Raw genomic sequence first — 111,575 nt, forward strand, 5'->3', positions numbered from 1 at the left:
ATCTGCTGACCTTACTCGGTGGCAGGTGTTGCACTTCACTTTTGAATCCGCCCTGTTTTTCATCACCTGGCTGTTGGCAGCCTTCGGCCTGGTGGCCAGCGTGGTGCATTTCCAGCACGGGTCGTCCCAGGTCGTTCAGTCGGTCGTGGGTGCCCAGGCAGAGGAGCGCGAACTTGCAACCCGGATCGAACGCGGGCCGATGGTGGCGGGGGTGGTGGCGGTGCTCGCCATGCTGCTGTTCACCATGCTTCTCATCGCCCTCCAGCGCGCCCGGGCAGAGATCGAGCGACAGGCCCACGTGATCGAAGCCTGCCGGCAGCGGCTTGAGCGGTCGGAGCGATGGAGCCTGCTGGGACGAAGGGTTGCCGGCGTGGCGCACCAGCTCACCGCCCCGCTGGCCATGTCCAAGAACAACATCTTCATGGTCGTCCAGCGCCTGGACGACACGGCACCCGGCATCCGCGCGGCCTCGCGCCGGCCCGAAACCGGCGCGCTCGCCACGGCTGAGACCACGGTGCCGCAGCCGCAGAACGCAGCCCCGATGCCCAAGTCCAGCATTCGCGGGCGCCTCGCCGACCAGAACCTGGTGCTGCAGGACCTGCTGGGCGATGTGCTCATGGAGCTGGACCAGATGGAAGAGCTGGTGAACGGTCTTCTCCTGTTCACCCGGCTGGGCCGCTCCCCGAAGGAGACGGTGAATCTCGGCACGGTTCTCCACAGCGTGGTTCGCCTCGCCAGGGCCGCGCTGCCCGGTCAGGTGAAAGTGGTTGAAAGCTGGGCAGAGCTGCCGCCCATCGAGTGCCACGTTCCGCAACTCAACCAGGCGCTGGTCAGCGTGATCCTGCAGGCGGCCCAGCGCATCAACGGTGCAGGAGTGATCACGGTGTCCACCGCCATCGAGGGGAGCCGCGCCCGGCTGTGTATCGGGGACGCAGGCGGCGCGGTCCCGGGCGCTGTGCGGGCCAGCCCGTTCAGCGCCGACTTCATGTCGGCAGCCACGCAGGGGTGCTCCGGGCCGGGTTTGGCCCATGCGAGGGACATCGTGACCGCACACGGCGGCAGCGTCTCGGTCGAGACGCGGTCCGGCCTGGGCACCAAGGTCCTGATCGATCTCCCCCTGAAGGCACCACCGGCCTGACGCTGGCCGGTCGAGACCGGCCCTGGCACGGCGAGCGCCAGGCCCCTGCCCACAAGGCTGCGTCGGGCGCGCGCTTTGGCATACAGTTGAACGGCTCCAACTTCATGCCCAGCGCCCATGACCTTGTCCCTGCCCGCCGCCAACGAACTTCATTCGCCTGGCGCCTTGCCCCCCGACGATGCGCTGCGCGAGGAGTTGCACAACGAAGTGCACGCGCGGCCGTCCGCCCGAATCCGCTTGCCCGCCTTGATCGTGTTCGTGGCGGTGCTCAACGAAGGCGTGACCCGTGAGCAGGAATGGGCCCACCTGAAACAATTGCCCGGCCAGGACGACCTGACGCTGGACCAGCTGGGTGGCAACTTCCTGCGCTTGCGCCTGGAAGAGCACACGCTGAAATGGGAGCGCCACACCGAGTTCACCCGCTACTCCATCGTGCAGCACCTGCCGCACGGCGTCGGGCTGGGCGCGACCGACCCGGTGTTGCTGGACAAGCTGGTCACGCCCGCGGGCTGGTTGCGCGGGATCCCGGGGCGCACCGTGGCCGCCATCAAGCTCGTGATGCTGCACAGCGAACTGCCCGAACAGAACCCGGAAGCGCAGGCCCGGCTCATGGGTCCCGCACAGCAGTGGTTCGGCGGGCGCACCGTGGTCGCCTCGCAGATCGGCAGCGGTCACTCGTGGGCATTGACCGACTTCCGCCTGCATCCTTCGGGTTTCGAGCGCATGCTGGTGCTCACGCCGCCGGGCACCACCGACACGCGTGCGGGGCGCATTTCGCAGAGACTGCTGGAGATCGAGACCTATCGGCTCATGGCCTTGCGCGGTCTGCCGGTGGCCAAGTCCCTGAGTCCCATGCTGACCGCCGCCGAAACGCAGCTCGCGACCATCACCGCCCAGCTGGAGAACATATCCACCTCCGAGCAGGAGCTGCTTGACCAGCTGGTGTCGCTGGCCGCACGGGTGGAACGCGCCACGGCCGAGAACACCTACCGTTTCGCCGCCACCCGGGCCTATGACGCGGTGGTCACGCAGCGCATTGCCGAGTTGCGGGAAAAACCGATCCCGGGCACGCAGACCATCGGCGAATTCATGCAGCGCCGGCTTTCGCCGGCCATGGCCACGGTGGCGGCCAGTGCACAGCGCCTGACCTCGTTGTCCGAACGTGTTTCGCGCACCAGCGCCCTGCTGCGCACGCGGGTGGACATCGTCACCGAGGCACAGAACCAGGAGCTGCTGGCCAAGCTCACCCGCGGACAGGAACTGCAGCTGCAACTGCAGGCCACGGTGGAAGGCCTGTCGATCGCGGCGATTTCGTATTACGTGATCAGCCTGCTGCTCTACCTGGCCAAAGGCGCCAAGGCCGCCGGCCTGCCGATCCAGCCCGAGCTGGCGGCGGGCGCCATGGTGCCGCTGGTGCTGTGGGTCGTGTGGCGCGCCACCCGGCGCATTCACGCGCGCCTGAATTCGCCGGCCAGCAAGCCCTGAAGACGCTCAGGCGCTGGCCGCGTCGGTGGTGATCACGCCACCACCCAGGCAGATCTCGCCGTCGTAGAGCACCGCGCTCTGGCCCGGCGTCACGGCCCACTGGGGTTCCTTGAAGTGCAGGTCGAAGTGGCTATCGCCTTTGGGTTGCAGCACACACGGCGCGTCGGCCTGGCGGTAGCGTGTCTTGGCGCCCATGTCGCCTGCGGCGGGAGCATGCCCTGCCACCCAGCTCACGTCCTGCGCGCTCAGGCGCGGCGTGAGCAGCCAGGGATGATCGTGGCCCTGCACCACCCACAGCGTGTTGTTCGCCATGTCCTTGCGGGCGACGAACCAGGGCGCGTGGTCGTTGCCACCCTTCTGTGCGCCCTTGGCCTTGATCCCCCCGATGCCCAGCCCCTGGCGCTGTCCGAGGGTGTAGAAGCTCAACCCCACGTGCTGGCCCAGCACGCGACCTTGTTCGTCCTTGATCGGACCCGGTTCCTTGGCGATGTAACGGTTGAGGAAGTCGCGGAAAGGCCGCTCGCCGATGAAGCAGATGCCGGTGCTGTCCTTCTTCTTCGCGTTGGGCAGGGCGATCTCGGCGGCGATGCGCCGCACCTCGGTCTTGGGCAGCTCACCCACCGGAAACAGCGTCTTGCCCAGTTGCGCCTGGTTCAGGCGGTGCAGGAAATAGCTCTGGTCCTTCAGCGGGTCGCGGCCCTTGAGCAGCTCGAAGGCGCCATGGCGCTCGCGCACCCGGGCGTAGTGGCCGGTGGCGATCTTCTCGGCGCCCAGGCGCATGGCGTGGTCGAGAAAGGCCTTGAACTTGATCTCCGCGTTGCACAGGATGTCCGGGTTGGGCGTGCGCCCGGCCTGGTACTCGCGCAGGAACTCGGCGAACACGCGGTCCTTGTACTCGGCGGCAAAGTTCACGTGTTCGATCTCGATGCCCAGCACGTCGGCCACGCTGGCGGCGTCCAGAAAGTCCTGCCGCGTCGAGCAGTACTCACTGTTGTCGTCGTCTTCCCAGTTCTTCATGAAGATGCCGATGACTTCGAATCCCTGCTGCTTGAGCAGGTACGCACTCACCGCAGAGTCAACGCCACCGCTCAATCCCACCACCACACGCTGCTTGTTTGCCATGGCCGGATTATCCCCGGCGGGCCGTTGACCCCGGGCCGCAAGGTGACTCGCGCCGTGCTTGGCCCTACAGTGGCGCCATGGGCTTTCACCACAGCGTCGGCACGCAGACCTACCGGTTCGACGACCTGCGCACGCTGCTGGCGCGCGCCTCGCCCCTGCGTTCGGGCGATCAGCTCGCGGGCGTGGCCGCCGGCAGCAGTCAAGAGAGGGTGGCCGCGCAGATGGCGCTGGCCGAGGTGCCGCTGTCGCACTTTGTGAACGAATCGGTGGTGCCGTACGAGGGCGACGAGGTCACCCGGCTGATCGTGGACACCTGGGATGCGACGGCCTTTGCTCCGGTGGCCCACCTCACCGTTGGCGATTTCCGCAACTGGTTGCTCGGCGATGCCGCCGACACCGCTGCCCTGACCGGGCTTGCGCCGGGCCTGACCCCGGAGATGGTGGCGGCCGTGAGCAAGCTGTGCCGTGTGCAGGACCTGGCGCTGATCGCGCGCAAATGCCAGGTGGTCACGCGCTTTCGCGGCACGCTCGGGCTGCCCGGTCGGCTGGCCACGCGGCTGCAGCCCAACCACCCCACCGATGACCTGGCCGGTATCGCCGCCAGCCTGCTCGATGGCCTGCTGCACGGCAGCGGCGATGCGGTGATCGGCATCAATCCCGCCTCCGACAACGTGCCGCAGGTGATGCGTCTGCTCACCATGCTCGACGAGCTGATCCAGCGCCACGCCATGCCCACGCAGAGCTGTGTGCTCACCCATGTCACGAACACGCTGCAGGCGATCGAGCGCGGTGCACCGGTCGATCTGGTGTTCCAGTCGATCGGTGGCACCGAGGCCACCAACCGCAGCTTCGGCATCGACCTCGCGCTGCTGGCCGAGGCCCATGCCGCGGCGCGCTCGCTGCACCGCGGCACGGTGTTCGAGGGCGGCCAGCGCGGACAGCACGTGATGTATTTCGAAACCGGGCAGGGCAGTGCGTTGTCGGCCGGTGCACACCACGGGTGCGATCAGCAGACCCTCGAGGCTCGGGCCTATGCGGTGGCGCGGCATTTCGAGCCGCTGCTGGTCAACACGGTGGTGGGCTTCATCGGGCCCGAGTACCTGTTCAACGGCAAGCAGATCCTGCGCGCCGGCCTCGAAGACCACTTCTGCGGCAAGCTGCTGGGGCTGCCCATGGGCTGCGACGTCTGTTTCACCAACCACGCCGATGCCGATGCCGACGACATGGACGCGCTGCTCACCTTGCTGTGCACGGCCGGCGTCAACTTCATCATGGGCGTGCCCGGGGCCGACGACATCATGCTGAACTACCAGAGCACGTCGTTCCACGACGCGCTGGCCATGCGGCAGTTGCTCGGCCTCAAGCCCGCGCCCGAATTCGATGCCTGGTTGCTGCGCATGGGCGTGAGCGAACCCGGACACGGTCTGCGGCTGGCGTCCGGTTTGCCGGTCTCGCTGGCGTCGGCGGTGGCGCGGCTGGAGGCCTCATGAAGCCGGCCGCTGCACCCACCGTCACCCCGGCTGCGTGGCGCGGCCTGCAACGCTTCACGGACGCGCGCATTGCCCTGGGGCGCGCGGGCAGCAGCCAGCCGACGGCCGCGCACCTGGCGTTCCAGCTGGCGCATGCGCAGGCGCGCGATGCGGTGCACCTGGCCTTTGAGCCGGGCAGCCTGGTGGACCCCTTGCAGGCCCTGGGCCTGCCTTCGCTGCGGTTGCACAGCGCCGCAAGCGACCGCAGCACCTACCTGCAGCGCCCCGACCTGGGCCGCCGGCTCGATCCGGCATCGGCCCGGATGCTGCAGCGCTGGCAAGCGGTGCACGCCGGCGACGCGCCGCCCGATCTGGCGTTCGTGATTGCCGACGGCCTGTCTGCGGCCGCCGCCATGCACCACGCCTTGCCGCTCATGGCTCAGCTGCTGCAGCGGCTGCAGAACGACGCGCAACAGCGCTGGGCGATCGCGCCGGTGGCGCTGGTGGAACAGGGCCGTGTGGCCATCGGAGACGAGATCGGCGCTGCGCTGCGCGCCCGCACCGTGGTGGTCCTGATCGGCGAACGGCCCGGCCTGAGTTCCCCCGACAGCCTGGGCATCTACTTCACCTGGGCGCCGCAGGTCGGCATGAACGATGCGCAGCGCAACTGCATCTCCAATGTGCGCGATGCCGGGCTGCCGCCCGCGCAAGCCGCCGCACGCCTGCATGCCCTGCTCGCGCGCTCGCGGGTGCTTCAACTCAGCGGCGTGGCGCTCAAGGACGAGAGGGACGACAGCACCGCGGCGCCGTTGCGCCTGCCTGCCCGCTGAGCCTGTCTTCCGGGCCCCGTGGCACACTGCCCCGATGCCGATCCCCATCGATCCCAAGGAGGTGGCGTTCACCGCCATCCGCGCCCAGGGCGCGGGCGGGCAGAACGTCAACAAGGTGTCCAACGCGGTGCACCTGCGTTTTGCCATCCACGCCTCGACGCTTCCCGATGCGATCAAGGAGCGCCTGCTCGCGCTCAGCGACCAGCGCATCACCACCGAAGGTGTGGTGGTCATCAAGGCCCAGACCAGCCGCAGCCTCGAGCAGAACAAGGCCGAAGCGCTGGAGCGGCTGCAGGCGCTGGTGGACAGCGTGGCCACCTTGCCCAAGGCGCGCAAGGCCACCAGGCCCAGCTTCGGCGCGAAGCAGCGCCGGCTCGAAGGCAAGGCCACGCGCTCGACCGTCAAGCAGTTGCGGGGTCGGGTTCGCAGCCTCGACTGAGCCAGCCGCCCGGCGCTTCGCTTAAGGTATTTTTACGATTCCTTTAAGCGCTAATTAGCAGCGCGCGGCGGGCCGCAGGCCGAGACTTCTCCTCCATGACACGGGGCACATGGGGTGCTGCGGTCATCGCCAGACGAGTCGGGCCCCGCCCGATCAAGGAACCACCATGCAATCCAACGCAACAGAAATGGCCTCTGTGGCCGCCGCCGCCCGCGCCGGCCAGGGCCGCCTCAACCTGTACGCCGGCATCCACAAGGCCTTGCGCGCCTTCATGGCCGACACGCTGATCCAGGTCGGACGCACCGACTTCACCGACGCCGCCGACGTGGGCCGCACAGCCGACCAGGTGGACGAACTGATGGCGCTGTGTGCCAGCCACGTTGCCCACGAAAACGACTTCGTGCATCCCGCGCTCGAATCGCGCTGCCCCGGTGTCTGCCTGCCGGTCGCCCGGGACCACGACGCCCATCTGCACCACATCGCCCACCTGCGCGACGCCGCCCGCGCCCTGCGGGTTCAGGAAGGCGCCGAACGCGAACCCGCGCTGCAGGCGCTGTACCTGGCCCTGGCCTTGTTCGTGGCCGACAACTTCCAGCACATGCACACCGAAGAGACGGTGCACAACGCGGCGCTCTGGGCGGCGTACAGCGACGCCGAGCTGATCGGCATCCACGACGCCCTGCTGGCCACCATCCCGCCGGCCGAGATGATGCAGGTGATGCGCTGGATGCTGCCGAACCTGAATGCGCCCGAGCGGCTGGACGTGATGCAGGGCATGCGCTCGGGCGCGCCGGCGGCCGTGTTCGACGCCATGCTGGCGAGCACGCAGGACCTGCTGAGCCCGGGCGACCGGGCCAAGCTGGCGCGCGGCCTGGGTCTGCCGCCGGTGCCCGGACTGGTGGCCGTCTGAGCCGGCGGTTCAGGCCGTGATGTCTTCCAGCTCGACCGGGCCGTCTGCCTCGAAGCGGAAGCAGCCGCGCCCGGTCTTGCGGATGCTCAGCGATGGACACTGCTCAGCCAGTCGCCGCTGCAACAACAGCAGGCGCGCTTCGAGGTTGTCCGACACGTCGGGCAGGCGCAGCGAGCTGTCCAGCCTCAGTTCGCGGTTGGTGAACTCGCGGCGGCCTTGCTGGCCATCGCGCAACAGCTTCCACAGAATGGCGCCGGCAACGCCCTTGATCAGGTAGGCGTTGTTGATGAACACGCTGTCGTTGCTGCGGTAGTGCCGCACCCGAAGCACCGGGCCCGCGGCCACCCGGGGCGTGCCCACCGCCCCGGGCTCTTCGTCTCCTTCGGTGCAGGGCGACTCGGCCTCGTGCATCAGGTCGATGGCCGCGCCGAGCTGCCCGCCGAGCGCCACGAGCAGGTCCTCTTCTTCAAAGCTGAACTGCATGTCCAGCGGGCTCTCGACGAACAGCACACCGACCACTCGACCCGCCGAGCGCAACGGCACGGCGAGCTGGCTGTGCGGTTCGGGCAGGCCGGGGTAGGGGATGTCGGTGTTGTGTGGTTGTGCGTCGCCCAGGCTGTTGCGCATTGCGCGGCTGTAGAGGTAGGCGCTGGTCATGTGCATGATGCGCACCGGTGTGCACTCGCGCGCGGCCACACCGATCACGCCGTCGCCGAGTGCGATCTCCGAGCCCACGCCCGAGGTCAGGTAGCCACGGCTGGCCACGGTGTACAGGCGCTGCGTGGTGCTGTCCAGGATGAGCACCATGGCGTGGCGCATGTCGAGGTCCTGAGCCAGCGTGTCCAGCGCGGCGTCGAGCGCCTCTGCGAGGTTGCAGGCGGCCGAGAGGCGCGCGCTGCCGCGGCGCAGCACGGCCAGAAAGTTGGGCTTGGGCGGCGGAGGCGGCAAGGCCTCGGGCAGGGGCTCCTGCGGCAGCCGCTCGACCTCGATCACTTCGTGGATGTCGGAGCCCCGCAGGCGGAACACGTCGGCCATGCCGGTGTGCGAGGCGATGCCGGCCAGCTGCGCCTTCATGCTCTCGAACACCGGTCCCGACTCTTCGGTGCGCAGGTAGCGCAGGTGCAGCCGGTAGAACACGGCGTTGAGCGGGTTGAGCACCAGCAGCGTGGAGCGCGGGTTGGCCAGCAGGTTCTGCCGCGTCTTGTTGAAGAACTGGAACGACAGCGCCACGTGCCCTTCGTCCACGCAATGGACCTGCGAGATGTAGGCCACGTTGGGCGTGCCGTCGGCCGCGCAGGTGGCCATGATGGCAGGAATGGCGCCCTCCAGGCAGGGCCGCACCTCGGCCAGATCCACAGCGGGCAAGGGCAGTGCGGCCGTCATGCGGCACCCGTGATCGGCTGGCCCGCCCTGGGTCCGGGGGTCTGGTCGAAGGCCTGCTCGGGTTCGAACTCGATGGCCACCACGTCGTCGAGCCGGTGCATGAGCATGGCCCGCGCGTAAACGGCATCAAAGCCGATGCGGGTGAGTTCGGTCTCCATGCCGCGCAGGTAACGCTGCAGCGCGGGCACATCGGCGTCGGTGGCTTCGCGCAAGCGGGCGGCGCGGGTCTTGAGCTGCACCGTGCGGTGCGTGCTGGGTTGGCTGAACACCGCGGCGAGCCGGGCGCTGCGCGCCACATCGCCGAGCAGGCGGGCCGACTGGCTGCGGCAGACAAACACGGTGATGTGCCGACCGCCGTCGCCGATGTGGCTGCCCACCGCGCGCATCACGCTGGGTGTGAGGTCGGCGCCGCAGCTGCTCACGATCACCGAGACACCCCCGTCCATCATGGCCAGGTGGTCGGGCGACAGCAGGGCCTGCGCGGGGGCGGATGGCATGGTGGGGCGGCTGGATGGGAGGGCGGATCATCATAGCCATGGCCCTGCGCACCGCCAAGGGGCCAACCCTACTTCAGCGTCTCGCTGGGGGCGCGGCTGTGTTCGTTGTTGGTGTCCACCAGCAGGCGCAGCAGTTTCATGAATTGCGTGCGCTGGCGTTCGTCGAGCGGCGCCAGGATCAGGTCCTGCGCGCCCAGCATGGCAGGCACGGCCCTGCCCAGCAGCTGCACGCCGGCCTCGGTCAGTTCCAGCTGGCGGGCCCGACGGTCTTCGGTGGAAGTGCGGCGCTCCAGCCAGCCTCGGGCCTCGAGCCGGTCGACCACGCCACCGGTGGTGGAGGCGTCGAGGGCGATGGTGCGTGCCAGCGTGCGCTGGTCGATGCCGGGGTGGTTGGCCACCGTCTGCAGGGCGGCGTATTGCACCGGGGTGATGCCGATCTCGCCCAGCTCCTGCAGGAAGATGCCCACCGAAATCTGGTGCAGGCGGCGAATGTAGTGGCCGGGCTGGTGGTCGATGTCGACGGCGGGTGGGCTGCGTTTCATGGCGATGGGTGGTGTTGCAGGAATCCTAGCACCCGGATTAAACTAAGTACACTGATGATAAGCATGCGACGCAATTTCAGGAGCAACCATGAGCGCACCCCATTCAGAACTGCCGGTGATCGTGGCCGGCGGCGGTATCGGCGGCCTGGCGGCCGCACTCGCCCTGGTGCGCCAGGGCTTTCGCGTGAAGGTGCTCGAGCAGGCGCCGGAGCTGGGCGAGATCGGCGCGGGCATGCAGCTCGGGCCCAACGCCTTCCATGCGTTCGACGCGCTGGGCGTTGGTGAGCAGGCGCGCAAGCGCGCGGTCTACACCGACTTCATGGTGATGCACGACGCGATCGACGAATACCAGGTCGGCAAGATTCCCACCGGCGAGGCCTTCCGGCAGCGCTTCGGCAATCCCTATGCGGTGATCCACCGGGCCGATGCGCACGGGGCGCTGCTCGAAGGCGTGCAGGCCAGCGGGCAGATCGGCTTCGTCACCTCGACCCGGGTGGTTCGCATCGAGCAGGACGCGACCGGCGTCACCGCGCACGACCAGCAGGGCCAGGCCCACCGTGGCCTGGCCCTGATCGGCGCCGACGGCGTGAAGTCGGTGGTGCGCCAGCAGTTTGTGGGCGACCCGGCGCGTGTGACCGGCCATGTGGTGTATCGCGCGGTGGTCGACAAGGCCGACTTCCCCGAAGACCTGCGCTGGAACGCCGCGAGCATCTGGGTCGGACCGAATTGCCACCTGGTGCACTACCCGCTGCGCGGCGGCGAGCAGTACAACGTGGTGGTCACCTTCCACAGCCGCAACACCGAAGAGTGGGGTGTGACCGAAGGCAGCCAGGCCGAGGTGCAGAGCTACTTTCAAGGCCTGTGCCCGAAAGCGCGCCAGCTCATCGACCTGCCGAAAAGCTGGAAGCGCTGGGCCACGGCCGACCGCGAGCCGATCGGCCAGTGGAGCTTTGGCCGCGTCACGCTGCTGGGCGACGCCGCCCACCCGACCACGCAGTACATGGCGCAGGGCGCCTGCATGGCGATCGAAGACGCGGTCACGCTCGGCGAGTCCCTGCGCGTGCACGGCAACGACATTGAAAAGGGCTTTGATCTTTACCAGCGTTCGCGCGTGGCACGCACCGCCCGCATCGTGCTGAGCTCGCGCGAGATGGGCCGCATTTACCACGCCAAGGGCGTTGAACGCCTGGTGCGCAACGACCTTTGGAAAGGCCGCACGCCGGAGCGTTTTTACGACGCCATGGAATGGTTGTACGGCTGGAATGTCCAGAATTGCCTGGCCGACCACTGAACCCCCGGAGACATCCCATGAACGACCTCGGACGACTCGAAGACCTGCCCGCCGACTACGTGGCCGAGCTGCGTGCGCTCAACCTGGTGCCGCTGTGGCCCAGCCTGCGCGGCGTGCTGCCGCCCACGGTGCCCACGCGCCAGACGCAGGCCACGCACTGGCCTTACAAGACCATCCGGCCGCTGCTGCTCAGGGCCGGTGAGCTCACGCCGATCGAGAAGGCCGAGCGGCGTGTGCTGGTGCTGGCCAACCCTGGCCACACGCTGGAGAAGATGCAGGCCAGCGCGGCGATGTACCTCGGCATGCAGCTGCTCATGCCGGGCGAGTGGGCGCCCAGCCACCGCCACACGCCCAACGCGGTGCGCATGGTGGTCGAAGGCGAGGGCGCCTGGACCACGGTGGACGGCGAGAAGTGCCCCATGTCACGCGGCGACCTGATCCTCACCCCCACCGGCCTGTGGCACGAACACGGCCACGACGGCAGCGAGCCGGTGATCTGGCTCGACGTGCTGGACCTGCCACTGGCCTACTACCTGGAAGTGAGTTACCACCTCAACGGCACGCGCCAGGACACCAGGCCCGGCCAGGGCGACCGCGCCTATGCCCGCGCCGGCGTCGTGCCCACGCCCGTGTTCGGTCGCAGCGGCAAGCGTTACCCCATGCTGCGCTACCCGTGGATCGACGCGAAAGCTGCGCTCGAGTCGCTCGCCGCCGACCGGCCCGATGTGGACGCGGTGCAGGTGACCTACGTGAATCCCGAGACCGGCGAGGACGTGGAAAACATCCTCGGCTTTCACGCGCTGATGCTGCGCCCGGGCCAGACGCTGCCACTGCCTGCACGCTCACCGGCCGTGGTCTATCACGTGATCGAAGGCGCAGCACGCGTGGCCACCGCCGCGCAGGGCTTCGACCTGGTCGGCGCCGACACCTGCTGCATTCCCGGCTACACCGCGACCACGCTCACGAACGCCTCGGCCAGCGCGCCGGCCTTCCTTTTCATCGCCGACGAATCGCCGCTGCACCGCAAGCTCGGCGTCTACGAAGTGCGCCCCGACAACCAACCCTCGATGCCCTGACCCCATGACCACCTACCTCTTTCCCCCACCCCCTGTCGCCGCGGTTCCCGTGCGCGGCCACCCGGAGCTGTTTCCCGTCAACCGCCTGTTTTTTGTCGGTCGCAACTACCACGCACACGCCGTTGAAATGGGCAAGCCGGTGGACAAGTCGGTCGAGCGGCCGTTCTACTTCACCAAGGCGCCACAGACGCTGGCGCTGTCAGGCTCGACCACGCCCTACCCGAGCGAAACGGCCAACTACCACTTCGAGATGGAACTGGTGCTGGCCATCGGCAAGCCCGGCTTTCGCGTGAAGGCCGAAGATGCGCACGACATCATTTACGGTTACGCCGCCGGCCTGGACATGACCCGGCGCGACCTGCAACTGGTGGCGCGCGACAAGGGCCGGCCCTGGGACCTGGGCAAGGATGTGGAGCATTCGTCGGTGTGCAGCGAGATCGTGCCCATGCCGGGTGTGGTGATCGAGCGCGCAGCGATCGAGCTGTCGGTCAATGGCGCGGTGAAGCAGAAGTCCGACGTGGACAAGCTGATCTGGAACATCCGCGAGATCATTGCCGACCTCTCGCTTTTCTACCACCTGCAAGCCGGCGACCTGATCTACACCGGCACGCCCGAAGGCGTGGGTGCGGTGCTGCCGGGCGACCGCATCACCGGCTCGGTTCAAGGGGTGGGCGAGGTGGCCTTGACGGTCGGCCCGAAGGCCTGAACCTCAGCCCGGCTCCAGCCCGCGGCGGCGCATCATGTCGGCGCTCATGGCCTGCAGGGCCCCGGCCGACAGCCGGGCGCGCGCGGCCGGGTAGACCAGACCATCCTCCTCGCGCAGGTGGCGGTCGTACAGGCGGGTGAAGCCGGCGAGGGTGGCCTCGTCGGGTGGGCTGAAGTGGGCCCAGCCCGCGGGTGGCTCCTGTGTCACGGACGCGAGCGCCGCCCGCGCACCCACCCAGGCCGCTTCCATGTCGCGGTGGTCCTGCTGCAGGCCCAGCACCACCCGGCGCAAGGCCTCGTCGCCACTGGCCAGCAAGGGTGGAAACACATGGCGCTCTTCGTCCTCGTGGTGCAGCGGCGCGGCCTGGTCGAAGTAACGCATCACGTCGCGCGCGGCGCTGGCCACGCTTTCGTCCCAGCCGCGCACCAGCACATGCTGCTGCAACCGGGCCAGCAGGCCCAGCATGCGCTCGACACGCTCGTGGCAGGCGCCCAGCATCTCGAACGGCGCCTCGAAGCCCGCCCCGGGCGCACGGTGCCCGGGCAGGGTGACGGATGTGAGCGGGATCTTGGTGGCCATGTCAGCGTTCCACCGCGCAACGCGGCGGGGGTGTTCGTTTCATCTCAACCCAGGGCCACGGCCTGGCCTTGCGGGTTGAACGGAATGTAGGCGTGCAGCTGGCCCTGGCGGATCGCCTCCACCATGTCCTGCAGCGGTTGTTCGGCTTCGGCGCTTTCGGGTTGACGTCCAGGTGTGCCGGCGAGTGCGGCGGCGAACACCATGCCCCAGGGTTGACCGAAAGCACTCGCCTCCTGCACCAGCTGGTCGAACGATTCAAGCTCGTCCAGCCCTTTGTCCACGCACATCTGCGGCACCAGCGCACCGCCCTCGCCGCGCTCGAATTCGAGGCGCTGGGCCGGCGTCGCGTCCTCGGGCAGCTCGACACCGGCGAACACGAACAGCAGGCGCTGCGGCAGGGGTTGGCTGCGCGCGGCGCTCAGCAGGTCGTCGAAGGTTTGAATGTTCACGGGGTCTCCAGATTCAGTCGGTGTTGATCGGTGCGGGTCCGAGCGTGCTGCAGTAGTCGGTCACGGTCGGGCGTGCGCGCGCGGGTCGGCGCGCCGCCACCGTGCCCACGCTCAGGAAACACAGGGCCTGTTCACCGGCGCTCAAGCCGAAGCGCCGGCGCAGCGCCGCAGAGCCCAGTGCCTTGCCGCTCGTGAGTGCCGAGCCATGGCCCATCGCGGTGGCCATGAGCAGCATGTTCTGCACCGCGCAGCCGGCCGAGAGGATGCGCTCGGGCAGGTCCACCGCCGGGTCGCCGCGATCGCCGTCCACCACCACCAGCAGCAGCAAGGGCGCACGGTGCGCCTTCTCGCGCGCCTGGTCCAGCTGGGCGGGTGTGGCTGCGGCATCGCGCTCGCGCAGGGCTTGCGCAAACACCTCGGCCAGCGAGGCGCGCTCGCTGCGCGGCACGATCACGAAGCGCCAGGGCAGCAGCTGGCCGTGGTCGGGCGCGGCGGCGGCCGCCCCCAGCAGGGCCTGCAGCTGGTCCGCGTCGGGGCCAGGGGCCAGCAGGCGTTTGGGCAGCACGGTCTGGCGCGCGTGGATCAGGTCGACCGCGGCGCGCACGCACTCGCGTTCCACTGCATCGGGCTCGCAGGCCATGGGCGACAGGCGCGTGAGCTGCGCGGTGTTCATCCACACACCCCGAGATGGCCGCACTGCGTGCAGTAATCGCAGCCGTCCTTGCGAATGACCGCGTGCGCACCGCACTCGCCACACTTCTTGCCGGGCATCATGCCGGGCGTGGTGGCCACCACCACCGGGGCTGGCGGGACTGCGGACGTGACCCCCGCGCGCTGTGCGATCAAGGTCTGCACCGCAAAGGCAATGGCGGCCACCACCGAGTCGTGCCACATCGGCACATGGGTGCCGTCGGCTTTCTGGTGGGTGCCCATGCGCACCGGTCCACGGTCCCACACCACCTTGCGCATGTCGCGCAGGGCGCGCTCCAGAAAACCGCCGCGTGCGGCCAGCGAGAGCAGGCGCATGCTGGACGACACCCACTGCTGCGACTCGCCGCTTTGCCCCACCGGCATGAAGAATTCGATCGCGCGCTCCACCGTGCCCGCGCCGTCGGCCGTGGGCACGGGCAGGAACGACACCAGCAGGTAGAGCGTCTGGTGGCCCTCCTGCGTCCAGTATTCGATCTTGTCGGCCACCGCCGGCAAGGCACCTGGTGGCCGGCTCTCGATCACCGTGCGCATCGGGTCCACCGTGGCCACGCTGGCGGTGGTCTCGGGCGTGGGCCCGGTGTCGAGCACCGAGCCCAGGATGGCGTTGGGCCGGTAGGTCGCCAGACCCTTGAGCTGCGCGCGCCAGGCCTGCTGGTACAGACCCTTGAAGTCGTCGTACGGGTAGTCGGCCGGCACGTTGACCGTCTTGGAAATCGCGGTGTCCACAAAGGGCTGCACCGCCTCCATCATGGCCAGGTGGTCGCCCGCCGACATGGCCAGGGCGTTGACGAAGTACTCGGGCAGTTGCGCCATGTCGCCACCGAGCTCGCGGTAGAGCCGCCAGGCGTGGTCTTCCACCGCATAGTCGGTGGTGCTGCCGTCGGCCTCGCGCTTCTTGCGCCGGTACATCCAGGAAAACGGCGGCTCGATGCCGTTGGACGCGTTGTCGGCAAAGGCCAGGCTGACCGTGCCGGTGGGCGCAATCGACAGCAGATGGCTGTTGCGGATGCCGTGCGCGCGGATGGCGTTGCGCAACGCCTCGGGCAGCCGGCTGGCGAAGGTGCCCTCGGCGAGATACCCGTCGGCGTCGAACTTCGGGAACGCGCCTTTTTCCTGCGCCAGTGCCACCGAAGCCGTGTAGGCCGCATCGCGCATGCGCTCGGCGATCCGGGCCGCCAGTGCGCGACCCTCGGCGCGGTCGTAGCGCACGCACAGCATGGCCAGCGTGTTGCCCATGCCGGTGAAGCCCACGCCGATGCGCCGCTTGGCCGCCGACTCCTCGCGCTGCTGCGGCAGCGGCCAGAAGGTCACGTCGAGCACGTTGTCCAGCGCGCGCACCTGCAGCGCCACGGCCGCCTCGAAGGCCTCGAAGTCGAAGGCGGGCAAGCCGCCGAAGCCGAAGGGGCAACGCACGAAGCGCGGCAGGATCACCGGGCCGAGGTCGCAGCAGCCGTAGGGCGGAAGTGGCTGCTCACCGCAAGGGTTCGTCGCTTCGATCGATTCGCAGTAGCGCAGGTTGTTGTCCTGCTGGATGTGGTCCAGGAACAGGATGCCGGGTTCGGCGAAGTCGTAGGTGGAGCGCATCACCGTGTCCCAGAGTTCGCGCGCACCCAGGCTGCGGTAGACCCACAGGCCGTCGGCGCGCTGGTGGGCGCCCTGGGCCAGCAGGGCCGTGCCCGGGCGGGCGCGGTGCACCAGCTCCCAGGGCTGGTCGTCGGCCAGTGCGCGCATGAAGGCGTCGCCCACGCCCACCGACACGTTGAAGTTGTTCCAGCGCCCCGGTGTGCGCTTGGCGGTGATGAACTCGATCACGTCGGGGTGGTCGATGCGCAGCACGCCCATCTGCGCACCGCGCCGCGCGCCGGCGCTCTCCACCGTGGCGCACGACTGGTCGAACACGTTGATGTAGCTGCACGGGCCCGAGGCCAGCGAAGCCATGGTCTTGACCTCGGCGCCGCGCGGACGGATGCGCGAGAAGTCGTAGCCCACACCACCGCCACGGCGCATGGTCTCGGCGGCTTCGCGCAGGGCTTCGTAGATGCCGGGGTAGCCACCGTCGTCCAGGCCCTGGATGCAGTCGCCCACCGGTTGCACGAAGCAGTTGATCAGCGTGGCCTGGATGGACGTGCCGGCCGCGCTCATGATGCGGCCCGCCCCGATGGCGCCGGCCTGCAGGTTGTCGAAGAAACGCTGCTCCCACAAGGCCCGGTCGGCCTCGGGTTCGACCGAGGCCAGCGCACGCGCCACGCGGCGGTAGATGTCCTGCTCGCTGGTCTCGCCGTCCTTGAGGTATTTTTCTCTCAGCACGTCCAGCGTGATGGGTTGCTGGCCGGTGGCGTTGGGGGTGTTTTTGATCGCGTCGCGTTTCATGTGCCTGTTTCCTCGGGTTGGCTGGCCAGGGCCGGGCCGCTGGATTCCATGGTGCACCTTTTCCCGGAGCGCGCAAGCGCCTGCCATCGCGTGCCGGGGGTGAACTCAATCGACAATGACTTGGCCATCGTGTTCCACATAGGGCTGGTACGGCCCGGTGCCGCTGTTGGAGGCTACCGACGCCGCGACGAAGTCGCCTTGCTGTGCATCAAACACATGCACATCGCCGTCTTCGATCACGTAGTGCCAGCCGTGCAGGGTGAGCCGGCCGGCCTCGACCTCGCGCCGCACCATCGGATAGCCCATCAGGCGTTCGAGCTGCAACACCACGGCGCGCTGCTCGGTGCGTCGCATCGATTCGGCACAGGGCTGCACCGGCAGCAAGGCCTCGTCGATCAGCTTGAGCCAGGCGGTCAGTGCCACCGCCTCGGCGGGCGCGCCCTCGTAAGCGGTGCGGATCGCCCCGCAGTGGCTGTGGCCGCAGACCACGATGCGTTCCACATGCAGGCTGAGCACGGCGAATTCGATGGCGGCCATCGTTCCATGCAATCCGTGCGACTGGTCATGGGGCGGAACGAGTGCGCCCACGTTGCGCACGATGAAAAGTTCACCCGGACCGGCGCCCGTGAGCAGGTAGGGCACCAGGCGCGAGTCCGAGCAGCCGATGAACAGCGTCTTGGGATGCTGGCCCTCGGCCACCAGGTCCTGAAAGCGCTGCTGATGCCGCGGGAAATAGTCGGAGCGGAAATGCCGCAGGCGCAACAGCAGCTCGTCCGCTGATGCGCCGGCGGCGGGCCCACTCATTGAACAAGAGGGGTATCGGCCCCTTCCAGCTCGACGCCTTCCACGTCTGCCTGGCCCACCAGCAACTGCATGTACTGGCGCAGCGCCGTGGCCTGCGACTGCAGGGCCAGCCGCGCACCGATCTGCGCCTGCAGTTCGGCGAAGTCCGGCAGGCGCCCGGGTTCGCGCGCCAGCACCTCGACGATGTGCAGGCCGAAGCGGCTGTGCACCAGGCGCGGGTGCAGGCCCAGCGCCTGGATGGCGTCGTTCTGCAGGAACAGCGCCTTGGCCAGCTCGGGCGCGCAGTCCTGCGGCGTGATCCAGCCGAGGTCGCCGCCCCGGGCGCTCGACGGGCAGTTGGAGAGTTCGGCTGCGAGCTGCGCGAAACGGTCGATGGACACACCCTGGCGCGAGAGTTCCAGCAGCGCGGCTTCGGCGCGCTGGGCCAGCGCGTTCACCGGCACGCCCGGCGTGACCGCGAACAGGATGTGCCGCACATGCAGCGCCTGGCCCACCACGAAGCGCGGCTTGTGCGCCTCGTAGTGGCGCCGGCATTCGTCGGGGCCCGGCTCCGGTGAATGCACCTCGGCTTCGAGCAGCGCCTCGATCGCACGGCGCGTGGCTTCATCGGGCTCGGGCGCGTCCAACCCGGTGAAGCGCGGCAGCAGCCCGGCGCTCACCGCCTGCTGGCGCAGCAGTTCGGTACAGGCGCGTTCGCGCAGGGTCTGCTCGTCCAGCACCTCACCGGCCGCGTGCAGCGCGATGCCGTTGATGCGGGCGATCTCGACCGGGGCCGCGACGTGCTGCGGGTCTTTGCAGGCGCAGGCACTGCTGCCGCAACCCGACGAGGGGGAAATGTCCTGGCTCATGAGGGTCTCCGGTGGGGGGTGCATCAGCGGGGCTTGGAAGGCTGGGCCGGGTTGGTCGGATTCACCGGCACGCCCAGGCGGCGGCTGCGCACCACCTGGTAGGGCCGCACGAGGTAGGCCACGCTGGCGAAGCCGCTCCACACATGCACCAGCCGCGAAAACGGAAACAGCAGGAAGATCGTCATGCCCAGCACCATGTGCACCTTGTACGGCCAGTCCAGCGCGACGAGGGCAGACGCTTCAGGGCGGAAGGTCACGATGCGCTGAGCCCACTCGGCCAGCACCAGCATGGCGCTGCCGTCCGAGTGCGAATACGAGTAGGGCAGCGTGATCAGGCCCAGCACCAGTTGCACCCAAAGAATGATCAGGATGGCGAGATCCGTGCGGTGGCTGGTGAGGCGGATGCGCGGATCGAAGATGCGCCGGTGCAGCAGCAGCGACAGGCCCACGAAACAGATCACGCCGGCGGTGCCGCCGGCATAGATCGCGATGCGTTGTTTGACCGAGGCATCCATGAAGCCTTCGTAGAAGAAATGCGGCGTGAGCAGGCCCACGAAGTGGCCGAAGAACAGGAACAGGATGCCGATGTGGAACAGGTTGCTGCCCCAGCGCAGCTGGCCCTTTCGCAGCAGCTGCGACGAATCGCTTTTCCAGGTGTACTGGTCGCGGTCGAAGCGGGCCAGGCTGCCCATGAAGAAAACGGCCAGGCAGATGTAGGGATAAACGCCGAAGAGGAAGTGGTGCAGTGAGGTCATGCCTGTGCTCCTGATGGGGATGAGGGGTGACGACCGGTGGCCGCCTTCACGATGCGGATCGGTTGCGGCTGGCCGGGTCTGGCCTGGCCTTCGGTGGAGCAACCACCAAACACCTCGGGCTCGGCCCAGCTCTCGTCGATACCGGGGTCGGCCGCCACCGGCACCGGCTCGGCCTTCTCGCCGGCGATCTCGAGCACGGCGGCCAGCACGCTGGCGTAGGGGCTCTGGCGCTTGAGCAGCGCGCTGAAGATCACCCGCACGATGTGGGCGCTCTCGCCAAGAAACTCGCGCGCCACCGTGGCGGGCTGGGTGGAGGCGAACTCCAGCAGCACGCTCAGGTGGTCGGGCAGCTCGGCCGGGCCGAAAAAGAGGCCGGCCTTCTCGTAGGTCTGGATCAGGTCGATCATGGCCGGGCCCCGGTCGCGCGAATCGCCGAGCACGTGCTCGAACAGGTGCAGCGCGGTGCTGCGTCCCCGGTCGAACAGTTCCACGTAGTCGGCTTCGACGTCGAGCGCCGGCTGCTGGCTCAGGTGCACCAGCAAGGCGTCGAGTTCAACCAGCCGCGTGGGCGGCAAGGCGGCCTCGGAATGCAGCGCCTTGCGCAGGTCACAGGCGTGCTCGCGCAGCTCGGCGGTGGGGTAACGCAGCAGATGGGCGAGCACACGCAGCGTGTGCACGGCGGGCTTGGGGGGAGAAGAGAAAAATGACATGTCAGTGCTCCACCGCGCCGAAGCGCAACCTGCGACGAATGAGACGGTCCAACCGGGAGATACCGTCGGGCCGGCTTTGCCGGACGACAGGTATCGCCCCCTTGAGGGGGTAGCGCGAAGCGCTGCGGGGGTGCTTCATTTCTAGACCCCCGCCTTGATCGGAATCGTTCGTTTCTTCTCGCTGCCGAAGAGGCTGGTTTCCGTCTGCCCTTCCGAGCAGCCGTTGCCGAACGTGAAGCCGCAGCCGCCCTTGATGTTGAAGGTGTTCTCGGCGTATTCGCGGTGGGTGGTGGGAATCACGAAACGGTCCTCGTAGTTGGCAATGGCCATGGTCTGGTACATGTCCTCGACCTCGCGCACGCCCATGCCGACCTGGTCGAGCACGTCCTGGTTGATCACGCCGTCCACGTGTTTGGCGCGCTGGTAGCTGCGCATGGCCAGCATGCGTTCGAGCGCACGAACCACCGGCGCGGTGTCGCCGGCGGTCAGCAGGTTGGCGAGGTACTTCACCGGAATGCGCAACTGGCTCACATCCGGGATCTCGCCGTTGCCGCCCAGGTGCCCGGCGTTGGCCGCGGCGGTGATGGGCGAAAGCGGCGGCACGTACCAGACCATCGGCAGCGTGCGGTACTCGGGGTGCAATGGCAGCGCCACTTTCCAGTCCACCGCCATCTTGTAGACCGGGCTGTGGCGCGCGGCCTCCAGCCAGTTGTCGGGGATGCCGTCGGCGCGCGCCTGGGCGATCACCGCCGGGTCGTGCGGGTCGAGGAACAGGTCGATCTGCGCCTTGTAGAGATCCATCTCGTTGGGCACGCTGGCCGCTTCCTGGATGCGGTCCGCGTCGTACAGCAACACACCCAGGTAGCGGATGCGACCCACGCAGGTTTCGCTGCACACGGTGGGCTGGCCGGCCTCGATGCGCGGGTAGCAGAAGATGCACTTCTCGGCCTTGCCGCTCTTCCAGTTGTAGTAGATCTTCTTGTAGGGGCAGCCGCTGACACACATGCGCCAGCCGCGGCACTTGTCCTGGTCGATCAGCACGATGCCGTCTTCCTCGCGCTTGTAGATCGAGCCCGACGGGCACGAGGCCACACAGGCCGGGTTGAGGCAGTGCTCGCACAGGCGCGGCAGGTACATCATGAAGGTGTTTTCGAACTCCCCCACCATGGCCTTCTGCGCGGCTTCGAAGCCGTTGAAGTTGGCGTCCTTGCTGCGCTTGGCGAATTCGCCGCCCAGGATCTCCTCCCAGTTCGGGCCCCACTCGATCTTCTCCATGCGCTTGCCGGTGATCAGGCTGCGCGGGCGCGCGGTGGGCGTGTGCTTCATCTCCGGCGCCGACTGCAGGTGGTCGTAGTCGAAGGTGAAGGGCTCGTAGTAGTCGTCGATCTCCGGCAGGTGCGGGTTGGCGAAGATCTTCATCAGCAGCTGCCACTTGCCGCCCTGTTTGGGCACGATGGATCCGTCGGCACGGCGCGTCCAGCCGCCCTGCCATTTCTCCTGGTTCTCCCACTCTTTGGGGTAGCCGATGCCGGGCTTGCTCTCGACGTTGTTGAACCAGGCGTATTCGACCCCGGGCCGGTTGGTCCAGACGTTCTTGCAGGTGACCGAACAGGTGTGGCAACCGATGCACTTGTCCAGGTTGAGCACCATACCGATTTGTGCGCGTATTTTCATGATGTGTTGTCCTTGTTCAGCCGGCGTTCCGGTGCGAAGGTTTTGGTCCAGGGAACACCGTGGAACCGGCTTTGCCGGGCCACTGGTGTTGCCCCCTTGAGGGGGTGACGCGCGGAACGCGCGGCGCGGGGGTGGTCCACATGACTAAGGGTTTTCGCCTTGCGATTGGTAGGCGCGGATCAGGTGGTCGTCGGCCGGTGTGTCGAGCCAGTCCACCTTGTCCATCTTGCGCACCACGACGAACTCGTCTCGGTTGGTGCCGATCGTTCCGTAGTAGTTGAAGCCGTAGCTGAGCTGCGCGTAGCCGCCGATCATGTGGGTCGGCTTGAGCACGATGCGGGTGACCGAGTTGTGGATGCCGCCGCGCACGCCGGTGATCTCCGATCCCGGGGTGTTGATGATCTTTTCCTGCGAGTGGTACATCATCACCATGCCCGACTTCACTCGCTGGCTGACCACCGCACGCGCGGCCACCGCGCCGTTGATGTTGAACAGCTCGACCCAGTCGTTGTCCACGATGCCGGCGCTCTTCGCATCGTCTTCGCTCAGCCAGACCACGGTGCCACCCCGGTTGAGGGTGAGCATCATCAGGTTGTCGCTGTAGGTCGAGTGGATGCCCCACTTCTGGTGCGGCGTGATGAAGTTCAGCACGATCTCCGCGTTGCCGTTGGACTTGATGTTGTGGATGCCTGAAGTCGCCTTCATGTCCACCGGCGGGCGGTAGCTGCCCAGGCCCTCGCCGAAGGCGATCATCCAGGGGTGGTCCTGGTAGAACTGCTGGCGGCCGGTGAGGGTGCGCCATGGAATGAGTTCGTGCACGTTGGTGTAGCCGGCGTTGTAGCTCACCGTCTCGCTCTCGATGCCGCTCCAGGTCGGGCTGCTGATGATCTTGCGCGGCTGCGCCTGGATGTCGCGGAAGCGGATCTTCTCGTCCTCGCGGTGGATCGCCAGATGCGTGTGGTCGATGCCGGTCTGTTTGCCCAGCGCTTCCCATGCCTTCACCGCCACGTGGCCGTTGGTTTCGGGGGCGAGCTGCAGGATGACCTCGCAGGCGTCGATGTCGGTCACGATCTTCGGCATGCCCTGGGTCACGCCTTCGTCGAGCGTGGTGCCGTTGAGCTGGCCGAGTTGCTCCACCTCGGTGCCGGTCTTCCAGCCGATGCCCTTGCCGCCGTTGCCCAGTTTCTCGAGCAAGGGGCCCAGCGCCGTGAAGCGCTTGAAGGTGTTCGGGTAGTCGCGCTCCACCACGGTGATCTGCGGCGCGGTCTTGCCGGGAATCAGTTCGCAATGGCCCTTGCGCCATTCCTTCACCTCGAACGGCTGCGCGAGTTCACCGGGGGTGTCGTGCATGATGGGTGTGAGCACCACCTCCTTCTCCACCCCGAGGTGGCCCACGCAGACTTCGCTGAAGGCCTGCGCAAACCCCTTGTAGATCTCCCAGTCGCTGCGGCTCTGCCACACCGGGTCCACCGCTGCCGAGAGTGGATGGATGAAGGGGTGCATGTCGCTGGTGTTGAGGTCGTTCTTCTCGTACCAGCTCGCGGTGGGCAGCACCACATCGGAATACAGGCAGGTGGTGCTCATGCGGAAGTCGAGCGTGACCAGCAGGTCGAGCTTGCCCTGGGGCGCGTGTTCGTGCCACACCACCTCTTCGGGCTTGGCATTGTGGCTGGCGCCGGGCCGCCCCAAGCCAGCCGCCCCCTGGGGGGAGGCGCGAAGCGCATCGGGGGGGGCATGTTCACTGCCAAGGTCTTTGCCCTGCACGCCGTTTTCGGTGCCCAGCAGGTGCTTGCAGAAGTACTCGTGGCCCTTGCCGCTGGAGCCCAGCAGGTTGCTGCGCCACACAAACATGTTGCGCGGCCAGTTCTGCGGCGCGTCCGGGTCTTCACAGCTCATGGCCAGCGTGCCGTCTTTCAGCGCGCGCACCACGTAGTCCTTGGCGTCCAGCCCTGCGGCGGTCGCGTCTTTCACCACCTGCAGCGGGTTGGTCTTGAGCTGAGGCGCGCTGGGCAGCCAGCCCATGCGCTCGGCGCGCACGTTGAAGTCGATCATGCTGCCGCCGAACGCGGCCTTGTCGGCCAGCGGGCTCACGATCTCCTCCATGCCGAGTTTCTCGTAGCGCCACTGGTCGGTGTGTGCGTAGAAGAAGCTGGTGCTGTTCATCTGGCGTGGCGGGCGCGCCCAGTCGGTGGCAAAGGCCAGCGGCACCCAGCCGGTTTGTGGGCGCAGCTTTTCCTGGCCCACGTAGTGCGCCCAGCCGCCGCCGCTCTGGCCGATGCAGCCGCACATCATCAGCAGGTTGATCACGCCGCGGTAGTTCATGTCGGCGTGGTACCAGTGGTTCATGGCCGCACCGATGATCACCATCGACTTGCCATGCGTCTTGTCGGCGTTGTCGGCGAACTGCTGTGCCACGGTGATGACCTGGTCGCGTGGCACGCCGGTGATGCTCTCCTGCCAGGCGGGTGTGTAGGCGGCGTTGTCGTCGAAGTCTTTGGCGCCACTGCCCAGACCACGGTCGATGCCGTACTGCGCCACTTGCAGGTCGAACACGGTGGCCACCAGCGCGTGGCGCTCGTCGCCGGCCTTGCCCAGACGCAGGCGCACGGCCGGCACGCGGGCGTGGTTGATGCTGCCGTTCTGCGCGTTCGGTGTGAAGTGCGGGGAGGCGTCGCCACCGAAGTAGGGGAAGGCCACGTCCACCACCTGCGTGTCCTGCTCACCGTCCTCGATCACCGAGAGCTTGAGCTTCACATCGGTGTCGCTGCGGGCCTCCTTCGCCTGCAGGTTCCACTTGCCTTCGTCGCTGCGTCCGGCTTCACCCCAGCGGAAGCCGATCGAGCCGTTGGGCAGCACGGCCTTGCCCTCGGTGTCGAAGGCCACGGTCTTCCACTCGGGGTTGTTCTTCTGGCCGAGCTGGCCGTTGAAGTCGCTGGCGCGCAGATAGCGGTCGGGCACCAGGGTTTTGGTGCCGTCGGCCAGCGTGTGTTCCTTCAACATCACGAGCAGCGGCAGGTCGGTGTAGCGGCGCGCGTAGTCGTCGAAGTAACTGCTGCGTGGCTTGCCACCGTCCGGAAAATAGAAGTTCTTCAGCACCACATGGCCCATGGCCATGGCCAGGGCCGCGTCCGTGCCCTGCTTGGGGTGCAGCCACAGGTCGGAGAGCTTGGCGACTTCGGAATAGTCGGGTGTCACGGCCACCGTCTTCGCGCCCTTGTAGCGCACCTCGGTGAAGAAGTGGGCGTCGGGCGTGCGCGTCTGCGGCACGTTGGAGCCCCAGGCGATGATGAACGAGCTGTTGTACCAGTCGGCCGATTCGGGCACGTCGGTCTGCTCGCCCCAGACCTGCGGGCTGGCCGGGGGCAGGTCGCAGTACCAGTCGTAGAAGCTCATGCACACGCCGCCGATGAGCGAGAGGTAACGCGAGCCGGCGGCGTAGCTCACCATGCTCATGGCCGGGATGGGCGAAAAGCCGATGATGCGGTCGGGTCCGTGCTGCTTGATGGTGTAGACGTTGGCGGCGGCGATCAGCTGGTTGACCTCGTCCCAGGTGCTGCGCACGAAGCCGCCCATGCCGCGCACCTGCTGGTAGTCGCGACGCGCTTCGGGGTTTTCGACGATGCTGGCCCAGGCGTCCACCGGGGTCTTGGCCACGTTCAACGCGGCGCGCCAGCGCTCCAGCAGTCTCCCGCGCACCATGGGGTACTTCACGCGGTTGGCGGAATACAGGTACCAGCTGTACGAGGCGCCGCGGGCGCAGCCGCGCGGCTCGTGGTTGGGCATGTCCCAGCGGGTGCGCGGGTAGTCGGTCTGCTGGGTTTCCCAGGTGACGATGCCGCCCTTGACGTAGATCTTCCACGAGCACGAACCGGTGCAGTTCACGCCGTGCGTGCTGCGCACGATCTTGTCGTGCGCCCAGCGGTTGCGGTAGGCGTCCTCCCAGGTGCGGTCTTCACCGGTGGTCTGGCCGTGGTTGCCCGAGAAGTTTTCCTTGGGCAGGGAAAAGTGCGTCAATCGGTCCAGAAAGTGGCTCATGGGATGCTCCGGTTGGGGTGTGTTGTTGGGGTCATTTGCTGTTCAATCGAATGCCGGTTCGGCTCGGGTTGCCGAGCTGCTCTTGCATGCTTGCTTTTGTGGGGGCCGAGGGCAGCGGGGTACACGGTTCCGTCCGTGTCCCCCGCCCTGCGGGCTCCTCCTTTACCTCCCGGAACCGTGCACCCCACTGCCCTCGGCTGCCTGCGTACCTGGTGCGCCATGACTGAAAACGTTTGTGCGCCCACATCGTTGGCGGACTCAGGACGGTGTGGCACTCCGCTTCGGTAGGTAAAGGAGGAGCCCACGCAGTGGGCGGGGGACACGGACGAAGCGGAGTGCCACGCCGGCCTGAGGCCCGAACACACAGTGCCCCGAAGTGACTGCGGCCCCACGCTCTTGAACTCCAACCTGAGTGACAAAGGAAGTGATTTCATGGGTTCTTGATCTCCGCGCCTTTGCGCAGGTAGAACCACCAGTTCAGCACCAGGCACACCGCGTAGAAGATGGCGAAGCCGTACATGGCGTACTGCGGTGTGCCGGCCTTGATCTGCGCGCCGATCACCACCGGCGCGATGAAGGCGCCGTAGGCGGCCACGGCCGAGGTCCAGCCGAGCACGGGGCCGGCCTGCTGGCGGTCGAAGATCACGCCGATGGTGCGGAAGGTCGAGCCGTTGCCGATGCCGCTGGCAAAGAACAGCACGATGAACAGGCCAATGAAGGCGGGGAAATATTGCTCGGGCGTGGCCGAGCCGTAGGCCTGCATCATCACGTGGCCCACCGCGGCGGAGGCCAGCACCATCACCGCCGAGATGACCTGGGTGACGATGGAGCCGCCCAGCTTGTCGGAGATCCAGCCGCCCAGGGGGCGCACGGCGGCACCGACGAAGGGACCGATCCAGGCGTAGGTCAGGGCCGACGGTGCATTCGGGTTTTTCAGCGTGTGCGTCATCACGCCAGCCGCGTCCGCCACGTGCTGGAAGCCGAAGATCACCGTGATGGCCAGCGGCAGCACCATCGAAAAACCGATGAAGGAGCCGAAGGTGACGATGTAGAGCGCGGTCAGCGACCAGGTGTGCTTGTTGCGGAAGATCGCGAACTGCTTTGAGACGTTTTCCTTCATGGCACCGAAGGCGGCCAGGCGCATCATGAGCAGCGCGAGGGCGATGTCCAGCGGGATGGCGACCCACATGTTCAGGATGCCCAGCCCGGTGGGGGCCGGCAGGTACAGCCAGAGCATGAAGATGGCCGGGACGAAGGCCAGGGTGTAGAGGTAGGTGACCTTGGCGAAGGCGACGAGGGGGTTGCCGGTGTCGGGCGACACGGTCTTCAGGTTGTTCATGCCGAACCAGCACAGGATCGACAGGGGCACCAGCGAGATCACCCAGGCGAAGCCGGCGTTCTGGATCCAGGTGGGCGTGCCGGCGGCGATCTTGCCGAAGATCCAGCCGCTGTCCTTCACCAGCGTCATCGACTCGCCGCCGAAGGCGCCCAGCAGGGGCAGTGTCATCACGAGCGGAATCACGATCTGCATCGTGGTCACGCCGAAGTTGCCCAGACCGGCGTTCAGGCCCAGCGCCGTGCCCTGCAGCCGCTTCGGAAAGAAGGTGCTGATGTTGGACATGCTCGAGGCAAAGTTGCCGCCGCCCACGCCGGACCACAGCGCCAGCAGCTGGAACGACCACAGCGGCCATTCGGGGTGCTGCAGCGCAAAGCCGGTGCCGATGGCCGGGGCCAGCAGCATGGCGGTGGTGAGGAAGATGGTGTTGCGCCCACCGGCCAGCCGCACCAGGAACGAGGCTGGTATGCGCATGGTGGCGCCCGAGATGCCGGAGATCGCGGTGAGCGTGAACAGCTCGGCCTGGGTGAAGGGGAAGCCCAGGTTGAGCATCTGCACCGTGATGATTCCCCACATGCCCCAGACGGCGAAGCCGCACAGCAGGGCCGGCACCGAGATCCAGAGGTTGCGGTAGGCGATGCGTTTGCCGGTGGTGTTCCAGAAGGTGTCGTCTTCCGGGCGCCAGTCGGCGATATCGGCGCCGACATTCTTTGTGTTGTTCATGGTGTTCACTGACAGACGTCAGCTCTGAAGGGAAAAAGGCTTGGCGTTGGCGCCCATGACCTCGGTCTGGCGCACCTCGGTCCAGTACATCCAGATCAGCGAGACCCAGACCACGCCGTACATCAGCATGAATGCGCTCGAGCGGATGCCGGTGAGGTCCATCAGCACGCCGAACAGGATGGGCAGCACGAAGCCCCCCAGGCCGCCGGCCAGACCCACGATGCCGCTGATGGCGCCGATGTTTTTCGGGTAGTCGTCGCTGATGTATTTGAAGACGCTGGCCTTGCCGAAGGCCCAGGCGATGCCCAGGATGAACATCAGGCCGGTGAAGAGGTAGACGTTGAGACCGATGTGGAACGTCTTCGGGCCGTCCACCGTGGCCACGGTGAAGTCGGTCTGCGGGTAGGACAGCAGGAACAGGCAGATCCAGCTCACCCACAACACCCACCAGGTGACCTTGTGCGCGCCGAACTTGTCCGACATCACCCCACCCACCGCGCGCAGAACGCCACCGGGCAGAGAGAAGCAGGCCGCCAGCAGCGCGGCCACGCGGATGTCCAGGCCGAACTCGCCCACGTAGTACTGCACCATCCACAGCGAGAGCGCCACGTAGCCACCGAACACGATGCTGTAGTACTGGCAGTACTTGAGCACCTTGGGGTCCTTCAGTGCCTTGAGCTGGTCCATGAAGGACACGTTGCTCGGCACCAGGTGGTCGGGGTTGCTGTAGGTGAACAGCCAGAACAGCACCACCGTGCCCAGCATGATGGCCGCGTACACCTGCGGCACCATGGTCCAGCCGAAGGCCACCAGCAGCACGGGGGCCACGAACTTGTTGACCGCCGCGCCCGAGTTGCCGGCGCCGTACACGCCCATGGCCATGCCCTGGCGGTTTTTCGGAAACCAGCGCGCCACATAGGGCGTGCCCACCGAGAACGAACCACCCGCGAGACCCACGAACAGGCCGATGGTGAGGAAGTGCCAGTACGCGGTGGCGTAGCTCATGAGCCAGATCGCCGGCACGGTGGCGGCCATGAGCAGGGCCATCACGATGCGGCCGCCAAAGCGGTCGGTCCAGATGCCCAGCGGCACGCGCACCAGCGAGCCGGTCAGCACCGGTGTGGCCATGAGCAGGCCGAACTGGGTGGAGTTGAGGTCGAGCGCCTTCTTGATCGGGATGCCGATGACGCCGAACATCATCCAGACCATGAAGCACACGGTGAAGGCCAGTGTGCTGACGAGCAGCACCGACCACGCTTTTTTGTCGTTGTTCAGTTCAGAGGCCATGATGTCTTTCTCCACGCGGGGCATGGCAAGACTGTCGGCTCTGGGCGCGCTGGTGGCTATCCGTCACCCGGGCGCGCGGGGCGGCTCTGAAGAACGATGGCAGGAGGACGCAGGGTGTCCGGAAGAACTAGCCCGGCCGGTTTGTGGCCGTCAGTTGACCTGCATCAATGCGCGAGAACGATGGTGACCAGCACGCTGGCGTCTTCCACGGCGAGCAGGCCGTGCGGAACGCCGCCGCGCAGAAACAGCATCTGCCCGGCCTGCAGCTGCTGCACGCCCTCGGGCGATTCGAAGTCGATCACACCTTCGAGGCACTGCACGGTGATCTCTCCCGGGACCTGGTGCATCGGCATGCCTTTGCCCAGCGGCAGCCGCAGCCGGATGACCTCAAGCTGCTCGGACTTGAAGAGGGCCACCGAGTGCGTGCTGAGCGCATCGCCCCCCTGGTTCATGAGGTTGGCGATTTCGCCCGAGTCGAGGTGGTGCAGGGCCATGGCGGTTTCCTGTGAACTATCAAGCGTGGCGGGCGGCGAACACGGCCGCCTGCACACGCGAGGTGAGGTGGAGTTTGCGCAGGATGTGCTGCACGTGGATCTTGACCGTGGTCTCGGCGATGTCGAGCTGACGGGCGATGTGTTTGTTGCTGTCGCCCCGTGCGATCAGGTGCAGGATCTCGAGTTCCCGGGCCGACAGCGAGGCGAGCTCGGTGTCCGGGGTGGTCGGGGGTGCTGCGGCCGAAGCGGCGTGGCCGTTGGCCGCCGGCTGCGAGCGCAGGGCCGACACCAGCTTGGTCGTCATCTCGGGGCTCACCACCGATTCACCCTCCATCACCTTGACGATGGCCTCGCACAGGTGGTGCGACTCGACCGTCTTGAGCAGGTATCCGTCGGCACCGGCCTTGAGCGCGGCCACCAGGTCGGCTTCGTTCTCGCTCACGGTGAGCATGAGCACGCGGCTGCCCGGTGCGGCTTCGCGCAGCGCGGGGATGGCGTCCACCCCCAGCACGCCGGGCAGGTGGTTGTCGAGCAGGATCACATCGGGCCGCTGGCGCGCCACGCAACGCAACGCCTCGCCCACGTCGCCCGCTTCGCAGGTCACCTTGAAGCGTGGGTCCTGCGCCAGCAGGGCCATCAGCCCGCGGCGGAACAGGGAGTGGTCGTCCACGACGAGCAACTGGATCGGGCGGGTGGAGGTGTCGGTCATGGAAGAAGGTGCTCGGTCGTGGGTGCGGCCGTCGGGCCGGCCGCGACCGGGTGGGGTGGCAGGGTCAGGGTCACGGTGGTGCCCTGGCCGGGTTCGGAGCTCACGTCGACCCACGCGCCGATGAGCGCGGCGCGCTCCCGCATGATCTTCAGGCCCACGTGGGAATCGCCGGGTGTGTCCGTCGCGTCGAAGCCCGCGCCGTCGTCGCGCACCCGAAAGCGCCAACGCGCGCCCTTGAACACGTCGAGCTGCACCTGGCCGGCCCCGGCGTGCTTGCGCACGTTGGAGAGCGACTCCTGCAAGACATGCAGCACCTGCACCTGCACATCGGCCGGCAGCGGCAGGCCGTGGCCCTCGACGTGCAGCTTCGCGCCCAAACCGGTCTGGTGCTGGAACTTCTGCAGCGTTTCCTGCAGCGCACGCTCGATGTCGTCGGTGTTGGTGCGGGTGCGAAAGTGCACCAGCAGTTCGCGCACGTCGTTGATGCTCTCGCGCAGGCCTTCGTCGAGCTCGTCGAGCGTGCCCATGACCCGTGCCTCCTGGCCCTTGCTCGCCGCGGTGCGCAGCAGCTGCACCTGGATCTTGAGGAAGGCCAGCGACTGCGCGATCGAGTCGTGCAGTTCGCGTGCGATCAGGGCGCGCTCTTCGCCCACCGCCGCCTCGCGCTCCAGCGCTGTGGCGCGCAGGCTTTCCAGCGCGTTGGCCAGGTGGCTGGCCAGCGCATCGAGCAACTCGGTCTCGCCCACGCTCAGGCTGGTGTGCGAGCGGTAGAACAGGTTGATCTCGCCGATGAGGCGCTGCTGCAGGCGCACCGGCACGCTGACCAGCGTCTCGAAACCGGCGCGCACGCAGTGGCGCACCTCCTGCTCGTCGTGGCTGCGGATGGGAATCACGCGGGTCCGTGCATCGGGCTGCAGGTTGCCGCAGGCGCACGCACCGGCCAGCAGGCTGCGCTCTTCTTCCACCATCTCCTGCGGAAAGCAGTCGGAGGCCAGCATCAGGTAACGCTGGCTGGCCTCGTCGCTCCAGCGCACCGCCACCGCGTCGGCCTTCACCACCGCGCGCACGCGCTGGGCGAAACCGCGCGAAAGTTCTTCAATGCTGCCCGCGTGGGCCATGAAGGCGCTGACCTCGTAGAGCGTCTCCAGCCGGGCGCGCTGGGCCTCGATGTGGCGGGTCTTGGTCTCCACCTGGCTCTCCAGACCTGCGTACATCGACTGCAGTGTGGAGGCCATGCGGTTGAACCCGGCTGCGACCTGGCCGAACTCGTCGTGCGTCTCGACGTCCACCCGCGCCTTGAAGTCGCCCGACTCCAGCCGGCGCAGGCCCTGGCGCAGATGGGCCAGCGGGTTGATCACATACATGTAGCCGGTGTAGAGCATCACCACCGCACCGGCGATGGCCAGCGCCATCATGATCATCTGGAACAGGTTGAGGATGGCGGTGTAGCCCGAGAGCTGTTGTTCGATCGCATGCACCAGGGCGTCGATGGCCTCGACAAAGGTGTCGGCGGCGGCCAGCGCCTGTGCCGGCTCGGGCGGTGTGTCCTGCAGCCAGAGCGGGCGCTGGTTCTGCCACAGCGCCTCCACCGTGGCGAATTCGCGCGCCACCGCTTCGTCCCAGGGCACGAAGAGCGGGCGGCTGGCATCGCCCTGGCGCAGCAGGGCCAGGCTCTGGTCGAACTGCTGCACCAGAGCGGCCACCTCGACCGGCGAGCGTTCGGCCTGGGCCACGCTGGTGAGCCGCCAGGTCTGCATGCGCATGCGCCCGGCTTCGTTCACCGCTGCGGCGCCGCCTTCGAGTTGCCAGGTGACCCACAGCGTCAGGCCGATCGAGGCCAGCGCCACCAGCAGCAGGCCGGCGCCGATGCGCACCAGTTTGGTCGACAGCGAAGCGGTGGACACCATGGGCGCAGGTTAGCGGCTTTCGCCGCCGGCAGATACCCGCGAGCGACGGGCAGCGACCTCGGGCGGGCGCGGCAGGCCGGGCAGAAAGTGCACGCGCTGGCTGCGCCCGCCCGCCGTGGGCGCGACCAGGTCGGCCAACGTCACGCCATCCAGCACCTCCAGGTAGCGGTCCATGGCCTCGCGCAGCGCCGTCTTCAGGCGGCAATGGCCGTCGAGCCGGCAACTGCTGTGCTCGGGGTCGAAGCACTCCACCAGGGTGAAGTCGCTCTCGGTCTGGCGCACCACCTCGCCCACCACGATGGCGTGCGCCGGCTTGAGCAGCCGCAAGCCGCCGCCGCGCCCGCGCGTGGTCTCCAGCAGCCCCAGGCCTGAGAGTGTCATCACGATCTTGGTCAGGTGGCTGCGCGAGATGCCGTGCGCCGCGGCGATCTCACCGACGGTGGCACGCTGCTCGCGCTGTTCGCTGGCGGCGCAGTACATCAGAACGCGCAGGCTGTAGTCGGTCCAGTGGGTCAGTCGCATGGCACATCCTCCTCATGACCGATGTCCGTGTGGATGGTCTGAATATTCATCTTGCATGAATTTTATCCGTTAATATATTCATACCGTATGAACATTCAAGGAGCCTCGTCATGAACACCGCCCTCACCGCTGAAGACACCCTGGACCGCGCCCGGCAGCCCATCGGCCAGATCGCCGTCGAACTGCCCGGCTCCACCGCCGTCTTTCGACGCCTCAAGCTCGACTTCTGCTGCGGCGGCCAGATCGCCCTGCAGCAGGCCTGCGACAACAAGGGCCTGGCGGTGGACGCGGTGCTGGCCGAACTGGCGCGGCTCGAGCGGCCGGCAGCCGCACCCGTGCCACAGGCGCCGGCCGAGATGATCGACCACATCCTCACCCGTTACCACGCCGTGCACCGCGAACAGTTGCCCGAGCTGATCCGCATGGCGCGGCGGGTGGAGGCCGTGCACCGCGATCATCCCGATGTGCCTGCAGGGCTGGCCGGGCAGCTCGAAGCCATCGAGGTCGAGATGCTGGAGCACATGGCCAAGGAGGAGACCATCCTGTTTCCCATGCTCAAGGCGGGCGGGCGCGGCATGGCCGTGCACCCCATCGGCGTGATGCGCGAGGAGCACACGAACCATGGCGGGCAGCTCGATCGCCTGATGGCGCTGACCCACGATGCCACGCCGCCCCAGGGTGCGTGCAACACCTGGCGTGCGCTGTACGCCGGCATTCATCAGTTCGCCGACGACCTGATCGCGCACATCCACCTGGAAAACAACCAGCTGTTCCCGCTGTTCGAGCCCCGGCGCGCCGCCTGCTGCTGAGGCAGCCCGACAGCGGATCGCGCTGACTCAGGTCCGGGCGCGGCGCGCGAGAACCTCGAACGCCGGCAGCGTCTTGCCCTCGAGCACTTCCAGGAACGCACCACCGCCGGTGGAGATGTAGCCCACGTCTTTTTCGATGTCGTACTTGGCGATGGCCGCCAGGGTGTCGCCACCGCCGGCGATGCTGAACGCGCTGCTTTTGGCAATGGCTTCGGCGATCACCCGGGTGCCGTTTTCGAAGGCGGCGAACTCGAACACGCCGACGGGGCCGTTCCACACGATGGTGCCGGCCTTCATCAACTGCTCCGCCAGCTTGGCCGCGGTCTCGGGCCCGATGTCCAGGATCAGGTCGTCGTCGGCCACCTCGGTCGCGGCCTTCACCGTGGCCACGGCATCGGCGCTGAAGGCCTTGGCGGTCACCACGTCGGTGGGGATCGGCACCTCGGCGCCACGCGCCTTCATGGCATCGATCACCGCCTTCGCCTCGTTCACCAGATCGGCCTCGGCCAGGCTCTTGCCGATCTTCAGGCCGGCCGCGAGCATGAAGGTGTTGGCGATGCCGCCACCCACGATCAGCTGGTCCACCTTGCTCGAGAGGCTTTTGAGGATGGTGAGCTTGGTGCTGACCTTGCTGCCGGCCACGATGGCCACCAGCGGGCGCCTGGGCGCGAGCAGGGCCGCTGCGATGGCGTCCATCTCGGCCGCCAGCAGCGGGCCGGCACAGGCGATCGGTGCGGTCTCGGCGATGCCGTAGGTGGTGCCTTCGGCGCGGTGCGAGGTGCCGAAGGCGTCGTGCACAAAGATGTCGCACAAGGCGCCGAGCTTCTTCGCGAGCTCGGGGCTGTTCTTCTTTTCGCCCACGTTCAGGCGGCAGTTTTCCAGCAGCACGACTTCACCCGGTGCCACCGAAAAATCACCATCGACCCAGTTGGCCACCAGGCGCACCGGGCGGTCCATCAGCGTCGAGAGGCGCGCGGCCACGGGCTGCAGCGAGTCTTCGGGTTTGAACGCGCCTTCGGTGGGGCGGCCCAGGTGCGAGGTCACCATGACGGCGGCGCCCGCGTCCAGCGCCATCTGGATCGCCGGGATGCTGGCGCGGATGCGGGTGTCCTCGGTGATGCGTCCCGCGTCGTCCTGCGGCACGTTCAGGTCGGCCCGGATGAAGACGCGCTGGCCTTGGACGCGGCCACTGGAGCAGAGATCGGAAAAACGGATGAAGGACATGGTGCGAAGGAGTTGGGTGGGTGAAGTGCAGGCCCGCCCATTGTAGGAAAGACCCCACCCCGTGCGAACCGCGCCCGGGCCGCGGGTCTCAGTCGTCGTCATCGTCGTGTCCGGCCTGTCCCTGGAGCAGACCGCTCCAGGTCTGAGCCGACACCAACCCTTTGGGCGATTGCTGCCACTGCCAGGCGCCGAACGCCAGCACCGCAGCGAGCAACAACACCGCCAGCCAGATGCGGTTGTGCTTCACCAGGCTCGGGCCCGGACCCTCGACGCGCCCGGTCAGCATGGGCAGCGCCTGGTTCTTGCGGCGCAGCAGACTCAGACCCGCGATCAGCGCAATATGGCCGAGCACCACCATCAGGAAGGCCTCGCCGAAGAACTCGTGCACGTCTTCCAGCCAGCCGCCCCAGTCGTTGTAGCTGCCGTAGCCGCTCAGCGTGAGTGGCACCACCATCACCAGCAGCGCGAACACGGCGAGTGCCATCAGCAGGTTCTGGCCCTGGCGCCAGTTGATGGCCCCCCAACCCGCCGCGGAGGTGAGCGAGCGCAGCCAGGCCGGTGCGCCGGCGAGCTTGCGCCAGAGCTGGCCCAGACCGGCCTGTCGTGGTCCCAAGAGGCCGTAGAGCACGCGAAACGCGAGCAGCCCGGCCAGGGTGTAGCCGAGGGTGACGTGCAGCAGGCGCCAGCGCTCACCGTCGGCGGTGATGTACGCGCCCAGGAAGCTCAGCGCGAAGAGCCAGTGGAACATGCGCGTGGGCGCGTCGATGACCAGCCGCGTGGGCGCTGACAGGGCGCGTGCTGGCTCGGGGCGGGCGGTGGTGTTGAAGTCGGGTGCGGTGTGCATGGTCGTCTTTCAGGCGTTCAGTCGTTCCAGCCGCGGCGCAGGCGTGCGTCCAGCCCCGGCGGGATGCGCAGGTGGTCGTCGTCGAACCGGCCCTGGTTGGCACCGGTGTGGCAGGCGGCGCAGTTCGCCGCACTTTTCACACTGGCGTGCTTCCACACGGCAGGGTCGAGCTGGCGGTGCTTGCGCTCGAACCAGGCGGAGCGCGTGATGCGGTCCTGCGGGGGTTCTTCGTTCACGCGCTTGTATGTGCCCGCGTGGGTTTGCAGCCACTGGCCGAGCTGGGTGACTGTGGCGGCATCCAGCGAGGCGTCGGTACCGTAGTGCTTGTCGAGTCCGCTCATGACACGCTGCCACGAGCGCGCCGGCAGCATGCCCGGCGGGTAGGCGGTGTGGCAGGCGGCGCATTCCTGAGTGTAGGCCTGCGGCACGGTGCGCGGCATCATCGGCCCGCTGTCGGCGTGGGCGGCGGTCATGCCCAGGAGGGCGAGGCTCAGGGTGGCGAAGAGGGTTTTCATCGGGCGACTTTCAGGGTTTGAGGCTGAGCAGGTACGCCATCACATCGGACTTCTCGGCCGCGCTGCATTCGCGGCTGAGCACGTCCTTGCAGTTGCGGCGGAACCACTTGTCCGACTTGGCGGCATCGGTGAAGGCCTTGGCGTTGAAGGCCGGCGCCAGGGGTGCGATGGGCTTGGCGGTGCTGGCGTGTTCGCCCTGGCGGGTGGGCGGTGTGCCGTGGCACGAGGCGCAGGACCACTCACCTCCATGGCGCTGGTTGAAGAAAGCCTGGCCCCTGGTTGCACTGCCCGGTGCGCCGGCTTGTGTGCTCCAGCGGCCGAGCTGTTCGCCCGGCGTGGTGTCGCCGGCGTGGGCGGCCACCGCCGCGAAGACCAGCAGCGCAAGGGCTGCGAGACGGGAAGAATGGAATGTTTGGTTCATGGCGTGCAGAAAGGGATGGGGGTGAAGGCATCTTGCGAAACCCCGGCTGTACGGAACCTGAAGCGCGCGTTCATCGGGCGTTCAGGTTCGACCCGCACAATCGCCTCACGCTTCGCAGCCTTCTCACCGACCTCGCTTCACCTTGAACACACACCGCCTCCGCTCCCTGCCCCACATCGCGCTGACCAGCCTGCTGGCCGGCGCGCTGCTGACCGGCCCTGCGATCGCCAGCGACAAAGACCACGACCGGGCGCGCGAGGCCGTGCGGGCCGGGCAGGTGATGCCGCTGCGCAGCGTGCTCGAACGCCTGGAGCGTGAGCACCCGGGCCAGGTGCTGGACTTGGAGCTGGAGGAAGAGCACGGCCGGCTGGTCTACGAGGTCAAGCTGCTGCAGAGCGACGGGCGCCTGGTGAAGCTCGAACTCGACGCCAGAACCGCCACCGTGCTGCGCCGCAAGGAACGGTGAGAACGCCCGCCCATGCGCATCCTGCTGGTTGAAGACGACCCCACCCTGCGCGCGCAGCTGCGCACGGGCCTGCACGAGGCCGGCTACGCGGTGGACGAGGCCGACAACGGGCGCGACGCGCACTTTCTCGGCGACACCGAGACCTTTGACGCGGTGGTGCTCGACCTCGGCCTGCCGGTGCTCGACGGCCTGAGCGTGCTCAAGCGCTGGCGCAGTGCGGGCCGTGCGGTGCCGGTGCTCATCCTCACCGCGCGCGACAACTGGAGCGAGAAGGTGGCCGGCATCGACGCCGGTGCCGACGACTACCTGACCAAACCCTTCCACATGGAAGAGCTGCTGGCGCGCCTGCGCGCGCTCATCCGCCGCGCCGGCGGGCTGGCCTCGCCGCTGCTGGTGTGCGGTGAACTGGCGCTGGACACGCGCAGCGGCCGGGTCACGCTGCAAGGCCAGACCGTGGCGCTGACCAGCCACGAATACAAGGTGCTCGAGTATTTGATGCATCGCCCGGGCGCGGTGGTCTCGCGCACCGAACTCACCGAACACATCTACGCACAGGATTTCGAGCGCGACTCCAACACCATCGAGGTGTTCGTGGGGCGGCTTCGCAAGAAGCTGCCGCCAGCCTTGATCGAGACCGTGCGCGGCCTGGGTTACCGGCTGGTGCCGCCGCCATGAGGCGCTGGGTCGGCTCGCTGCGGGTGCGCCTGCTGCTGGGCACGCTGGTGGCGCTGGCGGTCGCACTGCTGCTGGCCGGCATGGTGCTCGGTGGCCTGTTCCGCGAGCATGTGATGCGCCAGTTCGAAACCACGCTCACCCAGCAGCTCGACCAGCTCACTGCGCGGCTGGTGTTCGACGCCGCCGGCCAGCCGCAGATCGATCCGCAGGCACTGTCGGACCCGCGCTGGCAACGGCCTTTCTCCGGCTTGTACTGGCAGCTCGACCGCTTGAGCGACGACGGGCAGAGCCGCAGCGGCGTGCTGCGTTCGCGCTCCCTGTGGGACACCAGCCTTGCGTTGGGTGTCGACACCCTGACCGACGGCGGCATTCACCGCCATGAAGGCATTGGCCCGCAGGACGCGCCAGTGCTGATGCTCGAGCGCACCGTGCGCGCGGGGGAGGCTGCCGGCGTGCAGTGGCGGCTGATCGTGGCGGGCGGTCTGCAGGAAACCACGCAGGCGATCGAGCGTTTTCGCGGTGTGTTGACCCTGTCGCTGCTGATCCTGCTGGGCCTGCTGGCGCTGGCGGCCCTCGCCCAGGTGGTGGTGGGCCTGGCGCCGCTGCGCGCCATGCAGCGCGGGCTCGCCGATGTGCGCGCGGGGCGTGCGCAGCGCCTGCAGGGCGACTTTCCGTCCGAGATCCAGCCCCTGATCAACGACTTCAACCAGGTGCTCGACACCAACGCCGAGGTGGTGGCGCGGGCCCGCACCCACGCGGGCAACCTGGCGCATGCGCTGAAGACCCCGCTGGCGGTGATGGCGCAGGCGGCCAGCTCGCCGTCGGCGGATCTGGCGCCACTGGTGAAGGCGCAGGTGGCGCTGTCCCGACGGCACATCGACGCCCACCTCAGCCGCTCACGGATCGCTGCCGCCGTGCGCCAGCCCGGTCAGCGCACACCGGTGGCCCCGGTGCTGGCGGGTCTGTTGCGCGTGATGGAGCGGGTGCATGCCGCGCGTGCGCTGACCTTCGATCTGGTGCCGGTCGATGAAGCCCTGGCGTTTGCCGGAGAAGAACAGGATCTGCAGGAGATGGTGGGCAATCTGCTCGACAACGCCTGCCTGTGGGCACGCAGCACGGTGCGGGTCGGCGTGCGGCGCGATGGCGGGCAGCTGGTGATCGGTGTGGACGATGACGGCCCGGGCATCTCGCCCGAGCAGCGCAACGCGGTGCTGGCGCGCGGGACGCGGCTGGACGAATCGGCACCGGGCAGTGGCCTGGGCCTGGCCATCGTGGCCGACCTGGCCCGCCTGTACGGCGGCGACATCGCACTGGAGCGCAGCGCGCTCGGTGGCCTCTGCGCGCGCCTCAGTTTGCCGCGGTGCGCATGACCGCGCCCCGCTCGGCCCAGGACGCAGTGCATGGTGCCAGCAGGTCGAGTGCGAGATCGTGCGCCGCCGTCTGCACGTCCATCAGCCCCAGCACCGAATGAAACAGGTGATCGTGCGAGAGCGGCTGGTCGCCCTGGGCCCGCAGGCACTTTTCTGCGACGCCGCTGCGCTGCTGCAGGCCCGGTGACAGCCAGGCCACCATGGGCACATGGGTCTGTTGCTGCGGCGCCATCGCATAAGGCAGGCCGTGCAGGTACAGGCCGCTTTCGCCCAGCGACTCACCGTGGTCGGACAGGTAGATCAGGCCGGTGGCGTTGGCGCCGCTTTGCTCGCGCGCCTTCAGCCATTGCAGTGACAGGTCCAGAAAATGGTCCGTGGCCGCGATCGAGTTGTCGTAGGCGTTGACCAGCTGCGCGGGCGGGCAGTCGGAGAGCGTGATGCTGGTGCACTCCGGCATGAACGGCTTGCGGTCGGGCGCCGAGCGCTTGAAGTAGGCCGGCCCGTGGCTGCCCATCTGGTGCAGGACGAGCACGACACCGCGGGCCCGGCGCACCGGGTCGAGTGCGGCGATGCGTTCGTCCAGCCCGACGAGCATGGCGGGGTCGAGGCACTCGCCGCTGTCGCACAGGCCGGGCAGCGTCAGGTCCAGCGTGCTGGCGTGGGGCACCCGGGCGCACACGCCCTTGCAGCCGGCCTGGTTGTCGATCCACAGCACGGCCAGGCCGGCGCGTTGCAGCACGTCGAGCAGGTTCTCGTGCTCGGCCGTCCGGTCACCGCCCTGGGTGCGGGTGAGCGGTGAAAACAGGCAGGGCACCGAGACCTTGGTGTTGGTGCCGCACGACCGCACCTGGCTGAAGTTGACCAGGCCTTCTTCGGCCTGCCAGCGCGCGAGTGCCGGCGTGGTGTTGCGTGCGTAACCATTGAGGCCGAAGTTCTGCGCGCGCGCCGTCTCACCCACGACCACCATCAGCAACGGCGGCTTGGCCTGGCCGCTGTAGCTGGCGCCGAGCCGGGCATCTTCACCCACGGGCTTGAGGGCCTGAACCTGGCGGGGCAGCTGGTCCACCGCCAGACGGCTGGCGGCATACACCGTGTTGACCGGGTTGACCATGTAGCGCAATTCCTTGTGGTTGCGCATCAGCGAGGCCAGGTCCTGGTAGGTGAGCAGGGTGGCGGCCACCACCGCCACCAGGCCGACGAACGCGCCCAGCGCATTGCGCCCGGTCTGGGGCAACCAGCGGCGCAGGGCCAGCGGGCGGCGCCAGATCGCCCACAGCGGCAGGCCCGCCACCAGCAGCAAGGTGATCGGCAGGTCCCAGGACATCAGGTCGCGCACCTCGCGCACATCGGTCTGCACCACGTTGGCCAGCATGGTCGGGTCGATCACCGCGCCGTACTGCAGCATGAAGTGGGTGTTGAAGGCCGTCACCAGCACCAGGGCCGTGGCCACCGGGCGGAACACACGCGGCCAGGCCAGCAGCGAAAGCAGGCCGGCAGTGATGCCGAGCACCACCACACCGAAGCCACCCAGCAGCGCCAGCCGCTGCGCGGTGCTGCCGGCCAGTTCGTTCACGCGCAGCCACAAGGGCAGGTTGCCGGCCACGGCCAGCCACAGCGACAGCAGCCACACGGCGGTGGCGGGGCGCCAGGTCGGGCGGGGCGCGGGTGAGAAGGTCGAAGACATGGGCGAAGCCTCTGAAGCCGGAACATGCCGACCGCAGCAGCTTCGCGCTCGCGGGTTAAGTGATCCTTATGGCCGCGGGCGCGTCCAGCGCAGGGTGAAGCGCGTGGTCATCGGCGCCTGGCCGGTGTCCCGCTGCAGCGAGCCCCCCAGTTGCTCGGCGATGCGCTGCACCAGACGCAAGCCCAGCCCCAGGCCCGACGTGTTTTGCGCCTCCGTGGGCGGCGGCGCGCCGGCGCGCTGGCCGTCGTCGCTGACCGAGACCCCGGACTCAGCCCCGGTCTGCCAGACCTCCACCACCACCTGTGTGCCTGCCGGGGTGTGGCGCAAGGCGTTTTCGATCAGGTTGCGCAGCGCGAGCTCCAGCAGCATGGGCTGCAGGTGCAGCACCACCGGCGCCTCGGGCTGTTCCAGTGACAACTCGTGGCCGCGCTCGTGGCTCTCCTGTGCATGGGACGCGATCAGATCGGCGGCCACGTCGCCCAGCGACACGTCTTTCCAGGCCTCACGCGCCGAGCCGTCGCGCTGCGCACGCGCGAGTTCCAGCAACTGCGACAGGATGTGTCCGGCTCTCAGCGCGGACGATTCCAGCTGCGCCAGGCGTTCGGTCGACGGTTCGTGCTGCGCAGCGCCGGCCTGCAACGAGATTGCCGCCAGCGGGGTGCGCAACTCGTGCGCCACGTCCGACGCGAACTCGCGCTCGCGCCGTGCCTGTGTCTGCAGCGAATCCACCAGCGTGTTGATCGCGTGCACGGTGCTGGAAAACTCGTGAAACCGGTGTGCCGTGTCCAGTCGCTGACCACCCAACCCGTCGAGCGCGGCCACATCGCGTGACAGACGGACCAGCGGACTCAACCCGCGGCGCAGCGCCCACCACAGCAGCAGCGCCACCAGCGGCAGCACCAGCAAGGCCGGGCGCGCGAGCTTGAGCGCCATGTCGCGGCCCAGGTCGACCCGGTGGTCCATGTCCATCAGGACCGCGACGACGTCGGCCGCGTGTTCACCCTGGCCCGGGGCGGTGTACACCCGCCAGCGCACCACGGCGCTGCCGGTGGTCTGCACCCGGTTGGAGAACCCCATCCCGGGCGGATCGTTCAGGCCCAGGCTGCCGGCCAGCTTGTGGGTGTCTGTGAACAACTGGCCATCGACCCAGTGCAGCACGGCCACGTCCTGCACATAGGCCCGCGTGCGGCTGGAGGCGATCGGCTCGGGCGTGGACAGGGTCTGGTCGGGTTCGACCGAGAGCCACAGGCGCGCCACCGCCTCGAGCTGCCCGTCGGTGATCTCGTCGGCCTCGTGGTGGCCGGTGTACCAGGCCACCAGCAGCAGCGTGGTCCACACCACCAGCAGGGCGCCGACCACCCAGCTCCAGAGGTGGCGCCCCAGGCTGGGCAGGCGCGCAGGGGCGGGCCGCGCCGTCATGCCGGCGGGTCCTGTTGCGGAATGAAGTAGCCCACGCCGCGCACCGTCTTGATGAGCGATTCGCCGAGCTTTCGCCGCAGGTGGTGGATGTGCACCTCGATGGCGTTGCTCTCCAGCGCCTCGCCGAAACCGTAGAGCGAGGACTCCAGCCGCGCCTTGGACAACACCTGCGGGTGGACTTGCAGCAGCGCCATCAGCAGCGCGAACTCCTTGCCCCCGAGCGGGATGTGTTCACCCGCGCGCAGCACGGTGTGGGCAGCGGGATCCACCACCAGGTCGCCGTGCGTGATGACCGGGCTGCTGCGTCCGCTGGCGCGGCGCAGCATGGCGCGCAGGCGTGCCAGCAGTTCGCTGGCGTCGAAGGGTTTGACGATGTAGTCGTCGGCGCCGCTGTCCAGACCGCTCACCCGGTCGCTCACGCCATCGCGCGCGGTCATGATCAGCACCGGCAGGTCGTTGCGGGGCAGGGCGGCGCGTCCGGCCACCGGCGCTGCCTGCCGGCGCAGCCGGGCGAGCAGGTCGAGGCCGTCGCCATCGGGCAGACCGAGGTCGAGCACCAGCACGTCCACCGGCTCCACCGACAGCACGTGCCACGCCGCCTCCAGCGTGTCGCACACGTCCACCGCGTAGCCCGCCTGTTTGAGCGAGGCCTGCAGGCCGCTGGCGATGCCGGGGTCGTCTTCCACCACGAGTGCGCGCATTGTCGGATCGGACGTCGTGTCCGCTGTTGGAGGGGGCGCCTGATTATGGGATGCGGCTTAAGTCGCACTTAACCCGGGCGGGTCACATTTGCCCGATGCACCGCTCCCGCCCTGTTGTCTGGCTGTTCGGCCTGCTGGCCCTCACCTTGCTGTGGGACGCAGCCGGTCTGGACATGCCCGTGATGCAGGCGATCGGCACGTCGCAGGGATTTGCGCAGCGCGATGCCTGGTGGCTGTCGGCCGTGCTGCACGATGGACTGCGTCAGGCCATGACCGGCGCCTGGCTGTTGTTGTTCGTCTGGGCCCTGTGGCCTGGCCTGCGCGTGCCGCGGCGCGAGCGCTGGCTCGTCCTGGCGCTGGTGAGCCTGTCGCTGCTGGCGGTCAACCTGATCAAGAACGCCAGCCTGACGAGTTGCCCCTGGGATCTCGGCGCCTTCGGCGCTGGCGCCGGGCATGTGTCGCACTGGGCCTGGGGCCAGGCCGACGGCGGTCCGGGGCGTTGCTTCCCGGGGGGTCATGCCTCCAGCGGCTTTGCGTTCGTGGCCCTGTGCCTGCCCTGGCTGCAGGTGCCGTCGGGCGCTGCGGCGCGCCGCCGTGCGGTGGGCCGGCGCTGGCTCGCCGCCGCCCTGTTCATCGGGCTGCTGGCGGGCGCGGTGCAGACCGTGCGCGGTGCCCATTTTCCGAGCCACACGCTGTGGACCCTGTTGATCTGCGCCGGCGTGTCCCTGGCCGGCTGGCGGATGGCAGAAACGCTGCGCCGCCGCAGGCCCGCGCCGTCACCAGCCCAGCAGCAAGCGCAACGGCAGGTAGACCGCCATGCCGCAGACGATGGTGCCCAGCACGCCACGTTTCCAGACAAACCAGGCCATGCCGGCGGCGGCGGCGTACAGCCGGGCGTCCTGCCAGGTGGTGATGAGAGCGCCTTCGCTCATCACCACTTCGGGCACGACCACCGCCGCCAGCGCGGCGATGGGGGCGTACTGCAGGCCGCGCTGCGCCCAGTGCGGCAGGCTCCAGGGCTTGCTGGAGATGAAGAAAAAGCCGCGCGTGATCACGGTGATGCAGCCGAGCAGCACGATGGTCAGCAGCGTCCAGGGATCGAGGTCAAACACGGTGCGCTCCCGTTCCCGGCACGTCCGGCCTGAGTTTTTCGAGCACCAGGCAGATCGCCACCGCGCTGGCGATCGCCACCAGGATGTTGAGCTTGAGCGGCAGCGCCCAGGCCGCCACCGCCGCTGCGCCGGCCACGCCGGCCGAGACCACGCGCAGCTTGGACGAGGCCAGCGAGCACAGCACGCCCAGCAGCGCGAGGATGCCGGCAAAGCCCAGGCCCCAGGCCACCGGAATCACGTTGGTCAAGGCAATGCCGGCCAGGCTGGCGCCGATCCAGGCCACGTAGTTCACCGCACAGTTGCCCATGAGGTAGGCCTGCTGCTGCGCGAGCTCTTCCGGGTTGGCGCCCGGGTGGGGGTAGCGGCGTGCGAAGTACACGTAGCTCAGGTCGGCGGTGATGTAGCCCTTGATCAGGCGCTCGTGGCGCGGCAGGTGCATCAGGTAGGGCCGCAGGTGCGCCGAGAACACGACGAAGCGCAGGTTCACGCAGACCGCCGCCGCCAGAATCACCCACAGCGGCGCACCGGCAGCGATCATGGGCACGGCCGCGAGCTGTGCGCTGCCGGCGTACACGATCAGCGTCATCAGCACCGCCTCCAGCGGCGACAGGCCCGACTGCACCATCGCCACGCCGGTCATCAGGCCCCAGGCGCCAATGCCCATGGCCACCGACACCTGGTCGCGCACGCCTTCCCAGTACTCGGGGCGTTCGCGGTGGTCGCGGCGGTGGAACATCAGGCGCCCGGCTTCAAGGGGTGGGCCGCGTCCAGCACCTGGCCGCGCGCGACGGGAAAGCCGCGCAGGAAATCCGCCACCGGCAGGCGCTTGCCGCCGGCGCGCTGCAACTCGGTCATCACCAGCACGCCGGCAGCTGTGGCCACGCGAATGCCGTCGGCGTCTGCCGCCAGCACCTCGCCGGGTGCCGAACCCGCTGCGGCGGTGTCCTCGTCATGCGCCGACCACACCTTGATGGCTTCACCAGCCAGCCCAGTGGCCGCGCCGGGAAACGGGTTGAAAGCGCGCACCCGTCGCGCCAGTGTCGCGGCCGGCGCTGTCCAGTCGAGCGCGGCTTCGGCCTTGTCGATCTTGTGCGCGTAGGTCACGCCGGCGTCCGGCTGCTTCTGCGCTCTCAGGCTGCCGCAGGCCGCGATCTCCAGTGCTTCAACGATCAGGCGCGCGCCGAGCACCGCGAGGCGGTCGTGCAGGCTGCCGGTGGTGTCGTCGGCACGGATCGGCAGGCGCTCCACCAGCAGCATGTCGCCGGTGTCCAGCCCGGCGTCCATCTGCATGATGGTCACGCCGGTGTCGCTGTCACCCGCTTCGATCGCCCGGTGGATCGGGGCCGCACCGCGCCAGCGCGGCAACAGCGAGGCGTGGATGTTCAGGCATCCCAGACGCGGCACATCGAGCACCCAGGGCGGCAGGATCAGGCCGTAGGCCGCCACCACCATCGCGTCGGCCTGCGCCGCCTCGATGGCCTGGCGCGCGGCGATCGCGTCATCGGGGTACTTGCCGTCCAGTCGCAGACTGCGTGGCTGGGCCACGGCGATGTGATGCGCCAGCGCCAGCTGTTTGACCGGGGAGGCCTGCAGCTTCATGCCGCGGCCGGCCGGCCGGTCGGGCTGGGTCAGCACCAGCGCAACGTCGAAGCCTGCCGCCAGCAAACGGGCCAGCGCCACGCTGGCGAATTCCGGCGTGCCGGCAAAGATGAGCTTCATGTGGGAGAGTCCGGACGGGGGACGGGCTTCAAGCCTTCATCGCTTCCCGCTGGGCTTTCACCATCTTGGACTTGATGCGGGTGCGCTTGAGCGGCGAGAGGTATTCGACGAAGACCTTGCCCATCAGGTGGTCCATCTCGTGCTGGATGCACACGGCCAGCATGCCCTCGGCCTCGATCAGGCGCTCGGCACCGTCGAGGTCCTGCGCGCGCACGCGCACGGCCACCGAACGCTCCACACCGTCGTAGATGCCGGGCACAGACAGGCAGCCTTCCTCGCCCTTGCGCGTCTCCGGGCTGGCCCATTCGATCACCGGGTTGATCAGCACCATGGGCTGGTCGCGCGTCTCGCTCACGTCGATCACGATCAGGCGTTCATGCACGTCCACCTGGGTGGCCGCCAGGCCGATGCCGTGGGCGTCGTACATGGTGTCGAGCATTTGCCGGCTCAGCGCGCGCAGGCGCTCGTCCACCACCTTGACCGGGCGGGCCACGGTATGCAGTCGCGGGTCGGGGTAACAAAGGATGGGCAGAAGGTTGGGCGAGTTCATGAAAAACGGGGGCCATCGAAGGGCTTGCAAAGGACCGCCCAATGTACTCGGGCGACGGCTGGCGGCCAGCCGGGGACGAGCGGAAAGCGGTAGCGACATTTTCGCCACTTTTGCCACGGCGCGTGAATGCCCCTCGCCATAAACATTGCCTAATCAAAGGCTTGGGCGCAAAATCAAATGCGATTTGTCAAGACACGAGCGCCGCCGGAAGGCAGCAGACGTTTACCGAAAACGCGCGCTGGCAACCGGCCATCGCCGCCCCAGGGGCCACCACATGCCATTGAAGAACCGCTTGCCTGCCGACGCTCCATCCACGCGCCCCACTCGCCCGCTTCGGCCGGTGGTTTGCGCCGTTGCCCTGATCGCTGCGGCGCTCGCAGGCAGTGCGTCGGCGCAGAATTTTCCCATCACACCCGGCCAGCGAGCCACCGCCAACCAGGTGGCCCAGACCGGTGTGCCGCTGTCGGAACTCGCGCCCAACGCGCCCGACAGCTACACCATCAAGCGCGGCGACACCTTGTGGGCCATCTCGGGCGTCTTCCTCAAGACGCCGTGGCGTTGGCCGGAGCTCTGGGGCATGAACCTGGACGACATCAAGAACCCGCACCGCATCTACCCGGGCCAGGTGCTCTATCTGGACAAGTCCAACGGCCGCGCCCGCCTGAGCACCCGCCCACCCGGCAGCGGTGACACCGAAACCGTGCGCGTCTCGCCGCGCACCCGCTATGAAAGCCTGGGCGACTCGGCGATTCCGCCGGTCAACCTGCAAGCCATCGAAGCCTTCCTCACCGAGCCCCTGATCGTTGACGAAGCCACGTTCTCGCGTGCTCCGCGCATCGTCGCCACCCAGGAAAACCGTGTGTTGCTCAGCCGCGGCGACCGGGCCTACGCCCGCGCCCAGTACATCGACGGCCCGCAAGGCGAGCCCTTGACTGTGGTCGACGGTCGCTCTTCCCAGTACCGCGTCTTCCGCAACGCCACGCCCTTGCGGGACCCCTCGACCGGTCAGATCCTGGGCTACGAGGCCCAGTACGTGGGCAAGGCCAGCGTGGTCACGGGTGAGACCTCCCGCACCGGCACCGGCCCCGACGGACAGGCCGTGACCGAACTGGTGCCCGCCTCGATCGACATCGTGGCGGCCAAGGAAGAGATGCGCATCGGCGACCGCATGCTGCCCGAGCCGCCGCGCGAGCTGACCAACTTCGTGCCGCGCGCCCCGGAAGGCATCCACACCGGCCAGATCGTCTCGGTGTATGGCAACGCGGTGAACTTCGCCGGCCAGAACCAGGTCGTCACGATCAACCGCGGCAGGGAGCACGGCATCGAACGCGGTCATGTGCTGGCCCTGCAGCGCGAGAGCAACCTCTTCACCGACACCACCGACAGCGCGCGGCCCCAGTTGCGCCTGCCGGGCGAACGCAACGGCCTCATGATGGTCTTCCGCACTTTCGACAAGGTGTCGTACGCCCTGATCCTGCAGATCACCGACGGCGTGAAGGTCGGGGACCGCTTCGTCAACCCCTGATCCGCGATGCAGCGGCAGGAGCTGGCCGCCTGGTTGCGCTTGCTGCTCACGCCCGGGGTGGGCAGGGACACGGCCCGCAAGCTGCTCGCAGCCTTCGGCCTGCCGCCAACCATCTTCGAGCAATCGCCCGACGCGCTGAAGACCGTGGTGGGTCCGGCCACGGCCAACGCTTTGCTGCAGGTGCCCGCCGACCTCTACGCCCGGATCGATCAAGTGAGCGCCTGGCTGCGTGAGGGCACCAACCGCCATGTGCTGACACTGGCCGACGCCCGCTTCCCGCCCGACCTGTTGCAGATGGCCGATCCGCCGGTGCTGCTGTACGTGATGGGTGACCTCGACGTGCTCGCGCACCCGCGCCGCCTGGCCATGGTCGGCAGCCGAAACCCCACGCCGCAGGGCGAAGCCAACGCCCACCAGTTCGCCCGCGCGCTGGGGGAGGCCGGCGTGTGCGTTGTGTCCGGCCTTGCACTGGGTGTGGACGGCGCGGCGCACGCGGGTGCGCTCGAGGGCGGCGCGCCGACCATCGCCGTGGTCGGGACCGGGCTCGACCGCGTCTACCCGCGGCGCCATCTGTCGCTGGCCCACCGCATCGCCGGGATGGGTGCCATCGTCAGCGAGTACCCGCCGGGCACGCCGCCCTTGCCGGCCAACTTTCCCCAGCGCAACCGCCTGATCGCCGGTCTGTCGCAGGGCACGCTGGTGGTCGAAGCCACGCTGCAGTCGGGCTCGCTGATCACTGCGCGGCTGGCCGCCGAACAGGGGCGCGAGGTGTTCGCCATCCCGGGGTCGATCCACGCGCCGCAGTCGCGCGGCTGCCATGCCCTGATCCGCCAGGGCGCCAAGCTGGTCGAGTCGGCGCAGGACATCCTGGAAGACCTGCGTCTGGTGGAACCGCGGGCGTTCGAGCCGCCCCCGGCGGGCGACGACGAACCGGGTGACGCCGACGCCCTGCTGGACGCGCTGGGTTTTGATCCGGTCGGCCTGGACGCGCTGCAGGCACGCACCGGCCTGGACACGGCGCATCTGCAGGCCCGTCTGCTGGCACTGGAACTCGAGGGTGCCGTTGCACGCCTGCCCGGCGGCCTGTTCCAGCGCCTGGGTCAGGCCTGAACCGGTTGTTTCAGGCGTCGCGCACGTGCGGGTTGTGGCGCCGCTCGGCGCCAAAGCTGCTTTCCGGACCATGACCGGGAATGAACACCGTGTCATCGCCCATCGGCCACAGGCGCTCCTTGATGCTGCTGATCAACTGAGCGTGGTTGCCTTGCGGGAAGTCGGTGCGGCCGATGCTGCCGGCGAACAGCACATCGCCCACAAAGGCGCGCCCGGCCTCCACGGAATGGAACACCACATGCCCCGGCGTGTGGCCGGGGCAGTGGCGCACGTTCAGCACACTGTGTCCGATCTGCACCGTGTCGCCATCGGCCAGCCAGCGTGTGGGCGTGAACGTGCGCGCCGGTGGAAAGCCGAACATGGCGCCTTGTTGTGGCAGGCCGGTGATCCAGAACTGGTCGCCCGGGTGCGGACCGATGATGGGCAGGCCCAGTTGCTCGGCCAGATCGGCGGTGCCCCCGGCGTGGTCGATATGGGCATGGGTGAGCCAGATCGCCTTCAGGTGCAGTCCCAGCCGCTTCACCTCGGCCAGCAAACGGTCGAGGTCTCCTCCCGGATCGATGACCGCAGCATCGAGCGTCTCGTCGCACCAGACGATGGAGCAGTTCTGGGCAAATGCGGTGACGGGAACGGTGAGGTAGCGGAGCATGGTGCACGGTCGGACAAAGGTGGCCAGCGCCACGGTGCACCGATTTTCGCCGACGGCGAAGGCTCAGTCGCGCGCAGCAGCGGTGGGGTCGAGGTCTTCGTAGCAGGCGCGCACCGCCGGGTGGGCCGCGAACAGCAGGGGTTCCGCCAGCGCGCGTGCGCGGGCGCGATCCGGGTTGCAGAGCAGCCAGGCGAGCTCGTCCGCAGCAAAGAGATCCTGGACGGCGGGTCCCGAATCGGCGCCCACCCCGTGTTGCGCCAGTTCAACCGCCGCCTGAACCCAGGGTCCGTGGGGCCGCCATTGCTGGGCGATCAGGGCGGCCAGCCGGTCGCGCCAGCGACCGAGCTCGGTCACGAAGGGCGCGCTCAGGTGCCAGCCGGCAACATCGTCGAGTTCGCGCAGCACCACGGTCCAGGCCATGTCGTGCAGCAGGGCCAGCAGGTAGGCGTCAAAAGGATCGCGGCCCTGGCTGTGCGCGATTTCTGCGCCGAGCTGCGTCTTGAACTCGGTGTGCTGCCACAGGCGCGGCGCGCTGCGCTTGACCAGCGGACCGCTGCGGCCATCGAGCATGGGCTTGAGCACCACGCGCGCAATGGCCGCGCGCAGCCCGCCCTCACCCAGCATCTGGATGGAATGGCTCAGCTCCATCACGGGCCGCTCGCGGCGGTAGAAAGCGCTGTTGGCCATGGTCACGACCTCGGCCACCAGTGCCGGGTCGCGGGACACGTGTTCGGTCAGCTCGCGCAGCGAGCTGCTCTCCGAGCGCAGGCGGGCCAGCAGGGCCGGCACCACGCCGGCTGCCCGTGGCAACAAACTGGCGTGCGAGGCCGTGTCGGCCACCCTGGCGGTCAGGCGTTGCAGCACCTGGCGCTCAGCATCACCCAGTGAGCCCGAGGGGGCGGGCTCGCACTGGGTCATCCAGGCGAGCAGGGCATCGTCGAGCATCCGGCGCCGGCTTTGCCAGTCCTCGACGGCCGGGCGCTGGTCCATCGGCACGGTCGGCGCCTCGACCGGTGGCGCCAGTGCCGGCGCCGGGCCGTTGAAGAGACGCAGCAACCAGGTTTTCATGGGGTGGATCGCAGGGCGAGGGTCACAGGGTCAGGTCGTAGTCGATCGTGATCGGCGCGTGGTCGGAGAACTTCACATCCTTGTAAATGTGCTCGCTCCTCGCCAGCGCCGCCAGCGCGGGTGTGGCCAGGTGGTAGTCGAGCCGCCAGCCCACGTTGTTGGCGTAGGCCTGTCCCCGGTTGCTCCACCATGTGTAGCAGGCGTCGGTGGTGTCGGGCTGCAGGCGCCGGTAGACATCCACCAGACCGCCCTCGGTGAGCAGCGAGGTCATCCAGGCGCGCTCCTCTGGCAGAAAGCCGCTGTTTTTCTGGTTGCTGCGCCAGTTCTTGAGGTCGGCTTGCTGGTGGGCGATGTTCACGTCGCCACACAGGATGAATTCGCGCTCGGCCCTGAGCGCCATCAGGTGCGGGTGAAACGCCGCCAGAAAACGGTACTTGGCCTCCTGCCGCTCGGGGCCCGAGGAACCGCTGGGGAAGTAGGCACTGATCAGCGAGAGCTTGCGGGCGGGTGTGTCGAAGCGCAGTTCGGTGTAGCGACCCTCGGCATCGAACTCTTCGCAGCGGAAACCGGTGAGCACGTCGCTGGGCTCGTGGCGCGTGTACACGCCCACGCCCGAATAGCCTTTCTTCAGCGCAAAGTGGAAGTGGCCCTGCAGACCGGCGAGTCGCTCGAAGCGGCCGCTCACATCGGACTCCTGCGCCTTGACCTCCTGCACACAAATACAATCCGGCTGGTGCGCGGCCAGCCAGCTCTCCAGCCCCTTGGTGGTGGCAGAACGGATGCCGTTGAGGTTGAGGCTGGTCAGTTTGAACAAGGAAACCCCCATGGTGTTGGATACAGGCGCAGCCCATGAGGGCGCTGCGGACGCTGCGCTGGCGCAGGAATTTGTGCAGTTCTGCGTGGATGCCGGCGTGTTGCGCTTCGGAGAATTCAAAACCAAGGCGGGTCGTCTTTCGCCCTATTTCTTCAACGCCGGCCTGTTCGACGACGGCGCCAAGCTCGCGCGGCTGGCGCAATTCTATGCAAAGGCCCTGATCGCCAGTGGCGTCGAGTTCGACATGATCTTCGGCCCCGCCTACAAAGGCATTCCCCTCGGTGCGGCGTTGGCCATCGAGCTCTCGCGCCTGGGCCGGAACGTGCCCTTTGCCTACAACCGCAAGGAAGCCAAGGACCACGGCGAAGGAGGCACCCTGGTGGGCGCACCGCTGCAGGGCCGGGTGCTGATCGTGGACGACGTGATGTCTGCCGGCACCGCCGCCCGCGAATCGATCGCCCTGATCCGTGCCGCCGGTGCCACGCCGCACGCCGTGGCCATTGCGCTGGACCGCCAGGAGAAAGCCACCGAGACCGGGCCGGACGGCACCGTCCGCGACGTGGATCACAGCGCCGTTCAATATGTGCAGCGCCAGCTCGGCCTGCACGTTTGTGCAATTGCCACCCTGGCCGATTTGCTGCAGTATCTGAACGTCCACACCGGGGGGGAGCTCGATGCGCACCGCCAGCGGGTGCAGGCCTACCGCCAGCGCTACGGTGTGAACTGAAGCCACACACCATGAATGTTGCCCTGCTGTCGACCCCGTTCCTGCTTCGCGCTGCGCGGCCTGCTGCCCGCGCGCTGCTGGCGGGCGCCATCGGCTGGGCGACGGTGAGCGCGCAGGCCCAGGGCATCTACACCTGCATCGACAGCAAGGGCCGGCGCATCACCTCCGACCGCCCGATCGTGGAGTGCCTTGACCGCGAACAGCACAAGCTGGGCAACTCCGGCACCGTGCGCCAGGTGGTGCCACCGAGCTACACCGCCGACGAACGCGCCCGGCTGGAGGAAAAGCGGCGGGCCGAAAACGAGGTCAAGGCCCGCGCCGCCGAAGAAAAGCGACGCGAGCGCGCCTTGTTGATCCGATACCCCAACCAGGCTGTGCACGACAAGGAGCGCGCCGAAGCCCTGGCCCAGATCGACGAGGTGATTGCGGCCGTGAACAAGCGCGAACTGGCGCTGGTGCAGCAGCGCAAGGAGGTCGACGTCGAAATGGAGTTCTACCAGTCCGATCCGGGCAAGGCACCGCTGTGGTTGCGCCGCAAGCTGGAAGACAGCGAGAAGCAGATGGTGGTGCAGAAGCGGTTTCTGGACGAACAAGCCCAGGAGAAGCTGCGCATCAACCAGCGGTTTGACGAAGAGCTGGGCAAGCTGCGTCAGCTGTGGTCACCCACGGCGGCGTCGGGCAACGCCGCCACGCTCAAACGCTGAGGCCGCCCGCCGGCGTCCGCCCGGCCTTCACTGCAGTTTCCGACGCAGCAAATCGTTGACCTGCTGCGGGTTGGCCTTGCCCTTGCTCGCCTTCATGACCTGACCCACGAGCGCGTTGAAGGCCTTTTCCTTGCCGGCACGGAACTGCGCCACGTTGTCGGCATTGGCGGCCATCACCTCGTCGATGAGGATCTCCAGCGCGCCGGTGTCGTTCATCTGCTTGAGGCCTTTGGCTTCGATGACCGCATCGACCTGCGTGCCCTGGCCCGTCCACAGCGCATCAAAAACCTGTTTGGCGGCGTTGTTGCTGATGGTTCCGTCGGCGATGCGCACAACGAGTGCAGCCAGCTGGGTGGCACTCACGGGAGCCGAGGCGATGTCCACTTCGTCGGCGTTGAGCCGGCGTGACAGCTCGCCCATGATCCAGTTGCTCACCAGTTTGGCCTGACCGCTGGCCCTGGCGGCGGTCTCGAAGCAGGCGGCCATGGCCGGGCTTTGCGTGAGCGTCACGGCGTCGTACTCCGACAAGCCATGGTCGGCCACGAAGCGCGCGGCCATGGCGCGCGGCAGCTCGGGCATGCCGGCGCGCACCTGCTCCACCCAGTCGCGCGCAATCACCAGTGGCGGCAGATCCGGGTCGGGGAAGTAGCGGTAGTCGGCCGCGTCTTCCTTGGTGCGCATGGCACGCGTTTCACCCGTGTCGGGGTCGAACAGCACGGTGGCCTGCTGGATGGCGCGGCCGTCTTCAATCTCCTCGATTTGCCAGCGCACCTCGTAGTCGATGGCTTGCTGCATGAACTTGAACGAGTTCAGGTTCTTGATCTCGCGCCGCGTGCCCAGCGCAGCGCCGGGCTTGCGCACCGACACGTTGGCGTCGCAGCGGAACGAGCCTTCCTGCATGTTGCCGTCACAGATGCCGATCCAGGTGACGATTCGGTGCAGCTCTTTCGCATAGGCCACGGCCTCGGCGCTCGAGCGCATGTCGGGCTCGGTCACGATCTCCAGCAGCGGCGTGCCGGCGCGGTTGAGGTCGATGCCGCTCTGTCCGATGAAATCTTCGTGCAGGCTCTTGCCCGCGTCTTCTTCCAGGTGCGCGCGCACCAGGCGCACCGTCTTCTTCTCCTCTCCCAGCAGGAACGACACCTCGCCGCCCTGAACCACCGGAATCTCGAACTGGCTGATCTGGTAACCCTTGGGCAGGTCGGGGTAGAAGTAGTTCTTGCGCGCAAACACGCTGTGCTCGGCGATGTGTGAACCCAGCGCGAGGCCCAGGCGAATGGCCAGTTCGACGGCAGCCTGGTTCATCACCGGCAGCGTGCCGGGCAGGGCCAGGTCCACCGCGCAGGCCTGTGTGTTGGGCTCGGCGCCAAACGCGGTCGGTGCGCGGCTGAAGATCTTCGACTTCGTGGCCAGTTGCGCGTGGGTCTCGAAGCCGATGACGACCTCGTAGCCGTGGACCAGCAGGGATGTGTGCATGTTGCTCATGGTCAGAAGCCCGAGGGCGAACGGGTGTGCCAGTCGGTCGCCTGCTGGAAGGCGTGTGCCGTCTGCAGCAGTTCGCCCTCCTGGAAGTAATTGCCCACCAGTTGCAGGCCCACCGGCATGCCGCCAGCGCCGAAACCCGCCGGCACGCTCATGCCGGGCAGCCCGGCCAGGCTGGTGGACAAGGTGTAGATGTCGGCCAGGTAGTTGGCCAGCGGATCGTCGCTTTTCTCGCCGATCTTCCACGCCACGGTGGGCGCCACCGGGCCGGCAATGAGGTCGCACTGCGCGAATGCGGCCTGGAAGTCCTGTGCGATGAGCCGGCGGATCTGCTGGGCCTTGAGGTAGTAGGCGTCGTAATAGCCGTGGCTGAGCACGTAGGTGCCGATCATGATGCGGCGCTGCACCTCGGTCCCAAAGGCCTCGCTGCGCGTCTTCCTGTACATGTCGTTGAGGTCGCTGTACGCCGCGGCGCGGTGGCCGAACTTCACACCGTCGAAGCGGCTCAGGTTGCTCGACGCTTCTGCCGGCGCAATGATGTAGTAGACCGGGATGGACAGTTCGGTGCGCGGCAGCGAAATGTCGACCAGCGTGGCGCCGAGCTTCTCGCACTCGGCCAGCGCGGCGCGCACGGTGGTCAGCACATCGGGCGCACAGCCGGCACCGAAAAATTCAAGCGGCAGTCCGATGCGCAGCCCCTTGAGCGGTTGTGCGGCGGTGGCGCCTTCCCGGGGCTGGGCCAATGACAGCGTGTAGTCCTCGGCCGGGCGGTCGAGGCTGGTGGAATCGCGGTCGATGTCGGGACCGGCCATGGCGGTGAGCAACACGGCGCAATCGGCCGCGCTGCGCGCCATCGGACCGGCCTGGTCGAGGCTGGATGCAAAGGCCACCATGCCGTAGCGCGAGCAGCGACCGTAGGTGGGCTTGATCCCGGTGATGCCGGTGAAACTGGCGGGCTGGCGGATCGAGCCTCCGGTGTCGGTGCCGGTGGCGCCCGGCATCAGGCGCGCGGCCACGGCAGCGGCCGACCCGCCCGAGGAACCACCAGGCACACGGGTCGTGTCCCAGGGGTTCTGCACCGGCCCGAAGGCCGAGTTGTCGTTGCCCGAACCCATGGCGAATTCGTCGCAGTTGAGCTTGCCCAGCGAGACGGCGCCCTGCGCGGCCAGGCGCTGCACCACGGTCGCGTCGAACGGACTCTGGTAGCCCGCGAGCATCTTCGAGCCGGCGGTGCTGGGGAAATCACGGGTGACGAAGATGTCCTTGTGCGCGAGCGGCACGCCCAGCAGCGGTGTGCGCTCACCGGCGGCGATGCGGGCATCGGCCGCGCGGGCCTGGGCCAGGGTGGCGTCTTCGTTGAAGGCGAGGTAGGCGCCGAGCGAGGCGAATTGCCGGGCGCGCTCCAGCAGATGGCGGGCGGCCTCGACGCTGCTGGTCTGTTTGCTGGCGATGGCAGCGGCGAGTTCGCCCACGCCCATCTGGTGAATCGGCTTCATTCGATCACCTTGGGCACGAGGAACAGGCCGCGCTCGACCGCGGGCGCACTCTTCTGGTTGGCTTCGCGGTTGTCGGGTTCGCTCGCCACATCGGGCCGCAGGCGCAGCGAGACATGGTCGATCACGGCGGTGGGATGGGCCAGCGGCTCCACGCCGGTGGTGTCCACCGCGTTCATCTGCGCCACGGTGTCGAAGAAGCCATTGAGTTGGGACAGCATGCGCTCGCTTTGCGCCCCGGTGAGCTCAAGGCGTGCCAGGTTGGCGATGCGGCCGATGTCGGACAGGGTCAGGGACATGTCGAGGTGGGTTCCGGAAGGTTGGATCTGCAGCGCTCCGCGAGCCGCCCACGGCGCTGAAACGCCGTGTAAATGCGAGAAATGGAGCCTCGTTGCGTGCAGTTGTGCACAGGGGATACGGTATTATCCAAGGTTTAACGGCAGACCCCGTGCCGCCACGGTTTTTGCCTTGGAATCAAACACTTAGAACCGATGTCCGGCCCACCTTCTGGCTCCATCCCAGGTCCCGCATTCGGCCTCACTTCCGGCCTGGAGCGCGCCATGCCACGCCCCGGCCCCACAGGATCCATCCACCATGTTTGAAGCTTTCCGTCGGCAATTCTCGACCGACCTGGCCATCGACCTCGGCACCGCCAACACCCTCATCTACGTTCGCAACAAGGGCATCGTGCTCGACGAACCTTCGGTGGTGTCGATCCGTCACGAAGGCGGGCCGCAGGGCAAGAAGACCATCCAGGCGGTGGGCCACGAAGCCAAGGCCATGCTGGGCAAGGTCCCCGGCAACATCGAAGCCATCCGCCCGATGAAGGACGGCGTGATCGCCGACTTCACCGTGACCGAGCAGATGCTCAAGCAGTTCATCAAGATGGTGCACCCGCGCTCGATGTTCAAGCCGAGCCCGCGCATCATCATCTGCGTGCCCTGCGGCTCCACCCAGGTGGAGCGCCGCGCGATCCGTGAATCGGCCCTGGGCGCTGGCGCCTCCGAGGTCTACCTGATCGAAGAGCCCATGGCAGCGGCCATCGGAGCCGGCCTGCCGGTGTCCGACGCCTCCGGCTCGATGGTGGTCGACATCGGCGGCGGCACCACCGAGGTGGGTGTCATCAGCCTGGGCGGCATGGTCTACAAGGGCAGCGTGCGTGTCGGTGGCGACCGTTTTGACGAAGCCATCATTGCCTACATCCGACGCAACTACGGGATGCTGATCGGCGAACCCACGGCCGAGGCGATCAAGAAGCAGATCGGCTCGGCCTTCCCGGGCTCGGAAGTCAAGGAAATGGAAGTCAAGGGCCGCAACCTCTCCGAGGGCGTGCCGCGCAGCTTCACCATCTCCAGCAACGAGATCCTGGAAGCCCTCACCGATCCGCTCAACAACATCGTGACGGCGGTGAAGATGGCGCTGGAGCACACGCCACCCGAGCTCGGTGCCGACATCGCCGAGCGCGGCATGATGCTCACCGGCGGCGGCGCGCTGCTGCGCGACCTCGACCGCCTGCTGGCCGAAGAAACCGGCCTGCCGGTGCTGGTGGCCGAAGAGCCGCTGACCTGCGTGGTGCGCGGTTGCGGCATGGCCCTGGAGCGCATGGAGCGCCTGGGCACCATCTTCACCAGCGAATAAGCGCGCGCCGCACCCCGGCGCACGCTCACCCGCACCGCCAGACCCACCCCGAGCGACATGCCACTGGGCACCCTGGACCGCACTCCGCCCCCCTTCTTCAAGCAGGGGCCGTCGGCCCTGTCCAAGCTCGTGGTGTTCAGTGCGCTGGCGCTGTTCCTCATGGTGGCCGACCTGCGTTTTGAAGTGGCGCGTCCGGTGCGGGCGGGCATTGCCACCGCCCTTTACCCGTTGCAGTGGCTGGTGATGCAGCCGGTGCAGGCCATGGCCGGTCTGGGCGGCTATTTCACCTCGTTGCACAGCGCGCAACGCAGCGAGGGCGAGGCGCTCAAGCGCCTGGCGACCCAGGCCGACCGGAACCTGCAGCTGGAGCAGATGGCGCTCGAAAACCGGCGCCTGCGGGCCCTGCTCGCCATGCGCGAACGCACTGGCTCCAGGGCCATGGGCGCGCAGGTTCTGTACGACGCGGCCGATCCGTACTCGCGCAAGATCGTGATCGACCGCGGCCAGACGCAGGGCGTGCAGGCCGGCTCACCCGTGATCGACGAAAGCGGCGTGCTCGGCCAGGTCATTCGCGTGTACCCGCTGGTGTCCGAGGTGAGCCTGCTGATCGACCGTGACATGGCGATTCCGGTGCTCAACGTGCGCACGGGCGTGCGCAGCGTGGCCTACGGCCAGCCCTCGACCAAGGGCGATGGCATGGAGCTGCGCTACACCCTGGCCAGCGCCGACATCGCCGAAGGCGACCTGCTCACCACCAGCGGCGTCGACGGTGTTTACCCGCCCGGGTTGCCGGTGGCCCGGGTCACGCTGGTGGCGCGCCAGGCCGAGTCGTCCTTCTCGCGCATCGAGGCCGAGCCGCTGGCACAGGTGCAGGGCGCCCTGCACGTTCTGGTGCTGGAGCCCGCCGGCGCCACCCTGCCAACGTCGCCCCTGACGAATGCCGTGCGCGCCCCGGTGGCGGTCGAGCGTCCCGGCGCCCGGAGCAGCGCGCCATGATCATGCGCCCCGGCCAGCAACTGCTGCTGCCCGCCAACCCCGCCTTCATCTGGTTCAGCCTGCTGCTGGCGCTGATGTTCAACATGGTGCTGAACATGGGGCTGTGGGGCCGTTCGCCGTGGGTGCCCGACCTGCTGGCGGTGACGCTGGTCTTCTGGAGCGTGCACCAGCCGCTGCGCATCGGCGTGGGTGTGGCGTTTCTCTCCGGCCTGGCCATGGACGTGCACCAGGGTGCCTTGCTCGGCCAGCATGCACTGGCGTACACCGTGCTCGGTTTCCTGGCGATCTCCATGCACCGCCGACTGCTCTGGTTCGGCGTGCCCAACCAGGCCGTGCAGGTGCTGCCGCTGTTCGTGGCGGCCCACGTGCTGGAGTTGCTGGTGCGCATGGCTTCGGGTGGCAGCTTCCCGGGTTTGACCTACTTCATCGCCCCGGTGCTCGAAGCCATGCTGTGGCCGGTGGTGAGCGTGTTGCTGCTCGCACCGCAACGGCGCGCTCCCAACCCCGACGACAACCGTCCCCTGTAGCCATGACCGAACTGCGAAACGTCGAAGCCGACCTGGCCCAGTTCCGCGCCCGTTTGCTGGTGATCGGGCTGGTGGTGGTGTTCGCGTTCGGCCTGGTGGCGGCGCGCATGGTGTACCTGCAGGTGCTGCGCCACGACGATTTGCTGGCGCAGGCGGAGAGCAACCGAACGGCGGTGCTGCCGGTGGTGCCCAACCGGGGCCAGATCGTGGACCGCAATGGCCGTGTGCTGGCCACCAACTACTCGGCCTACACGCTGGAGATCACCCCCTCGCGCGTGCCCGACCTCGAGGCCACCATCGCCGCACTGGGTGAGCTGGTGGAGATCACCCCGCGCGACCAGCGCCGGTTTCGCAAGCTGCGCGAGGAATCCCACAGCTTCGACTCCCTGCCCATCCGCACCCGCCTGAGCGATGAAGAGGTGGCGCGCTTCACCGTGCAGCGCTACCGCTTCCCCGGCGTGGAGGTGCGTGCCCGCCTGCTGCGCCAGTACCCCAACGGCGAGACCGCCAGCCACGTGATCGGCTACATCGGGCGCATCAACCAGCGCGAGAAGGAGTCGATCGCCGACTGGGCTGAAGAAGACCAGGCCAACTACCGCGGCACCGAGTACATCGGCAAGCTCGGCGCCGAGCAGAGCCTGGAGCAGACCCTGCACGGGGCCACCGGCTTCGAGCGGGTGGAAACCTCGGCCGGTGGCCGGGCGGTGCGTTCGCTGGCCAACACGCCGGCAACGCCGGGTGACACCGTGGTGTTGTCGATCGACATTCAATTGCAAAAGCTCATCGAGGACATGTTCGGCGAGCGGCGCGGCGCGCTGGTGGCGATCGATCCGCGGACCGGCGAGGTGCTGGCCTTCGTGAGCAAGCCCACCTTCGACCCCAACCTGTTCGTCGAGGGCATCGACGTGGACAACTGGCGCGCACTCAACGAATCGCTGGACAAGCCCCTGCTCAACCGCGCCCTGCGCGGCACCTACCCCCCCGGCTCCACCTACAAGCCTTTCATGGCGCTGGCGGCGCTGGAAACCGGTGCCCGAACGGCGCAGACGGTGATCAACGACCCCGGGTTCTGGATGTTCGGCAGCCACCGCTTCCGCAGCCACGGCGACAGCGGCCTGGGTGCGGTGGACATGAAGCGCAGCATCGTGAAATCGAGCAACACCTACTACTACTCGCTGGCCAACGAGATGGGCGTGGACACCATGCACGACTTCATGAAGCCGCTGGGTTTCGGTCAGATCACCGGCATCGACCTGCGCGGCGAGGTGCGCGGCGTGCTGCCCAGCCAGGCCTGGAAGCGCAACAACTACAAGCGACCGGACCAGCAACGCTGGTACCCCGGCGAGACGATTTCGCTGGGCATCGGCCAGGGCTACAACAGCTTCACCATGCTGCAACTCGCCCACGCCATGGCCACGCTGGCCAATGGCGGCGTGAAACACGCGCCCCACCTGACCATGGCGACGGAAAATGCCATCACCCGCGAGCGCAGCCCGCTGCCCACACCGCCGGCGGTCAACCTGGGCTACAAACCCGCGCACGTGCGCACCGTGCTGGAGGCCATGCAGGCGGTGACCACCGAGGGCACCTCCACGCGCGTGTTTGCCGGCGCCAGCTATGCCAGCGGCGGCAAGACCGGCACAGCGCAGGCCGTCACCATCGGGCAGCGCGACCGCTACGACGCCCGCAAGCTCGAAGAGCACCAGCGCGACCACGCGCTGTACGTGGCCTTCGCTCCGATCGACCAGCCGCGCGTGGCCATTGCCGTGGTGGTGGAGAACGCGGGCTTTGGCGCAGCGGCCGCCGCCCCCATTGCCCGGCGCGTCTTTGACTACCTGCTGCTCGACCAGTACCCCAACCCGCAAGACCTCGCAGCCGTGAGCGTGGGGCAGGCCTCGGCGCCCATCGGCACGCCACTCAAGGCCAGCGAGATGCCCTGGCCGCCAGAAACAGGGGCCACCCCCGCGCCGCTTCGCGCCACTCCCTGAAAGGGGGCAAGGCCTGCGGCCTGGCCAAGCCCGTTCCGCGGCGTTCTGGTTCGAGGCATTTCGTGCCGGAAGGCACCTCTAGCGGATCCAGGCGTCGAAGGTGGTTTTCAGAATCAGGGCCGACACCACCACGATGAAGGCGATGCGCACGAAGCCGCTGCCGTGCTTGAGCGCCAGGCGCGTGCCGAGCAGACTGCCCACCACGTTGGCAAAGCCCATGGCCAGGACGAAATGCCACCAGATGTGGCCCTTCCAGGCAAACACCGTCAAGGCGGCCAGGTTGGTGGCGGTGTTGATGAGCTTGGCGCTGGCGCTGGCGTGCAGGAAGTCGTAGCCCAGCCAGCGAACGAACAGAAACACGAAGAAGCTGCCGGTGCCGGGGCCGAAGAAGCCGTCGTAAAAACCGATGGTGGCGCCCAGCAGGCAGGCGGCGGCGGTTTCTTGCCGACCACTGAAGCGCGGTGCGTGGTGACGCCCGAGTTCCTTGCGCGCCAGCGTGTAGACCAACACAACGGCCAGCACCAGCGGCAGCGCACGACGCAGGAAGTCGGGCGAAATCACGGTCACGGTCCAGGCGCCGGCCATCGAGCCCCCAAACCCCACTGCCGCCGCAGGCAGCAGGGCGCGCCAGGGCATGTCGACGCGCCGGGCGTATTGCAGGGTGGCCGCTGCCGTGCCCCACACCCCCGCGCCCTTGGCCACGCCGAACAGCGTGGCGGGGTGGGTGGCGGGGAACATGGCGAACAGCGCGGGCACCAGGATGAGGCCGCCGCCGCCCACGATCGAATCCACAAAGCCGGCAAACAGCGAAGCCAGCGAGACGAGCAACAGTTCCATGAAGGGATTGTCGCCCCCACGCTCCCCCGCTGCGCGAGGTCCGCTGCCCCCCGCGGGGGCTGGGCCCGGCCTTGGGGCGGCCCGGCGGCTGGGCCGGTCCGTCGCCCCCACGCTGCCCCGCTGCCCCCGAGGGGGCTGGCCCTGTGTCGCCAGTGCAATGTGTGAGGGCGAAAAAAAACCGACCCACATGGGTCGGTTTGAGGAATTGGGCATCTCTGGGGACGCTGAAAGCCGTTTTTCTGGATGGACTGGGTTGTCTCCTCGGTCCCCCGCGGTCACCAGCGCAGTGCGCTTGAGCGAGTGCATGCACTGTATCGGCTCGCACCAGCGCTGTGCACTCGGGCTTTCCCTTGGCCGGGACAACCCTTGGCACAGCTTATGCGTCGGCCCCGCTGTCGTTGGAAACAGGTAACAAAATGCACCACAAACGTGTCGCAGCCGTCATTCGTCAACCCCAGGAACCGAGAAACTTTGTTTCCCCCCGCGCCGTTTTCCTTGCCCTTCTATCTCCCTTGACCGCCGTCGCGCAGTCGGCGCCCGCCGCCGCCGAAGCGCCCGCTGCCGCGCTCACCGCGCCGGGTCTGGTGGCGGCCAGCTCCATTCAGGGTGCCGACACCGCCTGGCTCATGATGAGCACGGCGCTGGTCCTGCTGATGACCTTGCCGGGCATCGCGCTTTTCTACGGCGGCATGGTGCGCCGCTTCAACGTGATCAACACCATGGCCAGCGTGGTCGGCATCGCCGCGGTGGTGAGCCTGTTGTGGTTCGGCGTGGCGTACTCGCTGGCCTTCACCCCGGGCGGCGCGCTGGGCGGTTTCATCGGCGGCGTGGAGCGCATGGGTTTCTCCGGCATGGAGTTCCTGGGCTCCACCGGACAGGTGGCCGTGAGCCACATTGCCCGGCACGTGCCCGAATCGGTGTTTGCCATGTTCCAGCTCACCTTTGCCATCATCACCTGCGCCCTGGTGGTGGGTGCTCTGGTGGAGCGCATGCACTTCGGTGCCTTGCTCACGTTCACCGGCCTGTGGTTGCTGCTGGTGTACGCGCCCATCGCCCACTGGGTGTGGGAGCCCGGTGGCTGGCTGGCGCAGCTCGGTGCGCTGGACTTCGCCGGTGGCTCGGTGGTGCACATCAACGCCGGTGCGGCTGCACTGGTCTGCGCCTATGCCCTGGGGCCGCGCGAGGGTTATGGCCGCGAGCCCTTCGTGCCGTTCAACCTGGGCCTGACCATGGCCGGCACCGGCCTCCTGTGGGTGGGCTGGTTCGGCTTCAACGCCGGCTCCGCGCTGGCGGCTGACGGCCGCGCAGGCCTGGCCATGGCGGTCACGCACATCGCGGCGGCGGCAGGCGCGCTTTCATGGATGGGCGCCGAGTGGCTGGCGCGCAAACGCGCTTCGCTGCTGGGCCTGTGCTCGGGCGTGGTGGCGGGCCTGGTGGCCATCACGCCGGCGGCGGGTTTTGTCACCCCGCGCAGCGCGCTCATCATCGGTCTGGTGGCGGGCGTGGCCTGCTACTGGGGCGCCACCACGCTCAAGCGCAAGCTGCGTGCCGACGACTCGCTCGATGTGTTTGGCGTGCACGGCGTGGGCGGCCTGGTGGGCGCGCTGCTCACCGGCGTGCTGGCCGACCCGGCGATCTCGGGCGTGGAGGCCAGCTTCATGGCTCAGGTGATCGCATGCGTGGCCGTGCTGTCCTACAGCCTGGTCATGACGGCCGTGGTGCTGTGGATCACCTCGCGCTTCACGACGCTGCGGGTGCGCGAGTTCGAGGAGCGCGCCGGCCTGGACGTGTCCCTGCACAACGAACAGCTCGGTCACTGAGGCAACCACCCGATGACTTCAAACGACGTCTTTGCCCTCGCCGCGCACCTGCATGTGCTGCTGCGGCGCAAGACCGGCCGCGTGACCGACACCGAGTGGCTGGCCGGCAACGCGGACTACGCGCGTGAGATCCTGCGGTTCACCCGCGAGAAAGCCACGGCGGGCGACCACGCCGACCTGCTGGCCCTGGCCGACAAGCTCGAAGCGGCCATTCCGCTGATGGTGGCTCCCGCTCGCAAGCCCCTGTTGCAGGCCGCGGCCGACACGCTGAAGGCGGGACAGGTCAGTTCGGCAACGGCACAGCGCGCAGCAACCCCGCGATCGGGCGGGTTTGCCAACTCCATGCCGGCAGGGCAAAACAGTGGCTTCATCGAGTCGACCCTGAACTCGGTGTTCGGCGGGCAGCGCAAGGACGGCGAGGAGCCGGACGGCCGCTACGTGGGCGGCATTCGCTGACCGACGACACCCGTTCAGGGTGAACGGCCTTCAAACCCCTCTGGCTATCCAGCGCGCCGCTTTCTCCGCAATCATGAGCGTGGGACTGTTGGTGTTGCCGCTGGTGATGGTGGGCATCACGCCCGCATCGACCACGCGCAGCCCCGCCACGCCCCGCACACGCAGGTGGCTGTCCACCGCCGCCAAGGGGTCGTCGGACCGCCCCATCCTGGTGGTGCCCACCGGGTGGAAGATGGTGCTGGCGATGTCGCCGGCCAGCCGGGCGAGCTCCTCGTCGCTCTGGAACTGCACGCCCGGCTTGAATTCTTCCGGCTGGAACTTCGCCAACGCCGGCTGGGCCACGATGCGGCGCGTCACGCGCAGGCTGTCGGCGGCGACTTGCCGGTCTTCGGGCGTGCTCAGGTAGCGCGGCGCGATCGCCGGCGCGGCATCGGGCTTCGCCGAGGTGATGCGGACATGCCCACGGCTGGTGGGATTGAGGTTGCACACGCTGGCCGTGAAAGCCGGGAAGCTGTGCAGCGGTTCGCCAAAGGCATCGAGGCTGAGCGGCTGCACGTGGTATTCGATGTTGGGCCAGGGCTGGGCGGGGTCGCTGCGGGTGAAGGCGCCGAGCTGGCTGGGCGCCATGCTCATGGGGCCGCTGCGCCTGATCGCGTACTCGAGCCCGATCTTCGCCTTGCCCCACAGGCTGCTGGCCAGCACGTTGAGCGTGGTCGCGCCCTGGACCTTGAACACCGCCCGGATCTGCAGGTGGTCCTGCAGGTTTTCGCCCACCCCGGGCAGCTCGTGCCGAACGACAATGCCGTGCAGTTGCAGCAGGGCGGCCGGGCCGATGCCCGAGCGCTGCAGGATGGCCGGGGAGCCGATGCTGCCCGCACTCAGCACCACCTCGCGGGTGGCCGACACGCGCACGGTCTGACCGCCGCGCAGCAATTCGACGCCGGTGCAGCGCAACTGACCGTTCGCATCGTGCTCCAGCACCAGCTTGTCGGTGGCGGTTTCGGTCCACACGGTGAGGTTGGGGCGACCCTGTGCCGGGCGCAGAAACGCTTTCGAGGCGTTCCAGCGCCAGCCGCTTTTCTGGTTCACCTCGAAGTAGCCGACGCCCTCGTTGTCGCCGGTGTTGAAGTCGGTGCTGGCGGGCACGCCGGCTTGTTGGGCCGCCTGCGAAAACGCGTCGAGCACGTCCCAGCGCAGGCGCTGCTTTTCGATGCGCCATTCACCGCCATGCCCATGCAGCCTGGCGAACGCCGGATCTTGCGCGGCATCGAGCCGGTGGTGGTTTTCGTGGGCCTTGAAGTCGGGCAGGCAGTTGTCCCAGCACCAGTCGTCGTCGCCGGTGAGCTGCGCCCACTGGTCGTAGTCGCGACGCTGCCCGCGCATGTAGATCATGCCGTTGATGCTGGAACAGCCCCCCAGGCCCTTGCCGCGCGGGTAGCGCAGCCGGCGCCCGTTGAGCCCGGGGTCGGCCTCCGTCTGGTAGAGCCAGTCGGTGCGCGGGTTGCCGATGCAGTAGAGGTAGCCCACCGGAATGTGGATCCAGTGGTAGTCGTCCTTGCGCCCAGCCTCGACGAGCAGCACGCGCCGGGACGCGTCGGCACTGAGCCGGTTGGCCAGCAGGCAGCCCGCGGTGCCGGCGCCGATGACGATGAAGTCGAAGGTGGTGTTGTTCATGGAGGCGTCTCCTCGCCTGGGTGGTCGTCGCTCAGTCCGTAGTCGCCGCGCTCAAAAGCCACGAGCACCGCCTTGGCTTGTGCCAGCCGGTGTTCGGGCACCTGCACACGCACGGGAATCGCACCGGCCAGCAGCGTGTAGGCCTGCACCAGGTGCGCGTCGGCCACGGCCGCCGGCACACCGGCGGCTTGCAGCATGCCGCGAAGCATGTACGCCTCGGTCGGGCTGAACACGGTGATCAGCGTTTGCCAGTCACCGAGTACCGGGTCGTAGGGACTGTTGCCGTCGCTCACGCCCGGCCCTGCTTCACTTGGCTGTTGGCATGACGAATTCAGCACCCTTGCCGATCGACTCCGGCCAGCGCTGCATGATCGATTTCTGCTTGGTGTAGAAGCGCACGCCTTCCTCGCCGTAGGCGTGCATGTCACCAAACAGGCTCTTCTTCCAGCCGCCGAAACCGTGCCAGGCCATGGGCACCGGGATCGGCACGTTGATGCCGACCATGCCCACCTGAATGCGCCGCGCGAACTCGCGTGCCAGATTGCCGTCGCGGGTGAAGCAACTCACGCCGTTGCCGAACTCGTGGTCGTTGATGATCTGCACCGCCTTGGCAAAGTCGGGCACGCGCACGCACGAGAGCACCGGACCGAAGATCTCTTCCTTGTAGATCTTCATGTCGGTGGTGACATGGTCGAACAGCGTGCCACCCATCCAGAAGCCCTTGCCGCAGCCGTCACCGGTCTGCGTGGCGTCGAACACGCGGCCATCCACCAGCATCTGCGCGCCTTCGCTGGCACCCGCTTCGATGTAGCCGGTGATGCGCTGGTGCGCCGCGGCGGTGACGATCGGGCCCATCTCGGCGGCCAGGTTGGTGCCGTTGAGCACCTTGAGTGCCCGGGTGCGCTCGACCAGCCTGGGCATGATCCTGTCGGCCACGTCGCCCACCAGCACCGCCACGCTGATCGCCATGCAGCGCTCACCGGCCGAACCGTAGGCCGCACCGATCAGCGCGTCCACCGCCTGGTCCAGGTCCGCATCGGGCATGACCACCATGTGGTTTTTGGCGCCGCCCAGGGCCTGCACGCGTTTGCCGTGGTGGGCACCGGTCTCATAGATGTGGTTGGCGATCGGCGTGGAGCCGACGAAGCTGATGGCTTTCACATCGGGGTGGACCAGCAGCGCATCCACGGCTTCCTTGTCGCCCTGCACCACGTTGAACACGCCGTCGGGCAGGCCGGCCTGCTTGAACAGCTCGCCCATGAACAGCGAAGCGGAGGGGTCGATCGGGCTGGGCTTGAGCACAAAGGTGTTGCCCGCGGCAATCGCCACCGGGAACATCCACATGGGCACCATCACGGGGAAGTTGAACGGCGTGATGCCGGCGACCACGCCCAATGGCTGGCGCAGCGTCCAGTTGTCCATGCCGGTCGATACCTGGTCGGTGAAGTCGCCCTTGAGCAGCTGCGGGATGCCGCAAGAGAATTCGATGATGTCGATGCCGCGCGCCACTTCGCCCTGCGCATCGGTGAACACCTTGCCGTGTTCGGCGGTGATCAGGTGGGCCAGCTGGTCCTTGTGCTGGTTGACCAGCTCCAGAAACTTGAACATCACGCGCGCCCGGCGAATGGGTGGCGTGTCGGCCCAAGCCGGGAAGGCCGCCTGCGCGGCAGCCACCGCGGCGTTCACGTCGGCGCCGTTGGCCAGCGCCACACGCCCGGTCACCGCACCGGTGGCCGGGTTGAAAACGTCCTGCTGGCGCGACGAACTGCCGGCAGCAACCTGGCCGCCGATGAAATGGTTGATATTTGCGATGCTCATGGTGAATCTCCTAAGAATGGGTCAAGTGTGAAAGGAAAAATCGCAAAAATCCAATGAAATCGCCGGACAAGATTTATAAGGGTTTCAAATAATGCCGCTGCCCGTTCTGGAGTCCCGATGAAGCAACCCACCCTGACCCATGTGGATCCACAGACCCTGCGTGCCTTTGCCGCCGTGGCCCGCGAAGGCAATGTGTCGCGCGCCGCCCTGCGCCTGCACCTGAGCCAGCCTGCGGTGAGCCTGCAGCTCAAGGCGCTGGCCGAGGCCACCGGCCTGCAGCTTTTCACCCGCACCGCCCAGGGCATGGCGCTCACGCACGATGGCGCTGCGCTGCTGCCGCTGGCCGACAAGGCGCTGGCCGCGCTGGCCGACTTCGGCCAGGCCGCCGCCGGCCTGCACAACACGGTGCGCGGCACCTTGCGCATCGGCACGATTCTCGACCCCGAATTCACCCGCCTGGGGGCCTTTCTGAAACAGCTGGTCGAGTCCAGTCCGCAGGTCGGCACCGAGCTGCGACAGGGCATGAGCGGCGACGTGCTTGCCCTGATCGACCGCAGCGACCTGGATGTGGGCTTTTTCCTCAACCTGCCCGACGACCCCGCCGGTCCCGCCCACCGGTTTCGCGCACTGACCCGCTTCACCTACCGCGTGCTCGCGCCTGCCGGTTGGGGGCCGCAGGTCGTCGGCAAGGACTGGAAGGCCCTCGCGGCCTTGCCCTGGCTGGCCACCCCGCCGGCCAGCGCGCACCACCGCCTGCAGCGCCGCGTGTTCGGGCCCGGTTCGCTCACCGGCCTGGAACCCAGGCGGGTGGCGCTGGTCGACCAGGAGGCGTCGATGCTCGATCTGGTCAAAAGCGGCGTGGGCCTGTCGCTGGTGCGCGACTCGATTGCCATGCACGAAGCCCAGACCCACGGCCTGGCGATCGCCGACCAGGTGGAGCTGGCCTGCGACCTCAGCTTCGTCTGCCTGGCCGCGCGCGCGGGCGAGCCGGTGATCGAGGCTGCGTGGGCGGCGCTGGGCGCCGTCTGGGGCCCGGGCCTGCCCGGTCTTGCGGCGCCTTGAGCCGCCCGGCGATGCCGCCGGCCCGGAAGGCGCCCCCCGTGGGCACGGCTGTGGGTCTTTCAACTTCTGTTTTTACGAAGTCATGCTCCCGATATCTCTGCTTTAACAGGATGTTCGTGTGGACTACCCTGCACCGTACCTAATTTTCCCGATGGAGACTTTGATGAAAAAGTGGATTTCCCTGCTGGCCGTGGTCATGACCCTGGGCCTTGGCGCTGCCCATTTCGACGCCGAGGCCAAGCGCATGGGCGGCGGCAAGTCCTTCGGCATGCAGCGTCAGGCCACCCCGCCGGCCAAGGCGCCCGCTGCACCCACGGCCACGCCTGCCGCCGCGGGTGCCGGTGCGGCCGCGGCCAGCACCGGTCGCAGCTGGATGGGTCCGATCGCCGGTCTCGCCGCGGGCCTGGGCCTCATGGCGCTGGCCTCGCACCTGGGCTTTGGCGAAGGCCTGGCCAACATGCTGATGATCGGCCTGATGATCGCTGCGGCCATCGCGGTGTTCGGCTTCATCATGCGCAAGCGCGCCATGGCCCAGCAAGGCGGCTCGGGTGGTCTGGCCTACGCGTCCGCCGGTGCCTCGCGCCAGGCCGCGCCGCAGCACCAGACCCTTCGCACGCCGGTGAATGGCGGTGGCGGCTCCATGATCGGTGCTTCCCTGGGTGGCGCGACGGCCAGCCGCATCCCGGCCGACTTTGACGTGCAGGCCTTCGAGCGCAACGCCAAGGTCAACTTCATCCGCCTGCAGGCCGCCAACGACGCCGGCAACCTCGATGACATCCGCGCCTTCACGACGCCGGAGATGTTTGCCGAGCTGCAGATGGACCTGAGCGAGCGCGACGGCGCCGCCCAGCACACCGACGTGGTGCGCATCGAAGCCGAGGTGCTGGAGGTGGAAGAGGGCGACAGCCGCTATGTCGTGAGCGTGCGGTTCGCAGGCGAGACCCGTGACAGCGGGGCCGACAGCACGGAGAGCTTCGATGAAATCTGGCACCTGACCAAGCCGCGCCAGGGCCAGGGCGGCTGGCTGCTGGCCGGTATCCAGCAAAGCAGCTGAGGCCGCGGCGGGTCATTCCCGCCGATGCAGCGCTGCGCGAGCCCCGGCATTTGCTTGCCGGGGCGTTTTTTTCGTCCAGCGGTCTGCGCTGCCCCTCAGTCGGACCGGGCGGGTGGTGCCTGCCGCTGCAACCGGTCCCAGTCCTTGAGCGCTTGTTGCAGGCGATTTTTCGAGTCGGGGTGGCCTTTGCTGAAGGTTTTCGCAAGAAAGGAGCGCAGGCCTTCGTCGGGCGCGGGAGCGCCGCTGGCCTTGAGCGCGTCGATCAGCAGCATCACCACCTGGAAGCTTTTCGATCGGGCCGCCATGTGCAGCATGCCCTGGCCGGTCGGGGTGCGGTCCTGCAGGTTGGCGCCGTGTTCGATCATGTGGCGCACCAGTCCGGCCTTGCCTTCGCTGCAGGCCCAGTGCCAGGGCACCAGGCCGCCCTCGGCCGGGGCGTTGAAGTCGGCGCCGGGCGCGAGCAGCTCGGGTGCGAGCGGCCAGCCCGAGGCCTTGATCATCTGTTGGGTCTTCCAGTCGGTCATCGGTCGGTGTGGTGAAGGTTGGGTCGGGGATGTCGCATGATCCCAGAAGCCGGCGCCTGTGCAGACCGGGGCACGGCTCGCCAGGGCGACGCACATGAATGCCTTTGATGGACTGCGCCACGCCGGTTCGGGTTTTCAACACCCATTCGGTATTTTCAAGGCCCGGGTAAACCTTGGGTTGACAGGGAATTGGGCCGGAACGGATCATGCACTCGGCCCAGAGTTCCCGACCCGATACCACGAACCGATCAGCGCCAGCCTCCCGCTCGCGCCTTCCCACCCAGCCCCACCGAGCGCGTCGTGTTGTCCCGCCCTTCCAGTCTCATCTCTTCTGTTGTTCACGACAGTGCACAGCCGTCGCTGGCCACGCTCGTCTACCGCAGCCGCTGCGTCACCCCGCTGGACGAAGCCGAGCTGAGGCAGTTGGTGGAATCCGCCCTCCAGCGCAACCGGGTCGAGTCGATCACGGGCTTGCTGATTTACGACGGCGGGCGCTTCCTTCAATGGCTCGAGGGCCCGGCCGAAGGGGTGGACCGCGTCTGGCAGTCGATCCGGGCCGATCGTCGCCACACCGACGTGGAGATCCTGGGCCACATGCCCAGCACCGTGCGCTGCTTTCCCGACTGGGGCATGAAGCTCGGTGAGCGCGACCCGGACGAGCGCCCCGATGCGGCCAACGACGCGCGCATGAGTCCGCCGCACAACCTCATCGAGCTGCTGCGCAGCCAGCAGGGTGTGCCGCACGCATCCCCCTGCGACCAATGGCAGAACGCCCCGGCCCACCCCGAGTTTGAACACGAGTTCGCCCGGCTGGACCACGAAATTCTCAAACGCGTGGTGGACTCCACCGTGTTGCCCCAGGTCACTCCGCGCTACGGCATCGAGCAACCGCTGCGCGCGGAGGCCGATCGTGATCCCCGCATGGCCAGCCTGGCGCGGCTGCTGGTGGCGGCCGACCCGGCCGAAGCGTTTGCCTTGCTGGACATCCTGCATGCCGAAGCCGGTTCGCTGCGCGCTTCGTGCATGTGGGTCTCCGAACCGGCAGCGCGCGACCTGGGGGACCTGTGGGCCTCCGACGAGGTGTCCGAATTCGACGTGACGCTCGGCCTGGGCCGCCTGCAGCAGTCGTTTCGCAAGCTGTGCCTGGAGGCCGATCACAACGAGCGTCCGCAAGAGCGCCTGCGCGGGCGCATCCTGATTGCGCCGCTGCCGGGCGAACAGCACCTGATGGGCGCGGTGTTCGACGCCGAGATGATGTGGCGGGAAGGCTGGGACACGCGGTGCGAATTCCCCGAAGACACCGCCACCCTGACCCGGCTGGTGAAGCGCGAGTGGTTCGATGTGGTGGACCTCTCGCTGAGCCTGGCCTTCAGCCGGGAAGACTGGATGCCGCGCATGGCGGCCACCATCGCCGCCGTGCGCAGCGCCTCACCGAACCCAGCGCTCGTGGTGGTGGTGCGCGGGCGCGTGTTCTTCGATCACGACGAGCCGCTGCCCGAACTCATCCACAGTGTGGGCGCCGACGGCGCCAGCACCGCGGCGGTGCTGGTCGTGCCCTCGTTTCAGGCCTCCGCCGCACGCGGCTGAAGCCGCTGCACCGGCAGTCCGGCCAGGCGCCTCAGGCCCGTGGCGACTGGGCCAGGAAAAACCGCAGCATCTCGGCCGACGCGTCGGGGCCGGCGTTGTCGGTGAACGAGCCCGTGGCATCACCGCCCGACCAGGCGTGGCCCGCACCGTGCACGGTCCACTGCTCGACGATCACGCGACCTGCGGCATCGGCGTGAACCGTTCGGGTGTAGCGGCGTCCTCCAGCCGCGCTGCCGGATTCGCTGCTGGCGCCCAGCGCCGCAACGGCATGGCGCGCCCGGTCCACGATGTGCTCGCCGTTGCTGTGCTGGACGGTGTGGTCGCGGTCGCCATGGAACACGATGGTGGGCACGGCGTGCGTGGTCTTGCGCCGTGGGTCGTCGGCGGTGCCCGGGAAGTGGGCTTGTCCCATCACGCCGCGACCTTTCATGGCCGCCAGTGCCGAAGGAATGTCGTGCGCCGCCGCAAACGGCAGGCCCGAGTGCGCGCCCACGGCCGCGAAGAGGTCGGGCCAGGTCTCGCCCAGGATCACCGCCATGGCCGCGCCGGCCGAGAGGCCCGCGACAAATACCCTCTTCGCATCCACCGGCTGGGTGGCGGCAGATTCGACCATCACCTCCCGCACCATGGCGGCGATGAGGGCGGGTTCGCCGCCTTCGCGCAGCTGGTCTTGTGGACGAAACCAGTTCCAGCAGCGCGAGGCGTTGGCGCTGGTCGATTGCTCGGGATAGAGCACCAGAAAGCCGTGCTGGTCGGCCAGCCGGTTCATCTGCGTGCCGGCGGCAAAGTCGTCGGCCGACTGGGTGCAGCCGTGCAGCATCACGACCAGCGGTCGTGGACCGGTTGGCATGCCCGCCCCTGCGGCGGGCTGGTAGAGCTTGTAGTCGCGAACGCCGGCAGGATGGTTCAGCGTGCGGCGGGTGAACTGACCGGCATCCCCTGCCGCGGGGCGGGCCGAGAGGTCACGCGCTGCCACCTCGATCACATCGGACGCACCGGCTGCGGGTGAAGCCTCACCCCCCAGGCCGGCGGCGGCGAGTGCCTTGCGGATGGTCTGCGTGACGCCCTGGAGGGGTCCGGAGCGGGTGTCCAGCCCGGCCTGGGCGAGCGCCTTGCCGATGGTGTCGTTGATGTTCATGGCCAGCGTGGGCGAAATGGGGGTTTTCAATGGGGGTGTTTCGTTGAAGGAAAAAGAGGGTTCAGACGGTGCGGGTCGCCAGCGCACGACGCACCGCCGCGCTGGCATGAAAGGCGCCCAGCACCGACACGCTCTCGATGGCGGCCAGTGCAAGTTCGGGCGTGACGTCGTCGTCGATGCGGGCCAGACCCACCACCTGGATGCGCAAGCGAACGCCTTCGGCCACGCTGCGCTCGAGGTCAGCGCGGGTGAGGTGTTGCAACCCCAGGGTGAGGGTCTTGCGGGCCACGGTCTGTTTCAGGGTGTCGGCGTGGGTGGCGAGCAGGTTGCGCACCGCCGTGCGCACGAGATCGGAGCGGTTTGAATAGAAACCTTCCTGCACCAGCAGGTCGACCTGGCCGAGATCGACCACGCCGAGGTTGACGGTCATCTTCTCGGAGTCGCCCACGCGCGGGCGGGACTCAAGCAGTCGCAGTGTCATGTTTTGCCATCCATGTGGATTCCATATGGATGGTATTTGAACACGTTTGCGGCCTTTGCAAGGGCGTGTCCCCCTGACAACACCGGGGTGCGCTGGCGAACAGCGCCATACTCGTTGCGCCCTCACACTCCCCGCGGTGACCATGAACACACCCAGCACCCCCAAGGCGACCGAATCCCGTTCCAGCGAGCCACAGAGCCTTTCGCCGCTGCCGGCCCCCGCCGTCTCGGCGGCGCTCACGCTGCGTCTGATGCTGACCGCCGTCACGGTGGCGTTTGCCTGGATCCTGCTGCCCTTCTTCGGCACCATCCTCTGGGGTTCGATCATCGCGCTGATGTTTGCGCCGCTCTACCGTTGGCTGTTGCCGCGCATGAACCACCGGCACACGCGTGCCGCGCTGGTCACCATGGGGGCTGCGCTGATGGTGGTGGTGCTGCCCGCCGTGCTGGTGCTGATCTCGCTGGCCCGGGAGGCGACACAGATGTACAGCCGCATCCAGTCGGGCGAGGTGAATCCCGCGCTGATGCTGCGCGGCCTGTTCGACGCCCTGCCCGACGGGCTGATGGGCTTGCTCAGGCGTTTTGGTCTGGGCAACTTCGACCAGGTGCAGCGCAAGTTCAACGCCTTGCTCTCCCAGGGCAGCGAGTTGATCGCCACGCACACCTTCAATCTGGGACAGGACGCCTTCACGCTGGTGGTCAGCGTGTTCATCACGCTGTACCTGGCTTTTTTCCTCACCCGGGACGGCGCGAGCATCGTGCGCAGCGTCCGGATGGCCATTCCGCTGCCGCCGGACCACAAGCAGGAACTGCTCGAGCGCTTTGGCACGGTGCTGCGTGCCACCGTCAAGGGCAATCTGGTGGTGGCGCTGGTGCAGGGCATGTTGGGTGGACTGGCGTTCTGGGTGCTGGAAGTGAATGGGGCGCTGTTGTGGGCGGTGCTGATGGCCGCGCTCTCCCTGTTGCCCGCCGTGGGCGCTGGCCTGGTCTGGCTGCCGGTGGCCCTGTACCTGTTTGCCGTGGGCGATGTCTGGCAGGGCTCGGCCCTGGTGGCCTATGGCGTGCTGATCATCGGATTGGCCGACAACGTGCTGCGCCCGCTGCTGGTCGGCAAGGACACCGGCATGCCCGACTACCTGGTGCTGATCACCACGCTGGGCGGGATCGCGGTGATGGGCATCAACGGCTTTGTGGTCGGCCCCACCATCGCAGCCATGTTCGTGGCGGTCTGGCACATCCAGACCACCACGCGGCCCCTGATGCCACCGCACAAGCCATCCAGCGTGCAGACGACGCCCGAGCCGCAGCCACCGGTTGATCCGCCGGCGCCCTGACTCACACCGCCGGCGCGCTGAGCAGTCGCTGCACCAGCGGGTGCTGCACCTTGCGCGCGGTGCCGATGGCGTAAAAGTGCTCACGCACGCCGTCACAGGCGCCGATCCAGCGCAGCCCATAACCTTTGGAGAGCTTCTCGCGCATGCGCTCGGCGGCCGGGAACACCCCCATGCCCGAGGCCCCGAAGGTGGCCAGCAGGGCACTGTCCTCGAACTCGCCCACCACCCGCGGAAGCACGGCATGGCCCTCGAACCACTGGTCGATGCGCAGGCGAACCGACGCATGGGCTGTTGGCAGCAGCACCGGCACCGAGGCCAGGCTGTGGGGAAAGTCGCGTCGCGCCTCGGCCAGCCAGGCCTGGGGCGCGAACCAGCCGAGGGCGGACGACCCCAGTGCGTGGCTGTACAGCTTGAGGTTGGGATTGGCCGGCGCTGGCCGGTCGGAGAGCACCACGTCGAGCCGGTGCAGCGCCAGCTCGGCCAGCAGATCGTCGAACTCGCCCTCGTGGCAGAGCAGGCGCAGGTTCGGCTCGGCCAGTGCCGGCTCCAGCAGGTCGCGCACCGCGAGTTTGGGCAGGCCGTCGGAGATGCCCACCACCAGCCGGACCTCGCTGGCGCGGGTGGCGTCGCGCACGGCGGCGGGCAACTGTTCACCGAGGTGAAAGATCTGCTCGGCCACCTGCAGGGCGGCCTGCCCCGACTCGGTGAGGGCCAGGCCTCGACCCGCCGGCTTGAACAGCGCGTGGCCGAGCGACTGCTCGAGCAGTCGCACCTGGGCGCTTACCGTCTGCACCGCCATGCCCAGGCGGGCAGCAGCGTGCGACATGCCACCTTCCTTGGCGGTGACCCAGAAGTAATACAGGTGCTTGTAGTTGAGTTCCGTGTTCATGCTTCGGTTTTTCAGAATGTTGGTGCAGTGATTCTCTGCTTTTCCAAGCAAGCCTGCACGCCTATGCTCGCTACTTTTCGTCAGGAGATCACCATGCGAACCTACGCCGCGAACAGTCCGCAGGCCGCAGCCCGTCTGCTGGCCATGGCACTGGTGGCCGATGGCAACTACGCCCTGAGCGAGATCCGGGCCCTGGACCGGCTGGACGCTGCGCGCCAGCTCGGGCTGTCGCCCGAGGACCTCAAGGCCGTGATCGACGCGTTTTGCGAAGATCTGCTGGCCGGTGCGCGCGGAGAGTGGCTGGGCTCGTCGCAGCTCGACGCCGCCACCCGCAAGTCCCTGCTGGCCGAGGTGACCGACCCGGCCCTGCGCGCCACCATCGTCGCCCTGTGCGAAGCTGTCGTGGCGGCCGACGGCCACGTTGCAGAAGGCGAGACCGCGCTGCTGGACAGCTTCACCCGCGAATGGCGTCAGCTGCCCGAGCGACCCAAAAACCCCGAAGGAGCCTTGTCATGAAAGCGATCGTCTGGAGCGTCTTTGCCCTTCTGGGTGTCTGCTGGACCGCGCTGGTGGCCGTGGGTGTGCAGGTCACCGGCTGGTTGTTGGGCATGGCCGGCTCGGGCGAAGCCACTGCGGTGGCCACGTCGGTAGGCCAGTGGCCGGTGCCGGCCTGGGCCGCGCTGTGGGTCGATCCGGCATGGCTGCAGGCCGTGCAGGTCCTGTGGGTCGACCTGGTTCAATGGCTGGGCCAGGTGGCGCCCTCCAGCGAAAGCCTGATGGGCTGGATCGCGCCGTTGCTGTGGACCGGCTGGGGCCTGGGCATGTTGTGCCTGCTGGCGCTCGCCATGGGCCTGCACTGGTTGGCGGGCCGGCTGAACACACCCACCGCTTTGCGCGGCGCGTCCGCGAACGGCCACGCTTGAACCAAGGCCTTGCCCGATCGCTGCGTCGTGCGGCCCGTGTGCACACGGTCGGGGCGCGGATGCAGGCACCGGCCGGGCAGGTCGACCTGCGCCTGAGCCTGGCCGAGTTGCTGCGGCTGCATGGCGACAACTCGACCGCGGTCGTGCTGATGCTCATGGCGTTGCTCACGGTGGTTCCGATCGCCGGCGCCGGCACGGTGCTCAGCCTGGGCATCCTGGCGATCGCGGGCGCGTGGATGCGCGGGCTCGACGACATGGAACTGCCCCGCCGGCTGGGCGCCTTGAGCCTGAACGAGCGATGGACCGGCCGCTGTCTGCACGGGCTGGCCTGGATGTACGAGCGGGCCAACCGGTGGCTGAAGCCTCGCTGGTCGCTCTGGAGCCACCGGTCCACGCGCTGGGGCTGGGGCGCATGGATCGCCTTGATGGCCGCGGTGATCTTCCTGCCCTTGCCGCTGGGCAATGTGCTGCCCAGCCTGAGCCTGATCCTGCTGAGCCTGGGCTGGATGTTTCGCGACGGCGTGGCCCTGGCCGTCTCTGCGCTGGCGGGTTGTGCGGCGCTGGCCTACACCGCCTCGCTGGCGAGCCTGCTGGTGCAGCTGGTGGACCGCGCCTGGGCCTGGCTTCCTGCCTGAGCTGCGCGGCGAAGAGGGGATGCGCGTCACGCGCGGCGTCTAGAATCGGCCCACACTTCTCCGGACCTCACATTTGACGCCTGCCGCCGCCACCGCCTTGCCATCCGACACCTGCCCGCTGTACGTGGATCTGGATGGAACGCTCACGCCCAGCGACACCCTGTACGAGTCGGTGATGCTGTACATCCGCCGCAACCCTTTCCACCTGTTCCGGCTGTTCGCATGGCTGGCGCTGGGCAAGGCCGGCTTCAAGCGCAAACTGGCCAACGCCGTGCGCCCCGACCCGGCCCGCCTGCCGTACCACGAACACTTCATGCAGTTCCTGCGCGAGGAGCGCGACCGCGGGCGCAGTCTGGTGCTGGCCAGCGCCGCCGATGCGCGCATCGTGCGCGACGTGGCCGAACACCTCCAGCTGTTCGACGACACGCTCGGCACCAACGCCGGCGCCGACGGCCTGAACCTGAGCCGGGCCAACAAGCGCGACGCGATCGCCTCGCACGCCCGGGCGCGCGGCCACAGCACCTGGGCCTACGCCGGCAACAGCGCAGACGACATCGCGGTGTGGCAGGGCAGCGCGCAAGCGGTGGCGGTGAACGCTCCGGCCCGCGTGGTCAGTGAGCTGCAGCGGGTCCACCCGCAGGCCCGCGTGTTCGAGCGCGAGCCGTTGCGGCTGAAAACCGTTCTGCGGGCGATTCGCCTGAAGCAGTGGTCGAAAAACGCCCTGCTGTTCGTGCCGCTGCTGGCGTCACACCGCACCGATCCCCACCTGTGGGGCTTGGTGCTGCTGGCGTTCGTGGCCTTCGGCCTGTGTGCATCGGCCACCTACCTGTTCAACGACCTGCTGGACCTGCCCAACGACCGGGCGCACCGCCTCAAACGACACCGGCCGCTGGCCGCCGCAACGATCAGCATCCCGCTGGCGGTGCTGCTGGGCAGCGCGATGCTGGTGCTGGCCTTCGTGCTGGCCTGGGCGGTGTCACCGACATTCACCGGCATGCTGCTGCTCTACACGGTGACCACCCTGGCTTATTCGATGGTGCTCAAGCGCATGGCGCTGATCGACGTGCTGGTGCTCTCGGGCCTGTACACCTTGCGCATCGCTGCCGGTGCGGTGGCGGCCAACGTGGCGCTGTCCAACTGGCTGGCTGCGTTCTCCATCTTCCTGTTTCTCAGTCTGGCGCTGGTCAAGCGTTGCGCAGAACTCGAGGAACTCGACGACAAGCACGCCACGCTGGCGCCAGGCCGGGGCTACCAGCCGCGGGACCTCCCGTCGCTGCGCGCCATGGGCATGGCCAGCGGCTTCCTGGCGGTGATGGTGCTGGCCCTGTACATCGACAGCCAGAACAGCGAGATGCTCTATGCCAATCCGCAATGGCTGTGGGCTGCGGCGCCTGTGCTGCTGCTCTGGATCATGCGCATCTGGCTCAAGACCGGCCGGCGCGAGTTGCACGGCGAAGATCCGCTGCAGTTCGCCTTGAAAGACCCGTTCAGCTGGATGACCTTGCTGGCCATGGGCGGGATCGGCATCACCGCCACCATCGGACTCTGAGTCGCCCATGAAATCCATCGCCATCGGCCTGGCCGTTTTCTGTGTGCTGCTGTCCTCGGCTGCGCAAATCGCCATGAAACGCGGCATGGGTGTGCCCGCCGGTGGCGATGTGGGTGCCACCTACCTGCATGCCCTCGGCAGCCCCATGGTGTGGCTCGGCCTGGTGCTGTATGGCGCCAGCGCCGTGCTGTGGCTGTGGGTGCTGTCGCGGCTCGACGTGAGCCTGGCCTACCCGCTGGTGAGCATGGGTTTCGTGGTGACGATGGCGCTGGGCGTGCTGTGGCTGGGCGAGCCGTTTTCCTGGCTGCGGGTTGCGGGCTGCACCTTGATCGTGCTGGGCGTGAGCCTGCTGGCGCTCGACGCCTGAGCGCCCTGCGATGCGAGCCTCCGCCTTCTCCGCCCACGCCAGCCGCCAGATCTTCTGGTGGACCTTCGCCATCACCCTGGCTCTGAAGATCGTCATCGCAGCGGGCTTTCCGTTCACCGGTGACGAAGCCTTCTTCTACCAGTGGGGCGTGTTCCCGGCCTGGGGCTACTCCGACCATCCGCCGATGGTGGGATGGTTGCTGGCGTTGCTGCGCCAGATCAGCGACCACCCGCTGGCGCTGCGCAGCTTCACGCTGTTGGTCACGAGCGTGATCGCGCTGGGCATCGTCGATGTGTTGCGCCGCCTCCTGCCCGACGAGCGCGAATCCAGCGCCTGGCTGGCGGGCGCGGTGTACCTGGCCATGCCGTGGAGCTGGATGTTCGTTCTGGTGACCACCGACACGCCACTGATCTTCTTCATGGCGCTGTCGGCCTGGGCCTACCTGCGGGCCGACACGAGTGCTGCGCGCAGCGTGCCCTGGTATGCGCTGGCCGGCCTGTTTCTGGGTCTGGCGTTCCTCTCCAAGTACTTCGCGGCGCTGCTGGGCTTCGCCTATGCGGCGCATTGCCTGGGCTGGCGGCGCGAGCGCTGGTGGGCGCCGTTCCTGATCTTTGCACTGGCCCTGCCCTCGATTGTGATCAATGTGGCCTTCAACGCCACCCACGGCTGGACCAACGTGATGTTCAACTTGTTCAACCGCAACGAAGCGTCGGCCTGGTCGCTCAAGACCTTCGCCACCTACGCCGCGATGGCGGTCTATCTGTTCACGCCCTGGCTGCTGTGGCGCGCGGCGGCGGCCCGTCCGGCACCCGGCACCTCGGCCGCCACGCGCACGACGCTGGCGGTGCTCTGGCTCTTTCCCGTGGTGGTGTTCGCGCTGCTGAGCACGCGCCGCACCATCGGCCTGCACTGGGTGCTGGGCTTCGTGCCGCTGTTCGTGGTCTGGGCCGGCCTTCGGCTCGAGGCACGGCCGCTGCGCAGGGCACTGGCCTGGACGGTGGCGCTGTCCGCGCCGCACTTGCTGGTGGTGGCGGCCATCGCCTGGGCACCGCTGGCCTGGTGGCAACCCTTCAAGATTCACGATCGCGCGGTGTTCCTGCGCGAAACACCCGCGGTGGTGGCCGAGCTGAGGCGCGACCTGCCGCCGGGCGCCACGCTCATGGCGCGCACCTACAACCCGGCCGGCATGCTGGCGTTTCACCACGGCGCCTACATTCCGGTGTTCGGCGTGGGCCGCCACCACGCCCGTCAGGACGACCAGATCGTGGATTTCCGGCGCTACGACGGCCAGCCAATCCGGGTGTTTCTCTACGACGAACCGGTGCTCGCCGAGTTCGAGCCTTTCTTCGAGCGCGTGAGCGTCAAGCGTTTCGAGGTGCAGGGTGTGCCGTTCTTCGCGGTGGATGGGGTGGGGTTCCGTTTCCAGGCCTACCGCGACGGGGTGCTGGCCGCGGTGGCGCGGGAATTCCACGACGTGCCGGCGTGGTTGCCGTTGCTCGGCAGCCCGTTCTGTGAACGCTACGGTTTTGTTTCCTGCTCCCCTTCCCGCCTGGACCCGCCCGCTCAGGAAGAAAAAGGGACGCGCGCGGCCACGGCGCACATCAATTCATAGCCAATCGTCCCGGCCGCCGCCGCAACCTCGTCAACCGGCAGCACCGTCGCGGCCGAAGACCGGCCCCACAGGACCACCTCCGATCCGATGCCGGCGCCGTCCTGGCCGGACAGGTCCACGGTGACCATGTCCATGCTCACCCGTCCCACCAAGCGCGTGCGAACCCCGTTCACCAGCACCGGCGTGCCGTTCGGGGCGTGGCGAGGATAGCCATCGGCGTAGCCGCAGGCCACCACGCCGATGCGCATGGCCTTGTCCGCCGTGAAGGTGGAGCCATAGCCCACGGTGTCGCCCGGCTGCAGGCTCTGCACGCCGATGATGCGGCTCGCCAGGGTCATGGCCGGCTGCAGGTTCCAGTCGGCGGCCGAGCGCGCGGGAAAGTCGGGCGCACTGCCGTACAGCGCGATGCCCTCGCGAACCCAGTCGGCGGCGAGGGTGCTCACGCCCTCGCCGCGCAGGGCCTCGCCCGGATGGCGCAGCAGGGCGGCGCTGTTGCACAGGGTGCGCTCGCCCGGCAGGTCGGCCGTGGCGGCCTCGAAGGCGGCCACCTGGTGGGCGATGCCGCGCGGGCCGTCCGCGTCGCTGAAGTGCGTCATCAGCGAGATCTCGTCGACCTGGGGCAGGGCATTGAGTCGCGCCCAGGCGCTGCGGAATGCGTTGGGCGTGAAGCCCAGTCGGTTCATGCCGCTGTTGAGCTTGAGGAACACGCGGTGCGGCGCCAGTGTCTTGTGCGCAGCGAGCCAGTCGATCTGCTCGGTGCAGTGCACCGTGTGCCACAGGTGCAGGCGCGAGCACAGCTCGAGGTCGCGGGGCTCGAACACGCCTTCCAGCAGCAGGATGGGGCCGCGCCAGTCCAGTGCGCGGATCCGTTCGGCTTCGGCCAGATCCAGCAGGGCGAACCCGTCGGCCGAACGCAGCGCGTCGAAGCAGCGCTCGATGCCATGACCGTACGCATTGGCCTTGACCACCGCCCAGACGAGCGCGTCGGGTGCGCACTCGCGGGCGCGTTGCAGGTTGTGACGCAGGGCGTCGGTGTGGACGGTGGCAAGGATGGGGCGGGGCATGGAGCAGGCGGGTGTGAGGCCGGTCATCGGGGGGCGCTGCGCGCGTGGTCAACGCGGGTGAATTCGAGGTCGTTTCAGGGTGGCGTGCTATAACCCCGCATCCCCTGGAGACCCCCGTCAACTGTCGCATAAAAAAGCCGCTGCGACCCGCTCAGCCCCGCTCCGCTGAGGCCACCCGGCGCTCAAAATCATCGCCATGAAGCGCGGCTTCTACACCATCATGACGGCGCAGTTCTTCAGCTCGCTGGCGGACAACGCGCTGTTTGTGGCTGCGATCGAACTGCTGCGCACCCGCGGCGCGCCCGAGTGGCAAAGCGCGGCCCTCGTCCCCCTGTTTGCCCTGTTCTACGTGGTGCTGGCACCCTTCGTGGGCGCCTTCGCCGATGCGCGCCCCAAAGGCCAGGTCATGTTCATCAGCAACGCCATCAAGGTGGTGGGCTGCCTGCTGATGCTCACCGGTGTGCACCCGTTGCTGGCCTACACGCTGGTGGGCCTGGGCGCGGCGGCCTATTCGCCAGCCAAGTACGGCATCCTCACCGAGCTGTTGCCGCCGTCCCAGCTGGTCAAGGCCAACGGCTGGATCGAAGGGCTGACCATCGCCTCGATCATCCTGGGCGTGCTGCTCGGCGGCCAGCTGGTGAGCCCGTGGGTGTCGGCCCACTTGCTGGCGATCGACCTGCCGGGCCTTCATACCGGCATCCACCACCCCGCCCAGGCCGCGGTGGCCGCGCTGATGCTGGTCTACATGCTGGCGGCCTGGTTCAACACCCGCATCCCGCTCACCGGCGTGACCCCCCGCCCCATGCCCCGCAACCCATGGGCCTTGCTGCCCGATTTCTGGCGCTGCAACAGCCGCCTGTGGCGCGACCGGCTGGGCCAGATTTCCCTGGCGACCACCACGCTGTTCTGGGGTGTGTCGGGCAACCTTCGCTACATCGTGCTGGCCTGGGCCGGCGCGGCGCTGGGGTATGGCACCACGCAGGCGTCGTCGCTGGTGGGGGTGGTGGCGCTCGGTACGGCGGTGGGGGCGGTGGTGGCCTCCATGCGCATGCGGCTGGACCAGGCCACGCGCGTGATGCCCCTGGGCATCGCCATGGGGGTGCTGGTGATCCTCATGAATTTCATCGACAACGTGTGGGTGGCCGCACCGTTTCTGGTTCTGCTGGGTGGCCTGGGCGGTTTTCTGGTGGTGCCGATGAACGCCCTGCTGCAGCACCGTGGGCACAACCTCATGGGCGCCGGACGTTCGATCGCGGTGCAGAACTTCAACGAGCAGGCCTGCATCCTGTTCCTCGGTGCGCTCTACAGCGCCTCCACCGCTGCAGGCTGGTCGGCTTTCACCGCCATCACCGCCTTTGGCGTGTTGGTGGCGGGCTTCATGGCCGTGATCGCACTGTGGCACCGCCACAACCAGCGGGCCCATCCACACGAGCTCGATCGTTTGCTGGAAATCGCGCGCCGCGACGACCTTCACGGGTGAAACGACCCACCTTTGCGCCGCCAACGCGGTGTTCGGAATTTGCGCTGCTTCGCGCGTTTCGGGTCGCGCCCCGGAAGGTCAAAAGCCCACGTTGGTTGGCGCGAAGCCGTCAAGGCTCACGAGCCGGTGTTGCGCCAGCACCTTGTACAGATCACTCTCGCTGACCGAGCGCGACAGGTAGGCGTCGCTGCCGGCCAGCCCGGCTTTCATGCGGTCCATGCTGCCGGCCGTTGGCGCGAACATGATCACCACCGGCGCCCCCTTGGGGCCCTTGGTCTGTTTGGCCGAGCGGCAGATCTGGTTGGCATCGGGGTCGCCCTTGAGCCGGTCGATCACCACCAGCCGGTAATGGTTGGCCTTGAGCATCACCAGGGACTGCGTCGCCTCGCGCGACCAGTCGATCGTCAATCCATAGCGCTTGAAGCGCTTGAGCAGGATGCGGCCTTCCACCAGGCTCTCGGCCACGAGCAGCATGTCACCGCGCGCCACCTCGGGCACCGCTGTCTTGTCGGTGCTGATCCTGGAGCGCGGCGCGCGGGTGGCGCGCGGCGCGGGCGGTGAAGGCAGGTCGTCCAGACCGCCGAAGTCGGTCAATCGCATCGTGCCCTGTCGTGCGCCGGCCGCGGCGGGACGCTGTGGCAGCGGGGTGGCCGCCAGCGTGCGTTCTTCACCGCGTTCCATCGGGCGTGTGGCCGGAAATTCGGTGTCCGCGGCACGGCGACGACGCGCGCTCACCGCCGGAGCCATCGGTCTGGACTCTTCCTCGGGGGACTGGGTGGCCGAAAAACTGCGGTCTGCGCCGGCGCTGGCAGCCACCGGCGGCAGGTGATCGGGCGCAGCAAGCCGGCCGCTGGCCAGGCGCATGCTGGCTTCAAGGCCCTGCAACTGGGAGTTCTGGTAGGGCTGGCTGACCGCCGCACCGCCCGCAGGCGTGCGCTGTGCCGCTGCCGCGGGCCGCACACCGACGATGGCATCGAGCGCGTTGAGAACCGAAACCAGCTTGACCGGCTTGCGTTGCAAGGGCCAACCGGTGCCGCCGTCGGACTGGCCCACCAGCAGGATCTTGCCGGGCAGTTCTGCGTACTGCACCAGATGCAGCGCCTGGGTGTTGTCGGCATTGACCACCAGGATCTGCGCATCCATGACCTCGTCCTGCACGACATAGCTGGGGGGGCGGCGCGCAGCCATCCGGAAAAACGACTCGAATGTGGCCGATTCGGCTTGCGTGAAGCCCACCAACGCCACCGAATATGCTGCCACCATCGATTTGCCCCGCCCGCTGAAACTTTGGTTGATGTCGCAAGACCTTGACGAGTATGCCTTTTCTGGAAAGGAATACGCTGTCTCCCGGATGCGTCGTCATTTGAAATACGACACCTGCCGTGCGGCACCGATCACGGATCGGGCCCTAACTTTCACGACCCCAGCCCTACGGAGCCCTGCATGTCCAGCATTCACGATTTTGAAGCCTTGTCCATCGACGGACGACCGGTCTCGCTCGCGCAGTTCAAGGGCAAACCCTTGCTGATCGTCAACACCGCCAGTGCGTGCGGCTTCACGCCGCAGTTCGGCGGGCTGGAGAAGTTGCACCAGACCTACGCCGGGCGGGGGCTGGTGGTGCTGGGTTTTCCGTGCAACCAGTTCGGCAGCCAGGACCCGGGAAGCAACGAGGAGATCGCCAGTTTCTGCCAACTCAACTACGGCGTGAGTTTTCCCATGATGGAGAAGATCGACGTCAACGGCGCGCAGGCCCATCCGCTGTACCAGTGGCTCACGGCCGAAGCGCCTGGCCTGCTGGGCAGCAAGGCGGTGAAGTGGAACTTCACCAAGTTTCTGGTCGGCAAGGACGGACGGGTGATCAAGCGCTACGCGCCACAGGACGCGCCCGAGAAGCTGGCGGCGGACATCGAGGCTGCCCTGGCCTGAACCGGTTGGCTATCGCAGCCAGCCGCGCTTGCGGAAATACAGCATGGGTCCCACGGCCGAGAGCACCATGAGCGTCAGCGCCAGCGGGTAGCCGTACTGCCACTGCAGCTCGGGCATGAAGGCGAAGTTCATGCCGTAGCTGCTCGCCACCAGCGTCGGAGGCAGCAGCGAGACGCTGGCCACCGAGAAGATCTTGATGATCTTGTTCTGGTTGATGTTGATGAAACCCACCGTGGCATCCATCAGGAAGTTGATCTTGTCGAACAGGAAGGCCGTGTGGCTGTCGAGCGAGTCCAGGTCGCGCAGGATCTGGCGCGCGTCTTCGAACTGCTCGGCACTCAGCAGGCGGCTGCGCATCATGAAGCTGACCGCCCGGCGCGTGTCCATCACATTGCGGCGGATGCGGCCCGACATGTCCTCGTGCCGCGCGATCGCAGAGAGCGCTTCGCTGAGCAGGTTGTCCGATGCATTGCTGTTGAGCACTTTCTTGCTCACCGTCTCGATTTCGTCGTAGATGTCTTCCAGGGTGTCGGCGCAGTATTCGGCGTCGGCGTCGAACAACATCAGCAGCACGTCCTTGGCGTCCTCGATCAGACCCGGCATGCGCCGTGCGCGCATGCGCAGCAGGCGGAACACCGGCACGTCCTCGTCGTGAATCGAGAACAGCACACCCTGGCTCTTGAGCGTGGCGTTGTGCTCGTTGAGGATGAAGGCCACTCGCACCGCGCGCGGGTCGTCTTCGTCGTCGATCAGGAAGTCGGAGCGCACGTGCAGCTCGCCGTTGTCTTCTTCGAAGAACCGCGCGGACTCCTCGATGTCCTCGTCCATGGCGTCTTCGGGGATCGACAGGCCGAAATGCTGTTTGACCCAGCGGCGTTCCTCGGGTGTGGGGTCTTCGAGGTCGACCCAGATCGGCTTGAACTGCGCCAGTTCTTCGAGCGATTCGATCTCTTCCTGGAAGAGGCGGCCATTGGCCAGTGTGAACACGTTGAGCATGGAGCGCTCCCGGCGAAGTCTGCTGTCTGAAAGAACCGGGCCGCGCTGGCGGACCCGAGGGCGGGTAAGGTGCTTTCAGTCAGCCGACCGCCTGATGCAGGCCGCCGCGATGCAGGCGGCGATCAGACGGCGGTGTCGCGCATGACTGAAAGCACGCGACTGGGGGGCGTGCTGTCCATGAAACTCTCCGGGGTTTGGGGGATCGCCGAATTATGGCACTGCGGCTGTTTCCGAGAGCGGCGCATGAGGCGCCATGAAGCGCACCAGTTCGTCCTTTCGGCGCCACGCGTCGTGTTCACCGAGTTCGATGAGCGCATGCACGAATCCCGGTTCGAACAGCAGGTAGCTGGCCAGCGAGGCCGCGCTGCCGGCCGCGCCGCGCGCGGTGTCGAGCGCCCCCAGCCCGGCCAGCGTGTTGCGGGTGGGCGCGGGCAACTCTCCGATGTGCTTGTGCGCCAGTTCGTCGAGCGAAAAGCTGGGCTGGATGGCCAGCACATCGACCGGTCGGTAGGGCAGGGCCGCAGCCAGCGAGGGCGGCAGGCGTGACAGGGTCTGGCTCACGCGCTGGGCCTGTTCCACATCGGCCTGCAAGGTGTCGTGGAAAACGCTGGCCATGGCATGACCGGCGATGGTGCCGGCCGTGGGGTCGCCCGAGGCGCGAACCACCATGCCCGAGCGTTGCGGCTGGCCGACCCCGATCACCAGCACGCGCCGCGCGCCGAAGTGGATCGCCGGCGACAACGGCGAGAGCTGGCGCATGGAGCCGTCACCAAAATGCTCCTTGTGACCGTCGACCCACAGCGGCACCGCTGGAAACAGAAAGGGGATGGCGCTGGACGCCATCAGGTGTTCGATGGTCACGGGCTGGAAGTCCGCCCGGCGGCCGGGCCGGTGCCAGGGCTGCACCGGGTGTCCGGCCCGGGTCTGGCAGAACGTCCAGTGTTCGCCGCTGGTGTAGCTGGAAGCCGTCACGCCCAGCGCGTGGATCACATGCTGTTCCAGCGCCCGCTCCAGCCCCTGAAGGTTGATCGCGCGGTGCAGCGTGTCCACCAGCGGCAGCGTGTCGAGCAGGGCGCGGTGGCGCCGCACCTGTCGCGCCAGCGTCCAGCCCGCCGCCAGCCGGTTGGCACGCACCCAACCGGGGGCTTGCAACCGGTACACATGATCCGAGCGCAGACCCGTCCAGAACCTGGCCAGTTGCGGCAAGGCGGCCAGGCCTTGTTCCGCCACGCTGGCGAGATAGGCCGCGTTGAGGGCGCCGGCCGAGGTGCCGAACAACCATTGAAACGGGAAGGCCCGGCTGCCGGCCGGCTGCATGGTCGCCATCGCCTTGAGCACGCCGGCCTGGTAGGCGGTGCGCGCGCCGCCGCCCATCAGCACCAGTGCGCAGGCGTCGGGCGTCACCGCCTGTGAAGTGGGCGTCAGCACGTTGTGGGTGATGAGGGTGTCGAGAGACATGGGCGCTTCTGATCCGGGAAAGGGCACATCCTGCGGGGGGCGGTCACCAGCTGCACAGCATAGGCGATGCGATCCTGCGCTGCAGCATCCTTGCGCCACACGCCTCACAAGGGTGCCATCCCGGACCGATCGCACGCATTGTTGCCCTTGCCGACTTGCGCCGCATGGCTTTCGTGGGCATAGTGGGATCAAGACATCCCAGTGGCCGTCGGGAGGTCTCGCCCCAGGCGGCTTGTCTCAACCCGGAGCAATATGGAGGCTCTTTCATGAACCTGACGATCAGCGGTCACCACCTCGAGGTCACACCCGCCCTGCGCGGTTACGTCACCAGCAAACTTGAACGCATATCCCGACACTTCGACCAGGTGGTCGACATGAAGGTGCTGCTGACGGTGGACAACCTGAAGGAAAAGGACCTGCGACAAAAAGCGGAGTGCAACATCCACGTCAAGGGGCGCGACCTGTTCGCTGAAAGTGCCCACGCCGATCTCTACGCTGCGGTGGACGAGCTGGCCGACAAGCTGGACCGGCAGGTATTGCGGTACAAGGACAAGACGCAAGACCATCACCACGACTCGGTCAAGCGTTTGATGTGACGCATGTCACGGGTGAAAGCCCGTGGGCCGAAAGCCTATGCTGCGCTGCAGCAAGCCGCTTGGAATGTCAAGCGGCTTTTTTGTGCCATCAGTCTAGCCATCCCCGCTCAACTGGTCATAATTTGCGGTCCTAGAGGGCTCACATGAACCGACTATCTGCCATATTGCCCGCCGCGCAAGTGCTCGTCAGCGTTGACGCAACGAGCAAGAAACGCGCTTTCGAAGAAGCTGGGCTGCTGTTCGAGACCCTGCACGGACTCAACCGGGCACTCATCACCGACAGCTTGTTCGCCCGTGAACGCCTGGGCTCGACCGGGCTGGGTCACGGTGTGGCCATTCCCCACGGACGCATCAAGGGTCTGAAGCAGCCCCTGGCCGCCGTGTTCCAGCTGGCCAGTCCGATCGGCTTCGATGCACCGGACGAGTTGCCGGTGCAATTGATGATCTTTCTGCTGGTTCCCGAGGCCGCCACACAGAAACACCTTGAAATCCTCTCCGAGATCGCCGAGTTGTTGAGCGACAGCGGTCTGCGCGAGCAGATGAAGGCATCGGTCGATGCCGCAGCGCTCCACAAGCAGATCACGTCCTGGCAGTCGGCCCACGCCGCCGCCTGAGGTTGTTGGCCCCCACACGCCACCGCTGCGCGGGTCGTATCCCAACGGGGGTGGCGGTCCCGCCGATGGCAAATTGGTGGCAAATCGACCGCCCCCCCGTTGCACAGCGGAGTGAACGCGCTTGAAGCCCACCGTTGTCAGTGCCGATGTCCTGTTCGAGGACCACCGGGAGGCCTTGAAGTGGCAATGGATCGCCGGGCTCGGTGCATCCGAGCGGCGCTTCGACGAGGTCGCGATCCGAGCGGCCCGATCAGGCGCCGATCTGGTCGGCTACCTCAACTACATCCACCCCTACCGGGTGCAGGTGTTCGGCGAGCGTGAGGTGGCCTACCTCACCAGCAAGGACCAGGAAGACAACAAACGCCGGGTGGCGCGCATCGTCACCCTCGAGCCCCCGGTGCTGGTGGTGGCCGATGGCCAGACAGCACCCGATGCGCTCACCGCCATGTGCGAACGCGCGCAGATTCCGATGTTCTCCACGCACGAGTCGGCGGCCTTCGTCATCGATGTGCTGCGTGCCTACCTGTCGCGCCATTTTGCCGACCGTGCCTCCATGCACGGCGTGTTCATGGACATCCTCGGCATGGGCGTGATGATCACCGGTGAGTCGGGGCTGGGCAAGAGCGAACTCGGACTGGAACTCATCTCGCGCGGTCATGGCCTGGTGGCCGATGATGCGGTGGACCTCTACCGCATCAACCAGACCAGCATCGAGGGACGCTGCCCCGAGCTGCTGCAGAACCTGCTGGAGGTGCGTGGCATCGGCTTGCTCGACATCAAGGCCATCTTTGGCGAGACGGCGGTGCGCCGCAAGATGCGGCTGTCGCTGATCGTGCACCTGGTGCGGCGCGAGACCCTGGAGCGCGACTATGAGCGCATGCCCCACGAGCCGCTCTACCAGGACGTGCTCGGCGTGCCGGTGCGCAAGGCGGTGATCCAGGTGGTCGCCGGCCGCAACATCGCGGTGCTGGTCGAGGCCGCCGTGCGAAACACCATCCTGCAGCTGCGCGGCATCGACACCTATCAGGAGTTCGTTTCGCGCCATCGCGCGGCGATGTCGCGCCCGGAGTAGGGCGTCAGCTCCGCGCCGTCCGGCCTCTGTGGGGGCAGTCGGTCTTGGTGCAGTTGGCGTAGAGCGAAAGCGCATGCTCCTGCAGCAGGAAACCCCGTGTTTTGGCCACCATCTGCTGGCGCTTCTCGATTTCGGCGTCAAAGAATTCCTCCACGCGCCCGCAGTCCAGGCACACGAGGTGGTCGTGGTGCTGACCTTCGTTCAGTTCATACACCGCCTTGCCCGATTCGAAGTTGCTGCGCGTGAGCAGCCCGGCCTGTTCGAACTGCATCAGGACGCGGTAGACCGTGGCCAGTCCGATGTCGGAGCGTTCTTCGAGCAGGACGCGGAACACGTCTTCGGCCGTCATGTGACGCTGTTTGGCGTTCTGGAACACCTCGAGGATCTTCAGTCGCGGCAACGTGGCCTTCAGGCCTGTGCTTTTGAGCTCTTCGATGTTGGTCATGGCGTTGCGCGCTGGGCGTGGGTTCGGGCGTCGGGATCTTTGCGGTGCCTTCGAGCCCCAAGACTACAATGAAAGCATCATATCGTCAGCGTCTGGCGCACGCTGCATTTTTGCCCCGGCAACGCGTGCGCGCGCGCCCCCTTCCACGGTTCGACCCCATGCACTTCCCATCACCCGCTTGCGCTTCTCCGACGCCGCAGGGTCGGCCCATTCGCCGCTCGGTTGTCCTGCTCTGTGCCCTGAGTTCGCTGGTCGCGATCTCGGCCTGCTCCAGCGTCACCAGCCGCCTGCCCGGCATCACCAGCCTGGTCACGCCGTACAAGATCGACATCCTTCAAGGCAACGTGGTCACGCGCGAGCAGGCCGCTGTGCTGCAGCCCGGCATGACCCGCGAACAGGTGCGTGACATCCTGGGTTCGCCGCTGCTGGCCAGCGTGTTCCACGCCGACCGCTGGGACTACGTCTTCACCTTCCGCCGTCAGGGCCAGACACCGCAGCAGCGCCGCCTGACCATCTTCTTCAAGGCGAATGCGCTCGAGAGATTCGAGGCCGACGAGCTGCCCAGCGAGGCGGAATTCGTGGCCTCGCTCGACGCCGGTCGCAAGTTCGGCAAGGTGCCGCCGCTGCAGGCCACCGAAGCCCAGCTCAAGGCCTTCGACGAGCGCAACAAGACCACCGCGCCCGCCACGCCCGCATCCCCCGCGCCGGAGCCCGCCACCAGCTACCCACCGCTGGAGACCCCGGGGACGGCGCGATGAGTGGCGCGGCCGACCTGCAACGGGTGTGTGTCGCCGGCGCCAGCGGCCGCATGGGTCAGATGTTGGTGGAAGCCGTGCGTGCCAGTGACGACTGCCGGCTCGGTGGCGCGCTCGACATCGAAGGCAGCCCGATGCTGGGCCATGACGCGGCGGGTTTTGCCGGCCAGGCCAGCGGTGTGCTCATCACCGCCGACCTCGCCCGTGGCCTGGGCGGCAACCACGCACTGATCGATTTCACCCGCCCCGAAGGCACGCTGGCGCACCTGCGCGAATGCGTCAGGCTGGGTGTGAACGCGGTCATCGGCACCACCGGCTTCAACGATGAGCAAAAGGCCGCGATCGCCGAGGCCGCGAAGTCGGTTGCCATCGTGCTGGCGCCCAACATGAGCGTGGGCGTGAACGTCACGCTCAAGCTGCTGGAGATGGCAGCCAGGGCCATGGCCACCGGCTACGACATCGAGATCATCGAAGCGCACCACCGCCACAAGGTGGATGCTCCCAGCGGCACCGCGCTCAAGATGGGCGAGGTGATCGCCGGCGCGCTGGGTCGCGATCTCAAGGACTGCGCGGTGTATGCGCGCGAGGGCGTCACGGGCGAGCGCGATCCATCGAGCATCGGCTTTGCCACCATCCGGGGTGGCGACATCGTGGGTGACCACACGGTGCTGTTTGCAGGCATCGGCGAACGCATCGAGATCACACACAAGTCGAGCAGCCGTGCCACGTATGCACAGGGCAGTCTGCGCGCGGTGCGGTTCCTCAAGGGCAAGACGCACGGCCTCTACGACATGTTCGACGTTCTGGGTTTGCGCTGAAGCCGGCAACATGGGCGGCGGAGGGTCCCTCGGTCTCGTTCAGACTTTCGCGCAGGCCGATGCGGCGGGCCGCGCGGTTGCCCTGTTGCTGCTGGCCATGTCGGTGGCCACCTGGGTCGTCATCTTGTGGAAAGGCTGGCTGCTGCGCCGCGCCGCCCGCGACCTGCAGCTGAGCACCGCCGCTTTCTGGCAGGCCGCCGATCTGGATGACGCCCAGCGCCGTCTGGGCATGTTCGACGCGCAGCAACTCGTGCGGCCGCTGCTGCAGGCTGCAACAGGCCTGTCCAGCGCCCCGATGCACACGCTGGCCGCCGCCGGTGACCGTTCCCAACAGCTCACCCGCGTGCTGCGTGAGGCCCTGCATCGTGTGTCGGACCGCCTGCAATATGGTCAGGTGCTGCTGGCCAGCGTGGGCTCCACCGCGCCGTTCGTGGGCCTCCTGGGCACCGTCTGGGGCATCTACAACGCGCTCGGCGGCATCGGGCTCGATGGTGGTTTGCGCATCGAACAGGTCGCGGGCCCGGTGGGCGAGGCCCTGGTGATGACGGCGGCGGGTCTGGTGGTGGCGATTCCTGCGGTGCTCTCCTACAACGTGCTGGGCCGTCAGATCGCGCGCATCGAGGCCGATCTCGAGGGCTTCGCGCGCGACTTGCGCGAATGGATGGTGCATCAGCCATGAGTTTCGGCAGGCTGGAGAGGCGGGCGGGCCACAAACCCATGAGCGAGATCAACGTCACGCCGCTGGTCGACGTGATGCTGGTGTTGCTGGTGATCTTCATCATCGCAGCACCCTTCATGGCCGACCGGCTGGCCCTGCGGCTGCCCAAGGCCGAGCTGCCGAAGGCGGCCACGATCGCCGAGTCCGGGCCCTTCGTGTCGCTGGCCATCGACAGCCAGGGGCGCGTGCAGTGGGACGGACAGGTCGTGGACGAGTCCTTGCTGCGCCAGCGCCTGCTCGAGACCGCACAGCGCGATCCTGCCACCGAGCTGCAACTGCGCGCCGATGCCGGCCTGCCCTACGGACGCGTGGTCTCGCTGATCGGCATGGCGCAATCGGTCGGACTCACCCGCATCGGCTTCGTGGCCGAGGCACACGCCCCGCGCTGATTGCCTGAGACGGCGGGCAGCGCGCGGCCCAAGGCCTAAAATCCGCCATTCCCCCGCGCCGTGGCGCAGCTTCTCACCTCACCGTCGCCGGCTGGTCCGGACCCTGGTTCATGCAAGAAAAATACGCCCACAAGGAAGTTGAGCGCGCTGCGCACGCCCACTGGAACGCCACCGACGCCTACCGCGTGACGGAAGACGCAGGCAAGAAGAAGTTTTACGCCTGTTCCATGCTGCCCTACCCCAGCGGCAAGCTGCACATGGGCCATGTGCGCAACTACACCATCAACGACATGCTCACGCGCCACCTGCGCATGAAGGGCTTCAACGTGCTCATGCCCATGGGCTGGGACGCGTTCGGCCTGCCCGCCGAGAACGCTGCATTGAAGAACGGTGTGCCGCCGGCGAAGTGGACGCATGAAAACATCGCCTACATGAAGCAGCAGATGCAGGCCATGGGCCTGGCGATCGACTGGTCGCGCGAAGTGGCCACCTGCGACCCGACTTACTACAAATGGAACCAGTGGCTGTTCCTGAAGATGCTGGAGAAGGGCATCGCCTACCGCAAGACGCAGGTCGTCAACTGGGACCCGGTGGACCAGACGGTGCTGGCCAACGAGCAGGTGATCGACGGCAAGGGCTGGCGCACCGGTGCGCTGGTCGAGAAGCGCGAGATCCCGGGCTATTACCTCAACATCACGGCGTACGCCGAAGAGCTGCTCGACCACGTGCAGATCGGCAACCCCAAGGCCACGCTCAACGGCTGGCCCGACAAGGTGCGTCTGATGCAGGAGAACTGGATCGGCAAGAGCGAGGGCGTGCGCTTTGCGTTCCCGCACGACATCAAGGGCCACGACGGTGCCTTGATCGGCGAAGGAAAGATGTACGTGTTCACCACGCGCGCCGACACCATCATGGGCGTGACCTTCTGCGCCGTGGCGCCCGAGCACCCGCTGGCCTCGCACGCCGCCTCGAACAACCCGGCGCTGGCCGCCTTCATTGAAGAGTGCAAGACCGGTGGCACGACCGAAGCCGAACTCGCCACGCAGGAAAAGAAGGGCATGGCCACGGGTCTTTCCGTGACGCACCCCTTGACCGGTGAGGCGGTGGCCGTGTGGGTGGGCAACTACGTGCTGATGAGCTACGGCGACGGCGCCGTGATGGGTGTGCCCGCGCACGACGAGCGGGACTTTGCGTTCGCGAAGAAGTACGACCTGAAGATCCAGCCCGTGGTGGCGGTCCAGGGCGAGACTTTCAGCCTGGACGCCTGGGCCGACTGGTACGGCGACAAGCAGCGCGCGGTGTGTGTCCATTCCGGTGACCTGGACGGCCTGCCGTACAAGGCGGCGGTCGACGCGGTGGCCAGCCAGCTCGCGGCCAGGGGCCTGGGCGAGAAGAAGACCACCTTCCGCCTGCGCGACTGGGGCGTGAGCCGCCAGCGCTACTGGGGCACGCCCATTCCCATCATCCACTGCAGCGAACACGGCGCGGTGCCCGTGCCCGAGAAAGACCTGCCGGTGGTGCTGCCGCAAGACTGCATTCCCGATGGCTCGGGCAACCCGCTGCACAAACACGAGGGTTTTCACGCGGGCGTGGTGTGCCCGGTGTGCGGCCAGCCCGCGCGCCGCGAGACCGACACCATGGACACCTTCGTGGATTCGTCCTGGTACTTCATGCGCTATTGCGATCCGGACAACGCCGAGCACATGGTGGCCGAGGGCGCCGACTACTGGATGCGGGACCAGCATGCCGCGACCGGCGGCAGCGGCATGGACCAGTACATCGGTGGCATCGAACACGCCATCCTGCACCTGCTCTACGCGCGTTTCTGGACCAAGGTCATGCGCGACATGGGGCTGGTGAAGATCGACGAGCCCTTCACGCACCTGCTCACCCAGGGCATGGTGCTCAACCACCTCTACAGCCGGCGCACCGCCAAGGGCGGCAAGGATTACTTCTGGCCGCACGACGTGGAGACCGTGTTCGACGAAGCCGGCAAGGTCGTGGGGGCGAAGCTGAAGAACCCGGCCACCAGCGGCGACGGTTTGCTGCCCGTGGGCACGCCCATCGACTACGAGGGCGTGGGCACCATGTCCAAGTCGAAGAACAACGGCGTGGACCCGCAGGACCTGATCGAGAAGTACGGCGCCGACACCGCGCGCCTCTACACCATGTTCACCGCTCCGCCCGAGGCCACGCTGGAGTGGAACGACGCGGCGGTGGAGGGCAGCTACCGTTTTCTGCGCCGGGTGTGGGCTTTCGGTCTGAAGCTCTCGGCCACCCCTGGCCTGGGCGCGCTGGCCGCCGGCGTGTCGAAGCAACCGCTGTCCAAGGGGGCGAAGGCGCTCCGTCTGGAGCTGCACACCGTGCTCAAGCAGGTGGACTACGACTACCAGCGCATGCAATACAACACCGTGGTCTCCGGAGCGATGAAGATGCTCAACGCGCTGGAAGACTTCAAAGGCGATGCCGGCTCGGGCGACAACGCGGCGCTGAGCGAGGGCTTCGGCATCCTGCTGCGCTGCATCTACCCCGCCACGCCGCACATCGCCCACACGCTGTGGAGCGAGCTGGGCTATGCCGGCGAGCTGCTCGATGCGCCGTGGCCGGAGCCCGACGAGGCCGCTTTGCAGCGCGACGAGATCGAACTCGTGCTGCAGATCAACGGCAAGCTGCGTGGCAGCCTGCTGGTGCCGGCCCAGGCCGACAAGGCCGCCATCGAAGCGGCCGCGCTGTCCAGCGAGGCCTTCATCAGGCAGGCCGCGGGTGCAGCGCCGAAAAAGGTGGTGGTCGTGCCGGGCCGCCTGGTCAACGTCGTCCTTTGAAAGTCTGCGCATGACGAACCCACGCCACGAGCACCCGCGCCGACGCACCTGGCTGCAACTCACGCTCGCTGCGACCGCGCTGGGCCTGTCGGGCTGTGGCTTCGCGCTGCGTCAGGCGCCCACGTTTGCTTTCGGCACGCTGCGCCTGCAAGGCATGGAGGGCACGCAGGTCAGCCGGGAGCTGCGCGAGGCGCTGCAGGCCAACGGCGTGCGCGTGCTCACATCGGCCACGCCGGCCACGGGCCCGGGTGCCCAGGTCGCGCAGGCGGTCCTCACCGTGCTGGTCGACCAGCGCGAGCGGGTGGTGGTGGGCCAGACGGCCGCGGGCCAGGTGCGCGAGCTGCAGCTGCGCACCCGTTTCGTGTTCCGCCTGCGCACCCCCGCCGACAAGATCCTGATCGACGACACCGAGCTGCTGCTCGAGCGCGACATCAGCTTCAACGAAACCCAGGTGCTCGCGAAGGACGCCGAAGAGGCGATGCTCTTTCGCGACATGCGTGGTGACGTCGTGCAGCAGGTGATCCGCCGCCTGGCGGCGGTGAAATCCCTCTGAAGCCCGGCCCCCCGCCATGCAGATTGCCGCCCCCCAGCTCGCTGCCCAGCTGCAACGCGGCCTGCGCAGCCTCTACACCCTGCACGGCGACGAGCCGCTGCTGATCCAGGAGGCGGCCGACGCCATCCGTGCGGCGGCGCGCCAGCAGGGGTGCGGCGAGCGCACGGTGCACACCGTGGCCGGCGCGCATTTCGACTGGGGCGAGGTGCTCGCCAGCGGCGGGTCGATGAGCCTGTTCTCCGACCGCCAGCTGATCGAGATCCGCATCCCGTCGGGCAAGCCCGGCAAGGACGGCTCGCAGGTGCTGCAGCAGATCGCGCAGGCGGCCGAGAACAACGACAGCACGGTCACGGTGGTGATCCTGCCGCGGCTGGACATGGCCACCCAGAAGGGGGCCTGGTTCGCAGCGCTCGACAGCTTCGGCGTGACGGTGCGTGTTGAAGCGGTGGACCGCAAGACCTTGCCGCATTGGATCGCGCAGCGCCTGCAGGCGCAGGGCCAGTGCGTGCTGGCGGGCGAGGAAGGCCAGCGCACGCTGCAGTTTTTCGCTGACCGGGTCGAGGGCAACCTGCTCGCGGCGCACCAGGAGATCCAGAAGCTCGCGCTGCTGCACCCGGCCGGCGAGCTGTCGCTCGAGCAGGTGGAGTCGGCGGTGCTCAACGTGGCGCGTTACGACGCGTTCAAGCTCGCCGAAGCCGTTCTGGGCGGGCAAGGCGTGCGGGTGCAGCGCATGCTCGACGGCCTGCAGGCCGAGGGTGAGGCGCCGGTGCTGGTGCACTGGGCGCTGTCCGAGGACATCCGCACCCTGCACCGCGTGCGCACCGCGCTCGACGCGGGCCGCCCCTTGCCCATGGCCCTGCGCGAGAACCGCGTTTGGGGCGTCAAGGAAAAGCTCATGGAGCGCGCGCTGCCCCTGCTGAGCATGGCCACGCTGACCCGCTGGCTGGACGATGCCCACACGGTCGACGGCATCGTCAAGGGTCTGAAGGCACCGGGCTGGCCGGCCGATCCGTGGCAGGCGTTGCAGCAGATGGCGATGAAGGTGGCGGGGGCTTGCGCGTTGCCTGCGCGCTGACGTCCGCCGCCGCGGCCTGGTCGGGCGCCGGGCACGGCACCCTCAATCCGAAGCAGGTTCCCTTGTGCAGCGTGGAGCGCAGTTCGACCCGGATGCCGAGCAGATCCGCACATCCTTTGACGATCGCCAGCCCCAGACCCAGACCCTGTTGCTGGCCCATCAGGTGTCTGCCGCGCTGGTGCATGCGAAACACCAGCTCCTGCTCGTCGGGCGCAATGCCGGGGCCGGTGTCCCACACCTGGATCAGCAGGTGACCGGAGCGCTGGCGGCAACCCAGCAGGACGCCACCCGTCTTCGTGTACCGAAAGGCGTTGGAAAGCAGGTTGCAGAGCATTCGCTCCAGCAGGGCACAGTCGCTGTGCACCAGCGCGAGGCTGGGCGTGACGTGCCAGCTCAGGCCGCGCTGCCGCGCAATCGGCGCAAACATCGAGTCGATCCGGTCCAGCATGTCCTGTACCGAAAAGGTCTGGATGTCCGGCTTCAGGTCGGACCGCTCCAGATGCACCGCCATCGCCAGGGAGGCGAGCAGTTCGTCGGCCACCTGCAGTGCCGACTGCATGTGTCTGGTGGCCTCATGGCTGGAGCCGTTCGGTGACTGGCGGTGGATGCTCTCGATGGCCAGGCTGATGGCATACACCGGCTGTTGCAGATCGTGGGCGACGGCCGCCATGAAGCCGGATTTTTCACGCAGCGCCGACTCGGCGAGTTCCCGCTCCGCCGTTTCGTGTCTGCGCGCGGCCTCCGCAGTGGCCCGGGCCTTGCGCTCGGCCATGATCCGGTCTGCCAGGGCGAGCGAAAGCATCAGCATTTCGAAGGCAGATGCCAGCAGAATGCCGTTGTCGAGCAAGGGGTGACTCGACAGAAATCCGATCTGCACCAGGACGCGCAACAGACCCGCCACGGCGATCGCGGTCCACCCCAGCAGGAAGTACGCAGCACCCGGCGTTTTCAGTCGGGCGCCCAGAGCGGCTGCGATCTGGATGAGGAACGCGGTCAGCAACCCCATGGGAACAATTAGCAGATTGGAAACTTCCAGCGGGGTCAACCAGACATGGCTGGCGATCACGGGTATCCAGGCAGCCGCACCCAGGCGCAGTGCCAGGGCCAACCGGGGTGCCGTCTCGCTCAGGCGAAGGAAGCGAAGGGTGAAGACGAGTGCCATTGCGCAAAACACGCTGGAGGAGAGGCTCAGCAGCGGAATGGTGAGCAAGGCATGCCCGGGCCACAGCAGGTGTGGGCCGATGCCGGTGTTTCCCAGCTGGAAGACCACCAGCGACAGTCCGAACCCCAGATAGCTGGCATAGGCGGTGTCACGCAGGCGGACCGCCAGAAAGCCGTTGTACGCGAGCAGTCCGGCCATGAGCCCGAAGTACGCAGCGAGCAGGCTGTATTCACGCAGCTCGCGGTCGCGCCAGGCGCTGGACCGCCACAGTTCAAGCTTCATCTGCAGAAGCGATTCGGAGCGCACCCGCAGGTAGACGGTGTGGGTCTGACGGGCTTCGAGAACGATGGGGAAGGTGGGGTGGCGGCCGGGCGTGGCCACACCCTGGACCTGCGCCTGAAGGCCTCCGTAGGCCACTTGTGGCGGCGCGCCGGGTGTCTCCAGCACCATCAGCACACCGGCCAGGTGAGGGCTGGGCAGCGTCAGCGTCCAGTCGCCACCGCCTTTGTCATCGGTGGTGAGGGTCAGGCGAAACCAGAGGGTGGTCGACACGCCTGCGAAGTTGCCCGCGCCGCGTCGCTCGCTCAGCAGATGCCACTCGCCCTCGGCGGGCGGCACCGAAGCATTCTCCAGCGCCGGTGCGAACCGGTATTCCAGCAGGTCGGTGGCTTGCAGCCGCTGTTGTCCGCCGTCGACCTGCAGCGCTGGTGCAGCCTCGACCGTTGATGCCGCGCAGAGCCACCAGACCATGAGCCCGAGCGCGCGCGGTGCCGCCCCACGCACGGCACGACAAAAGGCCTGCCATGGCCGAACCAGAAAAGAGGGCCGTGGGTCCCGGGTGCTCATGGACGGGCGACCGGGATGCGGAGTGGTCGTTCGTTGCCGTGCCTGCGACGATGCCGCGGGTTCAGGCGCCGTTCACCGCCGTCTCCCGGTAGGCCGATGGCGACACGCCCGTGTGCTCGCGGAACACGCGGCTGAAGTGCGCCGTGTTGTTGAAGCCCCAGGAGAACGCGATCTCGGTGATGGTGCGCGGCACGCCGGTGCTCTGGCGCAGTTCGCGCATGCAGGCCTGGATTCGCTGGCGCTGGATGTAGTGCGCGGGGGTGTCTTCGTCGGCGCTGAAGGCATTGTGCAGGTGGCGCTTGCTGCAGTTCAACGCCTGGGCGATGTGGTCGAGCGACAGCGCCGGATCGCGCAGGTGCTGGCCGATGTGCTCGCGGATGCGGTCGCGGAAGGCCTCGAGCTGGGTGACGCTGTTCCCGCGCCCGGCGAGTTCCTGCAAGGACAGGCGCACCAGTTCCACGATGAGCTCGCCCGCGCCGCGCGCTGCGGTCTCGCTCATCTGCGGCAGTTCCTGGTAGGTGCTGCGCATGGTCTCCAGGGCCACGCGTGCAATGCCGCTCACGCCGCCCACGTGTCTCGCCATCAGCGGCTCCAGCTTGATGCCGCGCTCGGTCAGCTGGTCCTTGGGCAGCATCACGATCAGGTGCTCGACCCGCTCGGGGTTGGCGATTTCGTAGCTGCCGGTGGTGTCGTAGATGGCCCAGCCGCCGGGCCGCACCCAGGCCTCGCGGCCCTGCTGCTGCACCGCCGCGCTGCCCTGCCAGGGTGCCACGATCTTGAGGTAGGCGCGCTCGCTGTCGCGCGCCAGCTGCGGGCTCTTGAGCACGCGGTGGCGGTTGGCCTCGAGCTTGGTGAGCACCACGTCGCCCGCGGTCGATGCGCTCATGTGACCGTCGAAACCGGTGTCGCCGTACAGGTCGGACTGCAGGCCGCCGAAATGTGTCCAGACCCAGTCGCGCCAGATGGCGGCGCGCTCGATCGGCGCGACGCTGTCGGTGCTCATCACGGAGGCAGCGGCCATGGGGGTCTCCGGGGGTGTCAGGGCCTCAAATTATCGGGCGCACCGTCTGGCCCTGCATCGCACAAGTTTGAGGGTTTACCCGGGGCGCCGTGCACGTTCCGTCAAGCAGGTAGTGCACCCACAGCACAGCGCGCAGCGTGTGTCCTGCCTACCATTCGGCTCTCAGCCCACCCACATCCGCAGGAGACACAACATGGTTCAAGCCAATCGCCGTCTGGTCATCAAGAGCGCCGCCGCCGCGGTGGGCGCCATGTCCTTCGCTCCCCAGCTCATGGCGCAATCCGCACCGGTGCGCGTCGGCTATTCGATGTCGCGCACCGGCCCCTGGACGGGTGGCGCGCAGGTGAGCCAGGAGCCCAACTACCTGCTGTGGGCCGAGCAGCAGAACGCCGCGGGTGGTCTCGATGTCAAGGGCGTCAGGCGCCAGATCGAGCTCATCAGCAGCGACGACCGCAGCGACACCGAGACCGTGGTGCGCACCTACGAAAAGCTCATGGGCAGCGACAAGGTCGACCTCGTGCTGCCGCCCTGGGGTTCCAACGCCAACTTCGCCGTGGCCCCGCTGGCCAATCGCTTCCAGTACCCGTTTCTGGCGCCCACCGCGCTCTCGCGCCGGCTGGTCGAGATGCGCCTGCCGTATTTCTTCCTGCTGCTGCAGCAGCCCGCGCCCATGACCAACGCGCTGGTCGACATGCTCAAGGCCAACGGCGTGAAGACCGTGGCGCTGATCTACGTGGACGACCTGTTCGGCCTGGAGAACTACGCCGCCTTCAAGGTGGCGCTGCAGGGCAGTGGCATCACCATGGTGGAAGACAAGAGCTACCCCGGTGGCGTGAAGGACCTCTCTCCGGTGTTGCGCTCGATGAAGGACAAGAACCCCGACGCCTTTGTGGGCTTCACCTACCCGCCCGACACCATCCTGGCCAGCCGCCAGGCCAAGGAAGTGGGCTTCAACCCGAAGTTCTTCTACGCCTCGGTGGGCACGGCCTTCCAGCTCTACCGCAACGTGATGACGCCCGCCGGCGCCGAGGGCGTGCTCGGCATGGGCTCGTGGAACAGCAAGACCAGCCCGGCAGCCAAGGCCTACTTCGACGCGCACACCAAAAAGTTCGCCGGCAAGGAACCCGACCGCTGGGCCAGCGGCGCCTGCTGGGCCGGCCTGGAGATCCTCACCAGCGCGGTGAAGGCCCAGGGCCTGGACCGCAAGGCGATCCGCGACCACGTGGCCGGCACGACCCACAAGACCATCATCGGTGACGTGAAGTTCAACGGCAGCGAGAACGTGGGCACGCCGGGCACCGTGAGCCAGTGGCAGAACGGGGAGTTCGAGGTGGTGTGGCCGAAGAGCGTGGCCACGGCAGCGTTGAACCCCAACAAACCTGTTTGGAAATAAACGCCCTCGTGTACCCGCACATCCGTTCGCCCTGAGCTTGTCGAAGGACAAGCTCAGGGCGAACGGGGTTGTGTTTCCGGTCCTCCAAATCACATGTCCTTCTCCGCCTGGCTCGAACTGCTTGCCTCCGGCCTCATCACCGGCGGCATCTATGCGCTCGTCGCTCTCGGACTGAACCTGCAGTACGGGCTGATGCGCATCCTGAACATTGCGCATGGCGAGTTCCTCATGGTGGGGGCCTACCTCACCTGGATGGCACAGACCTCGCTCGGCCTGAACCCGCTGTTCATGGTGCCGGTGTCGTTCGCGATGCTGTTCGTGCTGGGCTGGGTGGTGCACCGGCTGTGTTTCCGCCGCCTCACCGCCACCTCGCCCAACCTCGACATCTTTGAAGCGCGTGGCCTCATGGTGGCCTTCGGGCTGATGTTCCTGGTGCAGAACTTCGCCTCCTGGATGTGGGGCGGCGACCTGCGCGGCTACGACTTCCTGACCGATCCGGTGCAGATTCCACTGCCCACGGGGGAGGCGCAATTTGCCGGCAACAAGCTGCTGGTGTTTGCGCTGGCCCTGCTGTTCTCGGGCGCGCTCATCGTGCTCATGCGCACCACCTTGCTGGGCAAGGGCGTGCGCGCGCTGATGCAGTCGCCCACCGGCGCGCAGCTCATGGGCATCAACACGCGCCGCCTGCACCCGCTCATGTTCGGCATCGGCCTGGGTCTGTCGGGCGTGGCGGGTTGCCTGATCTCGATGGCCTACACCATCAGCCCGTCGATGGGCGAGCCCTACACCATCACCGCGCTCATCGTCATCACGCTCGGCGGCTTCGGCAGCATGGGCGGCGCGCTGGCCGGCGGCCTGCTGCTGGGCGTGATCGAAGCCCTGGGCATGCACTTCACCAACCCCTCGCTCAAGGCCTTGTTGAGCTACGTGGTCTTCATCAGCGTGCTGCTTTTGCGGCCTGAAGGTCTGTTTTCCCGCAAGTCAAGAAAAGCATGACCTCCCGTCAGTACCTCATCCGCGACCTGCTGGTCCTCTTCGGCCTCACCGGCTGGGCGCTGGCGCTGCCGGGCTTCGCCAGCGAGTTTGCCGTGTCCATGGCGCTCACCTGCCTGATGTACATCGCGCTCTCGTCGAGCTGGGCGCTGTTCTGCGGCACCACGCGCTACCTGTCGCTGGCCACCTCGGCCTTCTTCGGCATCGGCGCCTACACCAGCGCCATCCTGCTGGAGCAGCTCTCGTGGGTGCAGGCCATCGCCATGGGCTCCCTGATCGCGGCTGCAGTGGCGGTGGTGATGGGTGCGGCCGTGCTGCACCTGCGCGGCACCTATTTCGCGGTGCTCACCTTCGGCATGACCGAGTTGATCCGCCACGCCATCAGCTATTTCGAGAAGAGCGTGACCGGCACCGTGGGCCGCGTGCTCATGGTCGTGCCCGACCGCGACACCATCTACCTCACCGTGCTGGCACTGGCGGTGATCACGGTGGCGCTGTCGATCACCATCCGGCGCACCCGTTTCGGCCTGGCCATGCTGGGTATCGGGGCCGACGAACAGCGGGCGCAGACACTGGGCGTGAACACGCGCTGGGTGAAGGTGGCGGGTTTTGCCCTCACCGCCGCGGTGGCCGGTGCGGTGGGCGCGGCCATGTCGGTGCGCTGGACCTACATCGACCCGCACACCGTGTTCAACCCCTTCATCGGATTCCAGACCGTGCTGATCGCGCTCATTGGCGGGGCGGCCACCCTGTGGGGGCCGTTGATCGCCGCCATCGTCTTCAGCGTGCTGGCCGAAACCCTGCGCCTGCAGGTGCCGCAGATCTACATGATGTCGCTGGGGTTGCTGCTCATCCTGTCGGTGCTGTACCTGCCCGGAGGCCTGGCGTCGCTGCGCACCGAGACGTTCCGCGGTTGGCGCGATGGCGCGAAGGCCTGGTGGACAGAGACGCGCGACGATTGGAGTGGTGAGACGAAGCGGCGCAAGCAACTCGACAAGAGCCTGAGGGAGCGCCGCGATGTGTTTTGAAGTGAAGCAAGCTCCGTTCGGGCTGAGCTTGTCGAAGCCCCTCCACGCACACATCGCAAGAGCCCTTCGACAAGCTCAGGGCGAACGGTTTGAGGCGGGCCCGATGCTGCGTGGGAGAAACCTGACATGACCGCGCAACCCCTTCTCGACGCCCGCGACATCACCGTGCGCTTCGGTGGTCTCACCGCGGTGGACGCGGTCAGCGCGCGCTTCATGCCTGGCGAGCTGGTGGGCATCATCGGTCCCAACGGAGCGGGCAAGACCACGTTTTTCAACGCCATCTCCGGCGTCACGCAGGCCACCAGCGGCAAGCTGCTGATGCAGGGGCGCGAGCTCAGTGGCCAGGGGCCGCACCGCTTCGCCGCCGCCGGTCTCGCGCGCACCTTCCAGACCCCGCGCACCTTTGCAGACATGCTGGTGCGCGACAACATCGCGTTCGGCCTCAAGTTCGCCGGTCGCCGGCCGCGCAAATACATCTGGTGGGGCGAAGAGACGACCGTGCCCTGGGTGCTGCGCACGCCCGCGAGCATCCTGGGCCTGATCGGTCTGTCCGACCAGGCCGATCTGCCGGCCGCGGCCATCACACCCTCGCAACAGCGCCTGCTGGAAATCGGCATGGCGCTGGCCACCCGGCCGCGCATGCTGCTGCTCGACGAAGTGGCCGCCGGTCTCACCGAAAACGAGGTCGAAGAGATGGCCCGCCTGATCCGGCGCCTGCGCGACGAGCTCGACCTCACGGTGGTCTGGATCGAGCACGCCGTGACCACGCTGCTGCGCCATGTGGAGCGCGTGATCGTGCTGCACCAGGGCAGCAAGATCGCCGACGGAACGCCTGCCGAGGTGGTGCGCAATGCCGAGGTGATCGAGGCCTACCTGGGTGACGAGATGAACGAGCCCGATGCCCGGACCCCCGAGGAGGCCACCGCATGATGTGGTACCGCCCCAACCCGTTTGAACTCGGCGGCGGCGCACGCGCGCGCCTCAAGGTCGATGGACTGTCGGCCGGTTACGGCGCCTTTCTCGTGCTGCGCGACCTGAAGCTCGACATCCAGCCCGGCCTCACCGTGGTGCTCGGCCCCAACGGCGCGGGCAAGACCACCTTGCTCAAGGCGCTCAACGGGCTGATCCCGCGGGTCGGCACGGTGCTGCTGGACGGGCGCGAGTTGCCCGAGAAAACGCACGAGATCGTGCAGGCCGGCGTGGCTCTGGTGCCCGAGGGCCGCCAGCTGTTTCCACAGCTCACGGTGAGGGAAAACCTCGAACTCGGTGGCTGGCTGGTGCCCAAGGCGCAACGCCCCGAGCGCCTGGCCCAGGCCTTCGTGGATTTCCCCAAGCTCAAGGAGCGTGCCTCGCAACTGGCGGGCACCATGAGCGGCGGCGAGCAGCAGATGGTGGCGGTGGCGCGCGCCATGATGTGCGCGCCGCGCCTGCTGATGCTCGACGAGCCGTCGCTCGGCCTGGCGCCGAAGATGGTCGACGAACTGCTCACCATCGTGCGCCGCATTGCCGACAGCGGCACCACCGTGCTCATGGTCGAGCAGAACGTGAAGAAGGCCCTCGCCGTGGCCGACCGGGGCCATGTGATGGAACGCGGCACCCTGGTGGCCAGCGGCCCGGCGAAGCTGCTCGCGCGCTCCACCGTGATCCGCGAGGCCTACCTCGGTGCCGACAAGGACCCCGCCACCGGCACCACCAGTGCGGCCGATGCGGTCCAGCGACGCAAGGCCGTGGCGACCACTTAAGTGCGTCGTTCGGGCTGAGCGGGTCGAAGCCTTTCGACAAGCTCAGGGCGAACGGGAATGTGAAACCGATCCAACAGGAGAACCCCATGTCCGACATGTCCATGCTCATCAACGGCCTCAAGGTCACCGCCGAAAAGGGCGCCACCTTCGAGCGCCGCAACCCGCTCGACGGCAGCGTGGCCACGCGCGCACCCGCCGCTTCGCCGGCCGACGCGGTGATGGCGGTGGAGGCCGCCGCCGAAGCCTTCAAGACCTGGAGCGAATCCGGCCCGAGCCTGCGCCGCGCCTTGCTGCTCAAGGCCGCCGACGCACTTGAAGCCAAGACGCCCGCATTCATCGAGGCCGTGTCGGCAGAGACCGGCGCCACCGGCATGTGGGGCGGCTTCAACGTGATGCTCGCCGCCGGCATGATCCGCGAGGCCGCCTCGCTCACCACCCAGGTGTCGGGCGAAGTGATTCCGTCCGACGTGCCCGGGTCGCTGGCCATGGGCATTCGCCAGCCGGCCGGCGTCGTGCTCGGCATCGCACCGTGGAACGCCCCCATCATCCTGGCCGTGCGTGCCATCTGCGTGCCGCTGGCGTGCGGCAACACCGTCATCCTCAAGGGCAGTGAGAACTGCCCGCGCACCCACCAGCTCATCATCGAGGCGTTCCAGGACGCGGGCTTTCCGCCCGGCGTGGTGAACTACATCACCAATGCCCCGGCCGATGCGGGCGCGGTGGTCGAAGCCATGGTGGCCCACCCGGCGGTGCGGCGCGTGAACTTCACCGGCTCCACCAAGGTCGGCAAGATCATCGCGGCCACCTGTGCCCGTTACCTCAAGCCGGTGGTGCTCGAGCTCGGCGGCAAGGCGCCGCTGGTGATCCTGGACGACGCCAACCTGGACGACGCGGTCAACGGCGCGGCCTTCGGCGCGTTCGCCAACAGCGGCCAGATCTGCATGAGCACCGAACGCATCATCGTGGACAACAAGATCGCCGACGCTTTCGTGAAGAAGTTCGCCGACAAGGCCAAGGCGCTGCCCGTGGGCGATCCGCGCAAGCCCGAGCCGGTGGTGCTCGGCTCGGTGATCGGCATGGGCACGGTCAACCACTGCAATGAACTGATCGACGACGCGCTGGCCAAAGGCGCCAAACTGGCGTGCGGTGGCAAGTCGGACACCACCCTCATGCCCGCGACCGTGCTCGACCACGTGACGCCGGCCATGCGCATCTACCACGAAGAAACCTTTGGCCCGGTGAAGTGCGTGGTGCGCGTGAGCGGCGTGGAAGAAGCGATTGCCTGCGCCAACGACAACGAGTACGGTCTCTCGGCCGCCGTGTTCGGCGGCGACATCGCCCGTGCCTTCAACGTGGCCCGCAAGATCGACAGCGGCATCTGCCACGTCAACGGTCCCACCGTGCACGACGAAGCGCAGATGCCGTTCGGCGGCGTCAAGGGTTCGGGCATCGGTCGGTTCGGTGGCAAGGCCGGCATCGCCGAGTTCACCGAACTGCGCTGGATCACCTTGCAAACCACGCCCCGTCACTACCCGTTCTGAAGCCGGCAGCCGGCTTGAAGGGCACGGGTGTCGATGCCCGTTCAAGCCTCGCTTTTGAACCACTCGGCACCCTTCGCCGACTGAAATAGTACCCAGGGAGAATTCATCGGACAGACCTGAATAACTAATCTTTGCAGTGGCGCCGGTCAGACCTGTCCGGCCTTCTGCGTGGCCTCTGGCACGCGTGTCCCACCCCCCCCGCGAGTCCATTGCCATGCCACTGCCCGGTCTGTCCCGTTGCGCCTTCGTCGTGCTGGGCGCAACGCTCCTGCCTGCCACCTCCGTGGCCAGGGATCTCCTTCCCGTTTCCGCCGGTGCCACACAGCCGGCGCCTGCCGACGGCAGCCCCACCGAGCCGGACCGCCGGCCAGGGCGCACCCCCTCGGCCGCTGCGTCTGTGCAAGCCGGCGGCCTGACGCTCAACGAACAGGGGGCCAGCTACCGCAGCGGGTCCAGCCGCGAGCGCCTGCAGTTGCGCCTGGGGGCGAACACCGGCGTGGACGCCGGGGCTTCGGTGGGCGTCGACTACGCCAGGCTGCTGAATGATCGTTGGGCACTCGGCGTCAACGCCAGCGCCGGTGCCCGCCGCGCGCAAGACCTCATGTTCAACGGCCTGTACTCGCCCGGGGCCGATCTGCACATCGGACTCTCGCTGGGATGGTTGCGCAGCACCGACAGCTACCGTTTCCACTCCGGTTCCGACGAGGTCACGGTCAACCAGGGCAGTGCCTTGCTGCGCGCAAGAAAACAGTTCGACCGTGGTTCGCTGCTCACGCACGTGAGCGCCAGCGCCTACCTCGCGCAGGCCCGCAAGCCCGATGTGGCGGATCGGGTCATGACCGAGGAAACCGCCACCCTGATCCGCTTCCTGGTCGACCCGCGCGAGATATCGCCGGGCCGCCTGCAAGGGTTTTCTCTGGGCCTGGGCATGGCGCCCTGGCCCAACGGTGACATCCGGATCGGGCTCGGCAGCGAACGCCTGCTGCACCGGTTTCTCGACGGCTCCACAGCCGCACAGCGCCGCCTGAGCGCCAGCCTCGATGTCCGTCACACGCTGCCCGGCTGCTGGCAAGTGGAGGGCAGCGTCGCATCGGGGGTGGCCAGCAACCGCTTCAGCCTGGGTGTGAGAAAAGGCCCGTGGATGCTGGCCGCGTCGCGCGACGCCAGCCGCCAGGCCCAGTCCAGCCAGACCCGGCTGGTCGCCGGCCTCAACCTGCCGCTGGGCCAGGCGGCGCCGGTCTGCCGGTCTGCCGCGGGTGGCTCGTTGCCGGCGCTGCAGCGGCTCGACGAGGTCTTCACCCGCCCGAGCCAGCTGCCCACCCGTGCAATGGCCCGGGTCGACCCGACCGCCCGTCCCTCCCTGCTGGCCAGTCTCGACAAAAGCGGTCTGGCCGGCGCCACCGCCACCGCCACGCCCGAGGCCCTGATCCTGAGCCTGGTCGATCCGGCGATCGCCGTGGCCGACCTGTTCATCAATGGACTGCAGGTGGCCAACGTCGGAGCCAACGGACAGCCATTGCTGTGGGTGCAGGGCACTTCCCTGTACATCGGCGTGGGCCGCCTGCCCGGCATCGCCGTGGGTCAGACGGTCCCTGTGGAAGCCGTCGTTTTGCTCGCTGGTGGCGGTCTTGCCCTGGTGTCCTTCAACGTCACCGGGAACTGAGCCATGCAAGCCTCCCCTTTGTCCTCGCGGATGGGCCGCGCCTTCCTGACCCACCTGGCCTCCTGGCTGCCACGACCGCGTCGGTTGCTGGTGCTGCTGCTCCTGTGCACGCCACTGGCATGGGCGTCGGTGAGCATCACCGGAATGGTCATCACCACCCTGCAGCAGATCTCGTTTGCGCAGGACAGTGTGGACCTGGTGGTGAACCAGACCGCCACACAGACGGCCACCAGCCGCTACAGCCGGGGCCCCGTGACCTATGTCAGCAGCCATCCCGCCGTGGCCGAGGTGGACGCACGCAGCGGCGCCGTCACCGCGCTGCAGGTCGGGTCCGCCACGATCACCGCCACGCAGGCGCCCGCCGCTCCCTATCCGTCGGCCAGCGCCCGTTACACCGTGCGGGTGTCGGGGCAGGCCCCCGTCTTCAATCCCTGGGCGTTGGCGCCCGTGGTGTTCGGCACGCCATCGTTCAACCTGGCGCCACCCACATCGAACAGCCAGGGCGCCATCACCTACAGCAGCGAGAACCCGGCCGTGGCCGACGTCACGCCGCAAGGAATGGTCGAGGTGAAGGGCGTTGGAAGAACCGGAATCGTGGCGCAGCAGGCCGCGCAGGGTGGTTTCGCGGCCGCCAGCACCCGGGCCGAACTGGAGGTTCTTCCGGTCGTCCCGGTGCTCACCTGGAGCGATCAGATGGTGACCCTGGGGACCACCATCACCCTGCAGCCACCCGCCAGCCAGACCGGGCTCACCCGGCCGTTCACCTACACCGTGGCAGACAGCCTGCTGGCCGACGTGACAGCCAACCAGATCACTGGCCGGGGTGTGGGCACGACCCGCATCCGTGCGCAGGTCGAGGCCGGTGGCAACCATGCCGAAGCCAGCGTGGAAGCGGTGCTCACCGTGCGCGCCGCAGACTTCTTCATCACCGGCTTCAACGACATCGTGCGCACCTTCGATGCGGTGGACAGCGCCGCCAATGCGTTCGATCTGCCCGACCTGGACAAGCCCTCCGGCAGCTCCGCCGGTTTCAGCTTCACCAGTTCCGACCCGTCGGTGGCCACCGTTGCGGGCCAGCGCGTGACCGTGCTCGGGGTGGGCAGCACCACGCTGACGGCAACACTGTCTGCCGATCCGCTGCGCCACGGGCCCGCCACGGCCAGCGTCCGCCTGCAGGTGCTGCCGGCGCTGCCGCTGGTCACCTTCGCCCCGATCGCCAAGGCGGTGGGTGATGCGGCATTCGTGCCGGCTTTCATCAGCAACAGTGGGGGCGCGGTGACCTTCTCGCTGGTCAATCCCGAGCCGCCCGATCTGGCCACGCTGGCCAGCGACGGCAGCATCACCCCCGTCAAGCCGGGCACCGCCACGCTGATGGCCACACAGGTCGAGGCGGGCCACTTTGCCGCCAGCACCCACACCACGACGCTGACCATCACCGCCCAGCCTCTCGTTGCCAACACGCTGGCACTGGCACCGTTCGAAAAACTCGCGGTGGACACCCCCTTTGTCCCCGCCTGGACCCTTCGAAACAGCACGGCCGAGCCGATTGTCGTGACCAGCAGCAACAGCGCGGTGGCAACGGTCGGCAACGACGCGCAGACCGTCACGCTCACCGGCCTGGCGGGCACCAGCCTGATCACGCTCACCCAGCAGGCCACGCCCACGCACGCCGGTGCATCGGTGAGCGCCCTGATGACCGTGCGCCAGCAGCCGGCCACGGCAGCGTCGTTGACGCTGTCGGACATGTCCAGGGTCTTTGGCGATGCCGCCTTCACGCCGCAGGTCGGCACCTCCAGCGATGGGGCGGTCAGCTTCAGCAGCGGCAACGAAGCGGTCGCCGTCGTCGACAGCACGGGGCGCTTCATCCGCATCGTCGGGGCCGGCCGCGCCAGCATCACCGCACGCGTGGCATCGACCGCCCGGTTCCAGGGCGCAGAGGCCACCGCCACACTCACCGTGAACCCGCGCGACCCGGGCCTGCAGGTCCGGGATGTCTACCGACAACTTGCCATGGGCCCCTTTGATCTTGCCGTGGAAAAGCGTGGCAATGGTGTGGTCACGGTGACCAGCAGCAATGCCGCCGTGGCGACCGTCGGAGGAGCGCAAGGCCTGACCATCACGCCGCTGAGCCCGGGACAGACCACGGTCACCGTGACGGTCGCGGAGGATGCCAACCACACGGCGTCCAGCGCCAGCGCGAGGGTCCACATCACGGCAGAGCAAGCCTCGTTGCGTTGGTCGGTCCCGCCGCAAATCGTCTTTGATGCGGCCGCTCCGACGCTGACGTTGCCGGTGCTGGAGTCCAACAACCGCTCGGGTGCCATCAGCTACAGCAGCAGCGACACCAGCGTGGCCACCCTCGTCGGCAACACGCTGACCCTCACCGGCAGGGCCGGCAGCGTGACGCTGACTGCCACACAGGCCCCGGGAGACGGCTATGTCGAGTCACGGATCAGTGCCAACGTGAACGTGGTGCTTTCCGCACCGACCACCATCGAACCTGTGGCACCCACACTGGTGGTCGACGCGCTGATCGAGCGTTCGCTGGCGCAGGGCGCATTCCGCCCGGCCATCCAGACCAACAGCCCGGGTGCCATCACCCTGAGCGTTCTGTA

At 67.7% G+C, this 111,575-nt stretch carries 105 protein-coding genes and 1 pseudogene (1 of these 106 running past the window's edge); 54 read left to right on the forward strand and 52 right to left on the reverse strand.

What is annotated here, in order from left to right; translation table 11 throughout:
- Together QUV35_RS05015 and QUV35_RS05020 are read left to right on the forward strand one after the other, a co-directional pair.
- Positions 1-1,138, forward strand: a 1,138-nt coding sequence (locus QUV35_RS05015; RefSeq protein WP_300871332.1) for a HAMP domain-containing sensor histidine kinase, incomplete at its 5' end; no start/stop codon positions are given.
- A 117-nt stretch (positions 1,139-1,255) separates the two neighbouring features.
- Entirely contained in the window at positions 1,256-2,623 is a 1,368-nt protein-coding gene (locus tag QUV35_RS05020; protein WP_300871334.1) for a DUF3422 family protein, read from the forward strand.
- Between the two features lie 6 nt (positions 2,624-2,629).
- Here the strand turns inward: QUV35_RS05020 and mnmA are convergent, their stop codons facing one another.
- Positions 2,630-3,745, reverse strand: coding sequence for a tRNA 2-thiouridine(34) synthase MnmA (gene mnmA / locus QUV35_RS05025; protein ID WP_300871335.1), 1,116 nt, complete (start codon positions 3,743-3,745; stop codon positions 2,630-2,632).
- A gap of 77 nt (positions 3,746-3,822) precedes the next feature.
- Between mnmA and QUV35_RS05030 the strand changes: the two genes are divergently transcribed.
- The 4 genes from QUV35_RS05030 to QUV35_RS05045 all read left to right on the forward strand — a co-directional run bounded on the left by QUV35_RS05030 (position 3,823) and on the right by QUV35_RS05045 (position 7,393).
- On the forward strand, positions 3,823-5,235 hold the full coding sequence (locus QUV35_RS05030) for an ethanolamine ammonia-lyase subunit EutB (RefSeq protein WP_300871337.1): 1,413 nt from the start codon (positions 3,823-3,825) through the stop codon (positions 5,233-5,235).
- A complete protein-coding gene (gene eutC / locus QUV35_RS05035; protein ID WP_300871338.1) occupies positions 5,232-6,044 on the forward strand; it encodes an ethanolamine ammonia-lyase subunit EutC in 813 nt (270 codons plus the stop codon). The genes QUV35_RS05030 and eutC overlap by 4 nt, the downstream gene beginning before the upstream one ends.
- 34 nt (positions 6,045-6,078) lie before the next feature.
- The gene (arfB, locus tag QUV35_RS05040; protein WP_300871339.1) at positions 6,079-6,483 is read left to right on the forward strand and encodes an alternative ribosome rescue aminoacyl-tRNA hydrolase ArfB; all 405 of its coding nucleotides are present in this window, start codon (positions 6,079-6,081) and stop codon (positions 6,481-6,483) included.
- A 166-nt stretch (positions 6,484-6,649) separates the two neighbouring features.
- Positions 6,650-7,393, forward strand: a complete 744-nt coding sequence (locus QUV35_RS05045) for a hemerythrin domain-containing protein (protein ID WP_300871340.1) — start codon at positions 6,650-6,652, stop codon at positions 7,391-7,393.
- A gap of 9 nt (positions 7,394-7,402) precedes the next feature.
- Here the strand turns inward: QUV35_RS05045 and QUV35_RS05050 are convergent, their stop codons facing one another.
- From QUV35_RS05050 to QUV35_RS05060, 3 genes are all read right to left on the reverse strand, one after another.
- Positions 7,403-8,776, reverse strand: coding sequence for a GAF domain-containing protein (locus QUV35_RS05050; protein ID WP_300871341.1), 1,374 nt, complete (start codon positions 8,774-8,776; stop codon positions 7,403-7,405).
- Entirely contained in the window at positions 8,773-9,273 is a 501-nt protein-coding gene (locus tag QUV35_RS05055) for a pyridoxamine 5'-phosphate oxidase family protein (protein WP_300871342.1), read from the reverse strand. Before QUV35_RS05055 ends, QUV35_RS05050 begins: the two co-directional genes overlap by 4 nt.
- A gap of 68 nt (positions 9,274-9,341) precedes the next feature.
- A complete protein-coding gene (locus tag QUV35_RS05060; protein ID WP_300871343.1) occupies positions 9,342-9,815 on the reverse strand; it encodes a MarR family transcriptional regulator in 474 nt (157 codons plus the stop codon).
- 88 nt (positions 9,816-9,903) lie between these two features.
- Here QUV35_RS05060 and QUV35_RS05065 point away from each other — a divergent pair, with 88 nt between their 5' ends.
- From QUV35_RS05065 to QUV35_RS05075, 3 genes are read left to right on the forward strand one after another with little or no spacing between them, the layout of a single operon-like run.
- Positions 9,904-11,106 carry a 3-hydroxybenzoate 6-monooxygenase gene (locus QUV35_RS05065; protein WP_300871345.1) on the forward strand — a complete coding sequence of 401 codons (1,203 nt, stop codon included), beginning with the start codon at positions 9,904-9,906 and terminating at the stop codon, positions 11,104-11,106.
- Positions 11,107-11,123: 17 nt separating this feature from the next.
- A complete protein-coding gene (locus QUV35_RS05070) occupies positions 11,124-12,182 on the forward strand; it encodes a cupin domain-containing protein (protein ID WP_300871346.1) in 1,059 nt (352 codons plus the stop codon).
- Between the two features lie 4 nt (positions 12,183-12,186).
- Positions 12,187-12,888 carry a fumarylacetoacetate hydrolase family protein gene (locus QUV35_RS05075; protein WP_300871347.1) on the forward strand — a complete coding sequence of 234 codons (702 nt, stop codon included), beginning with the start codon at positions 12,187-12,189 and terminating at the stop codon, positions 12,886-12,888.
- A gap of 3 nt (positions 12,889-12,891) precedes the next feature.
- On the opposite strand, the gene QUV35_RS05080 is transcribed toward QUV35_RS05075, so the two are convergent.
- The 16 genes from QUV35_RS05080 to QUV35_RS05150 form a co-directional block, all read right to left on the reverse strand.
- Positions 12,892-13,467 carry a hemerythrin domain-containing protein gene (locus tag QUV35_RS05080; protein WP_300871349.1) on the reverse strand — a complete coding sequence of 192 codons (576 nt, stop codon included), beginning with the start codon at positions 13,465-13,467 and terminating at the stop codon, positions 12,892-12,894.
- 44 nt (positions 13,468-13,511) lie between these two features.
- On the reverse strand, positions 13,512-13,916 hold the full coding sequence (locus QUV35_RS05085; RefSeq protein WP_300871351.1) for a ribonucleotide reductase subunit alpha: 405 nt from the start codon (positions 13,914-13,916) through the stop codon (positions 13,512-13,514).
- A gap of 13 nt (positions 13,917-13,929) precedes the next feature.
- Positions 13,930-14,556, reverse strand: coding sequence for a nitroreductase family protein (locus QUV35_RS05090; protein WP_300871525.1), 627 nt, complete (start codon positions 14,554-14,556; stop codon positions 13,930-13,932).
- A 29-nt stretch (positions 14,557-14,585) separates the two neighbouring features.
- Entirely contained in the window at positions 14,586-16,997 is a 2,412-nt protein-coding gene (locus tag QUV35_RS05095) for an adenosylcobalamin-dependent ribonucleoside-diphosphate reductase (RefSeq protein WP_300871352.1), read from the reverse strand.
- A gap of 105 nt (positions 16,998-17,102) precedes the next feature.
- Positions 17,103-17,801: a carbonic anhydrase gene (locus tag QUV35_RS05100; RefSeq protein ID WP_300871354.1), complete on the reverse strand. Its 699-nt coding sequence runs from the start codon at positions 17,799-17,801 to the stop codon at positions 17,103-17,105.
- The gene (locus tag QUV35_RS05105; protein ID WP_300871356.1) at positions 17,798-18,649 is read right to left on the reverse strand and encodes a peptidylprolyl isomerase; all 852 of its coding nucleotides are present in this window, start codon (positions 18,647-18,649) and stop codon (positions 17,798-17,800) included. Before QUV35_RS05105 ends, QUV35_RS05100 begins: the two co-directional genes overlap by 4 nt.
- Positions 18,650-18,672: 23 nt before the next feature.
- Positions 18,673-19,404, reverse strand: a complete 732-nt coding sequence (narI, locus tag QUV35_RS05110; RefSeq protein WP_300871358.1) for a respiratory nitrate reductase subunit gamma — start codon at positions 19,402-19,404, stop codon at positions 18,673-18,675.
- A complete protein-coding gene (gene narJ, locus QUV35_RS05115) occupies positions 19,401-20,114 on the reverse strand; it encodes a nitrate reductase molybdenum cofactor assembly chaperone (protein WP_300871359.1) in 714 nt (237 codons plus the stop codon). Before narJ ends, narI begins: the two co-directional genes overlap by 4 nt.
- A gap of 141 nt (positions 20,115-20,255) precedes the next feature.
- Positions 20,256-21,788: a nitrate reductase subunit beta gene (gene narH / locus QUV35_RS05120; protein WP_300871361.1), complete on the reverse strand. Its 1,533-nt coding sequence runs from the start codon at positions 21,786-21,788 to the stop codon at positions 20,256-20,258.
- Positions 21,789-21,932: 144 nt separating this feature from the next.
- On the reverse strand, positions 21,933-25,823 hold the full coding sequence (locus tag QUV35_RS05125; RefSeq protein ID WP_300871363.1) for a nitrate reductase subunit alpha: 3,891 nt from the start codon (positions 25,821-25,823) through the stop codon (positions 21,933-21,935).
- A gap of 430 nt (positions 25,824-26,253) precedes the next feature.
- A complete protein-coding gene (locus QUV35_RS18885) occupies positions 26,254-27,882 on the reverse strand; it encodes an MFS transporter (RefSeq protein WP_366945395.1) in 1,629 nt (542 codons plus the stop codon).
- Positions 27,883-27,900: 18 nt separating this feature from the next.
- Positions 27,901-29,169, reverse strand: a complete 1,269-nt coding sequence (locus QUV35_RS18890) for a nitrate/nitrite transporter (RefSeq protein WP_366945396.1) — start codon at positions 29,167-29,169, stop codon at positions 27,901-27,903.
- Positions 29,170-29,333: 164 nt separating this feature from the next.
- A complete protein-coding gene (locus QUV35_RS05135) occupies positions 29,334-29,663 on the reverse strand; it encodes a hypothetical protein (protein WP_300871364.1) in 330 nt (109 codons plus the stop codon).
- 19 nt (positions 29,664-29,682) lie between these two features.
- Positions 29,683-30,372, reverse strand: coding sequence for a response regulator (locus tag QUV35_RS05140; RefSeq protein ID WP_300871365.1), 690 nt, complete (start codon positions 30,370-30,372; stop codon positions 29,683-29,685).
- Positions 30,369-32,279, reverse strand: a complete 1,911-nt coding sequence (locus QUV35_RS05145) for a type IV pili methyl-accepting chemotaxis transducer N-terminal domain-containing protein (RefSeq protein ID WP_300871366.1) — start codon at positions 32,277-32,279, stop codon at positions 30,369-30,371. Before QUV35_RS05145 ends, QUV35_RS05140 begins: the two co-directional genes overlap by 4 nt.
- Before the next feature lie 9 nt (positions 32,280-32,288).
- Positions 32,289-32,801 carry an Rrf2 family transcriptional regulator gene (locus tag QUV35_RS05150; RefSeq protein ID WP_300871367.1) on the reverse strand — a complete coding sequence of 171 codons (513 nt, stop codon included), beginning with the start codon at positions 32,799-32,801 and terminating at the stop codon, positions 32,289-32,291.
- Between the two features lie 110 nt (positions 32,802-32,911).
- Between QUV35_RS05150 and ytfE the strand changes: the two genes are divergently transcribed.
- Positions 32,912-33,610 carry an iron-sulfur cluster repair protein YtfE gene (ytfE, locus tag QUV35_RS05155; RefSeq protein ID WP_300871368.1) on the forward strand — a complete coding sequence of 233 codons (699 nt, stop codon included), beginning with the start codon at positions 32,912-32,914 and terminating at the stop codon, positions 33,608-33,610.
- Positions 33,611-33,637: 27 nt separating this feature from the next.
- Here ytfE and QUV35_RS05160 read toward each other — a convergent pair whose 3' ends face one another.
- The 4 genes from QUV35_RS05160 to QUV35_RS05175 form a co-directional block, all read right to left on the reverse strand.
- On the reverse strand, positions 33,638-34,834 hold the full coding sequence (locus QUV35_RS05160; protein WP_300871370.1) for a phosphoglycerate kinase: 1,197 nt from the start codon (positions 34,832-34,834) through the stop codon (positions 33,638-33,640).
- Positions 34,835-34,922: 88 nt separating this feature from the next.
- Positions 34,923-35,678, reverse strand: coding sequence for a cytochrome b/b6 domain-containing protein (locus tag QUV35_RS05165; RefSeq protein WP_300871371.1), 756 nt, complete (start codon positions 35,676-35,678; stop codon positions 34,923-34,925).
- A gap of 17 nt (positions 35,679-35,695) precedes the next feature.
- Positions 35,696-36,193 (reverse strand): diheme cytochrome c, encoded by a 498-nt coding sequence (locus QUV35_RS05170; protein WP_300871373.1) that lies wholly within the window; start codon positions 36,191-36,193, stop codon positions 35,696-35,698.
- 10 nt (positions 36,194-36,203) lie between these two features.
- Positions 36,204-36,614, reverse strand: a complete 411-nt coding sequence (locus QUV35_RS05175) for a DUF1924 domain-containing protein (RefSeq protein WP_300871375.1) — start codon at positions 36,612-36,614, stop codon at positions 36,204-36,206.
- 142 nt (positions 36,615-36,756) lie between these two features.
- Between QUV35_RS05175 and QUV35_RS05180 the strand changes: the two genes are divergently transcribed.
- The 3 genes from QUV35_RS05180 to QUV35_RS05190 are packed head-to-tail and all read left to right on the forward strand — an operon-like array spanning position 36,757 to position 39,125.
- Positions 36,757-37,080 (forward strand): PepSY domain-containing protein, encoded by a 324-nt coding sequence (locus QUV35_RS05180; protein WP_300871377.1) that lies wholly within the window; start codon positions 36,757-36,759, stop codon positions 37,078-37,080.
- Positions 37,081-37,092: 12 nt separating this feature from the next.
- Positions 37,093-37,755 (forward strand): response regulator transcription factor, encoded by a 663-nt coding sequence (locus tag QUV35_RS05185; protein WP_300871378.1) that lies wholly within the window; start codon positions 37,093-37,095, stop codon positions 37,753-37,755.
- Positions 37,752-39,125, forward strand: coding sequence for a sensor histidine kinase (locus QUV35_RS05190; protein WP_300871380.1), 1,374 nt, complete (start codon positions 37,752-37,754; stop codon positions 39,123-39,125). Before QUV35_RS05185 ends, QUV35_RS05190 begins: the two co-directional genes overlap by 4 nt.
- On the opposite strand, the gene QUV35_RS05195 is transcribed toward QUV35_RS05190, so the two are convergent.
- From QUV35_RS05195 to QUV35_RS05205, 3 genes are all read right to left on the reverse strand, one after another.
- Positions 39,103-40,809, reverse strand: a complete 1,707-nt coding sequence (locus QUV35_RS05195) for a phosphoethanolamine transferase (protein WP_300871382.1) — start codon at positions 40,807-40,809, stop codon at positions 39,103-39,105. The genes QUV35_RS05190 and QUV35_RS05195 overlap by 23 nt on opposite strands.
- A 66-nt stretch (positions 40,810-40,875) precedes the next feature.
- Complete coding sequence (locus QUV35_RS05200; RefSeq protein ID WP_300871383.1) at positions 40,876-42,228, reverse strand: HAMP domain-containing sensor histidine kinase; 1,353 nt, start codon at positions 42,226-42,228, stop codon at positions 40,876-40,878.
- Positions 42,225-42,929, reverse strand: a complete 705-nt coding sequence (locus QUV35_RS05205; protein WP_300871384.1) for a response regulator transcription factor — start codon at positions 42,927-42,929, stop codon at positions 42,225-42,227. Before QUV35_RS05205 ends, QUV35_RS05200 begins: the two co-directional genes overlap by 4 nt.
- 269 nt (positions 42,930-43,198) lie before the next feature.
- On the opposite strand from QUV35_RS05205, the pseudogene QUV35_RS05210 reads away from it, so the two are divergent.
- A pseudogene (locus QUV35_RS05210) lies at positions 43,199-43,672 on the forward strand (phosphatase PAP2 family protein); the annotation flags it as partial.
- A gap of 33 nt (positions 43,673-43,705) precedes the next feature.
- On the opposite strand, the gene QUV35_RS05215 reads toward QUV35_RS05210, so the two are convergent.
- The 4 genes from QUV35_RS05215 to def are packed head-to-tail and all read right to left on the reverse strand — an operon-like array spanning position 43,706 to position 46,310.
- Positions 43,706-44,041: an AzlD domain-containing protein gene (locus tag QUV35_RS05215; RefSeq protein ID WP_300871527.1), complete on the reverse strand. Its 336-nt coding sequence runs from the start codon at positions 44,039-44,041 to the stop codon at positions 43,706-43,708.
- Positions 44,034-44,777 (reverse strand): AzlC family ABC transporter permease, encoded by a 744-nt coding sequence (locus tag QUV35_RS05220; protein WP_300871386.1) that lies wholly within the window; start codon positions 44,775-44,777, stop codon positions 44,034-44,036. The genes QUV35_RS05215 and QUV35_RS05220 overlap by 8 nt, the downstream gene beginning before the upstream one ends.
- Positions 44,777-45,760: a methionyl-tRNA formyltransferase gene (gene fmt / locus QUV35_RS05225; protein WP_300871388.1), complete on the reverse strand. Its 984-nt coding sequence runs from the start codon at positions 45,758-45,760 to the stop codon at positions 44,777-44,779. Before fmt ends, QUV35_RS05220 begins: the two co-directional genes overlap by 1 nt.
- A 28-nt stretch (positions 45,761-45,788) precedes the next feature.
- Positions 45,789-46,310 (reverse strand): peptide deformylase, encoded by a 522-nt coding sequence (gene def, locus QUV35_RS05230; protein ID WP_300871389.1) that lies wholly within the window; start codon positions 46,308-46,310, stop codon positions 45,789-45,791.
- A gap of 274 nt (positions 46,311-46,584) precedes the next feature.
- Between def and QUV35_RS05235 the strand changes: the two genes are divergently transcribed.
- Both QUV35_RS05235 and dprA read left to right on the forward strand, forming a co-directional pair.
- Positions 46,585-47,835, forward strand: a complete 1,251-nt coding sequence (locus QUV35_RS05235; protein ID WP_300871390.1) for a LysM peptidoglycan-binding domain-containing protein — start codon at positions 46,585-46,587, stop codon at positions 47,833-47,835.
- A 6-nt stretch (positions 47,836-47,841) separates the two neighbouring features.
- Positions 47,842-48,945, forward strand: coding sequence for a DNA-processing protein DprA (gene dprA, locus QUV35_RS05240; protein ID WP_300871391.1), 1,104 nt, complete (start codon positions 47,842-47,844; stop codon positions 48,943-48,945).
- A gap of 10 nt (positions 48,946-48,955) precedes the next feature.
- On the opposite strand, the gene QUV35_RS05245 is transcribed toward dprA, so the two are convergent.
- The 3 genes from QUV35_RS05245 to QUV35_RS05255 all read right to left on the reverse strand — a co-directional run bounded on the left by QUV35_RS05245 (position 48,956) and on the right by QUV35_RS05255 (position 51,488).
- A complete protein-coding gene (locus tag QUV35_RS05245; protein WP_300871392.1) occupies positions 48,956-49,594 on the reverse strand; it encodes an MBL fold metallo-hydrolase in 639 nt (212 codons plus the stop codon).
- A gap of 63 nt (positions 49,595-49,657) precedes the next feature.
- Positions 49,658-50,662, reverse strand: coding sequence for an HDOD domain-containing protein (locus QUV35_RS05250; protein WP_300871393.1), 1,005 nt, complete (start codon positions 50,660-50,662; stop codon positions 49,658-49,660).
- Positions 50,663-50,684: 22 nt separating this feature from the next.
- Positions 50,685-51,488 carry an exodeoxyribonuclease III gene (locus QUV35_RS05255; RefSeq protein WP_300871395.1) on the reverse strand — a complete coding sequence of 268 codons (804 nt, stop codon included), beginning with the start codon at positions 51,486-51,488 and terminating at the stop codon, positions 50,685-50,687.
- Between QUV35_RS05255 and pyrE the strand changes: the two genes are divergently transcribed.
- Together pyrE and QUV35_RS05265 are read left to right on the forward strand one after the other, a co-directional pair.
- A complete protein-coding gene (gene pyrE, locus QUV35_RS05260) occupies positions 51,487-52,203 on the forward strand; it encodes an orotate phosphoribosyltransferase (protein ID WP_300871397.1) in 717 nt (238 codons plus the stop codon). The two genes, QUV35_RS05255 and pyrE, sit on opposite strands and share 2 nt — an antisense overlap.
- Before the next feature lie 11 nt (positions 52,204-52,214).
- Entirely contained in the window at positions 52,215-52,907 is a 693-nt protein-coding gene (locus tag QUV35_RS05265; protein WP_300871398.1) for a DUF4124 domain-containing protein, read from the forward strand.
- 27 nt (positions 52,908-52,934) lie between these two features.
- On the opposite strand, the gene gatB is transcribed toward QUV35_RS05265, so the two are convergent.
- The 3 genes from gatB to gatC are packed head-to-tail and all read right to left on the reverse strand — an operon-like array spanning position 52,935 to position 56,181.
- Positions 52,935-54,383 carry an Asp-tRNA(Asn)/Glu-tRNA(Gln) amidotransferase subunit GatB gene (gene gatB, locus QUV35_RS05270; protein WP_300871528.1) on the reverse strand — a complete coding sequence of 483 codons (1,449 nt, stop codon included), beginning with the start codon at positions 54,381-54,383 and terminating at the stop codon, positions 52,935-52,937.
- An 11-nt stretch (positions 54,384-54,394) separates the two neighbouring features.
- Positions 54,395-55,885, reverse strand: coding sequence for an Asp-tRNA(Asn)/Glu-tRNA(Gln) amidotransferase subunit GatA (gene gatA, locus QUV35_RS05275; RefSeq protein ID WP_300871399.1), 1,491 nt, complete (start codon positions 55,883-55,885; stop codon positions 54,395-54,397).
- Positions 55,882-56,181 carry an Asp-tRNA(Asn)/Glu-tRNA(Gln) amidotransferase subunit GatC gene (gene gatC, locus QUV35_RS05280; RefSeq protein WP_300871400.1) on the reverse strand — a complete coding sequence of 100 codons (300 nt, stop codon included), beginning with the start codon at positions 56,179-56,181 and terminating at the stop codon, positions 55,882-55,884. Before gatC ends, gatA begins: the two co-directional genes overlap by 4 nt.
- Before the next feature lie 295 nt (positions 56,182-56,476).
- Here gatC and QUV35_RS05285 point away from each other — a divergent pair, with 295 nt between their 5' ends.
- Genes QUV35_RS05285 through mrdA form a run of 4 tightly spaced genes read left to right on the forward strand, consistent with a single transcriptional unit; the run spans position 56,477 to position 61,031 of the window.
- Positions 56,477-57,520, forward strand: a complete 1,044-nt coding sequence (locus QUV35_RS05285; protein ID WP_056264671.1) for a rod shape-determining protein — start codon at positions 56,477-56,479, stop codon at positions 57,518-57,520.
- 57 nt (positions 57,521-57,577) lie between these two features.
- The gene (gene mreC / locus QUV35_RS05290; RefSeq protein WP_300871401.1) at positions 57,578-58,516 is read left to right on the forward strand and encodes a rod shape-determining protein MreC; all 939 of its coding nucleotides are present in this window, start codon (positions 57,578-57,580) and stop codon (positions 58,514-58,516) included.
- Complete coding sequence (gene mreD, locus QUV35_RS05295) at positions 58,513-59,043, forward strand: rod shape-determining protein MreD (protein WP_300871402.1); 531 nt, start codon at positions 58,513-58,515, stop codon at positions 59,041-59,043. The genes mreC and mreD overlap by 4 nt, the downstream gene beginning before the upstream one ends.
- Before the next feature lie 2 nt (positions 59,044-59,045).
- Positions 59,046-61,031 carry a penicillin-binding protein 2 gene (gene mrdA, locus QUV35_RS05300; protein WP_300871403.1) on the forward strand — a complete coding sequence of 662 codons (1,986 nt, stop codon included), beginning with the start codon at positions 59,046-59,048 and terminating at the stop codon, positions 61,029-61,031.
- Between the two features lie 78 nt (positions 61,032-61,109).
- Here mrdA and QUV35_RS05305 read toward each other — a convergent pair whose 3' ends face one another.
- The gene (locus QUV35_RS05305; RefSeq protein ID WP_300871405.1) at positions 61,110-61,868 is read right to left on the reverse strand and encodes a TSUP family transporter; all 759 of its coding nucleotides are present in this window, start codon (positions 61,866-61,868) and stop codon (positions 61,110-61,112) included.
- Between the two features lie 512 nt (positions 61,869-62,380).
- Between QUV35_RS05305 and QUV35_RS05310 the strand changes: the two genes are divergently transcribed.
- Positions 62,381-63,688 (forward strand): ammonium transporter, encoded by a 1,308-nt coding sequence (locus QUV35_RS05310; RefSeq protein WP_300871406.1) that lies wholly within the window; start codon positions 62,381-62,383, stop codon positions 63,686-63,688.
- Between the two features lie 12 nt (positions 63,689-63,700).
- Complete coding sequence (locus QUV35_RS05315) at positions 63,701-64,144, forward strand: hypothetical protein (protein WP_300871529.1); 444 nt, start codon at positions 63,701-63,703, stop codon at positions 64,142-64,144.
- Positions 64,145-64,174: 30 nt separating this feature from the next.
- On the opposite strand, the gene QUV35_RS05320 is transcribed toward QUV35_RS05315, so the two are convergent.
- The 3 genes from QUV35_RS05320 to QUV35_RS05330 are packed head-to-tail and all read right to left on the reverse strand — an operon-like array spanning position 64,175 to position 67,636.
- On the reverse strand, positions 64,175-65,818 hold the full coding sequence (locus tag QUV35_RS05320; protein ID WP_300871407.1) for a GMC family oxidoreductase N-terminal domain-containing protein: 1,644 nt from the start codon (positions 65,816-65,818) through the stop codon (positions 64,175-64,177).
- The gene (locus tag QUV35_RS05325; RefSeq protein WP_300871408.1) at positions 65,815-66,111 is read right to left on the reverse strand and encodes a DUF2007 domain-containing protein; all 297 of its coding nucleotides are present in this window, start codon (positions 66,109-66,111) and stop codon (positions 65,815-65,817) included. The genes QUV35_RS05320 and QUV35_RS05325 overlap by 4 nt, the downstream gene beginning before the upstream one ends.
- Positions 66,112-66,124: 13 nt before the next feature.
- Positions 66,125-67,636 carry a CoA-acylating methylmalonate-semialdehyde dehydrogenase gene (locus tag QUV35_RS05330; RefSeq protein WP_300871410.1) on the reverse strand — a complete coding sequence of 504 codons (1,512 nt, stop codon included), beginning with the start codon at positions 67,634-67,636 and terminating at the stop codon, positions 66,125-66,127.
- Positions 67,637-67,753: 117 nt separating this feature from the next.
- Here QUV35_RS05330 and QUV35_RS05335 point away from each other — a divergent pair, with 117 nt between their 5' ends.
- Both QUV35_RS05335 and QUV35_RS05340 read left to right on the forward strand, forming a co-directional pair.
- Positions 67,754-68,698, forward strand: a complete 945-nt coding sequence (locus tag QUV35_RS05335; protein ID WP_300871411.1) for a LysR family transcriptional regulator — start codon at positions 67,754-67,756, stop codon at positions 68,696-68,698.
- A 163-nt stretch (positions 68,699-68,861) separates the two neighbouring features.
- The gene (locus tag QUV35_RS05340) at positions 68,862-69,752 is read left to right on the forward strand and encodes a Tim44 domain-containing protein (protein WP_300871412.1); all 891 of its coding nucleotides are present in this window, start codon (positions 68,862-68,864) and stop codon (positions 69,750-69,752) included.
- 95 nt (positions 69,753-69,847) lie between these two features.
- Here QUV35_RS05340 and QUV35_RS05345 read toward each other — a convergent pair whose 3' ends face one another.
- Positions 69,848-70,276, reverse strand: coding sequence for an ankyrin repeat domain-containing protein (locus QUV35_RS05345; protein ID WP_300871414.1), 429 nt, complete (start codon positions 70,274-70,276; stop codon positions 69,848-69,850).
- Positions 70,277-70,576: 300 nt separating this feature from the next.
- Here QUV35_RS05345 and QUV35_RS05350 point away from each other — a divergent pair, with 300 nt between their 5' ends.
- Positions 70,577-71,863, forward strand: a complete 1,287-nt coding sequence (locus QUV35_RS05350) for a BLUF domain-containing protein (protein ID WP_300871416.1) — start codon at positions 70,577-70,579, stop codon at positions 71,861-71,863.
- A 31-nt stretch (positions 71,864-71,894) separates the two neighbouring features.
- Here the strand turns inward: QUV35_RS05350 and QUV35_RS05355 are convergent, their stop codons facing one another.
- Together QUV35_RS05355 and QUV35_RS05360 are read right to left on the reverse strand one after the other, a co-directional pair.
- Positions 71,895-73,031 (reverse strand): PHB depolymerase family esterase, encoded by a 1,137-nt coding sequence (locus QUV35_RS05355; RefSeq protein ID WP_300871418.1) that lies wholly within the window; start codon positions 73,029-73,031, stop codon positions 71,895-71,897.
- 31 nt (positions 73,032-73,062) lie between these two features.
- Positions 73,063-73,482: a CopG family transcriptional regulator gene (locus tag QUV35_RS05360; RefSeq protein ID WP_300871419.1), complete on the reverse strand. Its 420-nt coding sequence runs from the start codon at positions 73,480-73,482 to the stop codon at positions 73,063-73,065.
- A gap of 142 nt (positions 73,483-73,624) precedes the next feature.
- Between QUV35_RS05360 and QUV35_RS05365 the strand changes: the two genes are divergently transcribed.
- A complete protein-coding gene (locus QUV35_RS05365; protein ID WP_300871420.1) occupies positions 73,625-74,815 on the forward strand; it encodes an AI-2E family transporter in 1,191 nt (396 codons plus the stop codon).
- Position 74,816: 1 nt separating this feature from the next.
- Here QUV35_RS05365 and QUV35_RS05370 read toward each other — a convergent pair whose 3' ends face one another.
- Positions 74,817-75,704 carry a LysR family transcriptional regulator gene (locus tag QUV35_RS05370; protein ID WP_300871421.1) on the reverse strand — a complete coding sequence of 296 codons (888 nt, stop codon included), beginning with the start codon at positions 75,702-75,704 and terminating at the stop codon, positions 74,817-74,819.
- Positions 75,705-75,797: 93 nt separating this feature from the next.
- Here QUV35_RS05370 and QUV35_RS05375 point away from each other — a divergent pair, with 93 nt between their 5' ends.
- From QUV35_RS05375 to QUV35_RS05400, 6 genes are all read left to right on the forward strand, one after another.
- Positions 75,798-76,220, forward strand: coding sequence for a TerB family tellurite resistance protein (locus tag QUV35_RS05375; RefSeq protein WP_300871423.1), 423 nt, complete (start codon positions 75,798-75,800; stop codon positions 76,218-76,220).
- A complete protein-coding gene (locus QUV35_RS05380) occupies positions 76,217-76,627 on the forward strand; it encodes a hypothetical protein (RefSeq protein WP_300871425.1) in 411 nt (136 codons plus the stop codon). Before QUV35_RS05375 ends, QUV35_RS05380 begins: the two co-directional genes overlap by 4 nt.
- On the forward strand, positions 76,624-77,262 hold the full coding sequence (locus QUV35_RS05385; RefSeq protein ID WP_300871426.1) for an exopolysaccharide biosynthesis protein: 639 nt from the start codon (positions 76,624-76,626) through the stop codon (positions 77,260-77,262). The genes QUV35_RS05380 and QUV35_RS05385 overlap by 4 nt, the downstream gene beginning before the upstream one ends.
- A 73-nt stretch (positions 77,263-77,335) precedes the next feature.
- Positions 77,336-78,811, forward strand: a complete 1,476-nt coding sequence (locus tag QUV35_RS05390) for a UbiA family prenyltransferase (protein ID WP_300871428.1) — start codon at positions 77,336-77,338, stop codon at positions 78,809-78,811.
- Between the two features lie 7 nt (positions 78,812-78,818).
- Positions 78,819-79,178 (forward strand): SMR family transporter, encoded by a 360-nt coding sequence (locus QUV35_RS05395; protein WP_300871430.1) that lies wholly within the window; start codon positions 78,819-78,821, stop codon positions 79,176-79,178.
- 10 nt (positions 79,179-79,188) lie between these two features.
- Positions 79,189-80,790, forward strand: coding sequence for a glycosyltransferase family 39 protein (locus QUV35_RS05400; protein ID WP_300871432.1), 1,602 nt, complete (start codon positions 79,189-79,191; stop codon positions 80,788-80,790).
- Here the strand turns inward: QUV35_RS05400 and alr are convergent.
- Complete coding sequence (gene alr / locus QUV35_RS05405) at positions 80,742-81,854, reverse strand: alanine racemase (protein WP_300871434.1); 1,113 nt, start codon at positions 81,852-81,854, stop codon at positions 80,742-80,744. The genes QUV35_RS05400 and alr overlap by 49 nt on opposite strands.
- A 196-nt stretch (positions 81,855-82,050) precedes the next feature.
- On the opposite strand from alr, the gene lplT reads away from it, so the two are divergent.
- Complete coding sequence (lplT, locus tag QUV35_RS05410; RefSeq protein WP_300871435.1) at positions 82,051-83,334, forward strand: lysophospholipid transporter LplT; 1,284 nt, start codon at positions 82,051-82,053, stop codon at positions 83,332-83,334.
- Between the two features lie 78 nt (positions 83,335-83,412).
- Here lplT and QUV35_RS05415 read toward each other — a convergent pair whose 3' ends face one another.
- Positions 83,413-84,597, reverse strand: coding sequence for a hypothetical protein (locus QUV35_RS05415; protein WP_300871436.1), 1,185 nt, complete (start codon positions 84,595-84,597; stop codon positions 83,413-83,415).
- 180 nt (positions 84,598-84,777) lie between these two features.
- Between QUV35_RS05415 and QUV35_RS05420 the strand changes: the two genes are divergently transcribed.
- On the forward strand, positions 84,778-85,260 hold the full coding sequence (locus QUV35_RS05420) for a glutathione peroxidase (RefSeq protein WP_300871437.1): 483 nt from the start codon (positions 84,778-84,780) through the stop codon (positions 85,258-85,260).
- A gap of 9 nt (positions 85,261-85,269) precedes the next feature.
- On the opposite strand, the gene corA is transcribed toward QUV35_RS05420, so the two are convergent.
- Positions 85,270-86,256 carry a magnesium/cobalt transporter CorA gene (corA, locus tag QUV35_RS05425; RefSeq protein WP_300871438.1) on the reverse strand — a complete coding sequence of 329 codons (987 nt, stop codon included), beginning with the start codon at positions 86,254-86,256 and terminating at the stop codon, positions 85,270-85,272.
- Positions 86,257-86,466: 210 nt separating this feature from the next.
- Positions 86,467-87,714 (reverse strand): patatin-like phospholipase family protein, encoded by a 1,248-nt coding sequence (locus QUV35_RS05430; protein ID WP_300871440.1) that lies wholly within the window; start codon positions 87,712-87,714, stop codon positions 86,467-86,469.
- 266 nt (positions 87,715-87,980) lie between these two features.
- On the opposite strand from QUV35_RS05430, the gene raiA reads away from it, so the two are divergent.
- The 3 genes from raiA to hprK all read left to right on the forward strand — a co-directional run bounded on the left by raiA (position 87,981) and on the right by hprK (position 89,996).
- Positions 87,981-88,310, forward strand: a complete 330-nt coding sequence (raiA, locus tag QUV35_RS05435) for a ribosome-associated translation inhibitor RaiA (protein WP_069048333.1) — start codon at positions 87,981-87,983, stop codon at positions 88,308-88,310.
- 143 nt (positions 88,311-88,453) lie between these two features.
- Positions 88,454-88,924: a PTS sugar transporter subunit IIA gene (locus tag QUV35_RS05440; protein ID WP_300871441.1), complete on the forward strand. Its 471-nt coding sequence runs from the start codon at positions 88,454-88,456 to the stop codon at positions 88,922-88,924.
- Between the two features lie 121 nt (positions 88,925-89,045).
- Complete coding sequence (gene hprK, locus QUV35_RS05445) at positions 89,046-89,996, forward strand: HPr(Ser) kinase/phosphatase (protein WP_300871443.1); 951 nt, start codon at positions 89,046-89,048, stop codon at positions 89,994-89,996.
- Positions 89,997-90,000: 4 nt separating this feature from the next.
- On the opposite strand, the gene fur is transcribed toward hprK, so the two are convergent.
- Entirely contained in the window at positions 90,001-90,441 is a 441-nt protein-coding gene (fur, locus tag QUV35_RS05450) for a ferric iron uptake transcriptional regulator (protein ID WP_300871445.1), read from the reverse strand.
- A 158-nt stretch (positions 90,442-90,599) separates the two neighbouring features.
- Between fur and QUV35_RS05455 the strand changes: the two genes are divergently transcribed.
- From QUV35_RS05455 to holA, 7 genes are all read left to right on the forward strand, one after another.
- On the forward strand, positions 90,600-91,199 hold the full coding sequence (locus QUV35_RS05455; RefSeq protein WP_300871447.1) for an outer membrane protein assembly factor BamE: 600 nt from the start codon (positions 90,600-90,602) through the stop codon (positions 91,197-91,199).
- Positions 91,196-92,014: a 4-hydroxy-tetrahydrodipicolinate reductase gene (gene dapB / locus QUV35_RS05460; RefSeq protein WP_300871449.1), complete on the forward strand. Its 819-nt coding sequence runs from the start codon at positions 91,196-91,198 to the stop codon at positions 92,012-92,014. Before QUV35_RS05455 ends, dapB begins: the two co-directional genes overlap by 4 nt.
- A 10-nt stretch (positions 92,015-92,024) precedes the next feature.
- Positions 92,025-92,693, forward strand: coding sequence for a MotA/TolQ/ExbB proton channel family protein (locus QUV35_RS05465; RefSeq protein WP_300871450.1), 669 nt, complete (start codon positions 92,025-92,027; stop codon positions 92,691-92,693).
- 38 nt (positions 92,694-92,731) lie between these two features.
- Positions 92,732-93,121 (forward strand): biopolymer transporter ExbD, encoded by a 390-nt coding sequence (locus tag QUV35_RS05470; protein WP_366945397.1) that lies wholly within the window; start codon positions 92,732-92,734, stop codon positions 93,119-93,121.
- 110 nt (positions 93,122-93,231) lie between these two features.
- Positions 93,232-95,943: a leucine--tRNA ligase gene (gene leuS, locus QUV35_RS05475; protein ID WP_300871452.1), complete on the forward strand. Its 2,712-nt coding sequence runs from the start codon at positions 93,232-93,234 to the stop codon at positions 95,941-95,943.
- Between the two features lie 10 nt (positions 95,944-95,953).
- The gene (gene lptE / locus QUV35_RS05480) at positions 95,954-96,496 is read left to right on the forward strand and encodes an LPS assembly lipoprotein LptE (RefSeq protein WP_300871453.1); all 543 of its coding nucleotides are present in this window, start codon (positions 95,954-95,956) and stop codon (positions 96,494-96,496) included.
- 16 nt (positions 96,497-96,512) lie between these two features.
- Positions 96,513-97,571, forward strand: a complete 1,059-nt coding sequence (gene holA / locus QUV35_RS05485) for a DNA polymerase III subunit delta (protein WP_300871455.1) — start codon at positions 96,513-96,515, stop codon at positions 97,569-97,571.
- Here the strand turns inward: holA and QUV35_RS05490 are convergent.
- Positions 97,471-99,579 (reverse strand): sensor histidine kinase, encoded by a 2,109-nt coding sequence (locus QUV35_RS05490; protein ID WP_300871457.1) that lies wholly within the window; start codon positions 99,577-99,579, stop codon positions 97,471-97,473. The two genes, holA and QUV35_RS05490, sit on opposite strands and share 101 nt — an antisense overlap.
- A 61-nt stretch (positions 99,580-99,640) precedes the next feature.
- A complete protein-coding gene (locus tag QUV35_RS05495; protein WP_300871458.1) occupies positions 99,641-100,600 on the reverse strand; it encodes a helix-turn-helix domain-containing protein in 960 nt (319 codons plus the stop codon).
- Between the two features lie 193 nt (positions 100,601-100,793).
- Between QUV35_RS05495 and QUV35_RS05500 the strand changes: the two genes are divergently transcribed.
- The 8 genes from QUV35_RS05500 to QUV35_RS05535 form a co-directional block, all read left to right on the forward strand.
- A complete protein-coding gene (locus QUV35_RS05500; RefSeq protein ID WP_300871459.1) occupies positions 100,794-101,993 on the forward strand; it encodes an amino acid ABC transporter substrate-binding protein in 1,200 nt (399 codons plus the stop codon).
- A gap of 93 nt (positions 101,994-102,086) precedes the next feature.
- Positions 102,087-102,989: a branched-chain amino acid ABC transporter permease gene (locus QUV35_RS05505; RefSeq protein WP_300871460.1), complete on the forward strand. Its 903-nt coding sequence runs from the start codon at positions 102,087-102,089 to the stop codon at positions 102,987-102,989.
- Positions 102,986-104,014 (forward strand): branched-chain amino acid ABC transporter permease, encoded by a 1,029-nt coding sequence (locus QUV35_RS05510; protein ID WP_300871462.1) that lies wholly within the window; start codon positions 102,986-102,988, stop codon positions 104,012-104,014. The genes QUV35_RS05505 and QUV35_RS05510 overlap by 4 nt, the downstream gene beginning before the upstream one ends.
- Before the next feature lie 126 nt (positions 104,015-104,140).
- Positions 104,141-104,944: an ABC transporter ATP-binding protein gene (locus tag QUV35_RS05515; protein WP_300871464.1), complete on the forward strand. Its 804-nt coding sequence runs from the start codon at positions 104,141-104,143 to the stop codon at positions 104,942-104,944.
- Positions 104,941-105,756 carry an ABC transporter ATP-binding protein gene (locus QUV35_RS05520; protein ID WP_300871466.1) on the forward strand — a complete coding sequence of 272 codons (816 nt, stop codon included), beginning with the start codon at positions 104,941-104,943 and terminating at the stop codon, positions 105,754-105,756. Before QUV35_RS05515 ends, QUV35_RS05520 begins: the two co-directional genes overlap by 4 nt.
- 86 nt (positions 105,757-105,842) lie before the next feature.
- Entirely contained in the window at positions 105,843-107,297 is a 1,455-nt protein-coding gene (locus QUV35_RS05525; RefSeq protein WP_300871468.1) for an aldehyde dehydrogenase, read from the forward strand.
- Between the two features lie 184 nt (positions 107,298-107,481).
- Complete coding sequence (locus QUV35_RS05530) at positions 107,482-108,960, forward strand: hypothetical protein (RefSeq protein WP_300871470.1); 1,479 nt, start codon at positions 107,482-107,484, stop codon at positions 108,958-108,960.
- Between the two features lie 3 nt (positions 108,961-108,963).
- On the forward strand, positions 108,964-111,575 hold the start of the coding sequence (locus QUV35_RS05535) for an Ig-like domain-containing protein (protein WP_300871471.1). Its footprint extends 3,148 nt past the window's final position; 2,612 of the gene's 5,760 nt are visible here — the first part of the coding sequence; the start codon lies at positions 108,964-108,966; the stop codon falls past the right edge of the window.

Source organism: Hydrogenophaga sp., assembly GCF_030373225.1.
GTDB lineage: Bacteria > Pseudomonadota > Gammaproteobacteria > Burkholderiales > Burkholderiaceae_C > Hydrogenophaga.

What these genes read in the sequence shown, in the direction of transcription:
- QUV35_RS05020 (WP_300871334.1), top strand. Translation starts at nt 1,256, where the DNA reads ATGACCTTGTCCCTGCCCGCCGCCAACGAACTTCATTCGCCTGGCGCC.
- mnmA (WP_300871335.1), bottom strand. Translation starts at nt 3,745, where the DNA reads ATGGCAAACAAGCAGCGTGTGGTGGTGGGATTGAGCGGTGGCGTTGAC.
- QUV35_RS05030 (WP_300871337.1), top strand. Translation starts at nt 3,823, where the DNA reads ATGGGCTTTCACCACAGCGTCGGCACGCAGACCTACCGGTTCGACGAC.
- eutC (WP_300871338.1), top strand. Translation starts at nt 5,232, where the DNA reads ATGAAGCCGGCCGCTGCACCCACCGTCACCCCGGCTGCGTGGCGCGGC.
- arfB (WP_300871339.1), top strand. Translation starts at nt 6,079, where the DNA reads ATGCCGATCCCCATCGATCCCAAGGAGGTGGCGTTCACCGCCATCCGC.
- QUV35_RS05045 (WP_300871340.1), top strand. Translation starts at nt 6,650, where the DNA reads ATGCAATCCAACGCAACAGAAATGGCCTCTGTGGCCGCCGCCGCCCGC.
- QUV35_RS05050 (WP_300871341.1), bottom strand. Translation starts at nt 8,776, where the DNA reads ATGACGGCCGCACTGCCCTTGCCCGCTGTGGATCTGGCCGAGGTGCGG.
- QUV35_RS05055 (WP_300871342.1), bottom strand. Translation starts at nt 9,273, where the DNA reads ATGCCATCCGCCCCCGCGCAGGCCCTGCTGTCGCCCGACCACCTGGCC.
- QUV35_RS05060 (WP_300871343.1), bottom strand. Translation starts at nt 9,815, where the DNA reads ATGAAACGCAGCCCACCCGCCGTCGACATCGACCACCAGCCCGGCCAC.
- QUV35_RS05065 (WP_300871345.1), top strand. Translation starts at nt 9,904, where the DNA reads ATGAGCGCACCCCATTCAGAACTGCCGGTGATCGTGGCCGGCGGCGGT.
- QUV35_RS05070 (WP_300871346.1), top strand. Translation starts at nt 11,124, where the DNA reads ATGAACGACCTCGGACGACTCGAAGACCTGCCCGCCGACTACGTGGCC.
- QUV35_RS05075 (WP_300871347.1), top strand. Translation starts at nt 12,187, where the DNA reads ATGACCACCTACCTCTTTCCCCCACCCCCTGTCGCCGCGGTTCCCGTG.
- QUV35_RS05080 (WP_300871349.1), bottom strand. Translation starts at nt 13,467, where the DNA reads ATGGCCACCAAGATCCCGCTCACATCCGTCACCCTGCCCGGGCACCGT.
- QUV35_RS05090 (WP_300871525.1), bottom strand. Translation starts at nt 14,556, where the DNA reads ATGGCCTGCGAGCCCGATGCAGTGGAACGCGAGTGCGTGCGCGCCGCG.
- QUV35_RS05095 (WP_300871352.1), bottom strand. Translation starts at nt 16,997, where the DNA reads ATGAAACGCGACGCGATCAAAAACACCCCCAACGCCACCGGCCAGCAA.
- QUV35_RS05100 (WP_300871354.1), bottom strand. Translation starts at nt 17,801, where the DNA reads ATGAGTGGGCCCGCCGCCGGCGCATCAGCGGACGAGCTGCTGTTGCGC.
- QUV35_RS05105 (WP_300871356.1), bottom strand. Translation starts at nt 18,649, where the DNA reads ATGAGCCAGGACATTTCCCCCTCGTCGGGTTGCGGCAGCAGTGCCTGC.
- narI (WP_300871358.1), bottom strand. Translation starts at nt 19,404, where the DNA reads ATGACCTCACTGCACCACTTCCTCTTCGGCGTTTATCCCTACATCTGC.
- narJ (WP_300871359.1), bottom strand. Translation starts at nt 20,114, where the DNA reads ATGTCATTTTTCTCTTCTCCCCCCAAGCCCGCCGTGCACACGCTGCGT.
- narH (WP_300871361.1), bottom strand. Translation starts at nt 21,788, where the DNA reads ATGAAAATACGCGCACAAATCGGTATGGTGCTCAACCTGGACAAGTGC.
- QUV35_RS05125 (WP_300871363.1), bottom strand. Translation starts at nt 25,823, where the DNA reads ATGAGCCACTTTCTGGACCGATTGACGCACTTTTCCCTGCCCAAGGAA.
- QUV35_RS18885 (WP_366945395.1), bottom strand. Translation starts at nt 27,882, where the DNA reads ATGAACAACACAAAGAATGTCGGCGCCGATATCGCCGACTGGCGCCCG.
- QUV35_RS18890 (WP_366945396.1), bottom strand. Translation starts at nt 29,169, where the DNA reads ATGGCCTCTGAACTGAACAACGACAAAAAAGCGTGGTCGGTGCTGCTC.
- QUV35_RS05135 (WP_300871364.1), bottom strand. Translation starts at nt 29,663, where the DNA reads ATGGCCCTGCACCACCTCGACTCGGGCGAAATCGCCAACCTCATGAAC.
- QUV35_RS05140 (WP_300871365.1), bottom strand. Translation starts at nt 30,372, where the DNA reads ATGACCGACACCTCCACCCGCCCGATCCAGTTGCTCGTCGTGGACGAC.
- QUV35_RS05145 (WP_300871366.1), bottom strand. Translation starts at nt 32,279, where the DNA reads ATGGTGTCCACCGCTTCGCTGTCGACCAAACTGGTGCGCATCGGCGCC.
- QUV35_RS05150 (WP_300871367.1), bottom strand. Translation starts at nt 32,801, where the DNA reads ATGCGACTGACCCACTGGACCGACTACAGCCTGCGCGTTCTGATGTAC.
- ytfE (WP_300871368.1), top strand. Translation starts at nt 32,912, where the DNA reads ATGAACACCGCCCTCACCGCTGAAGACACCCTGGACCGCGCCCGGCAG.
- QUV35_RS05160 (WP_300871370.1), bottom strand. Translation starts at nt 34,834, where the DNA reads ATGTCCTTCATCCGTTTTTCCGATCTCTGCTCCAGTGGCCGCGTCCAA.
- QUV35_RS05165 (WP_300871371.1), bottom strand. Translation starts at nt 35,678, where the DNA reads ATGCACACCGCACCCGACTTCAACACCACCGCCCGCCCCGAGCCAGCA.
- QUV35_RS05170 (WP_300871373.1), bottom strand. Translation starts at nt 36,193, where the DNA reads ATGAAAACCCTCTTCGCCACCCTGAGCCTCGCCCTCCTGGGCATGACC.
- QUV35_RS05175 (WP_300871375.1), bottom strand. Translation starts at nt 36,614, where the DNA reads ATGAACCAAACATTCCATTCTTCCCGTCTCGCAGCCCTTGCGCTGCTG.
- QUV35_RS05185 (WP_300871378.1), top strand. Translation starts at nt 37,093, where the DNA reads ATGCGCATCCTGCTGGTTGAAGACGACCCCACCCTGCGCGCGCAGCTG.
- QUV35_RS05190 (WP_300871380.1), top strand. Translation starts at nt 37,752, where the DNA reads ATGAGGCGCTGGGTCGGCTCGCTGCGGGTGCGCCTGCTGCTGGGCACG.
- QUV35_RS05195 (WP_300871382.1), bottom strand. Translation starts at nt 40,809, where the DNA reads ATGTCTTCGACCTTCTCACCCGCGCCCCGCCCGACCTGGCGCCCCGCC.
- QUV35_RS05200 (WP_300871383.1), bottom strand. Translation starts at nt 42,228, where the DNA reads ATGACGGCGCGGCCCGCCCCTGCGCGCCTGCCCAGCCTGGGGCGCCAC.
- QUV35_RS05205 (WP_300871384.1), bottom strand. Translation starts at nt 42,929, where the DNA reads ATGCGCGCACTCGTGGTGGAAGACGACCCCGGCATCGCCAGCGGCCTG.
- QUV35_RS05220 (WP_300871386.1), bottom strand. Translation starts at nt 44,777, where the DNA reads ATGTTCCACCGCCGCGACCACCGCGAACGCCCCGAGTACTGGGAAGGC.
- fmt (WP_300871388.1), bottom strand. Translation starts at nt 45,760, where the DNA reads ATGAAGCTCATCTTTGCCGGCACGCCGGAATTCGCCAGCGTGGCGCTG.
- def (WP_300871389.1), bottom strand. Translation starts at nt 46,310, where the DNA reads ATGAACTCGCCCAACCTTCTGCCCATCCTTTGTTACCCCGACCCGCGA.
- QUV35_RS05235 (WP_300871390.1), top strand. Translation starts at nt 46,585, where the DNA reads ATGCCATTGAAGAACCGCTTGCCTGCCGACGCTCCATCCACGCGCCCC.
- dprA (WP_300871391.1), top strand. Translation starts at nt 47,842, where the DNA reads ATGCAGCGGCAGGAGCTGGCCGCCTGGTTGCGCTTGCTGCTCACGCCC.
- QUV35_RS05245 (WP_300871392.1), bottom strand. Translation starts at nt 49,594, where the DNA reads ATGCTCCGCTACCTCACCGTTCCCGTCACCGCATTTGCCCAGAACTGC.
- QUV35_RS05250 (WP_300871393.1), bottom strand. Translation starts at nt 50,662, where the DNA reads ATGAAAACCTGGTTGCTGCGTCTCTTCAACGGCCCGGCGCCGGCACTG.
- pyrE (WP_300871397.1), top strand. Translation starts at nt 51,487, where the DNA reads ATGGTGTTGGATACAGGCGCAGCCCATGAGGGCGCTGCGGACGCTGCG.
- QUV35_RS05255 (WP_300871395.1), bottom strand. Translation starts at nt 51,488, where the DNA reads ATGGGGGTTTCCTTGTTCAAACTGACCAGCCTCAACCTCAACGGCATC.
- QUV35_RS05265 (WP_300871398.1), top strand. Translation starts at nt 52,215, where the DNA reads ATGAATGTTGCCCTGCTGTCGACCCCGTTCCTGCTTCGCGCTGCGCGG.
- gatB (WP_300871528.1), bottom strand. Translation starts at nt 54,383, where the DNA reads ATGCACACATCCCTGCTGGTCCACGGCTACGAGGTCGTCATCGGCTTC.
- gatA (WP_300871399.1), bottom strand. Translation starts at nt 55,885, where the DNA reads ATGAAGCCGATTCACCAGATGGGCGTGGGCGAACTCGCCGCTGCCATC.
- gatC (WP_300871400.1), bottom strand. Translation starts at nt 56,181, where the DNA reads ATGTCCCTGACCCTGTCCGACATCGGCCGCATCGCCAACCTGGCACGC.
- QUV35_RS05285 (WP_056264671.1), top strand. Translation starts at nt 56,477, where the DNA reads ATGTTTGAAGCTTTCCGTCGGCAATTCTCGACCGACCTGGCCATCGAC.
- mreC (WP_300871401.1), top strand. Translation starts at nt 57,578, where the DNA reads ATGCCACTGGGCACCCTGGACCGCACTCCGCCCCCCTTCTTCAAGCAG.
- mreD (WP_300871402.1), top strand. Translation starts at nt 58,513, where the DNA reads ATGATCATGCGCCCCGGCCAGCAACTGCTGCTGCCCGCCAACCCCGCC.
- mrdA (WP_300871403.1), top strand. Translation starts at nt 59,046, where the DNA reads ATGACCGAACTGCGAAACGTCGAAGCCGACCTGGCCCAGTTCCGCGCC.
- QUV35_RS05305 (WP_300871405.1), bottom strand. Translation starts at nt 61,868, where the DNA reads ATGGAACTGTTGCTCGTCTCGCTGGCTTCGCTGTTTGCCGGCTTTGTG.
- QUV35_RS05315 (WP_300871529.1), top strand. Translation starts at nt 63,701, where the DNA reads ATGACTTCAAACGACGTCTTTGCCCTCGCCGCGCACCTGCATGTGCTG.
- QUV35_RS05320 (WP_300871407.1), bottom strand. Translation starts at nt 65,818, where the DNA reads ATGAACAACACCACCTTCGACTTCATCGTCATCGGCGCCGGCACCGCG.
- QUV35_RS05330 (WP_300871410.1), bottom strand. Translation starts at nt 67,636, where the DNA reads ATGAGCATCGCAAATATCAACCATTTCATCGGCGGCCAGGTTGCTGCC.
- QUV35_RS05335 (WP_300871411.1), top strand. Translation starts at nt 67,754, where the DNA reads ATGAAGCAACCCACCCTGACCCATGTGGATCCACAGACCCTGCGTGCC.
- QUV35_RS05340 (WP_300871412.1), top strand. Translation starts at nt 68,862, where the DNA reads ATGAAAAAGTGGATTTCCCTGCTGGCCGTGGTCATGACCCTGGGCCTT.
- QUV35_RS05345 (WP_300871414.1), bottom strand. Translation starts at nt 70,276, where the DNA reads ATGACCGACTGGAAGACCCAACAGATGATCAAGGCCTCGGGCTGGCCG.
- QUV35_RS05360 (WP_300871419.1), bottom strand. Translation starts at nt 73,482, where the DNA reads ATGACACTGCGACTGCTTGAGTCCCGCCCGCGCGTGGGCGACTCCGAG.
- QUV35_RS05365 (WP_300871420.1), top strand. Translation starts at nt 73,625, where the DNA reads ATGAACACACCCAGCACCCCCAAGGCGACCGAATCCCGTTCCAGCGAG.
- QUV35_RS05370 (WP_300871421.1), bottom strand. Translation starts at nt 75,704, where the DNA reads ATGAACACGGAACTCAACTACAAGCACCTGTATTACTTCTGGGTCACC.
- QUV35_RS05375 (WP_300871423.1), top strand. Translation starts at nt 75,798, where the DNA reads ATGCGAACCTACGCCGCGAACAGTCCGCAGGCCGCAGCCCGTCTGCTG.
- QUV35_RS05380 (WP_300871425.1), top strand. Translation starts at nt 76,217, where the DNA reads ATGAAAGCGATCGTCTGGAGCGTCTTTGCCCTTCTGGGTGTCTGCTGG.
- QUV35_RS05395 (WP_300871430.1), top strand. Translation starts at nt 78,819, where the DNA reads ATGAAATCCATCGCCATCGGCCTGGCCGTTTTCTGTGTGCTGCTGTCC.
- QUV35_RS05400 (WP_300871432.1), top strand. Translation starts at nt 79,189, where the DNA reads ATGCGAGCCTCCGCCTTCTCCGCCCACGCCAGCCGCCAGATCTTCTGG.
- alr (WP_300871434.1), bottom strand. Translation starts at nt 81,854, where the DNA reads ATGCCCCGCCCCATCCTTGCCACCGTCCACACCGACGCCCTGCGTCAC.
- lplT (WP_300871435.1), top strand. Translation starts at nt 82,051, where the DNA reads ATGAAGCGCGGCTTCTACACCATCATGACGGCGCAGTTCTTCAGCTCG.
- QUV35_RS05415 (WP_300871436.1), bottom strand. Translation starts at nt 84,597, where the DNA reads ATGGTGGCAGCATATTCGGTGGCGTTGGTGGGCTTCACGCAAGCCGAA.
- QUV35_RS05420 (WP_300871437.1), top strand. Translation starts at nt 84,778, where the DNA reads ATGTCCAGCATTCACGATTTTGAAGCCTTGTCCATCGACGGACGACCG.
- corA (WP_300871438.1), bottom strand. Translation starts at nt 86,256, where the DNA reads ATGCTCAACGTGTTCACACTGGCCAATGGCCGCCTCTTCCAGGAAGAG.
- QUV35_RS05430 (WP_300871440.1), bottom strand. Translation starts at nt 87,714, where the DNA reads ATGTCTCTCGACACCCTCATCACCCACAACGTGCTGACGCCCACTTCA.
- raiA (WP_069048333.1), top strand. Translation starts at nt 87,981, where the DNA reads ATGAACCTGACGATCAGCGGTCACCACCTCGAGGTCACACCCGCCCTG.
- QUV35_RS05440 (WP_300871441.1), top strand. Translation starts at nt 88,454, where the DNA reads ATGAACCGACTATCTGCCATATTGCCCGCCGCGCAAGTGCTCGTCAGC.
- fur (WP_300871445.1), bottom strand. Translation starts at nt 90,441, where the DNA reads ATGACCAACATCGAAGAGCTCAAAAGCACAGGCCTGAAGGCCACGTTG.
- QUV35_RS05455 (WP_300871447.1), top strand. Translation starts at nt 90,600, where the DNA reads ATGCACTTCCCATCACCCGCTTGCGCTTCTCCGACGCCGCAGGGTCGG.
- dapB (WP_300871449.1), top strand. Translation starts at nt 91,196, where the DNA reads ATGAGTGGCGCGGCCGACCTGCAACGGGTGTGTGTCGCCGGCGCCAGC.
- QUV35_RS05465 (WP_300871450.1), top strand. Translation starts at nt 92,025, where the DNA reads ATGGGCGGCGGAGGGTCCCTCGGTCTCGTTCAGACTTTCGCGCAGGCC.
- QUV35_RS05470 (WP_366945397.1), top strand. Translation starts at nt 92,732, where the DNA reads ATGAGCGAGATCAACGTCACGCCGCTGGTCGACGTGATGCTGGTGTTG.
- leuS (WP_300871452.1), top strand. Translation starts at nt 93,232, where the DNA reads ATGCAAGAAAAATACGCCCACAAGGAAGTTGAGCGCGCTGCGCACGCC.
- lptE (WP_300871453.1), top strand. Translation starts at nt 95,954, where the DNA reads ATGACGAACCCACGCCACGAGCACCCGCGCCGACGCACCTGGCTGCAA.
- holA (WP_300871455.1), top strand. Translation starts at nt 96,513, where the DNA reads ATGCAGATTGCCGCCCCCCAGCTCGCTGCCCAGCTGCAACGCGGCCTG.
- QUV35_RS05490 (WP_300871457.1), bottom strand. Translation starts at nt 99,579, where the DNA reads ATGAGCACCCGGGACCCACGGCCCTCTTTTCTGGTTCGGCCATGGCAG.
- QUV35_RS05495 (WP_300871458.1), bottom strand. Translation starts at nt 100,600, where the DNA reads ATGGCCGCTGCCTCCGTGATGAGCACCGACAGCGTCGCGCCGATCGAG.
- QUV35_RS05500 (WP_300871459.1), top strand. Translation starts at nt 100,794, where the DNA reads ATGGTTCAAGCCAATCGCCGTCTGGTCATCAAGAGCGCCGCCGCCGCG.
- QUV35_RS05505 (WP_300871460.1), top strand. Translation starts at nt 102,087, where the DNA reads ATGTCCTTCTCCGCCTGGCTCGAACTGCTTGCCTCCGGCCTCATCACC.
- QUV35_RS05510 (WP_300871462.1), top strand. Translation starts at nt 102,986, where the DNA reads ATGACCTCCCGTCAGTACCTCATCCGCGACCTGCTGGTCCTCTTCGGC.
- QUV35_RS05515 (WP_300871464.1), top strand. Translation starts at nt 104,141, where the DNA reads ATGACCGCGCAACCCCTTCTCGACGCCCGCGACATCACCGTGCGCTTC.
- QUV35_RS05520 (WP_300871466.1), top strand. Translation starts at nt 104,941, where the DNA reads ATGATGTGGTACCGCCCCAACCCGTTTGAACTCGGCGGCGGCGCACGC.
- QUV35_RS05525 (WP_300871468.1), top strand. Translation starts at nt 105,843, where the DNA reads ATGTCCGACATGTCCATGCTCATCAACGGCCTCAAGGTCACCGCCGAA.